Raw genomic sequence first — 115,343 nt, 5'->3', positions numbered from 1 at the left:
TTCCATTACAAAGGTTACGGGGCAGCTGGTTAATGCCACGCCCTTGTTAAAATTTCTGGTCGAACTCTCTTTAACTGCTGTCATGTTTACATACTTTGGGGTAAGTACTTGTATAAAAGTAAGTACAAATATAGCTTTGTATTCATAATTTAAAAACAAAATATCATGAAAATCACATTAACAGGATCGTTAGGAAATATTACCAAACCACTTGCCGAAACTTTGGTTGCCAAAGGCTACGAAGTAAAAATTATTAGCAGCAATCCCGATAGGGCCGAAGCCATTAAAGCGCTTGGCGCTATTCCATTAATTGGCAGCGTAGCTGACACTGCATTTTTAACAGCCGCCTTTACGGGTGCCGATGCGGTTTACACTATGGTACCTCCCGATTTTTCGGTGCCTAAGTTTAAGGCTTATATTAGTGAAATTGGTAAAAACTATGCGGTGGCTATTCAGCAATCGGGGGTGAAGAAGGTAGTGAATTTAAGTAGTGTAGGAGCCGATTTGCCAGATGGAACCGGGCCAATTGCCGGATTGCATGAAGTAGAAAAAACTTTCGCCCAACTGGATGGGGTAGCTGTTAAACATTTGCGTGCAGGTTATTTCTATATCAATTTCCTGGCAAACATCGATATGGTAAAGCACGCCAATATTTTAGGTTCTAACTTTGGTGCCGGTGCAAAATTGGTATTGGTGCACCCAGGCCACATTGCCAAAGTAGCTGCCGAAGCATTTGAAGATAATTTTACCGGAAAAAGCGTGCAGTATGTAGCCAGTGATGATGAAAGTACACCGGCAGATGTAGCTAAAGCCCTTGGTTCTGCAGTGGGTAAACCAGCGTTACCATGGATTGAATTTAGCGATGAAGATGCTTTTAACGGAATGACAGGCGCAGGTTTGCCCGAAGAAATTGCTAAAAACTATGTAGAAATGGGCGATGCCATCAGGAGTAATGTACTTTTTGTAGATTATTATAAAAACAGGCCGGTTTTGGGTGGCGCTAGCCTTCAGGATTTTGCAGCTGAGTTTGCCACAGCTTACAACAGCTAATTTACTTAAAGTTGCCTGGTTTTGAAACCGGGCAACTGTTTTTATGTTTACATCCAGCTTTCGTTTTGGTGCTCTACCTGGTACAGCCAATAATTTGCCAGCTGTTTAATTTCGGTGTAGTTACCATATTTAAAATTAATCTGACCTGCGGCAGTGTGCAGGCACAAATGCCCAACATCTACACCTTTATGCCAAGGGTATTGAAATGTTGTAATGGCTTGTATTTTAGCGGGTGTGATTATTTCGTAAGAGATATCCCAGATACCGCTCTTTTTAACAATAAACTCATCGCTAACCGAAATACGGTGTTTTTTGTAACTGATATAAATCATTACAATACCAGCAAGCAAATAAATAGCTGCTGCAGCTATAAAAGATTTAACCTCAGGAACATTTAAAGCAACAACCAGAAAAATAATCACTGGAAAAACCAGTTTAAAGAAAATGGGCAGGTTTAAAAAACGCCAGTTGGGAATAAAGGTTGTATTTGTCTGGGGAAGCTTACTCAATATCATGCGTAGCAATTCATCGCGCTCGGTAGGGTTACAGCCCGGAATTTCCATGGTATTGCCCTGCATTTCATGTCCCTTCTTGCTTTCGCCAAAATGTGCCTGCTTTAAACTTACATTCAGCATATTCAGCTTCTTCTGGAAATAATTTTGGCTGTATTTGGTAATCTGCACTTTGGTGGGGTTAACCAGTGTGTTTTTCTTCGCAATTAATCCTGATGAGAGGAGCAGGGCATCTTTGTGTTGACTAATTTGAAGCTCAAAATACTTGTAAAAAGTCCTGACCATGTTGATTACAAGCAAAACAACCAACAATACGCCAATTAATATTAATGCTGTTACGATGGTTAACATGCCGGTAACGGTGCTTTCTATTGCGTTTTTATCAATCTTAAGTCCGTCTAACAGCTGTCTGCCCTCGTAAATTACCGTATAAAAGAATGCAGCAAGCAGTGCCAGGCTCTGTCCGTAATTTGAAGTAAGCCCAACCTTAAACAAAGTCCATGAGCTTATTTTTAAAAACGGAGTTTCTTCAACAATTTGAGCCGCTGTATCCGCTTCCGGTTGGTTTTCTTCAGCAACTTTTCTATCTAGTAAATGTGCTTTGAGGTTGTATGCGGAAGTTTCATCAATGGCCTTAATGCTTACTTCTTCGCCGTGCGTGCCCGCAGTATCTATTTTTAAGCCGTAAACACCTATAATTTTCTGTAGGATAGATTGATTAATATTAACCTGCTGGATTTTATCGAGCTGGATAATTACCTGATCCCGATTTAATATCCCTTTATTTACCACAAATTCCTGTTTTTCTTTATCTAAAAAGAAAGTGAACTTTAAATACCAGAGGTAAGCAAAAAAGAAACTGAGCAGCAACAGCACAACAACGCCCACCAAAACATAAAGGATATGGTGGAATGGCATTTTAATAAAGGCTAAAACGAAAATAAAAAAAGTAGCCTTTACAATCTTTAAAAAGGTATGAGCGGCCATTACAATAATACCGGCTGCCGATTGTCGCTGAGGTTTACTGAAATCTACGTTCATTGTTGCGTTTGTTCAATGGGTTTGTTTTCAGTTAAATCAAGTTTGTTTAAGAGTAAATCTCTGATGCTTTTAGCCTCTTCAATCGGGACGCCAGAAATGTGGATATGCCCCGTTTGGCCGCCTGCTGTAAAGAGTTGCAGCGATCCCAGGTGAAAAAACCTGGATAAAATACCTTCGTTGAGCTCGATATGCTGGATTCTGTTTAAGGGTACAATGGTGGTAGATTCTGCTATGATACCGCTTTTATATATCACATCGTGTGTGCGGATGGCATAACCCCTTTTCTTAAAACTAGCCCTGTACAGGAGGAATAATATAGCTGCAAATACTACGTAAACAGCAGTTATTAAGAAGGTGTAGCCCCTGATTTCATTGATGAAAATCAACAAAATAGCTGCGCCTGCTCCGATGGTGCTTAAGAAAACAGACAGGTTAATGCAGATGATTTTCCAGTAATCGGAGTGAGGATGTTGAAGTGCTATTTCTTCGTATTTAGGAAGTGAACTGATATCGATCACCTCATTGATAAAAGTTTCTGTTGGCATTGTTAAAGATATAAAACAAATTAATCAGGTATGTGACTAATGATTAATTGTTTTGTTACCGCGCAACGATAAACTTTTTGGCCGAATTGTACTGACCTGAATCTGAAGAGATTTTAAAAAAATAAATGCCGGGAACAAAGGTAGAAGTGTTAATCTCCAATGTGTGTTTGCCGGTGTTTAAGTACTCGTTTACAACAGTTTTGACCAAACGGCCCATTAAATCGTAAATCTGGATATTGATTTTATCTGATTCGGGCAGCACCACATCAATAAAGGTTTGCATGGAAGCAGGGTTGGGGTAGTTCTGCGTGACTGTAAACTTTAAGAACTTATCAAAAATAGCTTTGTTTATGGCATCGAAAATAACATAACTTACCAATCTGTAACCGCGCGTATTGGGGTGAAAAGGATCCTGATAGAGCGAGAAATCTCTTCTCATAGCAGCGTTAACATCGGCCAGATAGATTTTGTATTCTGCTGCAAGGCGTCTGTATCCTGCATTAATACTTCTAATGTGGGCATTTACAGTAACATAAGATTTGATGTTACGGTCATCTATATTTTGCAGGGTGCATAAAATAGGTACCAGCTTTTGTTTCAGGCTGGCTGTAATAAAAGCGCGCATGTTGGCGATGGTTTCAGCAACGCTTCCTTTACCTGCAGTAATGGCTATTGCATCGTTAATCCCCATGTCTATTACAATAAAGCCGGTTCTGTTGCTTATGGCATTGTCAATTCTCAGTAGCCCCTGAAAAGTCGTTTGTCCGCCAATACCATGGTTGGTTATATCTACAATTTTATTGGTGTAGCAATTTAAAAAATTGTTTTTCAGCATGGTTTGAAAACCTTGCCCGTTTACCCCTTCAACAGTACTGGCTCCAAAAGTTACAATGTTGATGCTATCTTTCGAATAATACTGGGCAGCTTCGGGGCAGCTAACACGTGTTGGGCTCTGATTTGGGGCTGGAGTCTGCGCAAAAGACGAATTGCAAACACAAAGCAGTAGCAGCGATAAAAATACTAGTGCACTATGCTTCATTGTAAAATTTCTTTCTTTGCAGGTTTAAGGATATCTGTTTGCGCAATGTACAAAAAAGTAAATATAAATTAAGTCCTCTGTTTTCTTTTTTTACAAACAATAAACCATTTTTTTGTATTTGTTGGCAGACGAGTTTGGGATGATAAAAAAGTACGGGCTTATATCTTGTGTTGCAATGCAATGGCCAACCCGGATAGTTTTACGGTTAGGTAACGATAATTTGGATTGTATTTGGTGTCGTTTATCAGGTAAAACCTATATTTGCCCAAACTAATTTTGTTATGCAAGAAATTAAAAAATACGTAGAAACGCACAAACAACGTTTTTTAGATGAATTGTTTGAGTTATTGCGTTTTCCATCGGTTAGTGCCGATCCTAAATATAAAGGTGATGTTTTAAAAACTGCCGATTATGTAGCACAGAAACTGAAGGATGCAGGTGCCGATAACGTAGAAATCTGTCCAACTGCCGGATATCCTATTGTTTATGGCGAAAAAATTATTGATGCCGCTTTACCCACTGTTTTAATATATGGTCATTACGATGTGCAGCCAGCTGATCCGTTAGAATTATGGCATACGCCTCCATTCGAGCCAACTGTTCGCGACGGTAAAATTTATGCACGTGGTGCCTGCGACGATAAAGGTCAGTTTTACATGCACGTAAAGGCATTCGAACTGATGATGGAGACCAATACCCTGGCTTGTAACGTTAAGTTTATGATTGAGGGTGAGGAAGAGGTTGGCTCAGCTAATCTTGGTATTTTTGTTAAGGACAATGCCGAACGCCTGAAAGCTGATGTAGTTTTAATTTCTGATACTTCGATGATTAGCATGGAGCATCCATCAATCGAAACAGGATTGCGTGGACTTGCCTATATGGAAGTAGAAGTGGTAGGACCGAACCGCGATTTACACTCAGGTGTTTATGGTGGAGCAGTAGCAAACCCCGCTACTATTCTTTGCAAAATGATTGCTTCTTTACACGACGAAAATAACCACATCACTATTCCGGCTTTTTATGATAAAGTGGTGGAATTATCAGACGAGGAGAAAAAAGCATTAAATGCTGCGCCTTATGATGAAGCAGAATACAAGAAAGATCTTGATATTGAAGAGGTTTGGGGCGAAAAAGGCTATTCTACCTTAGAACGTACCGGTACCAGACCAACTTTAGAAGTTAACGGTATCTGGAGCGGTTATATTGGCGAGGGAGCTAAAACCGTATTGCCAAGTAAAGCCAATGCCAAAATTTCGATGCGTTTGGTGCCAAACCAAAACTCAGAAGAAATTGCCGAAATTTTTACTAAACACTTCGAAAGCATTGCCCCTAAAAATGTAAAAGTAAAAGTTACTCCGCATCATGGTGGCGAACCGGTGGTAACCCCAACCGATAGTGTAGCTTACAAGGCTGCCGAAAAAGCTATTGAAGATAGTTTCGGTAAAACTGCTATTCCAACCCGTGGTGGAGGTAGTATTCCAATTGTGGCGTTGTTTGAAGATGTTTTAGGTATTAAATCGGTACTTTTTGGTTTTGGTTTAGATAGCGATGCATTGCACTCACCAAACGAGAAATACGATATCTATAATTACTACAAAGGAATTGAAACCCTTCCTTTGTTTCATAAATATTTCGCAGAACTAAGTAAATAAACTTCTTTTCTGTCCATTAATCCCTGTTTGGTTTAATGCTAAACAGGGATTTTTTTTGAAAATTAACACCCTTATTTCATCAGAGGTAAAAATGCTACTTTTTAACCGCAAAGCACGCAGAGCGTAACGCAAAGGCCCCTAAAGCTGTAAATTGTTTCCAGAACCTGAACGCTGCTTTTTTTTAAACCACAAAGAACAAAAAGAAAATACACAGCGTACAAGAAGAGTAAGGTTATGCGTTATTGAATACGTCATTCTGGCGCATTCCAGAATCTCTATTTTTTAATCAGGAAAGTATTGAGCAATATACCTCAGTACTTCTCTGTGAAAACTCAACGCCCTCTGTGGTTAGTTGTTTTTTTAGCAATTGGATAAATAGGCTCCCTGCTCAGCGTCCTTCGCGCCATTTCTTCACGTACTTTGCGGTTAAACAGATTTTTTTCTAAATTGTACCCATGAAATATTTATTCTCATCTCTTTTACTTTTATCCGGGCTCGCTTCTTTTGCTCAGGATACTAAAACGATTAAGCAATCTGGAAACCCGATTTTTAAAGGCTGGTATGCCGATCCGGACGCGGCTGTTTTCAATAATAAGTACTGGGTTTACCCCACTTACTCTGCCCGTTACAAAGAGCAGGTATTTCTGGATGCATTTTCATCAGATAACCTGGTAACCTGGAAAAAACACCCACATATTTTAGATACAGCAGCTGTAAAATGGGCCAATAAAGCCATGTGGGCTCCGGCAATAGTGCAGAAAGACAAAAAATACTATTTGTTTTTCGGTGCCAACGATATTCAGAGTGATAAGGAGATTGGTGGAATTGGGGTAGCAGTGGCCGATAAACCTGAAGGACCTTACAAAGATCACTTGGGTAAACCTTTGGTTGATAAGTTCTACAATGGCGCACAACCTATTGATCAGTTTGTGTTTAAAGATAAAGACGGTCAATATTACCTGATTTATGGCGGCTGGAAACACTGCAATATTGCCAAATTAAATAAAGATTTTACCGGTTTCCTGCCTTTCGAGGATGGAACTATATTCAAAGAAATAACTCCCGATAATTACGTAGAAGGACCTTATATGTTCATCAGAAATGGTAAGTATTATTTCATGTGGAGCGAAGGCGGCTGGACCGGACCCGATTATTGTGTAGCCTACGCGGTAAGTGATTCGCCATTTGGTCCATTTAAAAGGGTAGGTAAAATTTTACAGCAAGACGCAACAATTGCGAGAGGAGCAGGGCACCATTCTTTAATCATCAATGAGAAAAAAGGTAAATATTACATTGTTTACCACCGCAGACCACTAACAGAAACTGATGGAAACCATCGCGAAACCTGTATCGATGAAATGAAATTTGACGCAGATGGCAATATCCTTCCGGTAAAAATTACCAACGAAGGGGTTAAAGCGCAAAAATTTAAGTAATTACCGTTCAGCTGGGAGTTTTATTTGATTTCCAGCTGAACTTCACTTTCCTCCAAAACCGTTTTTACGCGTGCTTTATTGAGTGTTTTAAAACCCCAGGTACACAATAAAAGCATACAAGCAATTCCTAACCAAAGCCAGTTGTAACCCAGGTTTTTGGCCACTAAAAATCCAAAATAAGGACCTGCAAGCTGTGCGCACGACCAGCTCAGAGTATAACCTGCTGCATATAAACCCCTGTTATGCTCATTGCTTCTGCTAATTACTATGGTATTAATGAATGGTAGCGTAAGCATCTCTCCACAGGTAAAAACAACAATGGTAAGTACGGCGGCAATAATATGGAAACTAATCGGCGCACTTAAAATGATATAAGAAACAGAGAATAAAACCGCACCAATAATAATAAAGAACATTGGTGATCTTTTTGCCTCAATCTTATTGATCATTACCATTTCAAACAGCGCAATTACAGCCCCATTTATACCAATAATAATACCTATAGCAAATTCATTAATGTGCCATTGCTCCTTAAAAAATACGGGAACAACCCTGAACATTAAAAAAGCACAGGTAATAAAAAGAGTAGTAAGCAGAATAAATTTGATGTAAAAAGTATCCTGCCAGGGTTTCATAATCACAATATTACTGGCATTTTCCCTGGCCTTTTGAATAAAACCTTTCACCTGGGGTAAAAAAGATAGAATCAATAAGCCAACAATGATGCTCACTCCGCCCTCTACAATAAATAAAAGGCGGTAGTTAATTGACGCAATAATACCAGCCAAACTAATACCTACCGACCAGCCAATATTAACCGCCAAACGGTTTAAAGAGTAAGATCGCGTTATAGTGTCTGCTTTGGCATAATGTGCAACTGCGGTAAAGTTTGCAGGACGAAAAGCCTCTGAAAAAAAGCTGATTACAACGGCCAGGACGCAAAGGGTAGAAAAATGCGTAATGGTAGAGAAAAGAATAAAAAGTAATCCACTGATAACGGACGAAATGATCTGTACTGGCCTGAACCCAATCATATCGGTCAGTTTTCCACCGGTTGCTGAACCCAGAATAGAACCTGCACCAAATAAGGTAATAATCAATCCGGCATCCATTGCTGATCGATGTAAACTCTGGGTAACATACAAACCCATAAACGGAACAGCCATGCTGCCACAGCGGTTAAACATCATTACAATGCTCAGTAGCCAGGTTTCGCTACTGAGACCGCTAAAAGAAGCTTTATAGGTATTAAAAATGAGTTTAAACATTGGTCGAGCTTAATCAGACAAAAATAACAAAGCATTACTGATTTAAAGGCTAAAATTAGACTTGTCTGGCTCTTTTTACAAAAACATGCAGGTTATTACTTTTAGAATTTTTAGCATATTTCGGCTGTATTATGCCCGAATATTTATATACTTCTTTATCTTTCAAGAATCTTATTTTAGTCTTAGTGTAATCCAATTAAATTCACGCCTCAAACGCAAACGCCAATCGAAAAACTGCGTAACATCAGTAACTATATTTTAAAACCAGACCATTTTCATGACCAGCTGGCTCCTGCTATTGCCGATTATACCACGCTCCTTTTCGATATTGGTGCCATACAGCCAGACAATGTTGTAGACAGGGAATTTATTGAGCTGCCTTACGGCGATGCCATTGGGACGTTTTGGGCTGCTTTTTGTGTAAAAGAAATTTTCAGAACGCAACGTTTTTGCAGGGGACTTTATTTAGCCATCAAAGACAAGCTGGCACAAAAAGAAGGTCCGGTTCAGGTGCTTTACGCAGGTACAGGGCCTTTTGCAGCGCTGGCATTGCCGGTTATGATACAATTTAGTCCTGAAGAGGTTCAGTTTTCACTGTTGGAAATCAATCAAAACAGTTACAACAAACTCCTTGATGTAATTGCAGCTTTTGGCCTGGAAAGGTATATAAAGCGCATTGAAATTGCCGATGCGACCACTTATGTTTTACCAGATAAAGAAATTGATATTGTTTTAAGCGAAACTTTGAACCGGGCCCTGATTACTGAACCTCAGGTTTTTATTATGCTCAACATTGCTAGTCAACTGGGACCAGATGTAGTTTATTTACCGCAGGAAATTAAAGTAAACCTTAGTACTAAAACAAGAAGTGAGAAAACACCGACTAATCTGAAAACCCTGATCAATTTTGACTTGGCCTGCATGAAGCATATTATAAGTAATTCTAATCAGGGCGAGTGGCTTTTTGACGAGGTAAAATATGACATTGGTGACTGTGAAACAAAAGACCTTTATTACACTACTGAAATTAAAGTGTACAAGGATAATTTTTTAGGTTTTCGGGACTCATCCCTCAATTTACTGGAGAAGGTAATGTTAGATGAAAAAGATTCAAAAAATCTGTTCTTTCAATATAGCGCTACCCAACGCACAGGTTTTAAGGTGAGTACCAGAAGCATGAAATTGAAATAGTAAATAGGAGAGCCTGTAAAGAGGCCTCCTTTTATAAAAACGATTTTTTAATTTAAAGATTTTACCCAAATTAGAGGCAGAAATAGGATATGCCGCCAGAGAGAAAAACCCCAATTGTTAAAAAGCCTGTTACCCGTAAAGCTGTTGTCCGAAAACCGGCGGTCAGGAAACCTGCAGCCAGCAAAAAAAAACAGACTAAAATTCCTGTACAGCTTAAAATCGCCATTGCAGCTCTGTTGCTGGTTTTACTTTCCCCACTATATTACGGTTATATTTTGAAGGGTTTTGTAGCTACCTGGCGTTGGGTTAAAGATTGGGGGCAAGATCCCAACTACCGCACATACGAGAGTTTTAATATCAAAATTCCTAAAAAATATACCGTTCACGGCATCGATGTTTCCTATTACCAGGGCAAAATAAACTGGCCCAAAGTAAAGTCGATGAAGGAAGATGAGGTGCAAATCAGTTTTGCTTTTATCAAAGCTACAGAAGGCGTTTTAATGGTCGATCCATACTTTCAGCGCAACTGGCGCGAAGCACCTAAATCCGGTATTATTTGCGGAGCCTATCATTTTTTCAGGCCTCGTAAAGATGGAAAAACACAAGCTAAATTCTTTTTGCAGGTGGTAAATGTAGAGAAGGGCGATTTGCCTCCTGTGGTTGATATTGAATCGCTGGATGGTGTTTCTCCGCTAAAAATGCGCGCCGAACTGTCCGATTTCCTGAATTACGTAGAACTGAAAACCAAAGTAAGGCCAATAATCTATACCGGACTTAAGTTTTATGAAGATTACCTGGATACTCATTTCAGCGATTACCCTTTGTGGATTGCGCATTACTATCAACCTAAATTACGACTGGATAATAGCCGCTGGAAATTCTGGCAACATTCTGATAAAGCCAAAATAAACGGCATTGGCCATGTGGTAGATTTTAATGCTTTTAACGGTGATAGTTTGGCACTGGATAAGATGCTGGTTCATTAGTAGTGGTTCATTTGTTCATTGATCATTAGTTCATTCATCATGTCGCAAAAAAAAAGTCGGTAGGTTAAGTTTTAAGCCCTAATAAACAATTAGTTAAATTGTTAATATTTGAGCCATAACTATTGGCAATAGCTTTTAGGCATAAGTTAATAAACGTATAATGCTTTCTTTGAATAATTTGCGCTGAAAAAATAACAACTATGCATACCAATAAACAAATGACTATTGAACCAATGAACATTATATGGCGTTGGCAAGATCCAATGAACAAATGACTATTGAACGAATGAACTAAACCGTCCAGCTTTCGCATTTTTCTAAGAAAAATTCATCTGCTTCAGCACCAATACCAATTTCATCTGGTACATCCAAAAAGTAGCCATTATAGGTTAATCCACCAACAACCGGATCAACCAGGTGGCCTAATAAAGCTGTATCAAGATCAAAAAACTCTACATTCGGGCTCGCGTATGCGAAATGCAGGTTAGCACTTAGTGCAATTCTGGTTTCGAGCATACTGCCAATCATGCATTTAACACCGGTTTGCAAAGCCTCTTCGTGTATCTTCTGTGCTTCTAAGATTCCTCCAGATTTAGAAAATTTGATGTTCAGGTAGGTTGTCGACTGGCTGTTAATCAGTTTTCGGGCATCGTGGTGGTTGTAGCAACTTTCATCGGCCATTAGTTTAATTGGCGAATTGAGGTTAAGTTCGGGTAGTTTGTCATCGTACCAGGTGCGCATGGGTTGTTCGCAAAATTCAATATTATATTTTTCAAGTGCACCCAAGGCAAACAGGGCATCATCAAAACTCCAGCCCTGGTTGGCATCCAGGCGTAAGGTTATTGCTTCGCCAACAGCCTCGCGGATGTGTTTTACCCGTTCTATATCATCATGGACGTTTTTGCCCAGTTTAATTTTAAGGATGCGGCACCCCTGGCTTTTATATTTTAATGCAGTATTGGCCATTCCTTCAGGTGTGTCAATACCAATCGTCATATCGGTTTCAATGATACGTTTTTGTCCACCTAAGAATTTGTATAGGGGTAAATTGGCATGTTTAGCCGCAATATCAAACAAAGCCATGTCAAAAGCACTTTTAATGGTGCTGTTATGATCGGCATAACCCAGCAAATCATTCATTCGCTCCGGAATATCTAACGGATCTTTGCCTTTTAAAATGGCGGCAAAATCTTTAGCCATAGCAATACAGGTTTCCTGCGTTTCGCCTACAATCATCGGGAATGCAGAACATTCGCCAATGCCGTGGATGCCTGCGTCGGTGTAAATGCGCACCAATACATTTTGTGCAAAGTGCATGGTACCTGTTGCAATCACGAAAGGCTCCATGGTGATGCTAAAGCGGTATATTTCGGTATGGGTGATTTTCATGTTTTTAAGGCTTGAGGTATAAGGCTGAGGGTGTAGGATTTATAGGTTGTCTAATTCGAAACGTTGTCTGTCCTGTTCTATCATTGCTTTTAACTCTTCCTCTTTCGGTAAGTACAATAGGTATTTGCTGGCAAAAAGTTGATTTTTGTCGCTTAAAACGGAATATTTTACTATCGTTTCATCTTTTTCGGTACAGAGTAACAGGCCAATGGTCGGATTGTCGCCGTCGTTTCTTTTCAAATCGTCGAACATCCTAACGTACATGTCAATTTGGCCAATATCCTGGTGACTTAAACTTGTCGTCTTAAGATCGATAATCACAAAACATTTTAAAATGTAATTGTAAAACACAAGATCGATGTAAAAGTCTGAAGTATCTGTAGCTATATGCTGTTGACGGGCAACAAAGGCAAAACCTTTGCCAAACTCCAATAAAAATTTTTGAAGATGGTTTATAATTGCAGATTCTAAGCTCCTCTCTGTGTTTTTAATATCAGGATTCAATCCTAAAAATTCAAATATATAGGGATCTTTAATGTAATCCTGAATATTGGCTTGGGTTTTAATTTCTTTTGGAGCTGCTATAGCTCTTTCATAAGATAGGGAATTAATCTGCCTCTGTAGTTCTCTACTGTTCCAGTTAGAGGTTATAGATTCATTGATGTGGAATTTTCTTTTTTCTTCAGAATCTACTCGGGATAAGATCCGATAATGCGTCCAGCTCAATTCGGTACGCAATGCGTACCAAATCGGAAATGCAGAATAAAACGACCTCATATTATTCAAATTTCGTTCGTCGAAGCCTTTTCCAAATTCTAAAGTTAATTGAATTGAGAGATTTTTCAACGTTGCTTTCCCGTAATCTGCACGCAGTTTTCCCTGTTGTTCGTCTTCAACAATAAGTTTTCCAATTTGCCAGTATGATTCCAGCAGTGCAGAATTTGCGGCACGGAATATTTTTAAACGAGATTGGTTTACAATCTCTCTTATGGCATTAAATAACTCATTTGTTGTCAACTCCATTCATCAAGCAGATTTCTCAACTAAAGTATAAAAACAAAAACTAAATAGAAACAGGTTTGTAGATTATTAATAGATTTACGCTTCAAATTAAAACTCCATTTTCCCTGTTGCTAACATGTCAGAAACCAATAATTTAATCCACGCTTCTTCACCTTATTTACTACAACATGCCCATAATCCGGTTGATTGGTACGAATGGGGGACAGAAGCATTAGCAAAAGCCAAAGCCGAAAACAAACTGATTTTAGTCAGTATAGGTTATTCTGCCTGCCATTGGTGCCATGTAATGGAACGCGAAAGTTTCGAAAACCACGAAGTAGCCGAAGTAATGAACCGGCATTTTGTGTGCATAAAGGTCGATCGTGAGGAACGTCCCGATATCGACCAGATTTACATGTACGCCATTCAACTCATGACCGGCAGCGGCGGCTGGCCATTAAATTGTATCTGCCTTCCCGATCAGCGTCCGATTTATGGAGGAACTTATTTTAGAAAGAACGATTGGATCAATATCCTGGAAAATGTGGCTGGCTTATGGGCAAATGAACCTGATAAAGCCATCCAATATGCCGAAAGGCTAACTTCGGGTATCCGGGAAAGCGAAAAGATAATTCCGGCAGTTAACCAGGATGATTATACCAAAGAACATTTGACTGAAATTATCGAACCCTGGAAACGTCATTTCGACATTGGTTATGGTGGTTACAACCGGGCACCAAAATTTCCATTACCCAATAACTGGGTGTTTCTGTTGCGTTATGGATTTTTAAACGACGATCAATCTGTTTTTACAGCTGTTTGCCATACCCTCGAAGAAATGGGACGCGGTGGTATTTACGATCAGATTGGAGGTGGTTTTGCCCGTTATTCAGTAGATGATAAATGGCACGTACCACATTTTGAAAAGATGCTTTACGATAACGCCCAATTAATCAGTTTATATACAGAGGCATATCAGTGTACCCGGTTCAATTCCTTTAAACAAATTGCAACCGAAACCATTGAATGGGTTTTTAACGAAATGACTTCGGCTGATGGCTTATTTTATTCGGCCCTGGATGCAGATAGCGAAGGGGTGGAAGGTAAGTTCTATGTTTGGGATAAAGCGGCTTTTGATGCTGTATTAGACAGTGATGCTGCTTTGATAGGCGAGTACTACAATGTTACTGAAGAAGGCAATTGGGAAGAAGAGCAAACCAATATTTTGCGTAAAACCGTTAATGACGATGATTTAATACATAAATTCGGGATTGATACAGAAACCCTGTACAATAAGGTAGAAGCTGCCAAAGCTAAACTAATGGCTGAGCGAGATAAGCGTGTTAGGCCTGGTTTGGATGATAAATGCTTAACTGCCTGGAACGGCATGATGATTAAGGCCCTGGCCGATGCTGCAACTGTTTTAAGCCATAAACCTTATTACGACAGGGCTTCGGCGGCAGCCAGATTTATATTAACTAACCTGAGATCGGCAGAAGGTGGTTTATACCGCAACTATAAAAACACAAAAGCATCTATTACCGGTTTTCTCGATGATTATGCTTTTCTGATTGAAGCTTTAATTGCCCTGTACGAATATGATTTCGATGAAAAGTGGCTGGATGAAGCAAAAATATTAGCGGATTACGTAATCGCCAATTTTACAGATACAGATTCGCCTATGTTCTTTTATACCTCTGCTGAAGGGGAAGATTTAATTGCCCGTAAACACGAGGTAATGGATAACGTAATTCCGGCTTCTAACTCTGCCATGGCACAGAACCTTAAAAAACTTGGACTGCTTTTTGATTTGGAAAGTTATACCGAAAAAGCTGCAGAAATGCTAGCTGCGGTAGAACCTAAAATTAAAACCTATGGTTCGGCTTATTCTAACTGGGCCATACAGTTATTAAACGAAGTTTATGGTACAAACGAAATTGCCATTACCGGATTAGAAAGTGAAGTGATTAAACTGGCATTAAGCGGACATTATATTCCGAACAAAATTGTGTTGGGCGGAACAAAAAGTAACCTGCCGCTGTTAAAAGGTAAGCAAAGCAATGAAACAAAAGTTTATATTTGCCGAAATAAAGTATGCCAGTTACCGGTTAACACTGTTGAGGAAGCATTAACGCACATACAATAAAGAAAAATAGATGAATATTTCACCAAACTCAGTAGTCGCATTAACTTACGAATTGCATACTACTAACGAAGAAGGACAACAGGTTTTTGTAGAAAAAGCCGATGAGCAAAATCCTTTAGTATTTTTATATGGCGTAGGCATGATGTTGCCTAAGTTTGAAGAGCATTTAACCGGCTTAAAAACTGGTGATGAATATGCTTTCGAATTATCTGCTGAAGATGGTTACGGAACAATTGATCCAGGTGCTTTTGCTGATTTGCCAAAAACCATGTTTACTGAAGCTGGTGGCGAATTGCCAAATGTTGGTGATGTGATTCCTTTGCAGGATAACAATGGTAACCAGTTCAGAGCAGGCGTTACTGCTGTGCACGAAGATACCATTTCTGTAGATTTAAACCACCCAATGGCAGGTAAAAACCTGGTATTTAATGGTGTGATTTTAAACGTACGCGAAGCTACACAAGATGAGTTGGCTCATGGTCACGCACACGGTGCTGATGGTCATTCAGGTCACTAAGTCATAAATAAGCGATTTCAAAGAAGTCAAGTTTAAATAGCAACTTTGCCATTCAAACTTGACTTCTTTCGTTGATATCCACGTTTAATCCTCGAAAACCTCTTCCAATACCAGTGTAAAGCCCGGTAAAATGCTGGTAGTTACCTCCTCGCCGGTGGTAAGTAATTTGGTAGGCTTAAATTTACTATCCTCATCAAGAATATACCTGAAAAATGTTTTATCAGAAGTACTTACAATCCAATATTCTTTAACACCGGCTTCTTCGTAAACTTCATATTTGTTAATCAGTTCCTTTTTATTGTTGCCTAGTGATAAAATTTTAACCACAATATCGGGTGCACCAATACAACCCCGCTTATCCAGCTTTTCATGATCACAAACTACAACAATATCTGGCTGAACTACAGTAAAAACTTCTTTGTTATCTTGTGTTTTCTTAGCCAGACGTACATCAAAAGGATCAGTGTACACCTGACAATGTTTTCCTTTTAAGATGTTATAAATTGGACCAAAAATATTGGTTAATACGCGCTGGTGAAGGCGTGAAGGAGCAGGACTCATTCTGAAAACATGTCCTTTAATAATTTCCAAACGCTCTTCAAAAGTAAAACGCAAATAATCGGCATAGCTATAATAGCCAGCGAAATCTACCTCGTTAACAGTTTGAATAGGAGGAAGTTCTTCCTCAGTTGGATATGGTTTAATATTTTTCGTAGTGGCGTTAACCAAATATAATAAATATTAAACGATTGGCTAAAAATCGATCTTCAATCGCAAGCCACCATTGGTAAGATTCAGGTTTTCTTTAGAGAAAGTTTTCATGGGCAACCTTAAAAAAGGCTCAATTGAAATGTTATTCTTTTTCGAAATTTTCTGTTTATAACCCAGCGAGAAATTGTAAAACCCAATGTATTTATCCGGATCTATATTATTTTCGGGCTGCGGCTCAGTTGTTTTCTCCTGTACAATCAGCATTTTCTGATCGGCCAGACCATTTGCTGTAGAATAAGAAACATTTTGCACCTGATTAACGATATAATTATTCTGCTGACTGTTGTTGATTACAGCTAATGCCGAAATACCAACACCGGTATATAGTTTATCGCTGATGTTATATTTTAATTCCAAAGGAATGTTTATTCCGCGCACTTTGGCATCAACTGAGGTTAAATTTTTGCCCGATAAGCTTTGCGGAGCCTGAGCATTCAGTGATTCGGTGGTACTGATTGAAGCATAGGAAACACCCGAACTGATCGACAATTTATTGGCTATAGCATAAGATAGGGAAACACCATAGTTCATGGTTACCTTATTGTCATTTCCCATCGAAGGGGCCACATACACATCAGGTGTCCATTTAGATGGCTGGCCTGTTTTTGAAACCGGCTTATTTTGATTATCACGACTATCCTGTGCCAGTAAATCTTCAAATTTCAATCTTTGAACAGGAGCAGGTGCAGTTTTCTTCTGCGTGCTTAAAATATCTATAGGTTTAACCGGGGAATTAGCCAGATTAATTCCTTTAAGGGTATTATCGAGTAGGTTACTGTTGGTTAAACCAGTTTCTTCAGTATTTTGAAGCACAGCATAGTTAGTGCTTTCAGCTGCTAAAGGTTTTGTATTGCTTGTATTTTGAGTATTTCTGTTAATGCTTAAAAGTGCTTCGTTAGTACCATTAAGGGTGGTTACAGGTGCAGGATTTTCTTTAATCTCTCTGGTTTTATCAACTTTTAGTTGAGTACCCTTGTCATTCTGCTGTTTAGTATAAGGTTTAACAGCAGCGATCTCATTTTTTTGTTCCTGGGAGTTAAGTGCAAAAAATACCCCGCCAAATACAAAAATTAAGGCAGCAGCGGCCCATAACGGCCAAAATGCAATCCGCCGTTTCTTTTCTTCTTTTCCTGAAAAGCGCTCCCAGGCCCCCACAGGATATTGTTCCTCGTGGCTTTGAAGCTGTGATTTGATATGCTCAATTAATTCCTTATCCATTTTTTTCATATGAATTAACCAAGGTATTTAGGTAAAGGGTACGTAACTTATTTTTAGAGCGTGTTAAGTAAACACGGCTCGAACTCTCGGGGATATTCAGCATTTTCGATATCTCATCGTGTGCAAAGCCTTCAATTTCATATAAGTTAAATACCAGTCTCTGCGTATCTGGTAAGTGATTTAGTAAGTTCAAAATATCATTAACATGAAGTTCGGAGGCTACTGAAACGTTTGTAACCGGATGTTCGTGTTCTGCCAGATCATCAACATAAAACTGAATTTTTGAACTCCGTATTTTATCTATAGCGGTACGCGAAGCGATCTGCGCAATCCAGCCCTTAAACGAACGCTGTAACTCTTCGGGGTTTTTAGGCGGTTTGAAAGTGCCTACATGCTTGAAAATTTTGATAAACGTATCATTTACAAGCTCTTCACTATCCGAAGGATTCTTGGTATACCTTAAAATAATGCCCATTAAATAGCCATAAAATGATTTATACATCATTTCTTTACAGCCATTGTCGTTTTTTACACAGCCTTTTAAAATTTCCTCAAAACTGAGTATTTTTTTTACCACTCCTGTAAAGGACTATTTGTTAAAGGTTTATCATGATTGATTTTTACAAATTTAAGAAAATAACACTGCCCAAAATTGATGTGCAGTGTCATTTTCAATTTTCCACAGGTAGAGTAGATTATTTGTTTGTCATAACCGACAAACCAACTCCCGTGCTATCGGTTTTAGATGATAACCCTTTAGCCCAGATCGTATAAATTTTTCCTTTTTCAATTTTTACTGCAGGCAAAGTAACTTTAACTGTTCCACCTTGTTTTAACTGGAAAGTGTAGCTATCGTTAGGTGCAATGTTGGTAAAGGTTGTAAATTCTTTAAATGCTTTTGCTGTAAATAATGGAGCTTCAGTGCCGGCAATAGCTAAATCAAAGGGGCTAGAGCCTGGACTTAAGTTTACAAAACGAACTTTAGCTTTGTCGGTTTCAGGTGCTTTTAAATCGTCTTCCAAAACCAAAAGTTTGGTCGATTTTAAAGTATCAACCACGAAAACAGAATAAAAAGATCCTGATTTTAAGGTTGCTGTAGCAGTAGTTAAATATTTTAATGAATCTTTTTTAGCTACTCCAACCAATCTCGTGCCTGGATAAGCAGCATAGTAACCTAAATCTTTGTTATAGGTAAAGCTGTTTATTTTTTGGTTGTCGAGGATGAAATCTAAGGCTGCTGTTCCTGGCGATGCGTGTACAAAGCCAATACCGGCAGCTTCGATAGGATCGTTGTTAAAGTCTTTTTTACAGGCAGTTATAGTCAGTGTAATTGCTAGGAGAGAGAAAATAATTTTAGTAGTGATACCGAAGTTTTTCAAATTAGTTTTCATTTTAATGTTTTAAATCAATTTTTTGAACAAAATTGGTTAATGGCCATTAACGCTTTTTTCTTGTAAAACGATTAAGGCAATGAAAACGCTACAGCAGAAATTATTTTTTTAAGAAATTAATGTGTTGTGATAAGATTTTTGGTTAATCTACCGTTATATCGCCATTTATAATTAGTTTGCTTTTTACAGCACTTCCATTAACTTTTGCAGGTACAAAGGAGAGATCATCAGGATGCAACTTAGAAAGGGCAATGATTTCAGTTTTGTTATAAGATGGAGAAGTAATTTTTACTTCATAGTTAGTTAATTGACCGCTATCGCTGATGGTAAAAATATAGCTTAATTTATGAAATCCCTTTATATGCTTTAATTCATTTGGAATATGAAAGCGATCGGTCAAAAAGGACATTCCGTATAAATGGCCACCAATTTTTGCCGGATAAATAACTTTATCACCTTCTTTTAGTGAATCAATTTCGAAAGTTATCTCTTCAATCGGTACATTGTATTCTAACTTTTTGGTGGAGTAATTATATATCTGTTCAAGTGTATCAAGGGGGCAGAAAAAATGCCAACGGCCTATTCGTTCGTTGTTTTTGTACATGCCTGTAGCAAGTTTCTTTTTGCCTGAAACTATGGTCGCTATGCCATTTTTAATACCCTTTTGTGATTTTAACTCTGTAGAGTGCTCAATAAAGCCTCCGCGTACATACCGATAGTGAGTATGTGTAGAATCAGTTTTTTGGGCTGAAACAGAAAAACAGATGAAAGAAAGAAGGATAGAGAGGAGCGTTTTCATAACTTAAATTATTGTATAAAGAAAAAGAGTTTTGACATCATATCAAAACTCTTTTTCCGCTTATTTTTTTTAGCCGTACATTTCTTCGCGGAGTTTTGCAACATCAGCATTGTTAATATACTCATCGTATGTCATTAACTTATCAATAGTACCTTTTGGCGTAATTTCAATAATCCGGTTGGCAACTGTTTCTGTTAACTGGTGATCTCGCGATGTAAACAATATCGCACCTTTAAAATCTTTCATACCATTGTTTAATGCCTCAATCGATTCTAAGTCAAGGTGATTGGTCGGCTCATCAAACATTAGTAAATTGGCTTGTTGAAGCATCATTCTCGAGAACATACAACGCATTTTCTCTCCTCCCGATAAAACTTTAACGTTTTTCAATACTTCCTCACCTGAGAACAACATACGGCCTAAAAAGCTGCGTACAAATTGCTCATCAGCATCAGTTCCAGAATATTCGCGTAACCAGTCTACCAGGTTTTCGTCTTTTCCTGCAAAGTACTCAGAGTTATCGTTCGGAATATCGGCAGTACTGATGGTAACACCCCATTTAAATTCACCTTTATGGGCTGCATCGCGACCGGTTAATACATCGTAAAACGCTGCAGTAGCCAAACTGTTTTGAGATAAAATGGCAATCTTATCTCCTTTATTTACCATAAAAGTGATTTTGTCGAACAATACACCGTCATTTCCGCTTTTACCAAGGTTTTCAACCTGTAAAATCTGGTCGCCAGCCTCACGGCCGGTATTGTTGAATATAATGGCCGGATATTTACGGCTTGATGCCTTAATCTCGGTAATATCAATCTTATCTAAAGCCTTTTTACGCGAAGTAGCCTGCTTAGATTTCGAAGCATTTGCACTAAACCTCCGGATAAATTCCTGCAACTCCTTCACTTTATCTTCCATTTTCTTGTTCTGGTCGCTACGTTGTTTTAACGCCAGCTGACTAGATTCGTACCAGAAGGTATAGTTACCTGTGTAAATGCTCATTTTAGCAAAATCGATATCCACAATATGCGTACAAACAGCATCTAAAAAGTGCCTGTCGTGCGATACAACCAATACAATATTCTGGTAATCGGCTAAAAAGTTCTCTAACCAGGCAATGGTTTCGATGTCCAAATCGTTGGTTGGCTCATCCAGTAATAAAATATCTGGGTTGCCAAATAGGGCCTGAGCTAATAATACACGTACTTTTTGTGTGTTATCAAGCTCTTTTAATAATTTATAATGGTTGTCTTCAGTTATGCCTAAGTTGCTCAACATGGTTGCAGCGTTACTTTCCATGTTCCAGCCATCCATTTCAGCAAAAAGATTTTCCAGTTCTCCGGCACGTTCGCCATCCTTCTCGGTAAAATCCTCTTTCATATAAATGGCATCTTTCTCTTTCATAATGGCATAAAGCTCTTTATGACCGATCATAACTGTTTCTAATACCGAAAACTCGTCAAACTCGTAATGGTTCTGTTTTAAAACCGCCATTCTTTCGCCCGGAGTAAAAGCAACACTGCCCGAAGTTTGGCTAACTTCTCCCGATAAAATTTTTAGGAAAGTAGATTTACCTGCACCGTTAGCGCCAATTACGCCATAGCAGTTGCCCTGGGTAAATTTTAAGTTAACATCCTCGAATAATGTGCGTTTGCCGTATCGTAACGATAAATTAGAAACTGAAATCATGCTATAATTGAAATAAGGCGCAAAGATAGGCAAAAAGGTTGAGGGTAGGAAAGTAGAAGGTTAAAAGTTGGAAAGTTATAAAAATTGAAAGGCTTGAAGGCGGGAAGGTTAAAGGTGGGAAGGTATTGAAAAAAACAATAAGGTTTAATCTGTTAATCTGTGGAAAAACATTTATTTTAGCCTCATGGAAAACCATCCGCTACTCGAAACCATCAAAACGACCCTTCAGAAAAATAAAGTAGAAAAACTGGCCGCCATTGCATCTGAAGATACTTTTTCGGTTAAAGATTTGATCGACATTAGTTTTTATGCGGATGAACAGATTGGTTTCAGGGCGGCCTGGATTTTAGAAAATGTATACACTAATCATCAGGATAGGTTTTTGCCCCATAGTCTTTATTTTCTGGAAAAATTTCCACTCCAAACCAATTTTTCAGCCCTAAGGCACTTTGTTAAAATCCTTGCCTTTATGACAAAGAAAAATGCATCGTCAGAAATGAAGGAAATCATTGTTAATTACGATACCGACCATTTGGTTGAAGTTGTTTTTAGCTGGTTGATTGATGAAAAGGTACCTGTAGCCATTAAATCGCACTGTTTGAATATACTGGCCAATTTAAATACTAAGCACAATTGGATTAAAGATGAACTGATGGAAACTATGGATTTTTTAGTCGATAAAGAGAGTATTGCATTTTTTGCGAAGGTTAAACAGATTAGGAAACAGCTTTCGGTTAGGAGGTAAGGCGGCTAGGTGGGGGAGCGAGCATTGGGTAGCAAGTGTTAAGTATTTAGTATAAAGTAAAGAGTATTAAGTATCTGGTATTTTATTTTTTTTGCTTTTACTCTTTTTGCTTTCTGCTTTGGTCTTTCCGCTTTGGTCTTTCCGCTTTCAGCTTTAGTCTTTCCGCTATATTAAAGTCAAATCTTACGGTGTAGTTCGATTCGCTTTCTGCTTTCTGCTTGGGTCTTTCCACTTTTCGCTATTTTTACCACATGAGTACTACTTACGAAATTGTATCAAAAGTTATAAAAGAGCGCCGTAGTATTTTTCCGGCGAGTTATATTAAGAAAGAAATCCCTGTTGAAGTGATTAACCAGATTTTAGAAACGGCTAATTACGCACCAACACATAAATTAACAGAGCCCTGGCGTTTTGTGGTGATCAGAAAAGCAGGCTTAGCTAAGTTGGGCGAAGAGCTAGGCCGTTTGTATAAAGCATTGGTAAGTCCACAACAGTTTTTACAGAAGAAATACGATAGTTTTACCGAAAAAACGAGTCAGGCCGATTGTATTATTGCCATTAACATGCAGGTTAGCGGTAAAATACCCGAATGGGAAGAATTGGCAGCTGTGGCTTGTGCAGTACAAAACATGGCAATTACAGCAGAGAGTTTAAAAGTTGGCGCTTACTGGAGTTCGCCACCACTGATTGATGATTTGGGCGATTTCTTAAAACTGAAAGAAAACGAAAAATGCATCGGTTTGTTTTACATGGGCTACCACAACGAAAAACCCTGGGAGCCGAACCGTGGACCGATTGCCGAAAAGGTGAGCTGGATTGAAGAGTAGTTTGTATTTAATAGCTGATGGATTATAGCCAATAGCCAATGGTTAATTTTACCTGGAGTTTGTTATCTTACACCTTTACGTTTTCCATTTGGTCCTGATATGCTAAATCCACTCGATCAATATTTTGAGCAAAAAGATGAGCCTGTTAAAAGTTGCCTCCAGTATTTAAGGTTGCTTTTAACGGGCTATGCTGATATTACCGAACATTGGAAATACGGTATGCCTTTTTATTACCATAAAGGAAAAATGTTCTGTTATCTTTGGATTCATAAAAAACTCCATCAGCCTTATATTGGTTTGGTAGATGGAAAACACATCGAACACGAAGATTTATTGCAAGAGAAAAGGGCCCGAATGAAGATTTTATTAATCAACCACCTGGATGATATTCCCAAAACGAAGATCGAATCCATTTTAGTACAGGCCTTTGCGCTTCGAAAATAAAACCATCTCGCCTCGCTCATTTTACATTATTACATTTTCCATTACCCACTATGTCTACTTTAAAGTCGAATTTATATCAACTGTGTTTAACCTTCATTCAAAAAAGAATAGAGAATATCACTTATTCAATGGAGCAGGCCCGTCAGGCTTCAAATGATGATACCAAGAGCAGTGCCGGCGATAAATACGAAACCACACGCGAAATGATGCAGCAGGAAATGGACCGGAACAGTAAATTGTTGTACGAAGCCGGGCAGCAGAAAATTGCCTTGCAACAGCTCGAAAATGTAGAATCAGCTAAGCTGGTTAAAAATGGTAGCCTGGTATTCACCTCTGAGGGTAATTTCTATATCAGCATTAGCGCAGGAGAATTAAATGTAGATGGACAGAAGTTCTTCGCAGTATCGCAGGCATCGCCTATTGGTAAATTGCTGATTGGAAAAGCCAAAAATGAGGGCTTTAAGTTTAATGGGAAAGAATACCTGGTAAAAGAAATACTTTAAGTTGTAATTGGATATTAAAATCTGCGAGTAAATCTGTTTAGCCTGCGGGAACCATTTTGTTAATATTTATTCCCGCTGATTAAGGTGATAAACGCAGAACATCAGTTCGCTTTGTAATTCAGCTTTTTAAACGCGATAAAATTTATTTCAAACCCATTCTTGCTACAAAAGCCGGCAACAGGTAAGGTTTTAGTTCTGTAAAGGGAATAAACACCACAATTTGTCCCTGGGCATAGCTGGCCACCTCATAAGGGTTGTACATAAAAGCAAGACCGCTGCTGTTAAAATAAAAGTTCTTATTGGGTTTTAAATAATTATCGAATAAAACTGTATTTAATGCATCAGTTGCTTTAACGTTATATTCTTTTCTGAAGTTTTTCTCTAAAATGCGCTGTAATGTATTGGAGTCAATTTTGATTACGTCGCTCAAACTCATTTGTTTTTTGTTTTGAACATCCAGGCAATACATGGTGCTGCTGTAATTACCATGTGCCCCTCCGGTATAGCTATCCGCTAAAAAATCGATAACTACATAGCCATTGCCATTGTAGTTTATACTTTGCTGACTGTTGTTAGTGTAGTTCATCCAGGCCTCAAAATCATCGGTTCTCCCGTTTTTTTGCTGGTCGGCTACTTCGCTTTTGTAATCTTTAAAGTAAGCCTGCGCTATGGTTTTAAAGCCGGTTTCGCGTTCTGCATTGTTTTTGATGCCCGATATATGTTTAAGCTGGTCATTTAACCAGGTGCCCTGATCATCTTGTTTTTTTGGCTGTAGGTATTCAAAACTAATTTGTGCTGAAGGCGATTTGGTTTTATTGGCAAAAGCCTTTGCCGAATCCTGATAAATGCCTGCCGTAAATTCGTAACTGCCATCAGGATACTCTTCTGTAAGTAAAACCTGGTGTGTTTTGGTTTTATCGCCACTTTGCCAGGTACCTTTAAATGCATTACCAGTCCATTTTAAAGAAAGGTGAGGTTGCTTAGCGTTCTGATCGAAATAATAATCGTAAAAACTGTTCTCACGCAGTACTACGCTATCTTTACCAATTAAGGTATCGCTTGCCAAATTTAACCACGAACCGTCGTAATAATAGTTTCCATCATAATCTCCGTTTACCTTTTGCAGGTTCATTACTACCGTTTTACCGGCAATGGTACCTGTTAAACGTTTGTAAAAGTTTTCGGGTAAAGCGGTTTCGGTTGTTTTAGTGCTGTCGGTACTTTCGTTATTTGCTGTGCTGTTTTTAGCATTGTTACAGGCCGATACAATCAGCAATCCGAAAAGGTAAAAAGGAATAAGATATTTCATAAGGCAACGGTTAATTTGCTTATAACTTACAGTCGAAACTAGGATTTTGTTTTATTAAAGCTCTTGTTAATGCTGTAATAAAGATTTTTTGCCGTATATCTTCCCGGGTCAATGATCCTTCTGATTGTGTACAGGGGATAGTTTTCATCTCTTGCGGTCGATAAAATAAAAGCCGCTTTAAAACCATGTTCTTTTAGTTTATGCAGGTTTGCCGCTTTGTACACTCCATAAGGGTAGGCGAAATATTCGACTTTTTTACCCGTAATTTCTTCCAGTTTTTTGGTCGGTTCATCAATCTGGGGTTTCCAGTCTTCATCGGTAAACTGTGCGAAATTTTTATGGTCGTAAGTATGACTGGCAATCGTATTTCCTTCGTCAGACAGTTGCTTAATCTGCTCTTTGGTCATGTAATTGATGCGGCCTTTTCTACCAATCGATACCGTCATGATAAAATAAACGCCCTTAAAGCCGTGTTTTTTAAGCGTGGTGTTACCAACCGTAAACTGATCTTCATCCGTATCATCGAAAGTAATCATAATCGGTTTCTCTGGTAGTTTGGCTCCATACACCAGGTAATCGTAAAGCTGATCGGGCAAAATAGAATGATATCCACTATCTGCCAGCATTTTCATGTGCTCCCTGAATTTATCGGGCGCAATGATATCATCGTGCGCCCTTTTGCTATCGCTGGCAGTTGTATTTCTGATTTGATGATAACACAAAACCGGAACTTCCCGGCGGGCCAGTATGGTTTTGGCATCAGCAGGTTTCGTATTTGCCGAATCAATTTTAGCCGCTTCGGTAGCTGTTTTTGCAGCAGGTTTTTCCTTTGCCGCATTTGACGGCTGACATGAAGCGAATAACAGGGATGAAAGGGCGCTGTAGAGCAGAAAATTTTTCATGTTCCTTTTAAAATGTAAAGAAATTAAAAGCTGTTCTTAATGCTGTTGCTCAATGTTTTTGGCGACCAGTAACCACTTGCAATAATACGACGGATGGTAAACAATGGGTCTTTTTCATCGCGTTTGGTTGAAAGTTGGTAAGCCATTCTGAAACCACGTTTTTTCAGTTCAGGAATACCTTCTGCATTCCATAAACCAAAAGGGTAAGCAAATTCGGTCATTTTTTTACCTGTAATTTCTTCAAGTTTTTTGGTTGGTTTATCCAGTTGCTCTTCCCAGTCTTTACCAGCATATTTTTTAAAGTTTTTATGGTCGTAAGTATGGCTGCCAATTACATTTCCTTCATCAGAAAGCTGTTTAATCTGCTCTTTAGTCATGTAATCAACAAATTTACCTTTACGGCCAATCGATACGGTCATGATAAAATAAACTGCTTTAAAGCCCAGCTTATCTAAGGTAGGGCGTACAATCGTAAACTGATCCATATCGGTATCATCGAAAGTGAGCATAATAGGTTTGCTTGGCAAGGCTGCGCCGGTATTCAGGTAAGCATAAAGCTGATCGGGCAGGATGGTATGATAGCCACTATCTGCCAGCATTTTCATCTGATCTTTAAAATTCTGGATTTCTACAATGTAGTCTTTACCCACTTTTCCATCGGTTGGTTTCCAGTTTCTTACCTGGTGGTAACATAAAATAGGTACTTGTTTCCTGGCCAGGATGGTTTTAGCATCAGCCACTTTTATTTTCGATACGTCGACTGCAGCAGCTCCGGTGTTTCCACTTGTCTGTGTTGATTTTCCCGTAGAATCTTTTCCTGTTGAACTTTCTGGTTGTGATTTAGATTGGCAGCTGGCGAATAGGATTGCACCTGCTGTTATTAATGTTAGTAGGCTGTATTTCATAGTCATTATATATGCTTGCAAAACTATAAAATCCCTTAGTTATTTTATACCAATTGTAATGTTGTTGATAATTATTTGTGCCTGAGTGATATTTAAATAAGCTATCGTTTTTATTACAAAATTTCACCACTTAATCGGCTTTAATTAAATAATTTAGCCGCTCCAAACAATTATTCATGAATAAACTTTACAAACTACTTGTTTGCGCGCAGTTTTTGTCGTTAACTGTCGCTGCACAAACCAAAACATTTACCATTACCGAGAATATTCAGCCGCAACCTAAGGCAAATTATCAGCTTGCTTCGCGTTTTTCGCCAAATAAACTTAAAAAAATGGTGTATTCTACGGCTGTAGATCCACATTGGTTAAAACTGAGCAACCGTTTCTGGTACACTTTCGAAAGTCCGAAGGGGAAATTCTGGTACCTGGTTGATCCGGCTGCGAAAAGCAAAAAAATAATGTTCGATAATGCTAAACTGGCTGCAGACATTACCTTGATTGTGCGCGATCCTTTCGATGCTGAGCACTTGCCTTTAGAAAACCTGAAATTTGCTCAGGATGAAAAAAGTATTTCTTTCGAAATTAAAAGTACAGTTGATGAGCTGAAAAAAGACCGCAAGGATAAAAAAGGGGCCGATTCGATGCAGAAGAAAATCTATTCTTTCAAATATGAGCTGGCAAGTGCAAAACTCACTGAAATCCCTAATTTCAGCAGGCCGAAACCTAAACCAGGCTGGGGTTCGGTAGCACCCGATTCATCGGCGATTATCTTTTCTCGCAATTACAACCTGTATTGGATGGATAAAGAAAACTACAAAAAGGCTGTTAAGAACGAAGACGACAGCACGATTGTAGAGCACCAGTTAACTAAAGATGGTGTTAAATTCTATTCGTACGGAAGTGATGGAGATGGCGAGAATAATGTAGAGAACGAAAAAAATAACAAGAAACGCCGCGGTGCTTATGTACTTTGGTCGCCTAATTCAAAGTATTTTGTATTAGATCGTACCGATTCGCGCAAGGTGAAAGACCTTTGGGTAATCAATAGCGTTACTGCCGGTCGCCCGACTTTAGAAACGTATAAATACCAGATGCCTGGCGAGGCTGAAGCCCCTCAGGATGAAGTACTGTTGTTTGATTTCAATGCGAAAACCTATAAGAAACTAAGTGTTGCTGCATTTAAAGATCAGAGTATTTCGGTTTGGAGCAAACCAGCTTTAAATAAAGACCGCGATAACGAATTTCGTCCGTCGGTTTGGTTGGGTAACGACAGCCGTTTCTATTTTTCGCGCACCAGCCGCGATTTAAAACGCATCGATATCGGTACGGTTGATATTGCCACAGGTAAAGTTACGCCTATAATTGATGAGCGTTTTAATACTTATGTTGAAGTAAACCGTCCGGGGGTTGTAAACGATGGTAAGGAGCTGATTCATTGGAGCGAACGCGATGGCTGGGCTCATTTCTACCTTTTTGATGGAAATGGTAAATTGAAGAACCAGATCACAAAAGGAGCTTTCCATTGCGAAAGTATTGTCAATATCGACGAGAAAAAGCGTGTGCTTTATTTTACTGCAAATGGCAGGGAAGGGAAAGAAGATCCTTACTATTTGCATTTATACAGCATTAATTTTGATGGATCGAACATGAAGCTGTTAAACGCAGGCGATTTTGACCATGCCAGTAACATGAACGATAACAGTTCTTTCTTTGTTGATAACTACTCGAGAGTAAACACAGCACCAAAATCTACTTTGTATGATGGTACAGGTAAAAAAGTAATGGAACTCGAAACTACCGATATTTCTTTGCTGGTAGCTGCCGGTTATAAATTTCCTGAGCCGTTTAAAATAAAAGCAGATGATGGCATTACCGATTTGTACGGGGTAATGTATAAGCCTTTTGATTTCGATCCGAATAAAAAATATCCGATTATTGAGTACGTTTATCCGGGTCCGCAAACCGAGGCGGTAAACAAAGCCTTCAGCAAAAGCATGGACCGCACCGAGCGCCTGGCGCAATTTGGCTACATCGTAATTACAGTGGGTAACCGTGGTGGTAATCCTTCGCGTTCTAAATGGTACCATACTTACGGTTACGGAAATCTGCGCGATTACGGTTTGGCTGATAAGAAAACTGCTGTTGAGCAACTGGCCTCAAAATATGCCTTCATTGATGAAACCAAAGTGGGCATTACCGGACACTCAGGCGGTGGATTTATGTCTACAGCGGCGATGTTGGTTTACCCCGATTTCTTTAAAGCAGCTGTTTCCAATGCTGGAAACCACGACAACAGCATTTACAACCGTTGGTGGAGTGAGAAACACCATGGCGTAAAAGAAACCATTTCTTTGAAAGGCGATACTTCATTTAAATATAGCATCGATAAAAACCCTGATTTGGCGAAGAACCTTAAAGGCCATTTATTGCTGATGCACGGCGATGTTGATAACAATGTGCACCCTGCAAACTCAATCCGCGTGGCCAATGCATTGATGAAAGCTGGCAAGCGTTTCGATTTTCTACTCATTCCGGGGCAGCGCCATGGATTTGGCGATATGACAGAATATGCGTTCTGGAAACTGGCCGATCACTTTAATAAATATTTAATTGGTGATTTTTCTACGCCAAGTGATGTCGATCTGGTAGAAATGGACCGCGATATAGAACAAAACGGGAAGTAATTTTTAGTTTGAATAATTTAAGAGATGCCTTGTGGAAACACAGGGCATTTTTTATGCTTTTTAAGGTGTATGGGCCACGGATGCACGGAAAAACACGGTGGTTTCGAGTTGTTATGCTGTTGCCATGGTTTGTGGTCGTGGTTCGTGTCATCACAAATCACTTATTTACTATCCCATTTCCTAACACCAACATCCAATCTTTATATTTTGAAAAGCAATTGCTGTAGTACTTCGGTTATTGCAGTCCTGCTCTTGCCCATAGTCCCGATTTGAAGGAATCGGGAGCTATCTGGCGCGATCAGGTTTATTTAACTCCGTGCAGCATTTCAAATGCTATTTTCTTGGTTTTAATGTCATGGTTTGTGTCTGCACAAACCATCATTTGTTTGCCCTGGGAAAACAAAAAAAGGTTCCGAATATGATTCGGAACCTTTAAGGTAATTAGCTGATCTGATCTGATTTGTTTTTACTTGTAAAGGTAGTTTACCGCAATTACGTCGTTTGCGTTAAAGGTACGGTTACCGCCATTTGAGCAGGCTAACATAAATGAAGCTGCATCTGGCTGCGAAGGTGTACCCGGAATTCTTACCGCTCCTACAGTTGATTTACCTTCGTTGCCGGCACCACTGGCACCACAACTAAAGGCACGGTTCATGTAGTCGGTATGACGGAAACCAATACAATGCCCTACTTCGTGCTGGATCACTGAAGCCAGGTACAATAAATTTGGATTGCTGCCATAAGCTGCTGCATTGGTATTCATTCTGATCTGATTGTAAGGATTACCCGAAGCAGTAGGGAAACCGGCCGAACCTAAAGTAATAAAACCACCACTAGGCCCTTCGTTAAAGCCAACTACATTAATGTTGCCGGTTGTACCGGTAGCCGCTCTCTGGAAGGTTATACGTAAGCCCAAAGAGTTGTACCTCGAAATCATGGTATTAACCGCATCGCTGTACACTTGTGGCAGGTTGGTAACCGAAACAGTAATTACGCGAGGTAAAGATTTAACGGTATTGGTGGTTCTATATTGCTCGGTTTCTGCAATGTTCAGATTCGCATCCGTCGAAACTTCGGTTAAATTGTCATCAGTTAAAAGGATATCTCCCTCAACTAAATAACCTTCGTCTATTTTACGGATATTGTCAGTACTGAAGCCAAGCGATTTGATCTGTGCAAGCGTGTTGTTTGAAATATCAGTCTTGTTCTCTACCGTGTTCTCTGTATTATTACTTTTACAAGAAAATAACACAGTGGATAAAAGGCACGCAGTTGCCACTGATAAAAATTTGGTGTTTTTCATTTCAGTTAGGTTTAAATGAATAATGATTGAATAAGTTAGTTAATAATAGTTTGCTAATTACCTTATAAATACTAATTTAGAGAAGAATTGTGATGTAAGCAAAATTTTACAAATAAATTATTCTTGAAAGTTAGCACTGTATTTTTAGTTATATTGTTATGTCTTTGTGTATTTGATTTAAAGGCACAATCACAACCTGTAGGAGTAGATAAAAATTTTAAAAAATTTATTTCAGCCAAGGGTAATATCGAATTATTACATCCAAATGAGCTGTTATTGGTGAAGTTTAAGCGTGCTTTAACCACAAGCGAAATTCAATTATTAAAACCTAAAAAGAAGCTCTCCGGCGACTACTTTATTGTTGAGAAAGGTGCTGTTTCTACACTTTCGCCTGATCTTGTTTACCAGGGTAGCGCCAATGGCTTATGGAAAGTAAGTGATGGCTTAATGAAAGTACTCAATAAGGGCAGTAAAAAAGGCGATTCCGTTCAGGTTAGGCTGGCCGTTAAAAGCCTTAATGTTTTGCCTGTTTTCCTTAAAAATTTAAAGGTAATCTCGGTTGATCGGACAAATAATATTTGCGTAGTTTATATTTTGCCAGATGATTTAATGCCGGTCTTAGAGCAGGATGAGGTGCTGTATGCTGATATTATAGCAGTAGCGAAAAATGAGGTGGTAATTAATGGGCTGGATTTGGGACTAAACCAGATTGCCAATGCGCAAAGCCTGTTTCCGGGTATTGATGGAACCGGCATCAACCTTTCACTAAAAGAAGGGATGTATGATGTAGCGGATCTCGATATTTTAGGTAAAACGGTACCGGGAGCAATACTAACTGGTAAAGCAACCTCGCATGCCACCACTATGGCAACTCTCGCCATAGGTAATGGCAATTCGTTTATCAGGGGATTGGGTGCAGCACCAAAGGCCAGGCTGGCATTTTCGAGTTTCGATAACCTGCTGCCTGATTTGCCCGGTGATTTGAATAAATTTCAGGTCCGGGTGCAAAACCATTCGTATGGTGTGGGTATTGATAATAATTATGGTATCGAAGCTGCTGCATACGATAAACAGGTTTTTGAAACTGATACCTTAATCCATGTTTTTTCGGCCGGAAACAGTGGTACACAAACACCTTCAGCTGGTTTTTATCAGGGCATAGCGGCCAGGGCTAATTTAACAGGTAATTTTAAACAGGCTAAAAATGTGTTGGTTATTGGTGGTGTAAATAGAGAAAATGTTTCTGAAAATTTAAGTAGTAAAGGTCCGGCTTATGATGGGCGTGTAAAACCAGAACTGGTGGCTTTGGGAGAAGATGGTACTTCGGGCTCTGCGGCCATTACAAGCGGATCGGTTGTACTTTTGGAGCAGTTTTATCGACAGAAATTCAAAAAAGCGCCTTCAGCTTCGCTGATTAAAGCAGCTTTAATTAACGCTGCCGATGATTTGGGAACGCCACAGGTAGATTATGTGTATGGTTACGGCAAACTAAATGTAACCCAGACTTTAAAAACTTTGGCCGATGACAGGGTTGCGCTTTACACGGTAGCCAAAGCCCAGGATTTAACCATCCCCTTAAATGTACCGGCTAATGTTGCCGAAGTTAAAATTACCCTGGTTTGGAATGATCCTGCTGCGGTGGTTAATGCAGCGCAGGGCCTGGTAAACGGTTTAGATTTGAGTCTCGAAAATCCTGGGGGAAGTTTAACTTTACCATGGGTTTTAAATGCTGCAGCCGATTTAAATTCACTTTCATCACCTGCTGTACGGAAAGCCGATCTAATCAATAATATCCAGCAGGTTACTTTAGAAAATCCGGCAGCCGCTAGTTTTAAAGTTCATGTAAAAGGCGATCGGATTACCCAGGGCAACCAACAGAATTTTGCACTGGCCTACAGCTACAAGCTTAAAAATACTTTTTCATTTATCACTCCCGAAAAAGAAGGTAGTTTTTTTGCCACTGAAAGTAATTATATCCGATGGGATAATACCTATGCTTCTAAATCAGGTAACTTATCGGTGAGTTATGATGAAGGCTTAACCTGGGAGTCAATTGCGGCCGGTGTGGATTTAAGCAGGGGATTGTACAACTGGAATGCACCTGACCGGTTTTCAAAAGCTATTTTGAAGATGGAAGTAGAAGGAAATGTGATTTTAAGTCCATCTTTTGTAGTTTCCAGCCCTCGGGTATTAAAAGTAGGTTATGTATGTAACGATGGTATTGTTTTAAACTGGAACCCTCAATCTGGTGCCAAAGATTATACGGTATATGGACTGGTGAACAATGTGTTAAGTCCGGTTTTAAATGTAACCGATACCTTAACTAAAATAGATAGGAGCAAAATAAACAGTAATTATTTTGCTGTAGCCGCAAATGGTGCCGGTTTTACAGGGCTAAAGAGTTATACGATCGATTACACCCAGCAGGGGATTGCCTGTTACGTAAGAAGTTTAGCGGCAAATAATACCACAGATGATAAAATCAGGCTCGACCTGAGTATTGGTACCACACTCGATATTAAAAACATCGTTTGGGAGAAACAAACTGGTGTAAACACCTACACCGTTTTGAAGCAAACACCGCCAGTTCAAAACCAGCTCGATTACACTATTTTTGATGAGAAACCTAAACCAGGCATACAATTTTACCGTGTTACTTTCGAAACCGCCAATGGGAGGTATAATAGCGATCTGGCTTCGGCGGTTTTTCTGAAAGAAGACGATTTTTCTTTCTACCCCAATCCGGTTACAGACTACCTCACTATTCTAAGCGGTTCGTTTAAAGATTATAACCTCTCGCTGTACAATATGCTGGGGCAAAAAGTTTTTGACGAAAAAGCATCGAGCACCAACCGTTTTAACCTGAATTCACTTGCGGCAGGTGTTTATGTGGGAGTAATTGTACAGAATGGCCAGCATGTTAAAAAGTTTAAGCTGATTAAGAGGTAATCGCTCAAATGTTGCCTATTCTTCTTATTTTACAAAAAATAATACCATGTTCATGAAAAAAATACTAATGTTTTCTGCTTGTACATTTTTCTTTTTTGCATCGTGCAGGCAAGGAACAAAAACAGCCGGAGGCTCTGCCGATTCTTTAGCCATTAAAGCCATTAACGACAGCAGCTTAACGCAATACCTTTCGGTAATTGCTGCCGACAGCCTTCAGGGAAGAAAGCCTTTTACCGAAGGCGAAACCAAAACCATTAATTATTTAAAATCGCAATTCGAACATCTGGGCTTAAAGCCAGGCAATGGCGATAGTTATTTTCAAGAAGTGCCCATGGTAGAAATTAAATCGGTGCCTGAAAATAACATGGTATTTGAAGGCAAAACCACATCACTTAGCCTGAATTATTTAACCGATTTTGTGGCTGGTACCAGGCGCGTACAAGAGGAGGTAAGTATTAATAATTCGCCTTTGGTTTTTGCCGGCTATGGCATTGTTGCGCCTGAGTATGGCTGGAATGATTACGCCGGCTTAAATGTAAAAGGCAAAACAGTAGTGGTATTGATCAACGATCCGGGGTTTGCCGACTCTGCCTTGTTTAAAGGGAAAAATATGACTTATTATGGCCGCTGGACTTATAAATTTGAAGAAGCAGCCAGACAGGGTGCGGCTGGAATTATTATCGTACACGATACCGAACCTGCAGCTTATCCCTGGACGGTTGTAAGAAGTGGCTGGTCTAAATCCAAGCTCAACCTGCAATCGCCCGATAACGGAATGAGCAGAGCAGTAATTGAAGGATGGATTAGCCTGGATAAAGCAAAACAGCTTTTCGCTTTGGATGGAAAATCATTCGATAAACTGGCTTTAGACGCACGTAAGAAAGGTTTTAAAGCAATTGATTTAAATATTACTACTTCGCTGAAGGTTAAAAATACCATTAAAAAGTCGGTTAGCTATAATGTACTGGCCACCATACCGGGCAACAGGCAGAAAGATGAAGCCATTATTTATTCGGCACACTGGGATCATTTGGGGATAGGAGAGCAGGTAAAAGGCGATTCTATTTACAATGGTGCCGTTGATAATGCTACAGGCGTAGCTTCTCTATTCGAAATTGCTTCGGCATTTAAAAAACTACCCAAAAGCCCCGAACGCACTATTTTATTTATTTCCTATACTGCAGAAGAGCAGGGTTTATTGGGCTCAGAATATTATGCCAAACATCCGGTTTTTCCGTTGGCTAAAACCGTAGCCAATATCAATATGGATATGATGGGGATAGCTGGCAAAACAAAAGATATTGTGGTTTATGGTTTCGGTCAGTCGGAACTGGAAGATTATGCCAGCGAGGCCGCTAAAAAACAGGGAAGGGTAATTGTTCCCGATCCAGTTCCGTCGTCAGGTCTGTATTACCGCTCCGATCATTTTAACCTGGCCAAAGTTGGTGTTCCTTCTTTATTTACAGGATCGGGTGTTGATAATATTGAGCATGGCAGGGCGTGGGGACTGAAGCAGGTAGCAGATTTTACCAAACTCCGCTACCATTCGCCACAAGATAATTTTGATGCCAAAACATGGGATTTATCAGGTATTGTAGAAGATGTACGTATGCTTTTCGATATGGGCTATCGTTTAAGCAATGAAGCTGGTTTTCCAAAGTGGAAAGCTGGCTCGGAGTTTAAAGCCATCAGAGAAAAGAAATAAACAAAAAGCGCCCCGATGGTATTTCGGGGCGCTCTTTGAAAAAAAGTCATTAGTTAAATGCTTCCTGCCGGAAGGATTTAATTAAAAGTGGAACTGTACACCTAATTTTGGTGCGAAAGTATTAGCTTCTAAACCGAAAGAGTTGCTGGTTGTTTTTGCACCAGTTGCTTCAGATTTGATTTGGTTGTTTGCATAACCTAAACCGTTAACCGATACTTCGATACCGATTCTTTTAGTTGGGAAGAAAGCAAAACCTGGAGCAACGTTAACACCAATTGATGTAGTTGTACCCACTTTAGCACCTGTATCGCCGTTAGCATCAACTGCTTTTACGGTACCGAAAGCCATAGGAACTGATAATTGTCCGAAGAATTTAAATTGCTCTGATAAACCAACATAGTAACGGCCAAAAGGGGAAACCTGGAAAGCACCGATCTGGTTTGGAACTGCTCCGCTTACAGTTTTAGCGTAAGTATAACCTACACCGGTACCGATTGCAAAGTTGTTGCTTACAAAATAACCAACACTTGGTATTACACTAAAGTCGATATCTGATTTTGCAGCGCCTTCTACTTTTGTTGAATTGAAACCAACATTACCGCCTAAAATAAATTTTCCTTTTTCAGTTTGTGCTTTTGCACCAAAAGCTAAACCTGCTACTGCTACTAATGATAATAATAGTTTTTTCATTGTTTTATTAATTATATATTGTGTTAAAATATAGCCAGTTTTACTATTTTAATGTCTGACTATATTTGCCTAAAAGTCAACACTTGTGCCAAAAAACCCGGCTTAAGTCATCAAAAAATCAGTTTTCTGTCAACCCCTTAGTTTATAGTTAGATGTAAATTTAGGGTTAACTCAATATTATTTTCGTGTGACCAAAAATCAATCGATCGATTAATTTTTTACTCGTGACAAATTGACAATTTGACTTTTTTTGTATAAATGTCAGATTTTTAGGCAGTACAATTTGACAGTTTTTTAGGACAGCTTTAATTCATTCGGTGGTTTGAGCAGGGGGGAAACAAAAAAGCAAACGGGATATTCGCCCGCTTGCTTTTCCTACCATCATTTTATGGTTTTGTTAATAGGTATTGAATTTAAATTTCTGGTTATTTCCGCTGCCTTCCGACCAGATATTAAGCAAAGTGCTGTTTGCGGTATTGCTACCAGGCACATCTACATTTTTTGAAGGCACATTGCGTGGAGATAGGGTATAATAACCACCATCTACCGGTATAATGTTAAATTGTTGTGCAGTAGTATTGCTATTGGTTCTTATTTCGAGTTTAGTACCGTTTGCTGTAGCAGCACCCACTACAGTAAGCACTTTACCAGGAGCATTTAAAGGCGATAGCTGGTAATAACCTTCGGCATTTTTGCTTACACTCCATCGAGCATTGTTAGAATTTCCGTCGGTGTAAAGAATAATCTGTGCACCATCGCTTGATGAGCCACCCGATACGTTAAGCAGCTTATTGTTATCCAGCGCTGTTGCAATTTCGTAACTGGTATTTGCAGGAAGGCCAACATAGTTAAAGCCACTGTACATTTGGTTAATGGTTGCAATATCACTTGGCGTTAAATTGCTTGTGGGATAGCTGGACTGATAGGTAGAACCATCCAGTTTGGTGATGCTGGGCTGCCCGGTATTAGAGAAAGCATAAGGTTCGTACATCATAATTGATTCAAAATCGAAAGGGCCAACTGTCGTATTGCTCGTAGCCGAAAGCTTATTGAAATTGAATTCTTTCTCGTCGGGAACATTTTCGGGATAAAAGATGGCATAGCTATCGCGGTCGGGCCTGCACTGTTCGTGGTTAACACCTAGTGCATGGAATATTTCGTGCATCAATATACCCGGATAATTGTAATTGTAGATGTTAAGGTTTTGAGCACCGCCAACCATACCCACAGAAGAACTGTTTCCGGTACCTTTTACAAAATTGATGTAATTGGCCTGGCTTGTTCTTTTCACAAAAACTACGGGCGATACCCTCGAAATGTTTTGCATGGCTTTCAGTGTCCACGAAGTGTCGGCACCTAAACCGGTAAGGTCATAATAAACAATTCCATTGGTCCACCGTTTTACCAGGTTGTTAATAATCAGTCCCCTTTCGGTAGTCGATAACGATTTATTGCTGTTTGCTTTTAACAGATTAAACTGTTGCGGTGTAAGTGTAATATCATCGGCAAAATAATATATCCCGTTAATTTCTTTGATGATGACTTTGTTGCCGTCTATGGTGAAGGTGTGGGTTTGATCAGGACCGCTTCTATCGGGGCCGGCATTTGTCTCATTTACTTTCTTACAGCTAAAAACGGTAAGCATAATGCCAGTAGCCAAGCATAGCGCCAGCCGGATCTTCATTTTGGTTGTTTTCATAAGGTTTAAGTATTTGGTTAGGTAAAAATGATGGTAGTATGTTGGTATATAGTTTTTTATGTTTTTTTTAAGTTAATACTATTTCGAAATTATATAGAAAATGTTTGATCTAGTTAGTAGTATTTTAACCAAATATAATTGTATTTTAATATTTACTTTAATGTATTTTTAATTGACTTTTAAAATTCTTTAGGTTTATGCTGCTTGACTAATGAAATAGGTATAAAAATATAATTGCTATTTTTGGCTTATAATATTTTGCCATGACTGAAAATACCTCTACCACTGCCATTATTGAAAAAACTGTTTTTCCGATACTATTTGCATTAAGTTTCTCGCACTTACTAAATGATACCATCCAGTCGTTAATTCCGGCAATTTACCCCATTATTAAGACGAGTTATCACCTCAGCTTTTCGCAGATTGGTTTAATTACATTAACTTTTCAGCTGGCAGCATCGTTATTGCAGCCTTTTGTAGGTTTGTATACCGATAAAAAACCTCAGCCTTACTCATTAGCTACGGGTATGGGCTTTACGTTAATTGGTTTGGCATCACTTTCGCAGTCTACGCACTTTTATACCATATTATTATCGGTTTGTTTTATCGGTATTGGTTCTTCAATTTTTCATCCCGAGGCCTCGCGTATGGCACATGCCGCATCGGGCGGGAAGAGAGGCCTTGCGCAATCTGTTTTTCAGTTGGGTGGCAATGCGGGCAGCTCTTTAGGACCGTTGTTGGCGGCCTGGATTATTGTGCCTTACGGACAGTTTAGTGTGATCTGGTTTTCAGTTATTGCACTTTTGGCCATCATCATTTTAACTTATGTAGGCAACTGGTATAAAGGCTTTATGCTTTCAAGAAGTAAAAAGGTTAATATCCAAACAGTTGTTAACCAGTTTTCGAGAACTAAGGTTATTTTCTCGGTATGTATTTTATTGCTGCTGATCTTCTCCAAATACTTTTACATGGCCAGCTTAACCAATTATTTTACTTTCTATTTAATTGATAAGTTCCATGTTTCGGTGCAAACCTCGCAGATTTATTTATTCGTATTCCTGTTCTCTGTAGCTGCCGGAACGTTATTGGGCGGACCAATTGGCGATAAAATAGGTCGGAAATATGTAATCTGGGCATCTATTTTAGGTACTGCGCCTTTTGCATTATTATTGCCACATGCCAGCTTATTTTGGGTAGGGGTTCTAATTGTACCTATTGGGATGATTTTAGCTTCAGCATTTTCGGCTATACTGGTATATGCGCAGGAGCTTATTCCGGGTAAAGTGGGATTGGTAGCCGGTTTGTTTTTCGGTTTCGCCTTTGGTATGGGCGGGATAGGATCGGCACTTTTAGGTAAATTGGCCGATTCGACCAGTATTGAATATGTATTTAATGTGTGTGCATTTTTGCCGTTGATTGGTTTGCTCACCGGCTTCCTTCCAAATATTGAAACCAAAAAGAAATAAAAGAAAAAATCCCATCAGCGATGGGATTTTTTTTAATTGAGAATTTTGAGGTTAAAATAGGATATAAATCTTAAAGCCAAGATTGTTGATGAAACCTTGTGTATTTAAATTGAAATTTGTGTTTTCGTTTGTATAGAAACTTTGATCTGTTGATTCTGTTTGTTTTGTTTTGGCATATCGAATATCTGCACTTAATAAGGAAGTTTCTAAGGCAAACTTTTTAGATATAAACCAGGTAATACCGCCATAAGCACCAATGTTGTATTGATTACCAATGTTTGTGCTAGCTTGAGTGTAATTAGGACTTGTGTTTAAGTTTTTAGTTTTGCTGTAGGTATAACCAGCTCTACCCCCTGCATAGGCAAAAAGTGTTTTTACAATTGGAAAATAATGTTGATAATTTAAATTTCCACCATAGCTTTTTTGTTGTTGCTCAGAATTGTTGGTGTTGTTATACTTATCAAGCCCGTAGGTTAAATCCAATCCAAATTTGCTATTGTCTTTAAAGAAATAGCCATAACCCAGTGTAAAAGTATTGTTTTGAGTTTTGTTTTCGTAATTGTTTCCCTGGTAACTGTTGTTACTGTTTTTGTTTGTGTAGGTGTTCACACCAAAGCTCAGTGCATTCGTACCTTTTGTTTGGGAAAACGCAGATAGCGACAATCCCGCTGCCATAGCAACAAGTAATAATTGTTTTTTCATTTTCATTTGTGTTTTTGTGTATTCAATGATAAACTAAAAAATTGAAACAAAACTAATTATTTAGTTAAATTATTGTTAAGATATTGAAGTTCAGTAGGTAAAAATATCCGGTGGAACTGAATTACCGGATATTGAGTTGGGTCTAACGCCTATTTAGCATTCTCTTGCAAAATAAACTGATAGAGTTCGATAGGCGAAGAGATAAAATTACTGCCGGTTTGGCCTGAAATGGATTTGAGTTTACCATTTTCTTCAGGGAAAATACTGCGGTGATATTCGATCTGAGCTCCGCCAATGGATTTAATTTTACCATTTTCTTCCGGAAAAATGCTTCTGTAGTACTCCACTTTGGTATTGCCTATTGATTTTACTTTACCATTTTCTTCGTCGAAAATACTTCTGTAATAGGTTACGGTTTTGCTGCCTACAGATTTTAATTTTCCATTCTCTTCAGGGAAAATACTTCGGTTGTACTCAAATTTGGTATCGCCTATGGATTTGATTTTGCCATTTTCTTCAGGAAAGATACTGCGATAGTATTCGAATTTGGTATTGCCAATTGATTTAACCTTTCCGTCCTCTTCTGGAAAAATACTTTTAAAATATTTTATCTCTTGTGCCTTTGTGTTTAAAGTAAGGACAGTAAAAAACAAGCAGCTTAATATTTTTAAGCCATTTGTGTTAGGGGTCAATATGTTTTTCATGATGAAGCGTTAAAAGTGAACGTTGACTGTGAAAGTAGGGGTGAAGTTCTGTAAAGCCAGTCGGAGGTTATTGGTTTTATCGTAATTGTACAGCGATTCTGAAGCGTAGTAATTTTGATGGAAGAAGGTTACGATAGGAAACGAAAACTCGAGCGTGGTATGATCGGATATGGTGTAGGTAAAACCCGGACTTAAACTGGCACCATATCCTTTTACTTTAGCATCCGTACGAATCAGGTATCCTTCATCGTCAATTCTGTTAAAGGTGTTAACCTGAAGCAGTAGGTTGGCCTGCATAAAAAACTTGAAATGGTTTTTCACATCAACATACTTGCGTAGAAAGGGAGAAAAACCAAAGCTAAACTCTTTGGGGCCATAACGATCTTCATATCTGCCATCTTCTTCATCCCACGAAATGTAGCTTTCGCCGCGCAGTTTGGAAAGGCTTAAAGGCAGCTCGAGCCCTATGGCTAAGTTATTGGCTAAAAAATAGCCTCCGCGAGGGGTTACCGTAAAGGTGTTGAGGCTTGGAGCCGAACTGTTTTGTTTAGAGGTACCAAAGCTTACGCTAAGGCCGGCAAAGCCAGTTCCCTTTTCAGTTTGGGCATAACAGCGCCAACTGACGGCGCATAGTAGCGCCATGATGATTAATTTAGGTTTCATGATGTTGTGTTTTTGTGTGTAATCAATAATAATCATTATTGAAACAAAAAACAAGCAATGAAACTATTATGTTAGTTACTTTTGATTAAACAAAAAAATCCCATAGAAATTAATCTATGGGATTTGATTTGAGATGTTTTAATCTGCCTTTTGGTTCAGGAACACAAAATTATGATCGAACATATCTAACTTAATTTTACTGTCCTTATCTACCTTGCCCGCCAATATCTCTTTCGACAGCTCGTTTAAGATTCTTTTCTGGATTACCCTTTTCAGTGGTCTTGCACCAAACTGTGGATCGTAACCCAGTTGTGCCAGCCAGTCTAAAGCTTCGTCGCTGGCTTCCATTTCTATGCCCATCTCGGCCAAAGTATGCTGTACTTGTTTAAACTGTAAGCTTACAATGTTCCTGATTTCGCTGCGGTTTAATGGCGTGAACATGATCAATTCGTCAATGCGGTTTAAAAATTCCGGACGAATGGTTTGTTTTAGCACTTCGAACAGCTCATTTTTGGTTTTCGCAATCACCTCATCGCGGTTTTCATCACTTAAATTTTTGAAATTATCCTGGATTAAGTGTGCACCAATATTCGAGGTCATGATGATGATCGTATTTTTGAAGTTCACCGTTCTGCCTTTATTATCGGTTAAGCGGCCATCATCCAGCACCTGCAACAAGATGTTAAACACATCAGGGTGCGCTTTTTCAATCTCATCAAGCAATACCACCGAGTAAGGTTTACGTCTAACGGCTTCAGTAAGCTGTCCGCCTTCCTCGTAACCCACGTATCCCGGAGGCGCGCCAATTAATCGCGAAACGGCGTGGCGCTCCTGGTATTCACTCATATCGATGCGGGTTAACGCGTTTTCATCGTTAAATAAAAACTCGGCCAGTGCTTTGGCCAATTCGGTTTTACCCACACCCGTTGTACCTAAAAATATGAATGAGCCAATTGGTTTACGTTTATCCTGCAAACCGGCACGCGAACGGCGGATCGCATCAGAAATGGCTTCAATAGCTTCGTCCTGACCAGCCACGCGTTGGTGTAGTTCATGTTCTAAATTTAAAAGCTTTTCTCGTTCGCTCGCAATCAGTTTAGTAACCGGAATGCCTGTCCACCTGCCAACTACCCCTGCAATATCATCGGCTGTTACTTCTTCTTTAAGCATACGGCTGTCGCTTTGCTGGCTTTCTAAATCGGCTTTTAATTGTTCAACTTTATCCTGTGCTTCTTTAATTTTTCCGTAACGGATTTCGGCTACTTTGCCATAATCTCCGGCACGTTCGGCCTGTTCGGCTTCTAATTTATAGTGCTCAATTTGCTCAATCTGGTTATTTACAGCATCAACCAGATCTTTTTCGCCCTGCCACTTAGCTTTAAATTCATCACGCTCGGCCGATAAATTGGCGATTTCTTCTGATAACTCCTGAACTTTTTTGTCGTCCTTTTCGCGTTTAATCGCTTCGCGTTCAATTTCGAGGCGCATAATTTCGCGCTCTAAAGCATCTACATTTTCGGGCACGCTATCCATTTCCATGCGCAGTTTAGAAGCAGCCTCGTCCATTAAATCGATGGCTTTATCGGGTAAGAAACGGTCGGCAATATAGCGCTGACTCATTTCAACTGCTGCAATAATGGCTTCATCTTTAATCCGCACTTTGTGGTGGGTTTCATAACGTTCTTTCAATCCACGCAGGATAGAAATGGCATCCTGGGTATCAGGTTCTTCGACCATTACCTTCTGGAAACGACGCTCCAGGGCTTTATCTTTCTCTAAATATTTTTGATACTCATCTAAAGTAGTTGCCCCAATGGCCCTTAATTCGCCACGAGCTAAGGCTGGTTTCAGGATGTTTGCTGCATCCATTGCACCTTCGCCGCCACCGGCACCAACCAAAGTATGTATCTCATCGATAAATAAAATGATATCGCCATCACTTTGGGTAACCTCTTTTACAACGGCTTTTAAACGTTCTTCAAACTCACCTTTATATTTGGCACCGGCAATTAAAGCCCCCATATCAAGCGAGTAAACGGTTTTGCTTTTCAGATTTTCGGGCACATCGCCTTTAATAATCCTGAAAGCAATACCCTCGGCAATCGCGGTTTTACCCACACCTGGTTCTCCAATTAAAATCGGATTGTTTTTGGTCCTGCGTGATAAAATCTGAATCACCCGGCGGATTTCTTCATCACGGCCAATTACCGGATCCAGTTTTCCGCTTTCGGCATATTCGTTTAAGTTACGGGCATATTTGCTTAAAGCCTGATAAGTGGCTTCGGCATTTTGATCGGTTACGCGATTATCGCCACGAAGCTCTACAATAGCTTTTTTCAGGTCTTTCTCATTAACACCCTGTTCTTTTAATAATTTCGAAACAGAGTCGTTCACCGCTAAAATTCCCAATAATAGGTGTTCTACTGAAACAAATTCATCTTTAAACTCCTTTAAAAATGTTTGTGCTTTTTGTAAAGCACTATTGGCATTTGATGACAGATAGACATTGCTTCCGCTCACTTTCGGGAACTTTGCAATCTCTGCATCGAGATTTTGGTTTAAAGTATTCAGGTTAACGTTAAGTTTCTTCAATACATAAGAAACTACGTTTTCATCAACAGTAAGCAAACCTTTAAGCAGGTGTGCTGTTTCAATAGCCTGTTGCTGGTTGCCCTGGGCTATTTCAGAAGCCTGTTGAATCGCTTCCTGGGCTTTTATGGTAAAATTGTTGAAGTTCATATTCCCTTTAAGGTCAAAACAAATGCCATTACGATTTTGATTTTCAGAATCGGAAATTTTGTCGGTAAGAAATTATTTTTAATGACTAAATTACTGATTATTAGTGTTTTGAGCTGAAAAAATGTCGTGTTCCAGCTTGCTGTCATTCTGAACGCAGTGAAGAATCTTTAACGCATAGGAGTAATTGCAAATTGCCAATAGTTAACTAATTTGGGCGTTTCCCAATCCCGTGAAAAACGGGAAAGGGCCGGGCTTTTCAGGGCTGCGCTGCGCTCCGGTACCGATAAAAATCGGCACTAAACCCTTCCAATCCCTAACGCAAAACCCACCGTTTAAAAAATACGTGGGTTTAAACCTTACAGGTTTCTTTGCTACTGTACTATTAAAACCTGTGAGGTTTGTTTTGGGTTTTATTTAAGCTCAATGGTATATTTTCCGGCTGTGAGTTCTATTTTGTTACTGCTAATTTTACCATTAACCAGAATTTTCCTATCGCGTACAACCGGAAGTTCCATACTCGCGGTCGAATTTGGTGGCACAACAATCTTATAGGTAACACCACTAGGTGTTTTTTTCCATGCACTTACAATTTTGCCGTAGGGACCGATGTGACTGGCTTCAAAAGCATCCAACCCTTCCACAACATGCGGTTCTAAAATAATATGCTTAAAACCAGGCTGTTTTTCATCAGGTCTGATTCCACCAGGTGATTTATACAACCAGGCCCCAATTTCGCCAAACATGATGTGGTTCATCGAGATATCCGATTTAGCATCAATAGGCCAGTTTTCGTATAAGGTTGTGGCACCGTTTTCCATCCACCAGCCCCAGCTTGGGTAGGTTTTTTGCGCTGCAACTTTATAAGCCACATCGGCATATCCGTTTTCGCTTAAAGCATTTAAAATGGCTTTGGTGCCCAACAGGCCAACATCCAAATGGAACCCATCTGCTTCAACGCGTTTTGCTAAATTCTTTGCAACCAGGGCAACTGATGCTTCTGGAACAATTTTCCAGTAAAGCGGTACACTCATTTCTGTTTGTATGCCAGAACCGTAAATTCCTTTTTCTTTGTTCAGGTATTTGGCATTAAATGCATCTTTTATTTTCTTAACAAGGGCAGTATAATGCAGGTAATCGTCGTTTTTACTCAGAATTTTTGCTGCCTTGGCTAAAATTACCGCATCGGCGTAATAATAGCAGGTAGAGGTTAGCTCTACCGGTGATTTGGATTTTACCGGAATCCAGTCGCCCAAACCCCAGGTAGTTAAACCGCTTGGGTAGTTCTCATCAATATGGTCTACATATTTTTTGATGTTCGCGTAGCAATCGGCCAGTAATTTTTTATCGCCATAAAACAGGTATACATTCCAGGGAATAATGGCAATGGTACTGGTCCAGTCTGGTCCGTTACCCCACTCGTAGCCCCAGCCATCGGTAGGGATAATAGATGGCAATACGCCGTTCGGCTGTTGTTCGTCGCGGTGGTCGGCCAGCCATTTTTCGTAAATGGTAATGCCATCAAAGCCATACAGGCCAGTTTCAATGGCAATTTGTGCATCACCTGTCCAGCCGTTTTTTTCCCGCTGCGGGCAATCGGTTGGGTAGCCAAACAGGTTTGACAGGTATGAATTGTTAGTGGCGTAATAAATTTTATTGATAATTGGTTCAGACGATTTTACATCACCCAAAACCGGGACATCGCTGTGCATGAAATAGCCAACCAAATCTTCTTTTTTTAATTCCATAGGGCTAGAGCTGGTTACTTCTACATACTGAAAACCCTTGTAGTTAAAGTGCGGCATAAAACTTTGTTTCGCTTTACCATTCAGAATCAGGATATCGGTTTGAAAGGGATCTGTATTATCAGTTGGGCGGTAATGGGCATCGATATTCGAAATATCCAAACGTCCGTTTGCATATAAACGCTCACCATGTTTTAAACGAACAGTTGTTCCGGCAGCTCCGGTCAACGTAATTTTGCTTACTCCCGAAATATTCCTGCCCAGATCGAACAGGTAGGTGGTATCGTTAATTTTCTTTACTGTTTTGGTCGCAATTTCTTCTACATTTCGGATGGGGTGAAGGGCTTGTGCCACAATATTCCTTGATGGTGCCGAGCGATAAATCACATCTTTCCAGTCTTTATCGTCAAAGTTGATGGTATTCCAGCCTGGTTTTTCCATTCGGGCATCGTAATGCTCGGCAGTGTATATGCTGTTAAATACAATCGGGCTTAAGGCGGTTTTCCAGTTTTTGCCCGATTTGATGGTTTCAACAGTGCCATCATCGTAGGTAATTCTAACATCTAAACAGAAAGTTGGCCTGTTTCGCCATGGGGCGCGATCGAAATACCACACTGCAGTAGATTGATGGTTATACCAGCCATTGCCCAGCAATACGCCTATGGCATTTTTACCCTGGTTAATGGCTTCAGTAATATCATAAGTTACATAGAGTGTACGCCTGTCGAAACGGGTGTACATCGGATCCATGCGGTGGTTACCAATCTTTTTTCCGTTGATGGATAATTCATACAAACCAGCTGCCGCGATATAAGCCCGGGCCGATTTTACCTTTTTGCCTGTGGTAAAAGTTTGGCGAAAATAGGGGGCAGGTTTAAGCTTAACATTTTCGGTGTCCGAAATCCAGGCTCCCTGCCAGTTAGCCATCTGCATCATACCCATTTCAAAACCAGAAATCTTACTTATCGTTTTTTTATTTCCATTGGTAATATCAAGCCGCCAGAAATATTTGGTAAAAGGTTTTAGTAATTGACCCGAATAAGTAACTAAACTGAGGTCTGACTGTTTCCATCCGGTATTCCATTGTGTAGCTTTTCCGTTAAGTAATGCAGCAGAATCGGTATCTACCAGAATGCGGTAGGCGCTTTGTTTTGCATTTTGGCTATTGTCCTGCATTTGCCAGGTAAAGCGGGGATTTGGATTATCTAAGCCGATTGGATTGGTTAAATATTCGGTTTTAAGTGCGGTAAGCGTGGTTTGGGCAAAAGCACCAGCAATAGGTGAAAGTGAAAAAAGTAAGGCTGATACCTTTAGAAATTTAGATTTCATTGTTTTCGGTTTATTGAAAACTAAGGTATCAAAATAAAGTGTGGATGGATAAAGCGCAATGGATTTTTTACGCATAAAAAAAAGCGAAGAAAAACTTCGCTTTAAATGCTTACCTGTTGCCGAAATCATTCAGCTCAAGCTATGGGCTTATCCCAATATTTCTTTCAGCTGCTGCGTTTGGTGATCGACAAGTTTTTGCAATGGACCAGATGCCAGCATTTTCATCATCATATTTAAATCGGCCGAAATGATGTGTTTTGCCGTTGTAGTACCATTACCGTTATCGCTCACTGTCCATTTTAATTCTACTTCGAAAGGAGCTTTCTCGGTAGGAATGGCTGTTAATTCTTGATTTTCAACACGATTAGAGATTTTAATAGCCAGTTTTGCCATGTTTTGGATAGTAAAACGTGCTTCATCTTCTGTCGATTCCCAGTTATAAATATTTTCTGGCATCAATTGCTGATGATTGTTCATGTTGGATAGAAAGGCATAAACCTCCGCTACGGGCTTATTTACTTCTACAGCGCTTTCAATAATCGTCATTATATATTTTTTATAGGTTTTTTTAATATGAGGAAATTAAGCCTCCGGACTTAAAGCCTGTCCCCATTCTGAAGGGTTTAAGCGCCATTTGCCCAATAGTTCCATGTCGCTTTTGGCAATAATGCTGTGCTCGGCAGCATAATCGATTAAGGCAGCATAGTTTGATAAAGTTAAGTAACGGCATTTTGCAGCTGCAAAGTTTTCGTCCGCTTTTTCGAAACCATAAGTAAAAATTGCAGCTAAACCGGCAACTGATAATCCAGCAGACCGCAAGGCTTCAACAGCTTGTAAACTGCTTTTGCCTGTAGAGATCAAATCTTCGATTACCACTACGCGCTGACCTTCTACTACTTCGCCTTCAATTAAACTTCCGGTACCGTGTTCTTTGGCTTTCGCCCTTACATAGATAAAAGGAAGGCCTAGTTCCTGAGCTACCAAAACGCCTTGCGGAATTCCGGCTGTTGCTACTCCGGCAATTACATCTACCGAACCAAATTCTTCTTGAATGGCTTGTGCAAGTTTCTGACGGATATAGGTTCTAACCTGTGGATGGGAAAGGGTAATCCGGTTATCGCAATAAATTGGCGACTTCCAACCAGATGCCCAGGTAAAAGGATTATTAGGTTGTAATTTAATTGCCTTTATTTGTAATAAAAATTCAGCTACCTTTAATTCAATATCACTTTTATTATACATGGCCCAAAATTACAGAATTTATATTAACGATAACACCTTGTTTATATCAGATGTTTTACCAGAACAAAAAGAAAAGATTCAACAGCTTGAATTTCAGGATTTTGATTTGCAAACATTTTATAAAAAATTAAAAAATGGGTCTAAAAAAAGCTACATTTTCTTAACAAAGAATCCTCGGGAGACCTTTAAAAAGCTGAAAAAAGATTGCACTATAATTAAAGCGGCCGGTGGATTGGTAGAAAGTGCCAACAACAACTACCTTTTTATTTTCAGGAACAAGAAATGGGATTTACCAAAAGGTAAGCTCGAAGATGGTGAAAATATGAAAGAAACTGCTGTGCGCGAGGTAGAAGAAGAGTGCGGCATTAAAGTTTTTAAACGTGAGGAAAAGTTGTGTAAAACCTATCACGTTTATCCCATAGGAACCAAAATGGTAATTAAAAAAACTAACTGGTACAAAATGACGGTTAAAGGCGAACCTAATCTTGTTCCCCAAAAGGAAGAGGGGATTGAAGAGGCGGTATGGCTGGATAAAAACCATGTTGGCCCGGTAATTAAAAACACCTTTCCATCCATTATGGATGTGATGCGTGCAGGTGGAATCCTGTAGGTATTTATAAACCGTCAGGTGGCAACACCTGACGGCACTTTGTGCTGTTGCTATTCGTAATCCAGTTCATCAACCACTTTTTTAACGCGTTTCAGGTATTTTCCATAATAGTACCAGGCCCATAGTTCGGTAATAGCACCAATAATCAGAATGCTGATGAAGCAGTTTAATAAGATGTAAACCGGCGAGAGATTAGCAACAATCTTATTCATTACCGAGGTTTTTTCGATCAGTAAATACACCGATAAAAAGCCTGTAGCAATAAAGGCAACGATGTAAGTGAGTGCCTTGTAAAGCTCGATGTTCAGTTTCATTTCGTAAAAAAACCAGAGAATACTTTTCCGGCTATCCATACTCATATCGTAAGAATTTTTATAGAACCTGTAAAATTTAAAAAAGTAATATGTTGTAAACCCACAGGTTATGGCATAAAAAGCCAGATAAACCAGTTTCATCTTGTCAGAAAAATTAAACAGGTACGGAAAGACTGCCATAATCAGGAGTGCTGCTACCTGATAAAGAAACTCATGTTTCATTTTCTTCCGGATAATATCTATGGGAGTGTGGGCCTGCTTTATTTTAAGCATATCTGCCGAAATATTGGTTTCTGCATCCTTTTCAGCATTCCATTCGTTTTTTAAATCGTCAAAATTCATAACCGTTCTTCTTTATGATGAGTTGTAATTTTTCTTTCGTTCTGTTAAGCTTAACACGGGCATTTACTTCACTAATACCCAGGTTTTCGGCAATTTCGCGGTGCGATTGATCTTCGAGGAAAAGGAAAATCAGTGCCTTTTCTACCGCATTTAACTCCTGCACCGCTTTATATAAATAGCTGAGTTTTTCTTCTTTTAATTCGCTCTCATTGGTATCAACAATGTCGATGTTTTCATCGAGTGGGGTTTTATCTACCTTTCGGTTGCCTTTTTTGAAATAAACCAGAGCCGTATTTAAAGCAACCCTATACATCCAGGTCGAGAATTTACTGTTTCCTTTAAAAGTTGGGTAGGCTTTCCAAAGCTGCATCACAATTTCCTGAAACAGATCCTGCTGGTCATCAGTATTGTTCATATACATTTTAGCTACTTTATGTATAATGGCTTTATGCTGATTGATCAGGGAGAGAAATATGTTTTCTGTTTCTTTCATTAATGTATAACACATTGGTAACAGATTTTGAAAAACGTTACAGGTTATTTAAAAATAATATTTAACCACAGATAAAAAGGATAAACACGGATAATTATTGGTGCCAGATATTACTGTCTGGTGCCTTAGCTGGAATTTTTTGCAGAAATACGATTGATAATGGTTGTAGAAATCTGTCGGATGGTAACATTCAACAGCACGATTATTGGTTATTTAATAATATTAACCACAGATAAAAAAGATAAACACGGATGATTGTGGGTGTCAGCTATTACTATCTGATACCTTAGCTGGAGTTTTTGCGGAAATACGATTGATAATGGGTACAGAAATCTGTCGGATGGTAACTTCCAACAGCACGGTTATTGGTTATTTAAATAATATTAGCCACAGATAAAAAAGATAAAAACGGATAATTGTGATGTCAGATACTACTATCTGATACTTTAGCTAGAATTTTTGCTGAAATACGATTGATGTAGCGTTTAGGAATCTGTCGGATGGTAACATCCAACAGCGCGAGAATAAGTACTACAAAAAATCAAGTGCCTCTTGCGGTACAAAGGGGCTTACATCACCATGGTTCCTTAAAATGTCGCGCACAATGGTAGAGCTAATGGCCGAATATTCGGGTTTGCTTAACAATAGTATCGTTTCTACCTCGGGCATCATGGTTTGGTTAATTTGTGCAATTGCCCTTTCGTATTCAAAATCGGCGGCAGAGCGGATGCCACGAACCATATATGTTGCATTAATTTTGCGGCAAAAATTAACGGTTAAACCTTCGTAGGTTTGTACCTCGATGTTTTTATAACCCGAAAAAACGGTGTTTAAGATCTGCAAACGCTGGTCGGCAGTGAGGAAATTCTGTTTCGAGCTATTTAAACCAATGCCGATTACAATTTTATCGAACAAGGGAGTAGCACGTTGCAAAATGTTTACATGGGCAATGGTTATCGGATCAAAAGAACCAGGAAATAGCGCAATCTTCATAATTCAAATATAGATTATTGATGTGAAATTCAGTGTAACCTAAAGTTTTTTGAATTGAAAAATAAATTGTCTCGTCATTCCCGCGCAGGCGGGAATCTTAATACTTATTGCATTACGATTCCCAATCGAGTTGGGAATGACGAATTGTCTATCCTTGCCATAAGCAAACTAAATTTTGATTAAAAACGGATTCATATATTGAAAAACTTTTATATAAATTCAAAAAAACTAAAGGATGAATTGCCGTATTTGCGTGTTTCCTGATAGCCAGGCTGATTATTCAGGCGCATGTTGCTTTGGTGCTCTACTACCAGTAAGCCATCGGGTTTAAGCAACTGTTGCTCCTGCACTAAAACGGGTAATTGTGGAATGTTGGCTAAATGGTAAGGTGGATCTGCAAAAATCAGATCGTAACTACCTGTTAGCTGTTTCAATAATTTAAAAACATCGCCTTTGCGCACTTCTACCTGCTCAAATTCATACTTCTTTGCTGTGTTTTTAACCCAGTTTACGCAACCATAATCCATATCTACGGCCAAAATGTTTGCGGCATCGCGCGAGGCGAATTCGAAAGTCAGGTTGCCTGTACCGCAAAACAGATCTAAAACACTGCAGTTTTCAAAATCGTAACGGTTATTCAGGATATTGAACAAGGCTTCTTTAGCCATATCAGTTGTAGGGCGTACAGGTAAGTTTGCAGGGGGCTGCAAGCGGATCCCCTTTAATTTGCCACCAATTATTCGCATAAATCTAAAGCAAGCAAACCGCTGAAATAATGTTTGGGCATATCGGCCAACAGTTCGCTGTTTTGTTTTCCCGCCGGGAGAAAGAAATAAAGTTGATTGAAATATTTTAACAGGCAGTTATAGTGCTCGTCGTCTTCGTTGATAATGCCCTGGATATAAACGGGGATCTGCTCATTTAGGTTGAGCTGCTCAATAATCAGCAAGAGGAAATAGTTAAATTCCTCAGCGTTTTCTGATTGGTAATGATTTTGAAAAACAACCTTTTTGTTTCGGGTGTACAATACATTGAAAGAGATTGCTGTAAAATCGATGAGCAGCGATTCATCCGCCAGATGGTTAAATAAGGCAACCAGTGGCTCCGATTGTGGAAAGAGGTTAGCGTTTTCGGGTAAATGTGCTTTCACTTCATCATTTAAGCAGAAAACAGTATTAAAACCTAAAGCAGGATTGTGTTTAGTGTAAATTTTCGCATCTGTACCTAGGTAATTGGAGTACACCGCCAGGTTTTCGCCATCAAACCATTCGTCTGGAATGAATATAAAATTAGCGGTATGCACGGCGGCTTTAATTTCAGCGTAATTGAGCGAGAGGTATTGGTCGGTTTCAAAAGCAGTTTTTAAATCCTTTTGTACGTCATCACAGCCCTGTTTATCGAAAATTAGCTTAATCTCATCCGTATCTTTATTTACTACTGCATAAGAAAAACTATCATTCGTTATTTTTAATAATAAATGGCAGTTTGCAGATGCATCAGCTTTAAAATTCGGGTCGACTAATAAAAGGCTGTTATTACTCATTGAAACAAAAATAGGTTTTTTTAAGGATTAACAGCAATTGAAAGTACACAAAAGAATTAAACCACATATAAAAGGAATGAACACAGCGAGTTTTTTTATATCAATTTGTTGTTCCGATTCAAAATCTGTGTTTATCTGTGAAAATCTGTGGCTAAAATTTACTCAAATCTTTTTACCAAAATCAAACCTTTCGGCTATTCAAAAATCAAAATATTCGGCTTAAATTCGGAACATGAGTTACAAGCCTACCTATAAAGCAGCAAACACGATTGCCGCTACTATTGAGCAACATTTTATTAAACTACACAAAAATGCAATTGCACAAGGTGAGGTAGATTTGGCTACTCAACCCAGCAGTAAAATTATTGAAGCGATTATTGACGTGGCTTTCTGGAGCAGTTTGCGTAAGGAAGAAGGGCACTCGCCGCGCATTTCTATTGCTTTTTTACCTCCAGGACAAGCTTCTAAACCCCTGCATTTCGCTAAAAAACTGGCATTAAATGCCAATACCTTAACTAAAATAGCACCAGGTATCGAACGTTCGGGAATTCACCTGGGCGTTTGGGAAGAAGATGGCGAACTGTATATCTGGGGAACTACACTCAATATCCCGAATTTTTGCTTTGTGGTTGATGTTTCTGAACCGGGTTTGATCGTAATTAAACACCGCAGAATATACGGCATTGGCAAGTTTACAAATGTGGCTGTTTTAAAAGGAGAGCAGATCAGGATTGTAGACGATACCAGCTGCACGAACCGTGATTGCCCGCCAATTTTAAAAGCTTTACTCGATTTAACGGTTCTGGCCAGCTGGAACGATCCGATTAATATCCTGATCCAGTTTGCGGTTTCGATGCGTGCCCATGGGCGTGGCGGAGCTTTGCTAATTGTGCCTAAAGGCGATACAAAATGGGAAGAATCGATTATTCACCCCATTCAATACCTGGTTGAGCCACCTTTTTGTGGTTTATCCAACCTGGCCAAACAAAGTGGTAACCAGAGTGAGATTTTCTCGCAGGGTGCTGTTCGCCGGGAGGTTGAGCACCTTGCCGGTTTAACTGCTGTTGATGGCGCAACTATTATCAATGAAGAGTTTGGTCTGATTGCCTTTGGGGCTAAAATTGGTCGTGCAAAAGGGAAACCTACTGTAGACCAGATTGCTTTTTCTGAACCGATTTTAGGAGGTGAAGATAAAATTCTGTATCCCGGCCAGTTAGGTGGAACTAGGCACTTCTCCGTAGCTCAGTTTGTAAACGACCAGCCCGATGCCATTGGCCTGGTAGCTTCACAAGATGGTCATTTTACCATTTTTAGCCATAGCAAAAAACAAAATATGGTAATGGCACACCGCATAGAAACGTTACTTTTGTAGTCGCAAAAGCATAGTGCCGGGAGTATAGCGATTGTATAGGGTGGAGAGGTATGATACTGTTGGTTTGATCCTGATGCCATTTTTCCGTTAAATTCCAAAAAAAGATAATACTTGCTTGTGCAAAAGACAGGCTCATTTGCGCTGCCAAACAATTAACCGATTAACCAGTTAAACCATAACCCTTTCATGATTACCGATAAAAGTCAACTCATTGCCCAGGCTTATGCACATCCGCCCACTAAGGAGCAAATGCTCTTTTGCGAACGGATGTCGAAGTTTTTGCAGGATAAAGACGATGAGCGGTGTTTTGTTTTAAAAGGCTACGCAGGTACGGGTAAAACCACTTCTGTAGCAGCTTTGGTAAAGGTTTTAGCTAAATTTAATCTCAAAAGCGAGCTACTGGCACCAACGGGTAGGGCGGCGAAGGTGATGAGCCAGTATGCCAACCGCAAAGCACTGACCATACACAAAAGAATTTACCGCAAACGCTCGGCTACTTCGCCCGAAATGCAGTTTCAGCTGGCACCAAACCTGGCTGATAATACTGTTTTTATTATCGATGAAGCTTCGATGATTGCGGATGAATTTAACGAAACTGGTTCTTCGATATTGAGGGATTTGCTGGAGTTTGTGTATAATGATAAGAACTGTTTTTTGCTGTTTGTTGGCGATACAGCCCAGTTACCTCCGGTAGGAAGTTTAGATAGTCCGGCTTTAAACGAGCAATACCTGAAAGATCATTTCTATCTCTCGGTTACCTCGGTAGAGTTGAAGGAAGTGGTGCGGCAAGGGAAAAAATCGGGCATTCTAGCCAATGCGACGATGTTGCGCAACCAGATTGCCAAAAATCCTGAAAACCCTTTGCCTAAATTCCTCACCAAAAATTATCAGGACATTTACAATATGCCGGGCGCGCGCCTGGTAGAAGGGCTGGAATATGCCTACCGCAAGTTCGGTATCGAAAATACACTGGTGGTTTGCCGTTCTAACAAAACGGCCAATGTGTATAACCAGCAAATCAGGGCGCGCCTGCTTTACCGCGAAGAAGAACTTACAGGCGGCGACCAGATTATGGTTGTTCGGAATAATTATTTCTGGCTGCCCGATAATGATGAAACTGCTTTTATTGCCAATGGCGATATGGCTAAAGTAATCCGTGTGCGGGGAGAAGAAGAACGCTATGGTTTCCGTTTTGCCGATGCTACGCTGGAGTTTATGGATTTTCCGGCAGCAGGACAAATTAGCTGTAAGGTGATGCTCGATACCTTGAATTTAGAATCGGCCAATTTGCCTTATGAGCAGAATAAAAAGCTTTTTGATGGCCTCAATGAAGATTATGAACACATTGCCAATAAAAGGCAGCGCATGTTGGCCATAAAGGCCGATCCTTTTTATAATGCCTTGCAAATTAAATTTGCTTACGCGGTAACCTGTCATAAAGCACAGGGTGGGCAGTGGGATGCTGTTTTTGCCGATCAGGGTTATTTAACTGAAGACATGATAGACCTCGATTTTTTACGCTGGTTATACACCGCTGTAACCCGTGCAAAAAAAGAGTTATATTTAGTCAATTTTGCGCCACAGCTTTTTGCGAAGACGGCACAGGAAGATTACTATTAATATGATTACTCAAATTGAAAATAACCACTAAGACGCAAAGTCACAAAGGTTTGCGATTTTAATATGTTTATCATCAATAACCTATTAAATGCTGATAATAAGATAAGTTTTGAAAACCTAATTTTTGTGTCTTCGTGACTTTGTGGTCCAAATTATACTAACTAAATATGAAATTTGCTTTTAGTCTTAAAAATAAAGTGAAAATTGCCTTTTTACTTTTCTGCATCATGTGCTGTACGTTGCTGATCCGTTTTCTGGAAGATAAAAGCGTGAAGAAAATCAACGAATCTTTTATTTCGATGTACAATGACAGGCTGGTGCCTGCAACCGATCTGTATTTCGTTGCTGAAAATTTGTACCATAAAAATGCTGTGCTGCAGGATGCGTTTATAACCGACAATGCCGTGCCTGCTGCGGTAAGTGTCGGTAAAATTAACCATCATAACCGCAAAATTGATTCGGCAATTCATAAATATGGACTAACCCTGTTGGTAAAACAGGAAAAAAGCTTTCTCAACGATTTGAAAAATGCACTTTTCGTTCAAAAGGAGCTCGAAAATAAAGCGCTTAGCCTGAGCCGTACAGAAGGCCTTAAGGTTTACGAATCGGTAGGGAGGAATGCTGCTAACCAAACTTTCGATAAGCTTTCGGCCTTAATAAAAATCCAGTCAAAGGTTGGAGATGAACTGATTAAGGATTCGAAAATTTTTGTGTCAGGAACAAAGGTTTATTCTACCCTGCAGGTTATTTTGGCTATCGTAATTGGTATTATGATTGTGGCCATTATTTCGGCATCAAATGCGGTTAAAATCCAGAACGAGAAGTTTAATTTAAACTGATTGCCTCAGTTTTAGCCACTGATAGGATTACCTCAGTTTTAGCCACGGATTCACGGAAGGCACAGAATAATATGTGTAAATCTGAGTCTCCGTGGCTATTTTAAACGACTACTCCGCCTCGTCGTCGGTTAACAGCCTGATCGAGTCATCAGAAAGCATAATTAAACGCTCTTTATATAAAGAACCAATGGTTTTCTTAAAAGCACTTTTGCTGATCTGGAAACGGTGATAAATCTCTTCAGGAGAGCTTTTGTCGCCCAGTTCGATTATGCCGCCACTTTTCTTAAGCGCAGCTAAAATCACTTCTTTCGAATCTAAAATGTGTCCGTAGCCACTTGGCTGTAAGGTTAGGTCGATTTTACCTTCCACACGGATTTTTTTGATCCATCCCTTGCGCATATCGCCAATCTGGATATTATCAAAAACCTCATTGTGGTACAATAAACCAATGTAAGTATTGTTAATAATGGCATTGAAACCCAGATCGGTTTCTTCGGTAATCAATAAACTTACCTCATCGCCTTCTTCGAAATCAAAATTTTCTTCCTCTACAAAATCGTATAGTTTTGATGATGCGAGTAAGCGGTCGTTATTTTCATCGAGATATAAATAAACTACATATTTATAGCCTTTTTGCATTGGCCTCTTTTGCTCGCGCTCTGGCACATAAACATCTTTATCGATGCCTAAATCCATAAAAACACCATCCTCATCTGATACCACCTTTAAAAAAGCGAAATCGCCAACTTCGGCGTAGGCTTTTTGTGTGGTACCCGTTAAACGGCCATCTTTTTGTACAAACACGAAAACCGAGATATTATCGCCAATTTCGAGCCCTTTGGGTACATGTACATAGGGCAGGATAACCAGTTTATCGCCGTCGGTTAAATTTAAACCAGCTTCGGTTTTACTTAATACTCTTAGTTCGTTGTATTTTCCTATTTCAATCATTTTTTGTGGGTTTAACCATTTTCTTCAATGGCTTTTGCGCTACAAAGGTAACAATCTTTAAAGGCTACGGTCGATTTAAATTTTTTATATATTTTAGCAGCTTATCTAAATATGATCCATACATGAATAAGCAGATCCCTACATTTTTTTTAAGCGACGAGTATTTTATTGACGAAAAGGTAAACTTTTTAAAGTTTGCGAACGAGTACAAGGTTTACAACGATCAGGGTGCCCAAATTGGCATAATTAAACAACGCATCAGTGGCTGGCAAAAGGCATTAACCTTTTTGATTGATAAACGGATGATGCCCTTTAAACTGGAAATTACCGATGTAAACGACCAGTTGCAGGCTACGATAAGCAGAGGGTGGACCTTCTGGATGTCGAAAATTACAGTTACCGACCCGGTGGGTGTAGAAGTAGGCATTATTAAGCAAAAATTTAAGTTTTTTAAACCTACGTTCACCATTTCTAACCCGGTTTCGGGTGATGAGATTGCTAAAATAACCGGCGATTGGAAAGCATGGAATTTCAGCATTACCAACAATGCAGGTGCAGAACTGGGTAAAATAAACAAAAAATGGGCTGGTGCTTTAAAAGAAGTATTTACCACAGCCGATAAATACAATGTTTCTATCGACCCAAGTTACGCAGAAAGCGATCAAAAAGTGGCCATTGTTGCTACCGCCATTACCATTGATATGGTTTTGAAGGAAAGCAAGTAGGGGGGATTGAAGGATTGAGTGAGAGAGGGATTGAATGCGGATTTCAAAGAGATTCAATCATTCAATCCTTCTCTCATTTTGAACATATACTTCTTCGACCCTTAAGTCACTTTGAGCATTCAATTCTTCATAATTTTCTTACAAACGAAATCAAATAATTGGGTTAAATTTGAACACCACAATTTAGGTACTTCATTGAATGGAAAAACCCAAAGCAGCCAAAAAGCCCAGTATTTTCAGTTTGTTAGGAAATTACAGGGGCTTAATTTTAATGCTGATCCTGTTTGCCCTGTTAAGTAACGGCATAAACCTGCTCTTACCTAAAATCATTGCACACGGAATCGACTCTTACACCAATAAAACATTTCACTTACAATCGATCCTGATTCAATTTGCCGGTGCCATTGTACTGGTTTTTATCTTTACTTATTTACAGAGTATTGTACAAACCTATGCCTCAGAACGGGTAGCCCGCGATTTAAGGACAAAGCTTTCTGATCAGATTTCGAGGCAGAGCCATGCTTATATCATTCAGGCTAACCCCTCAAAATTATTAACCAACCTAACTGCCGATGCCGATTCGATTAAAATGTTCGTTTCGCAGGCCATTGTTTCCATCTGTTCATCTATTTTTTTAATCGTTGGTGCCAGTATTCTGCTTTTAATTATCAACTGGAAACTGGCATTGTGCGTTATTGCCATTGTACCGATTATAGGCGGGGCATTTTTCTTTGTGCTGAGCAAAGTTCGGGTACTTTTTAAAAAGAGCAGGGAAGTAATCGACTGGTTAAACAAGGTAATTAGCGAGAGCATTTTAGGTGCTGCTTTAATCCGCGTAATTAACTCGCAACAGCTCGAATACAATAAATTTTTAGATGCAAATGCCAAAGCCAGGGATTTAGGACTTTCCATACTGCGCCTTTTTGCCGGATTAATTCCGATTATCATATTTGTTTCCAACTTATCGGGTTTATGTATTCTGGTTCTGGGCGGACATTTTGTAATCACCGGATCGATGAGCCTGGGCGAGTTTGCTGCCTTTAGCAGCTACCTGTCGCTCATTATTTTCCCTATTCTGGTTATTGGCTTTATGAGCAATGTTATTGCCCAGGCCACAGCATCATACCAGCGCATTGAGAGTGTATTAAATGCTGCAGAAGTTAACCATCCGGGTACACTTACTACCCCACTAGCGGGAGCGGTAGAAGGCAAAAATATTAGCTTAAACTTTGGACAGAAACCCATCTTAAAAGCTGTTTCTTTCTCTGCTAAAGCAGGCTCCAAAACGGCAATTATTGGCCCAACAGCGGCAGGGAAAACGCAGTTGCTATATATTTTAACCGGTTTAATTGAACCTGGAAGTGGCGAAGTGCTTTTTGACGACCATGAAATTAAAAACTACAACCAGGAAGAATTTCACAAGCAGGTAGGCTTTGTTTTTCAGGATAGTATTATGTTTAACATGAGCATCCGCGAAAATATTGCCTTTAGCGATACCGTTACCGACGAATTTTTGGCCAAAGCCATTGCCACTGCCGAACTTAAGGATTTTATAGCAACTTTGCCCGATCAGTTGAACACGATTATTTCTGAAAGAGGCAGCAGCCTCTCTGGCGGGCAAAAGCAGCGCATTATGCTAGCCAGGGCATTGGCTCTTAACCCTAAGGTATTGTTGCTCGATGATTTTACTGCCCGAGTTGATGCCAATACCGAAAAGCGGATTTTAGCAAATATCCAGCAAAATTATCCCGGTTTAACCCTCATATCCGTTACCCAAAAAATAGCTTCTGTTGAACATTATGATAAAGTCATCTTGCTGATGCAGGGCGAAATTATCGCAGAAGGAACCCATCAGGAACTACTGAAAAGCAGCCCTGAGTACGTTCAGATTTACAATTCACAACAGAGCACCAGTAATTATGAACTACAATCTTAATCAGCTTAGCGAAAAGTGCGAGAAGCAGTCGACCTTTAAGTCGCTTAATAGCCTGCTTAAACTGATCTCGGCAGAGCGTAGAAACCTTTGGCTGGCGCTTGTTATTATTTTAATTAACTCGGGTTTATTGCTGCTTGGGCCATTGCTGGTAGGCCACACGGTCGATACTTATATCCGCACCAAACAGTTTCATGGTGTACTTGTTTTTGGCGGCATTTTGCTGGCCATGTACATGGTTGCAATGGTTACAGGCTATACGCAAACCAAATTGATGGGCGGTGTGGGGCAGCGGATGTTGTACACCTTGCGCAATGCTATTTTTAACAAGCTGCAGGAGTTTCCGGTTTCATTTTTTAACGAAAATAAGGCAGGCGATCTCATTTCGAGGGTGAATAACGATACCGATAAGGTAAACCAGTTTTTTTCGCAGTCGCTGATGCAGTTTATCAGCAGTATTGCAACGATGATTGGAGCAGGCATTTTTCTGCTTTCCATCAATATCGAATTGGGAGCAGCAACACTTGCACCAGCAGTAGGAATCGTTGTTTTTACCATCGCGCTATCGCCCTGGGTAAAAAGGCGCAATGCCAAAAATTTAAAAAGTGTAGGCGGTATGAGTGCCGAAATTCAGGAAAGCCTGAACAATTTTAAGGTAATTATTGCCTTTAACCGGCGCGATTATTTCAGGAAACGTTTTGATGAGGCCAATAAAGAAAACTATAAAACCGCCATTGGAGCAGGTTTAGCCAATAATATTTTCGTGCCGGTTTACGGCTTGTTATCGAGCACGGCACAGCTGATTACCCTGTTATTTGGTATTTATTTAATTTCGACCGGAAGCTTTACGTTGGGTTTATTGGTGAGTTACATTGCCTATACCACCAATTTTTATAATCCTTTAAGACAACTTGCAGCCCTGTGGACGAGTTTTCAGGTGGCAATGGCCAGCTGGGACCGTATTTCGCAGATTTTAATGCTCGAAAGTGATTTAAAACAGATCGAAGATAAAGGAACTGTTACCAGCGATGCTTTACTGGAATTTAGAAACGTTCATTTCTCTTACGATGAATCGAAAGAGATTTTGCATAACATTAACCTCAAATTTGAGAAAGGTAAAACTTATGCACTAATCGGTCCAACCGGGGGCGGTAAAACCACTACGGCTTCGTTAATTTCGCGTTTATACGATGCCACCAAAGGCACTGTGCTGTTAAATGGCAAAGATATCCGTTCATTTTCGGCGGCAGAGCGAACACAAAAGATCGGTTTTATTTTACAGGAGCCATTCTTATTTACCGGAACGGTGAAAGAGAATATCCTTTACGGCAATAGTCAGTACCAGCAGGTAAGCGATGAGGCGCTCGAAAAAATAATTGAAGAAGCCAACTTAAATGCGCTCCTGGCCATTTTTGACGAGGGATTGAATACGCCAATTAACTCCTTATCGGATAGTATAAGTTTAGGCCAAAAGCAATTGATTGCCTTTATGCGTGCGGTGCTGCGTAATCCGGAGTTGCTGATCCTAGATGAGGCCACAGCCAATATCGATACGATTACAGAACAGCTTTTGGGCGATATTTTAAATAAATTATCGAAAGAAACTACGCTGGTTATTATTGCGCACCGCTTAAATACCATCGAAAATGCCGACGAAATTTATTTTGTTAATGAAGGGGAGGTGCAAAAAGCCGGTACGCTTAATGATGCACTGGATATGTTACTCAAAGGAAAGCGTGTAAGTTAATATTTTTATAGACCTTACAGATTTTAAAAACCTGCAAGGTCTGGTAACCCGACTAGCGGAGGTAGCGATGCACTAAATATGTTCCTCAAAGGAAAGTTGGTAAATTAATATTTTTATAGACCTTACAGGTTCTAAAAAACTGTAAGGTCTGGTAACCAAATCATCATCAATGAAAAAATATTTTTTCGCTCTGGCATTTTCTGCCTTTAGTATAGCAGCAGTTGCGCAAAATGCAAAGCAGAACATTTTTGTTCAGGATAGTCTAAAACTGGTTTCTTCGCAGTTTAAATTTACCGAAGGTGCTTCGGTGGATAAGCAGGGCAACGTTTTTTTTACCGATCAGCCGAATGATAAAATCTGGAAATACGGAACGGATGGCAAACTCAGTGTGTACATGGACAAATCGGGTAGGGCCAACGGAACTTATTTTGATAAAAAGGGTAACCTGATTGTTTGCGCCGATGAACACAACGAAATCTGGACGATAGATAAAAATAAAAAGGTTACGGTGCTTTTCAGCGATTTTGAAGGCAAGAAAGTAAATGGTCCGAATGATATCTGGCTGGATGCCAAAGGTGGTATTTACTTTACCGATCCTTATTACCAGCGCGATTACTGGACGAGGAAATCGCCTGAAATCGAGCCTCAAAGGGTTTATTATCTGCCAAAAGGGAAAAGAACAGCTATAGTTGTTGCCGATAATGTATTAAAACCGAATGGAATTGTGGGTACACCAGATGGAAAGTTTTTGTACGTGGCCGATATGAAAGCCAATAAAACTTACCGTTACAATATTGAGCCCGATGCCTCATTAACCGCTCAAACCTTAATTTTAAACCAACATTCTGACGGCATGACGCTCGATACTGAAGGCAATATTTATGTAACCGGTAAGGGCGTAAATATTTACAAACCAAGTGGCGAACAAATTGGCCACATTGATATACCTGAAGAGTGGTGCGGTAACATTTGTTTTGGTGGGAAGCAAAAGAACATGCTTTTTATAACGGCTTCAAAATCGATTTATACCATTAAAGTAAATGCAAGAGGAGTAGAGTGATTTTTTATTTTCAGTAAATTTTGAAAGTTTAATATTTTGTTATATTTTTGAATAAACAAAATATTAAATATGAAAGCGCTCCATAATCAAAAACTATTAGGTTTTTTAGTTCCCAATTTTTTAATTATCAGCATTATTGGGATAAACAGATTTGTACTCCAGGCAGGAAGTGGTGGAGTTTTAGTTTTTTCTGAATTTATTATTCTCCCTATTTTGATGGGGATATTGGCTTCGTGGTTTTGGAGAGACTTAAAGCTGAGCAGTAAAAAACTAATCTGGTATTCGATATTGAACGGCTTTTTTGCCATTGTACTCAGTTTTTTATTTCTTGGTGAAGGAACCATCTGTCTAATCATTGTATCGCCACTTATTTTTGCCTTTGTAGTTACAGGAGCGTTTATAGGGAAAGTGATGTTTAAAAAGAACAGACAGACCTTAAACATGAGCTTTGTTTCGCTACTTCTTGCTGTTTTTATTGTCGATTCGATATCAGATCACCATTATGAGAATATGGTTTCGGACGAGATCGTAATTAAGGCAAGTCCGGAAAAGATCTGGAAAAATGTAGTGGCTTTTGATAAAATTAATAAACCCAATAACTACTGGCTTTTTAAGGCGGGTATGCCCAGTCCCATGCAAACCACGGTTACCGGCTACAAGAATGGTGCAGGCCGAAAATGTATTTTTAGCAACGGATATACTTTCGACGAAAAAATTGTAACCTACGAAGAGAGTAAAAATTTGACCTTCGATATTATTAACCAACCGAAAGACCCTGAAATAATGGGGCATATTGATATCGATCGCGGTCAGTTTCTATTGCAGGATAATGGCGATGGCACTACTACACTTGTTGGAAACAGCTGGTACAAGTTGCAGGTTTTCCCTACCTGGTACTACGATTTATGGGCAGAAAGCATTACCCGTAATGTTCATTTGAGGGTAATGGAACATATTAAAAACCTCAGCGAAAATTAATGTTCCGTTTCATTGTTCACCGGCTTAATTTTCTTAAATCGGTGCCGATGTTCGCATTGGTATATGATAGTTGCTTAAAAATGTGGCTGTTGCTAACTGCGCCAGAAAAGTTAAGCTGGTTTGATGAACTCGAAAATGAAGTACTGAGCTGGGAAGGAACAAGTATCAGTTTACATAAATTCGGAGGAACACAGTTTAACTATCAGCAAAGGGAGATTGGCCATTTACACAGTAATGGTATACTCGATATCTTGTTTAGCAGGAAAATAAAACAAGAGTTATTAGCGCTTGGAAGGGTAGAAGAACATCACATTTTTAAAAAATCGGGCTGGGTTAGTTTTTACATACTAACAGAAAACGATCTTGGAAATGCTAAATTTTTATTGAAAAGGGCATACAACAGCATGGTTTAACAGCTGTTCAATATAGGTAAAATATTGGTGTCATTTTTTTTCTGTTCAGTTTATTCAGAAGCCAAAAATATTAAACGCATTAATTAGTTTTGGGTTCCTACTTATAGGGATAGACGACTATGAAAAAGCCCTCTCAGGATTGAAGGGCTTTTTTACTTTTTACAGTCAGCTACGATTTTAAATTCTGCATATAACCTGTTGGTGTAACCCCAAACTCTTTTTTAAATGCCTTTGTAAAGTACGATTGTGTTTGTATGCCTATCCGGTACATCACTTCGGTCATCAGTACATCTTCTGTTTTCATAATTTCGATGGCTTTTCTAAGTCTTGCCGATCTTACAAACTCTCCGATGGATTGCCCTGTAATGGATTTAATTTTTTGATAAAGTTTGGTTCTGCTCATGCCAATTTCCTTACACAAATAATCTATGTCCATTTCCGGATTAATCATTTCAGCATCTATAATGGCCAGTAATTTGGTTAAAAAGACCTTATCCTTTTCTGAATGGGCCAGTGTTTTGGGTTCGGTATCTCTATTTTTTAAATAATGATCTTTCAGTTTTTGCCGCTGCTCAAAAATATTCTTAATGGTTAACTGAAGCAGATTAATATTGATGGGTTTGGTAAAATACAGGTCTGCACCTGATGCTGCTCCTTCAATTTCGGCCTCTACACTATTTTTTGCAGTAAGCATTAAGAAAGGGATATGGCTGGATTCAATATCATCCTTAATTAACCGGCAAAATTCGGTTCCGTTCATTCCGGGCATCATCACATCACTAATGATTAAATCGGGCAATTCTTTCCGGGCCTGTTCCAGTCCAGTATGGCCATCAATAGCTTCGCTAATCTGATAAAACGGACTTAAAGTATCTCTTAAAAATATTCTCAGTTCGTCGTTATCATCTACAATCAGAATGCGGGTTTCGGTACCAGCTGCCGGGCTGACAGTGTTTTGTACAGGCATTTCCGTTTCCGAACGGTAGCTGATACTTTCTAAACGGGTGCCACCAGCTTCGGTGTGCTGACTAAACTGTTCTGCAACACTGTAATCTTCCTGCTTGTATGGAATGCCGATTATAATCTCTGTTCCCTCATGGCGCTCGCTCGATACCTGTATTAATCCTTTATGCAAAAGTGTTAAACTCTTTACAAAGGCAAGTCCGACACCCGAACCCAAATGTGTTTCGGTAATGCGGTAATAACGCTCAAACAAATGCTGAATTGAGCTTTTCGAAATGCCAATACCGCTATCTATTACGCGCATGTAGATATACGCACTGGCCTCGTAATCACTTTTTACAACGAGCTGGTTTTCAAAAGTTGGTTTTAAAGCTGCCGAATCGGTAAAAACCTGAAGTTTTAGTGTGCCGCCGGATTTGGTGTATTTAAGCGAATTGTTGACCAGGTTGAGGATAATTTTTTCGATTACCTGCCTGTCGAACCAGATATTGGCAGGCAGGCTTTCCTTTTCTACCGTAAAACGGATTGCTTTTTCGGCTGCCATTTCAGCAAATTCTTCCGCCAGTTCATCGATAAACAAACTCAGGTTACCGTTTATTACGTTTAGTTTCAAAGCTCCTGAAGCTGTTTTTCTAAAATCCATCAACTCGTTTATCAACCTTAACAGGCGGTTGGCGTTGCGGTGTATGGTTTGGTAATAGTTCTGGAAGCTTTCCTGCGTATCTTCTTTCAGTAAACGCTCTATCGGCCCGAGTATTAACGAAAGTGGTGTGCGGAATTCATGCGAAATATTGGTAAAGAACTGGAGTTGGGTTTGATGCATTTCTTCCCTTTTTTCTTCTTCTATTTTCCTGATCTCGAGCCTTCGTTTAAAACTTAATGCAGCATAAGTAAGATACAGGGCAGTGGCTATGGCCAGAAACCTAAACCACCAGGTAGCCCAAAAAGGAGGAGAGATTACGATTTTTACCGCTGTACCGGTATTGTTCCATACATTGTCGTTATTGGATGCCCGTACGTTAAAAGTATAGGTGCCCGGATCGAGGTTAGTATAAAATGCCTGTTTTGCATTGCCTACATTGATCCAGTTTTCGTCTTCACCTTCCAGTTTATAGGCGTAATTATTATTCTCGTTAGCTACATAATTTAATCCTGCAAAGCGGAAAGATAGGGTAGCCTGATCGTAGTCGAGATGGATTTCTTTGGTATAGCTAATTTCGTTTTCGAGTACCGACCCTGGTGCATTGGGTAAAATCTGCTGGTTAAAAATCCGGAATTCGGTGAGGTAAACAGGCGGAATGAATTTATTGGTTTTAATATCGTCAGGGAAAAATGAATTAAAGCCATTGGTGCCTCCAAAAAACATTTCGCCGCTTTTGGTTTTTAAATAAGCATTGGCTTCAAATTCGAGGCCCTGTAAGCCATCGCCGGTATTGTATTTTTTATAACTGTGGTTTTGCGGGTTAAACTGGGTAAGCCCTTTTGCGGTTGAAATCCAGAAATTGCCCTTCGCATCTTCGGTTATTCCTTTAATAAACTCAGTAGAAAGGCCTGCTTTAGTGGTATATAGTTCGAATTTATTCTGGCTGCGGTTAAAGCGGTATAACCCAGTTTGTCCGATCCACAAATTTCCTTTGCTATCGATAAAGATTACGCGTAAATCGGGCCTTTTACCACTGCCCATAAAATAATGCGTAAATACCTGAGTGTTTAAGTTGTAACAGTTTAATCCGCCATCATCGGTACCAATCCAGAGGTTTTTGTAATGGTCTTCATTAATCGAAACCACATTGTTTCCGATAAGCTGCGTACCATTGCGGCCTTTTTCTATTCGCTTAAATTGTTTGGTTTGCAGGTCGAAAAGGTTAAGTCCGCCATAATAGGTGCCAATCCAGATGTTTTTATTGCTGTCTTCAAACGATTTCTGAACATAATCTGACGAGATAGAGGCGGGATTGGCTGGGTTATGGTTAAACCGTGTAAATGTGCCGTCGCTATTCATCAGGTTCAGTCCACCTGCCCAGGTGCCAATTAATATGGTACCATTCTGGCTTTCGGTGATATCGAGAACAGCATCGGCCCCAATAGTGCTGGCATTAAACGGATTATAACGATAATGAGAAAAAGTTTTGTTTGTTTTATTGTAAATGTCGAGCCCGCCGCCATCGGTACCAATGTAAATATTGCCGGCCCTGTTTTCGTGAAAAGCTTTTACGTCATTGTAGCTTAAACTGTTTTTATTGTGTTCCTGGCGTACCAGTTTAAACTTGTCTGCCTGCGGACTATACAGGTTCACACCTCCGCGGTGGGTACCGATCCACAAATTTTCCTGCCGATCGATAAAGAGTGCAGAAACTGTACGTTGCGATAGGCTAAAGGCGTTGCCAGGTTCGTTTTGGTAGTGTGTAAAAGTTCCTGTTTTCGGATCCAGGTGATCTAAACCACCGTTGATGCCGCCAATCCAGACGTTGTTTTGCCTGTCGAAAGCAATTGCCCTCACCAGGTCGCTCCCCAAACTGTTTTTGCTGGTTTCCTGGTGCTGGTAGGTTTTTATTGAATTATTTTGAGGGTTGTAATGGATCAAGCCGCTTTCTTCGGTTGCCAGCCAAAAAGAACCATCAGCTGCTTTTTTTATCGCCCTGAATACTTTGTTGGCTAAGCCGTTTATTGGGTTGGATATGCCTGATTTAAGGTTTAGAACATGGATGCCTGCATCGGTTGCCATCCAGATATTACCATTGTTGTCGTTGTAGAGGTCGTTAATGTAATCTTTACGACTGGCTTTAGCGGTCGATTTAAATGGATATCTGCTAAAACTGTTTCCTGCTACATTGAGCAAGTTAAGGCCGCTGCCATAAGTACTTACCAAAATCCCTTTACTGGTTTCTTTAACCGAAGTAATGAAGTTGTTGGTTAAAACATTTTTTTCGTTGGTGCGGTAAGTGGTAAAATTATTTTGTTCGGCATTAAACCTGTTTAAGCCATCGGAGGTTCCTACCCAGAGGGTATGGTTTTTATCTTCGAATATACACCTGATGAAGTTATCACTAAGGCTGTTGTCGCTACTGCTGTGTTTATAGGAGGTAATCTGGCTGCCATCATATTTACTTAGGCCATCGCGGGTACCAAACCAGATAAAACCCCGGTGATCCTGAAAAATGCATTCGATGGTACTATTCGAGAGGCCATCTTCTACACTTACATGTTTAAATTTTAAATTCTGGGCCTGCACGTTTCCCAGCGATAAGATGAAAGTAATGAAGAAAAGGGTTCTAATTAGCGCAGTCATGGGGTGTTTGGTCAGAGGGTTTCTGAAGCGGTAAATATAATTTATTTTTTACGAACCTATAGATAATCCATCTTTCCCAGCTTGCCTGGGAATCTTAATGCTTTGGCTAGGCTGATATGATGCATTACGATTCCCGTTTTCACTGGAATGACGGATCGGGGGTGGGTGATTTGCTATGGAAAATCTGCTGTAGAGAATCCGCTATTGATAATCCTTTAAAGCGAATCCGTCTTTCCCAGCTTGTCTGGGAATCCTAATGCTGTGGCTCGGCTGATATGTTGCATTACGATTCCCGTTTTCACGGGAATGACGATCTGGGTTGGGTGATCTGCTATAGGAAATCTGTTGTAGAGAATCCGCTATAGTCAATCCGTTAAAGCGAATCCGTCTTTCCCAGCTTGTCTGGGAATCCTAATGCTTTAGCTATGCAGGTAAGGTGCTTTAGGATTCCCGTTTTCACGGGAATGACGGTCTGGGTTGGGTGATCTGCTATGGAAAATCCGTCGTAGGAAATCCGTTAAAGCGAATCCGTCCTTCCCAGCTTGCCTGGTAATCTTAATGCTTTGGCTAAGCTGGTATGTTGCATTACGATTCCCGTTTTCACGGGAATGACGATCGGGGTAGGCGATTTGTTATAGAAAATTTGCAGTAGAAAATCCTTTAAAGTGGATCCGTCTTTCCCAGCTTGCCTGGGAATCCTAATGCTTTGGCTAAGCTGGTATGGTGCTTTAGGGTTCCCGTTTTCACTGGAATGGCGGATCGGGGTAAGGTGATTTTTTATAGAGGATTTTCTATAGACAACCTGTCAAAACCTCGCTCTAACGCCTTAAACACCTATAATATGTCGATTAGCACAAAAGATATGAACGATAGCACAAAGCCAATTGGGGCATATAGCGTTCATTTGTAGCTATAATTCTAACCATAATATTCTATGCACAATTTTACATCTTTCTTCAGGGGTAACAAGCGAATGCTAATGCTTTTACTGTTGATTTTTACAAACGGATATCTTTTTGCACAGCAGGCTACCATTACCGGTGTTGTTAAATCGGCACCCGATAACCTAGGCATGCCCGGCGTAAGTATTCGTTTAAAAGGTACAGCAATTGCCACATCAACCGATGCACAGGGTAATTTCAGTATCAGGATTCCGGCAAAGGCAGGTATACTGGAGTTTACTTCTGTAGGCTACCAAACCAAGGAAATCCCGGTTACTAAAACCACTACTTTAACCGTAACCTTAACCGAGGATGCGGCAACATTAAACGATGTGGTGGTAATAGGTTACGGAACAACCCGAAAGCAAGACCTTACAGGCTCAGTAGCGGTTGTAGGTGTAAAGGACTTCCAGAAAGGGAGTATTACCACACCAGAGCAAATGTTATCGGGTAAAGTTTCGGGGGTAGCTATTACTTCTAACAGCGGTCAGCCGGGTAGTGGGAGCACCATCCGTATTCGTGGTGGTTCTTCGCTTAATGCAAGTAACGATCCTTTGTTTGTAATTGACGGCGTTCCATTAGAAAACGGTGGCGTTTCAGGCGCATCCAATCCATTGAGTTTCATCAATCCGAACGATATTGAAACATTTACCGTATTAAAAGATGCTTCAGCAGCCGCTATTTATGGTGCCAGGGCTGCAAATGGTGTCATTATCATAACGACCAAAAAGGGATTGGGCGATGGTTTAAAGGTAAGTTTCAATTCTGTTAATTCTGTTTCAAAAATTGTTAAACAGCTGGATGTGCTGAGTGCAGATCAAATCAGATCGATTGTGAATGCCAATGGTACTGCGGCGCAGAAAGCGCAATTGGGTGGTTTTAATACCAACTGGCAAGACTTGATTTATCAGGATGGGATTTCTACCGATAACAATATCAGCATTAGCGGCGGTATTAAAAAATTGCCTTATCGTTTATCTGTAGGTTATCAGAACCAAAGCGGTATACTAAGAACCGATCAGCTGGAAAAAAGATCGGCAGCATTTGTACTCAATCCACGCTTCTTTGATAATCATTTAAAAGTCGATATCAATTTAAAAGGAAGCATGCAGAAAACCCGTTTTGCCAATTCATCGGCTATTGATGGGGCAGTAAGTTTCGATCCTACTCAGGCTACTTATACCAATCGGGCCGACTACAATGGCTATTGGGAATGGCTCGACCCCACAACACCAACGGGCTTAGTTAATTTGGTAGGGCGTAACCCTGTCGGATTGCTCGAGCAACGCGAAGACCGTGCTAAACCTTTACGCAGTATCGGCAATATTCAGCTCGATTATCAATTCCACTTTTTTCCCGAACTGCATGCCAATTTTAATGCAGGTTACGATGTAGCATCGGGTAAAGGAACTGTTTATGTTGATCCTAATGCAGCAGAATCTATTTTAAGTAACGGGGTGAATAATCAGTACAAAACAAACAGGAGAAACACTGTTGTCGATTTTTACCTCAACTACATCAAAGAATTTAAATCGATAAAAAGCAGGATAGATGCAACGGCCGGTTATTCTTATAACGATTATTTAACTACGCAATATTTTTATCCCAGTTTCGATGCCAATGGCAATAAAGTGCCCAATTCAGATCCCGCTTTTGCTTTTAACAAGCCACAGTACCGCTTAATCTCTTATTTCGGGAGGTTAAATTACAATTACGATGAACGTTTTCTGTTAACGGCAACATTGCGCCGTGATGGTTCATCGCGTTTTGGACCAGCCTATAAATACGGCCTTTTTCCTTCGGTAGCATTGGCGTGGACCGTTAAAAACGAATCATTTTTAAAAGATATTAAAGCCATTTCGGCAATGAAACTACGCGCCAGCTATGGTATTACCGGTCAGCAGGATGGTATTGATAACTATGGCTATTTGTCTACTTACGGTTTGAGCTCGCTAAATGCACAATACCAGTTTGGCAATACTTTCTACCAGATGTACCGCCCAAGTGCCTACATTGCCAACATTAAATGGGAAGAAACCGCAACAGCGAATATTGGTTTGGATTTTGGCCTTTTCGATAACCGCATTACCGGTAGCCTGGATGTTTACCAGAAAAAAACAAGCGATTTACTGAACAGAATTCCGCAACCCGCTGGAACCAATTTTGCCGCCACAGCCATCGTGAATGTGGGCGATATGAAAAATGAAGGGGTAGAGCTTACCTTGAATTTTAATCCCGTTAAAGCAAAAGATTTCGACTGGAATTTCAGCTTCAATGCTACCTATAATAAAAACACCATTACCAATTTAACGGTTGTACCTAACGATCCAAATTATGCAGGTTTCCCAAGCGGTACCATTGCAGGTGGGGTAGGTGGACAGAATGCATTTATTAATGCGGTTGGCGGACCAAAAAATACCTTTAACCTTTTCGAGCAAGTGTACGATCAGGCGGGTAACCCAATTGAAGGCGTATATGTCGATCAGAATGGCGATGGTATTATCAGTCCGAGCGATTTTAAGAAAGGCAAACAAGCCGATCCAAAGGTGTTTTTAGGCTTTAGCAATAACCTGAGCTATAAAAAATGGAACTTGTCTTTCACCTTAAGGGCTAACCTGGGCAATTATGTGTACAACAATAACTTTAGCCAGAGCGGCAACCTGACACAGATTTTAGGTACAGCCATTATCTTAAACGGATCGCCAAACTACCTGACAACCAATTTTAAAGGGCAACAGTTGTTGAGCGATTACTATGTGCAGAATGCGGCTTTCCTGCGTATGGATAATGTAAACCTGGGTTATTCGTTTGGTCAGCTTTTTAAAAGCAAAGCCAGCCTGCAGCTTACCGGTAGTGTGCAGAATGTATTTGTGGTAACCAAATACAAAGGACTCGATCCTGAAGTAGCTTCTGGAGTAGATAACAACATCTATCCAAGACCCCGTGTATTCTCTTTAGGCTTAAACCTTAATTACTAAACAATGAACTGTTTAATCAAAAAATATATGAAACTACGTGTTTTACAATTAAGCACACTGGCTTGTATGGTATCTGTTTTATTGGCAGCATGCAACAAATTAGACCTTACACCAACCAACGATTTAACGGCTGATAAGGTTTATACTACCGCTGCGGGTTACAAGCAAGCGCTGGCTAAAGTTTACGGTGCTTTTGCACTTACCGGAAATGCATCTGTTGGCCAGCCCGATATTCCATCAGAAATTATCAAAGATGAAGGGAACTCTGATTTTTTAAGGCTGTACTGGAACTTACAGGAATTAACTACTGATGAAGCCGTGTGGTCGTGGAAAAATGATGCCGGTATTCAGGGGTTACACGAGCTGAGCTGGTCTTCTATCAATGCGATCATCAATGGATTGTATTACCGTTCTTTCTTTCAGATTACCCTGTGCAACGATTTTATCAACCAATCGTCGGATGATAACCTGAGCAAACGGGGCATAGTGGGGGCTGATGCAGATCAGGTGCGCAAATTCAGGGCCGAAGCGCGTTTTATCAGGGCTTACCAATATGCAGTACTGATGGACATTTACGGAAATCCGCCATTGGTAACCGAAACCACTGAAATTGGTGGCAAAGACCTTCCGAAGCAGATTCAGCGTAAAGATTTGTTTACTTATGTAGAAACGGAACTGAAAGCAATAGAAAATGAACTAAGTGCACCAAAAGCCAACGAGTATGGCAGGGCCGACAGGGCTGCAGACTGGGCTTTATTGAGTCGGATTTACCTCAATGCCGAAGTATATACCGGAACAGCCAGATATACCGATGCCATTACCTATTGCAATAAAATTACCGCTGCAGGCTATAGTTTGCATGGTAATTACCGCGAACTAACCATTGCCGATAACCACTTAAATACCGGCGAAAATATTTTTACCATAAATTACGATGGTACCAATACCCAGAATTACGGTGGTACAACTTATTTAATGCATGGGCCTGCAGGGGTGCCGGCTGATGTTTCGGGTTCGAACGGTAACTGGGGCGGTTTACGCATTACCCAGCAGTTTGTAAATCTTTTTGCCGATAAAACAGGCGCAACCGATACCAGGGCACAGTTTTACATGTCGGGACAGAACATAGAGATCAATGATCTTTACACCTCTACCGATGGTTATTCGAGTACCAAATACCGCAATAAAACCCGTTCGGGTGGCCCTGCACCACATCAGGATGTAGCCAAAGATTTTTCAGATATCGATTTCCCGTTGTTCCGCCTGGGCGAAACCTATTTAACCTATGCCGAAGCTGTGTTGCGTGGTGGCTCGGGTGGTAGTTTAACTACTGCGTTAGATTATGTGAACAAATTGCGTACCCGTGCCTACAATGGCAGTACAGCAGGTAACATTAGTTCGAGTGCTTTAACCACCGATTTTATTCTGGATGAACGCGGGCGTGAGCTTTGGTATGAAGCTTCGCGAAGAACAGATTTGATCCGCTTTGGCAAATTTACTACCGCTGCTTATTTGTGGGCCTGGAAAGGCGGGGTTAAAGCAGGTACGGCAGTAAACAGCAAGTATAATCTTTATCCACTGCCACCTACCGATCTTTCTGCCAATCCAAATCTACGTCAAAACACAGGTTATTAATTCAGCTTTAACAACATGAAAACGATATTTAAACTATTTGCGATTACCTTGCTTTTGGGCAGCATTTTGTTTGCCTGTAAAAAAGAAGCGAGCACCAATATTGTCAATCCGCCCAATTCAACTGCGCTGGCTTTCAAAAGCTCTGCCTCTGCAGTGGTTTTAACTGCGGCAAACGATGCAGAAAAAGTAGTTACCTTTAATTTTAAGGCCGCTAACTTTGGTGTAAGCATCATACCAACTTATTCTTTGGAGTTCGATTTGCCTTCAGATACCGTTGGTGCCAATGCATGGGCCAATGCCATTGTGGTAAAAATACCTGTGGGAACATTTGAAAAAGCCTATTTAGGTGCCGATTTAAATTCGCTGGCGGGTGTTCAGCTCAATCTGCCTACCGGAACAGTAAGTACATTGGCGGTACGCTTAAAGGCCGAGGTCACCCAAAACACCGGAACTGCATCAAGCATCAAACCAATTTATGCTACTTTAACCCTAACTGTTAACCCTTACAAGGCAACAATTGAATATCCTGCCTTGCTGGTTAAAGGCGGTAATTCATGGAAAACACCGGCAACAAGAACCAATGGCTTGCTATTAACCTCATCAAAATTCAATTCGAAATATGAAGGTTACCTGAATCTGCCCAATGCCGATGGCTGGGGAGGAGACGGATTTCAACTGGTATCGACAAAAGACGCAAGCAAAATTTATGGCTGGGGTACTTCGGCCACTACAATGAGCCTGGGTGGAGGCAATTTATGGCTTACACCGGCGCCAGCATACATGAAGGTAAATGTCGATGTAGACGCTTTAACCATTAGCTATACACCTGTTAAGTTCTTTATTTCGGGCGATGATAACGGATGGAGCACCTCATCAACCCCAATGGTTTATAACGCCGGTACCGGCAAATGGGTGGCGGCCAATGTAGCTTTAACCGCCGGAAAAACATTTGTTTTTACCTGTAATGGTGGCTACGACATCAGTTATAAAGTAGATGCCACTGGTGCCTTGGTTTATGCGGGTGCACCAACCTGGGGCGGTATCAATATTCCAGTGGCTAAAACAGGGGTATACACAGTTACTTTAGATTTAAGTGCCGGAGATGGAAATTATAGCTATTCAGTTAAATAAAATGATTATGTTAACGATAAAAAGTATAAAACAGATGAAATGTTTTGCATTAATTGCCTTATTAATTACAGCCAATGTAAGCTGCAAAAAAACGGTTAAAGGTGAAACACAGCTTTATCCCACACCCGATCCGGTAGGTACTTATGCTAAAGGCGCCGATGTAAGCTGGATTACCGAAATGGAAGCTGCCGGTAAAAAGTTCTACAATAATGCCGGCGAACAGCAGGACCTATTCAAAATATTGAAAGATAAAGGGATCAATACCATTCGCTTGCGGGTTTGGGTAAATCCAGCATCGGGTTACTGCAATACTGCCGATGTGCTGGCTAAAGCGAAGCGGGCAAAGGCAGCTAATATGCGTTTGCTGATCGATTTCCATTACAGCGATTCGTGGGCCGATCCGGGCCAGCAAAATAAACCAGCTGCATGGGCAACGCAGGATTTTGCCACATTAAAAACTTCGGTGTATAACCATACGGTGGAGGTATTAACGGTTTTGAAAAACAATAAAATTGTACCCGAATGGGCGCAGGTAGGCAACGAAACCAACAATGGTATGTTATGGAACGACGGAAAGGCATCGGTGAATATGAAAAACTTTGCTGATCTCGTAAGTGCTGGTTACAACGGGGTTAAATCCGTAGATCCTGCCATTAAAGTGGTGGTACATATTTCAAACGGATATGACAATGGCTTGTTCCGCTGGATTTTTGATGGATTGAAAAACAATGGCGCCAAATGGGATGTAGTGGGCATGTCTATGTACCCTGCGGCCAGCGATTGGTCGGCAAAAAATACGCAGTGTTTAACCAACATGACAGATATGGTTTCGCGTTACGGATCGGAAGTAATGATTTGTGAGCTGGGTATGCCCGTTACTGATGCTGCGGTATGTAGGGATTTTATTAAAGATTTAATGGCTAAGAATAAATCGCTGCCAAACAACAAAGGCCTCGGCGTTTTTTATTGGGAACCACAATCATACAACAGCTGGAATGGCTATAAGTTAGGCGCTTTTGATGACACAGGCAAACCAACCGTTGCCATGGATGCATTTTTGCCTTAATATAAAGTTGGGTTGGTCCGGAGTTGCAATCCGGATCATTAATAATGTTGGTCCAATGTTGGTCCGGATTTGTAATCCGGATCAATTAAAGACGGGATTTTAAATCCCGACTAACGAAAAACGAAAATCATCTATCTATTTATTTAAAGTAATTACCCTATCCATGTTCCTTTTAAGAAAAATATTTTTTACCATTTTAGCCCTTAACCTTTTTTATATCAGTGCTTTTGCACAGCGAACGGAGGTTTTGTTAGATGAAGGCTGGAAATTTTCGAAAGGGAATTTCCCCACAGCTGCCGAACCTGGTTTTAACGATACACGCTGGGAAACAGTAAGCGTACCACACGATTGGGCCATTAGCGGACCCTTTGATAAAGAAATTGATAAGCAGGTAACAGCAATTACCCAGAATAACGAAACCAAGGCAACCGAAAAAACAGGTCGCACAGGTGCTTTGCCTTACGTTGGCGAGGGCTGGTACAGAAAAAAGCTCAATTTGCCGGTAATTAAACCAAATCAAAAAGTTTTACTACAGATTGATGGTGCCATGAGCGAGCCACGCGTGTACCTGAATGGAAAGCTGGTAGGGCAGTGGAATTATGGCTACAACTATTTTTATATCGACATTACCAATGCGTTAAAAACGAACGATAACCTGTTGGCCATTCATTTACAAAATAAGCCAAAATCATCGCGCTGGTACCCCGGTGCCGGTTTGTACCGCAATGTGCACCTCATTATCAAATCAGATCAAAGTATCGATCAGTGGGGCATTACCGTAACTACACCTGTTATTAAAAAAGAATTTGCCAAGGTGAATATCAAAACCAAATTAGCGGGTAAAAACATACGCCTGGTAACACAGATATTAGATAGTGTAGGCCATCAGGTGGCTCTTGATACGGCGAAATCAATTTTCGGTAGCGAAGCAGAGCAAAATATAGCCGTAACAAATCCACATTTGTGGAGCCCCGAAAGCCCATACCTGTACACCGCAGTTTCGACAGTTTACGAGGGGAGTGTGCCCAAAGATGTGGTGCGTACCAGGTTCGGGATCAGGGAAATTAAGTACACTGCTGGTCTTGGCTTTAGCCTGAACGGGAAAGTGCGCAAGTTTAAAGGCGTTTGTTTGCATCACGATTTAGGGCCGCTGGGTACGGCCATTAATACGGCGGCGCTTAAACGACAACTCACTATTTTAAAGGAAATGGGTTGCGATGCCATCAGAAGTTCGCACAATATGCCTTCGCCAGAGCAACTGGAGCTTTGCGATGAAATGGGTTTTATGTTCCTGGCCGAAAGTTTCGATGAATGGGCAAAAGCCAAGGTAGAAAACGGTTATCACCTGTATTTCAATACCGATGCAGAAAAAGATATCGTTAACCTGGTGCAGGCAACCAAAAACCATGCTTGTATTGTAATGTGGAGCTCAGGTAACGAAGTGCCCGACCAGTTTGGTGCCGAAGGAGTAAAAAGAGCGAAATGGCTGCAGGAGATTTTCCACCGCGAAGATCCAACCCGACCAGTAACAGTGGGTATGGATCAGGTTAAAGCCACCATGCAATCGGGTTTTGGCGCTTTGATGGATATTCCGGGTTTAAATTACCGCGTACATCTTTACGAAGAAGCAAATAAAGTATTTCCACAGGGATTTATCCTGGGCTCAGAAACAGCTTCAACTGTAAGTTCAAGAGGGATATATAAATTTCCGGTTGTAAAAGGATTTGATAAACAATATCCTGATTTTCAATCCTCATCCTATGATTTGGAATATTGCAGCTGGTCTAACGTACCTGATGATGATTTTGTATTGCAGGACGATAAACCATGGGTAATAGGAGAGTTTGTTTGGACAGGTTTCGATTACCTGGGCGAACCTACGCCTTACGACAGCAGCTGGCCATCAAGAAGTTCCTATTTTGGGATTTCTGACCTTGCAGGTTTGCCTAAAGACCGTTACTATTTGTACAGAAGCCGGTGGAACACCACAAAACCAACCCTGCACTTGCTGCCACATTGGAACTGGGAGGGAAGAACAGGAGAAACCACTCCGGTTTTTGTGTACACCAGTTATGATAGTGCCGAACTGTTTTTAAACGGTAAAAGCCTTGGTGTGCGTAAAAAAGACAAATCGACACCTCAAAACCGTTACCGCCTGATGTGGATGGATGTTAAGTACGAGCCAGGCACATTAAAAGTAGTTGCTTTGGATAGCAATGGGAAGCCAGTAGCCGAAGAACAGATCACCACGGCAGGTAAACCGTATAAAATTGTGCTAACACCCGATAGAAAGGAAATAAAAGCAGACGGTAAAGATTTATCTTTTGTAACCGTTTCGATAGTGGATAAAAATGGAAATCCTTGCCCTACAGCAAGCGATCAGTTAAACTTTGAAGTAAGCGGGGCAGGTGTGTTTAAGGCTGCTTGCAATGGCGATGCAACTTCGCTCGAGTCGTTTGTAAAACCTACCATGAAACTTTTTAGTGGCAAACTGGTAGTGGTGGTGCAGGCCGGTAAAAAAGGCGGACCAATAAAACTAAACGTGAAGGGCAAAACTTTAAAGAGCGAGTCTTTGGAGATTGTTGCTGTAAGATAAAAAAGCTTTTATCCGGGATGATGATACTGTCCTGTAATCGTTGTCCCGGCATAGCTAAATGCAAACCCTTAGGCAACCAGCCTGTTATTTGCAGTACTTTAAGTTGAAATGATTAGGCTTTTGTAAAAATAAAGTGAGCGCACAATTTCTGCTGCATTTTAGGGTTTAATGGTAAAGGTTTTAATTTGAAAACTGAATGTATAGGTGCTGTTACAATTCACCACCATTCAGATAATTTTTTAAATTAGCATATATTAAAAAAAACCTGATAGCTTATGGAAAAACTTAAAGAAGAAACCAAAATCAAAGCTTTCTTAAGCAGGATAAAAACAGAATGGCCCGGAATAGTGGAGCGTTTTGAATTCAAAACAAAAAGTGTAATCTATGTTCACTTAAAAGAAGGTGTATCCAGCATGGATTTTCTGGGTAAACTTTCACGACAGGTTGAACGTTTTGTAGATTTTACCATGCCCATTATCCTTTATCACATTGAAAGCGATGGCATGAATTTAAGATCGCATCCAATTAATTGGTATTCATCTCTTGCACAAAGAAAGGCTAGATAATCGTATTTTAGGATGCAATTGGGCTGATTTTTTAGTCGAAGGTGTAAAGATAAGCTTTACAGTTGTGAAACTTTTTGCGCATTATTATCAATTTTATTTGCTTGTAATTTTGGTTTTTGGGTTTTAATCCTATTTTTGGGTCTTTAAATTTAAAAACATCCAGTATAATGAAAAACGGAACAGTAAAATTTTTTAACTCAGAAAAAGGCTTTGGCTTCATTAAAGAAGAAAGCGGAACTGAGATTTTTGTGCATGCATCAGGCCTGATTGACGAAATCAGAGAAAATGATACAGTTGAATATGAAGTTCAAGAAGGCAAAAAAGGCCTTAATGCAGTGAAAGTAAGAGTTGTATAATTCTTCCCCTAAAAAGATTTTGAGCAGGATTTAGTCCTGCTTTTTTTTTGCCTTATTTTTTTGATTATACACTTCCTTGTTCACATTACAGGCTTATGCTGTTGTTCAGAAAATGAATGAGGCCGGTTGAAAAAAAATCGTGCTCATTTTTAACGAATTACCTTTTTTAACACTTTCTGAAGGGCTTTGCATAGTTGTTTTCTGGATTGGATTTTTATTTTTGTTACTGTCGATACAGTCGGCCGGAACCAGAAAAACTAAATATTTTTGCAACTTTCTATTTTTTCAGCATCTACGCCTGCCACATACAATAAACGTCTGGATGAAGGCACTTTTATGGCCGCCGCACAATTTGTGATGGCGCTTAATTTTGCAACAGAATTTGAACTTTTAAGCCTTTCGGCTATGAACGTACAGGCGGCCAATAAAAAAGGCGGACTCGTATTTGTAAGAAACGGAAAGCTGAAAATGCACCCTGAGATTTACGATCACCTTGCACTTATATCCATATCTTCTATCTGCGCTTCCAGTGTTTATGCTCACGGGCTCGATAAAATTTCGACCGAAATTATACAGCTGCCTTACAGTGATGGTTTGCTGGATGTTAAGGGAGCGGAAGAAGATTATATGTCGTTTAAGCGTTTATGTAGCCCCGTTTGCAGGTTTTTCTTACTTCACCCTAAAAAAGTGCAGTGGTCGGCAATTTTGGTCGCATTCAGGTTCTTTTTAATGGATGGCATTTGGGATGTGGTTGCTTTTGTAGCTAAAGCCATTCATCAGGCCGATGCCGATGTATGTTCGTGCGCACAACTGTTAGATGAAATGCAAAAGCAGGACTGGTATTCCGATTTTGCGGCATCTCTTCAAAATTTTCACCAATCCAGGTATCCTTTAAGCAAAGCCAGCTTAACGGCCGAGCTTCCTGAAATGGCTTAATTGAGGCTATTTTAAATAGTTTTCGAGCATCTCAACAATAGGCTCTTCTATTGCCCTGTTGCCCATGTTATTCAGTTTCTGCTGCGAAGAATTGTGTTTTTCAATATAGGTGGCTTCGGTTTTGTTGAATTTTAGATAACCCTGTTCAAAATAACGTTCCTCTATCTCCGAAGAAGAATCAAGCGAACGGAACCATAATTTGATCAATGAGCCTGTCATTTTATCAAAATAAAGCCAGTGATAAGTTGCCTCTGCATCTGCATTTGGAGGTAAATCAAGACGTTGTATTTCTAGGATAACTGTTTCTGAATTTTGGAAGAAGTATAAAACCTTGTATTTAGCCGACATGTGGGCAAAAATAAGACTTAATTTTTGATCAGAAAAGGGAATTATGTTGTTTAGATTGAATTAAGATTAAGACACTTTTTGTATAAAAATACAGATTGCCTGGTAATGAGGAGGGTACTGGCCTGATTAAGGTTTAAGGTGGAAGGTTTAGGGTTCGCCGAAGAAGCTTGAAGGTCAAATGTTTAAGCTTTAAGCTCATTTACATGTTTCATTACGATTAGCTTCGCTGAGCACTCCGTGGTTCCCGCCTACGCGGGAACGATAGTCCTCTTATATTAATTGAATACTTTACACCACCTTAGACACCTTAGTGCACCTTAGTTTTTAGCGTCCGCCTGCGCGGGAATGACGATCGCCTTATATGTACTTATTTGTCTATATGGTTAATTATTCCTGTTAGGCCTTGGTAACATTTGTATGTTTCATTACGATTAGCTTCGCTGAGCACTCCGTGGTTCCTGCCTGCACGGGAATGACGGGCCACTTTCCCCTTATATGTACTTATTTGTCTATATGGTCAATTATTCCTGTTTGGCCTGGATAGGATTTACATGTTTCATTAGGATTAGCTTCGCTGAGCACTCCGTGGTTCCCGCCTTCGCGGGATGACGATCACCTTATATGTACTTAGGTGTCTTAGATGGTAAATTTAAGCGCATTAATGCTTTTCGCCTTTAATTACTTTGAACAAATGAAAAACATGTGGAAATAAAACATCCATACTTTCTTCTACACCATTTTTGGAGCCTGGAAAGGTAATTACAAGCGTTTGACCAATAAAACCTGCTACACCACGCGAAAGCATTGCATAAGGCATGCGCTCTTGCCCGTAATGGCGTGCAGTTTCCATAATGCCCGCTATAGGTCTGTCAATTAAAGGCAAAATGGCTTCAGGGGTAACATCACGTGGCGAGAGACCAGTGCCTCCGGTAAAGATCAGCAACTGGTAGCCTGCATTGCTTAGTTCAGTGGCTTTATCGGCTATGGCTTTAACTTCATCCGGTACGATTTCATACTTTTCGGTATCAATACCAAACTGTTCGAGACGTGCAATAATAGCTTTGCCCGAGCTGTCTTGCGCTTTGTTCTCATAAACCGAATCAGAACAAACTACAACTGCGGCCTTAATTTCAGGAAACCGTGCATTTTTAAGATCTGATTTGCCCCCCGATTTTTTAAGCAGCTTAATATTGGCTATTTCAACACCTTTATCAATCGGTTTAAGCATATCGTACATGGTTAATGCCGCAACAGAAGCACCATGCATGGCTTCAACTTCAACTCCGGTTTTATAAACGGTATGTACTTCAACGGTAATAATTACCTCCAGATCGATGATCTCGTAGGTAATAGCGGTATACTCTACCGGGAGCGGGTGGCAATCGGGAATAACATCACTGGTTTTTTTTACGCCAAAGAGTCCGGCAGCACGTGCAAATTCGAATACATCGCCTTTGGGTATTTTGCGTTGCTCAATGGCATCGATGGTTTCCTGCTTCGATACTTTTACACTAGCACAGGCAATGGCAATCCTTAAACTGTTTGATTTTTTTGTGATGTTAACCATATTAAATATTTTCTTTCCACTGGTGGGTTTCGTCTTCAAATATTTCTTTGCCCCAAACCGGTAACTCTGCTTTTAAGCGCTCTACCACTTCGCAACAGGCATCAATTGCAGGTTTGCGGTGTGCAGAAGAGGTAAATACAAACAGGCAGATTTCGCCAGCCTTAATGTTACCCAAACTGTGGTAAACGTGCATACAGTTAAGCGGGTATTTTGCAAAAACAGCTTCCCTTATTTCGTGCATTTTTTCAAGAGCAAGGGGTTCGTAAGTGGTATATTCGATTGCAGCAACAAGTTTGCCGCCTATTTCATCTTTTCTTACCTGCCCCATAAAAATACTGTGGCCACCAATACCCGTTTTACTGCTGTGTTTTGCAATGCTATCGGCAATAAAGGCCGGTTCTATTTTGCCCTGTACAAATATGTTTTTGATCTTCTTTTCGCTCATGTTAAGGTCTGATAAAATAATCTCTCCATTTAACAATGCCGCCTTTTAAGCTGTATATTTTTTTAGCGTTACCAAATTTCTCCTGTAATGCTTCGGCAGCGGCAACACTTCTAATACCATGCTGACAAATTAAAACCACATGTTTTTGCGAAAATCCTTTGGTTATAAAGTTGGCCAATTCAGACATGGGCACTTGTGTAAAAATCTGTTTATCCAGTACTGGTACCTCATGTTTTTCACGCACATCGATCAGTATTACCGATTCTTGTTGTCTGAGTTTGCTGAGCGTTGCAGTATCTATCTCTTCGTATCCGTGGGGAGCTTCGCAGGTATCCTGATATTCCATAGTTAAAAATTCAGCAACGGTTTTAGGCAAAATATAGTTATTGGTCTGACTGATGCTGATAATGTATTGCTGGTGTGTAAGTAAATTGTAGTTAAGTATTTTATTGCGCAGCGACTGGCCGGTTTTGGTAATCAGTTTAATCGTTTCGGCTGCTGCCATCGTACCAATTATACCCGGTAAAACTCCTAAAACGCCATTTTCTGCACAATTTGGAATTTCGCCCTTGCCTGGCGGTACCGGAAAGATATCACGGTAATTGGTACTCCCGGCTAAATTATCAGCCGCATTAAATATGGCCAGCTGACCTTCAAAACCCGAAACTGCCGCAAATATTAAAGGTTTGCTGAGCAGGGCGCATGCATCGTTAATCAGGTATCTCGATTCAAAATTATCGGTCCCATCCAGAATATAATCGTAGCGGGATAAAATATCGAGGATATTGCCTTTCTGCAGGCGGATAGGGTGGGTAACAATCCCAATCTGTGGATTCATTTCCTGCAACCTTTTTGCCGCTACTTCTGTTTTTAATTTTCCGATATCGGCAGTGGTAAACAAGATCTGGCGGTGCAGGTTAGATAAGGATACCGTATCATCATCCACAATCCCTAAATGGCCAATGCCGGCTGCGGCAAGGTATTGCAACGCCGGACAGCCCAGTCCGCCGGCACCAATAACCAGCACCTTTGCTTTTAACAGCTGCTGCTGTGCCGCTTCGCCAAATCCTTTCAGAATAATCTGCCTGTTGTATCGTTCTGCACTCATTTTATTATCCTCCTGAAAAGGGCGGCATGATGGCCAATATATCTTTATGGTTAACTGCGCTGTTCTCCTGCACCAGGTGGTTGTTTAACGCAAATTTGTATTTAATGTCTTTCAGCTTCGGAAACAGCGTTTCCAAATGTATTTTTAACGTATCGGTATCGGCAATTTCAGCGATATCAATTTTTTGATTGCCGATAAATTCTGCAATCTTTCCAAAGCTGATGATTTCAATTTCCATGGCGCTAATTTACCTGTAAGATGTTGATTTTGCTCAATCCTTTTACAAATCGCCTGCCAGTGGCAAAATCACTTGGCGTAATGATGGCAATAATACCTTTTTCAGCTTTGGCCGCATGGGTGTCATAACTGGTTAAAACGAGTAACTGGTTCCCGGTTGGGGAGTTAAAAATCTCGTTCCACGAATATACTACCTTATAATTATCAGTCGCGGTAAATACCAGATAAAATTCACTCAGTTTTTTAGGCGAATCGGTATCGATTTCTACTTTGGCCAGAATATCTTTTAAAAGCACTCCTTTAACATTTTTAATACTGCCTTTGTGCTGCATTAAATGGTTGAAAACAGTAATACTGTCGAAACTAACAGTCTTGTATTGCTTTAAATCGGCCAGGTTAACAGTTAAGGTACGTTTAACCTTGCCTTCAATTGTAAATTGTTTACTTTCCTGAGCCTTAGCTGTAAAAGTGCCAAAAATTAAGGCGATCAATAAATATTTCATCTTAAGCATGGGTAAATAGCAGTTTATAAGCAGCTAAGGCTAATACACAAGCCAACACATTTTTTAATACAGTTTGCGGGAATTTTAGTGCACCAAAATAAGCTCCACAAATACCACCCGCAAAGGCAACGCCTACATAAGCGAGCATGTGGCTGTTAAATTCAAAACCTTTAATTAACTGGCCACCCAAACCTGAAACGGAATTTACAAAAATGAAAGCTGCACTAATGGCTGCGGTTTGTTTCTGATCGGTCCATTTTAACAACAACAATATCGGCGAGAGGATGATACCGCCACCAATACCAATCATGCCCGATAACAGGCCGATAATGCCACCAATGGCCAGTGATAAAGGAACGTTTGAAGGTTTGAAATCTTTGGGATCGGTATTTTTAAAGAAGAAAAAACGGATTACCGGAATGAGCAGAAGTACCCCCAATATTTTTTTATAGATGGAACTTTCAATGGCCATCATACCCCCCACAAAAGATAGCGGGATGGAAGCCAGGGCAAATGGCCAAAAGGTTTTCCATTTAAAATGGCCGCCACGGTAAAACTGGATAAAGGAGGTAGAAGAAACAAAAAGGTTAAGCAGCAGCGCGGTGGGTTTCATAACAGCCGGCGAAATGGCGAAAATGGCCATTAAGGCCAGATAGCCGCTGGCACCACCATGACCTACCGAAGCATATAAAAAGGCAACAATGAACAGTAAACAGTAAAAAAGGATTAAGCTCTCTTGCATGGTTATTGGGGTAAAATCAGAACGGTTACAGTTTCTCCTTTTTCGAAACTTTCCTGGGTTTCGTTAAGGTATATCAGGCAATTGGATTGGGCAAAGGAACTCAAACGGTACGATTCCTGCGCGCCAAGTGGACTAACCTTTCCGTTTTCGTATTTGCCTTTCAAAAAATGGGTAAGTCCGGCAGGTTTGCTATAAGCGTGGGTAAGCGTGGCCTGCACTTCAGTTACCGAATTGTTTTTGTGCGAGAGTGCCTTTACAGCAGGCAGCACGTAGTTGTAATAACAGCTCAGCACCGATGACGGATTGCCGGGTAAGCCAAATATCAGCTTTTGGTTATATGTGCCAAAGTATAACGGTTTACCTGGTTTTTGTTTCACTTTGTGGAAAACCTGTTTTACCCCACAACGGCTGGCGGCTTCAATTACGAAATCGTAATCGCCTACACTTACTCCCCCGGTTAAGAGTACTACATCATTTTGGTTTAATGCTTTTTGAAGCACATTTTGCAGGATATCCAGGTCATCATCAGCTTCATAAACCGTAATATTGGCTATGCCTTCTGCCTTTAGCGCAGCAGATAGCGAATAGGAATTAGATTCGTACACCTGGCCAAATGCAAGTGTTTCTCCGGGTTTTTGCAATTCTTTACCGGTTACAATAATGGCAATTTGTGGTAAAGGAAATACTGATACTTCGGTAATACCAATGCCCGCTAAAAAGCCTACTGCAGCGGGGCTCAGCAATTCGCCTTTTTCCATGGCCAATGCACCTGAGGCAATTTCAGAACCTATGGCGCGTACATTTAGGCCCGGCTTTAAATTGGCATCCTGTAAAGTAATTTTATCGCCTGTACGGGTAATTTTTTCCTGCATTACCACGGTATCGGCTCCATCGGGTAGTGGGGCACCGGTAAAAATCCGGCTGGTTTCGCCTGCTTCGATGCTTAGATTGGTTGGGGTACCAGCCGCCATTTCGCCAATCAGTTGCAATTCCTTTTCACTGTCTGCAAATTTCAGGGCATAACCATCCATTGATGATTGCCTGAATGCCGGAATATCGAAACGTGCATAAACATCGGCAGCCAGAATATGGCCCGAAGCCTGGCTAAGCGGAATCGCAACAGGTGTTAATGGTGTAATGTTTTCGGAAATGAGGTCTTTTGCTGCTTTAACGCTAATCATGAATAGTTTATCCTCCAATGGTAATCATACTCCTGTTTTGAATGGTTGCCGCATCTATTTTTTCGAAATCAGGAACCAATTGGCCGCCAAGAGCTTTTTTCTTGCTCCAGATAGACGCTTCAATGAGTGGGAGTATGGCTTCTTTTTTTCTGAGTGCGGTAAGCAAATCTGTTTCGCTATCCGAAAAGAGACAGTTTTTTAATTTGCCATCTGCGGTCAGGCGCATGCGGTTACAGGTATCACAAAACGGGTTGGTCATGGTGCTGATTACAGCGAATGAGCCATCGTGACCGGGTATCATAAAGTTTTTGGCTGTATCGTGTGCTTCGCCCTTTAGTGGTAGCGCCGTGAAATCTTTTTCAATAATGGCTAAAATCTCGGCCAAAGAAAACATTTTGTTACTGGTCCATTTGTTGCCGCTAAAAGGCATAAACTCAATAAACCGCACCTGAATAGGGTTGTGCTTGGTCCAGCTGATAAAATCGGTAATTTCGTTATCATTGAGGCCTTTCATTACCACCATGTTAATTTTTACCTTGATTTTGTGCTGTAAAAGCAGTTCGATATTGCTGCGTACCTGGTGAAATACATCTCTCCGGGTAATGAGGAAAAACTTTTCGGGTTGCAAGGTATCCAGACTGATGTTGATGGATTTAATGCCCGCTGCGATTAAAACAGGCAGCATTTCGGCAATGCGCGTACCGTTGGTCGTAATCGTTAGCTCAACCGGGAGTTTCCCGAGTGCGGTAATAATTTGTGCAGCATCTTTACGCACCAAAGGCTCGCCACCGGTTAACCTGATTTTTCTTACCCCATTGGCCACAAAAATTTCTGCCAGCTGGATAATTTCATCCGTTTGCATTAAACGTGAGGCCGGAGTAAAATCGTATTCTTCTTCGGGCATACAATAAAAGCAACGGAAATTGCAGTTATCTGTGAGTGAAATACGCAGATAATCGTGTACCCTTCCGAACGAATCTTTTATCATTTGCCTTTTGTTTATTTAATATTACCTGAAGTATGCTTCCTGTTAATGGGCCGATGTACGGTTATTTGTAGGGCAATCTCAGGTTATAGGGTGAAATATATCTGCGAAATGCAGAAATGTTTCAATAACTACTGCTAATTTATGCATTATCTGTTGTAAAATAACGGAAAAGCAGGTAAAAGAATATAGAAAATGACAAATTGTTGTGCAGGGAAGTATTGTTGCTGCCTTAGAAAGGATCAGAATGAAAAACTTCCAGGTGGGTGCAATGCAAACCAATACTGTTAAATAGCTCGGTAATTTCCTTTGTCCAATCTTTATTCGAATCTACACGGAGAATTTTATCACTATCCCACAAATCGATATTCCATTTAATTTCTTTAAAGTAACGGTTCAGCAACGGACTAATTTTACTCAATTCGTTATCCGTGAATACATTTGTTTTGAAAACAGAGATCATAAAAGTAAGATTTAGGTTTATTTTATGCTGTAGACGGATGACCGGAGAAATTACTTTAAATGAATTCGATTTTTTTTAAGATCTTTTAAATTTTTATCCCTTAAGCCAGTTTTCATCAGCGATGATTCAGGTAGTGATATGCCTGAAAAATAATTTGTAAGGATATTTGCATGGAACCGACTAAGGGATTAAGCAGTATATTTAGGTTAGATAAGACAAGAACATGCAAAAAGAAATAGATCGGAATGTGAACCAGCCACATAAAGGCTCCGATCCGCTTAAGTGGGTAGAACAATATGCCGATTATCTTTATGGCTTTGCCATGTCGAGATTAAGAAATGAAGAGCTGGCAAAAGATTTAGTACAGGATACTTTTTTGGCAGCCTTGCAGGGTTCGGGCCAATTTGAAGGGAATAGCAAGGAGAAAACATGGTTAACGGCCATTCTTAAAAACAAGATTGCAGATTTTTACCGGAAACAGCTGTCGGGTACTTTAAAAGATTTAAAAGCAACGGATGCCGAAAAGGAGCAAAGCGATTTTTTTGATGCTGAAACAGGCCATTGGAACGAGCAATACATGCCCAGGATGTTTGGTTTAGAAACCCATGATCCATTGATTTTAAAAGAACTCGGTACCATTTTAAATGCCTGCCTGGCCAAATTGCCCCGGTTATGGTTTTCGGTATTTGCGATGAAACATATTGATGACCTGGAATCGGAGCAGATTTGTGCGGAGTTAAAACTCAGTTCGCCCAATTTTTGGGTAATTATGCACCGGGCCAAGCTGAACCTGCGCAGCTGCCTCCAAAAAAACTGGAACTAACATGAGCAAGGCATTAAAAAATATCATTTACAACTGCAATCAGGCTACCTTTTTGATCGAAAAAAGAATGGCCGGAAAAATTACAGCAGCAGAAGCGGTGCAATTAAAAGTTCATCTGGCCGGATGTTCGGTTTGCAGGCTTTACCAGGAGCAAAGCGTACGCATCAATAAGTTGTTTACAGGCTTGCCTGCAACTGCTTTTACGTTAGATGAGGCTTTTAAAAGTAAACTGGTTAAGCAGCTGGAAGAAGCATTGAATAAAAATTAATTTTTACTGTAAGGTATTTTAATATTCTGCGACTAAGGTTTAAAAACAATTAAAATATCAGTAAAACTTTAAACCATTAACAACATGAAAAGAATTATCCTGTCCCTGGCCCTGGTGGGTGCGCTGTGTTTACAGGTAAAGGCACAAAAAGGGTTAACAGTAGGCTCAAAAGCTCCTTTATTTAGCGGGGTAGACCAAAACGGCAAGGCGGTGAGTCTAAAAAATGCACTTAAAACGCACCGTGCTGTTGTGCTGTTTTTTTATCGCGGACAATGGTGCCCGTTTTGCAATAAACACATTAAAGAACTTCAGGATTCTTTACAGCTGTTAACCAGCAAAGATGCCTATGTGATTGGTGTAACACCCGAAAACAAAGAAAATATAGCGAAAACAATAAAGAAAACGAATGCAGGTTTTTCGATTTTGCAGGATAAAGACGATGCCATTATGAAAGCTTACGATGTAAACTTTGAGATGGATGAAGCCACATTTACAAAATACAAAGGTTACGGAATAAACCTGGAAACTAATAATGGCAATAACAGGCATACACTTCCGGTACCAGCCACCTATATTATCGATAAATCGGGAAAGATTAAATACATTCATTTTGATCCCGATTATCAGAAAAGAGCATCCGTAAAGCTTTTGTTAAGCCAACTTAATTGATACTTAGTTTTTGAATACTCTTTTCAATCATCTTTTTATCGGCTGCAGTAACCGCCAAATCAATTGCAGTATTAAAGTGCTTTAAAGCTTTTTGATCATCGATTCCACTGTACAGATTGCCCAGAAGTGAAAAATAAAGGTGATTGTCGTTTAGGTTTAGCTTTTCTGCTTCTGCTATTGCAGCTGCTTTACCGTTAGTTTTGGCCAGGGCAAAAGTGCGGTTCATGGCGATAATAGGAGAGTATTCGAGAATAAGGAGCTGATTGTACAGTTGGAGGATATTTTCCCACTTTTCAGCACGGTCTGTTTTATGGGTATGCCAGTAGGCAATGGCTGCTTCGAGGTGATATTTAGTTAAGGTATCGCCCTTCGAAGCACGGTTGAGGTAATAAATACCCTGTTCAATCAGTTCTTTGTTCCACAGTTTTTCATCCTGGTCTTCGTATAAAATTGCCGTACCACTGGCATCGGTGCGGGCATCGAATCGGGAAGCATGGAAACACATCAGCGAAAACAAAGCATTTACTGCGGGAACATCGGTAATGGCATTGCTGATTAGTAAATAGTTTAACCGCATGGCCTCTGCACAAACATCTTTGCGGAGGGTAGCATCATTCGATACCGAATAATAACCTTCTGAGAAAAGCAAATAAAGTGTAGTGAGTACGGTTTCGAGCCTTTGGTTGATCGCTGTAATTTTAGGCTGTTCGATCTTAATGCCTGCCTCTTTCAGTTTTTCTTTGGCCCGTTTTAGCCTTTTGTAAATGGTATCTTTACCTGTTAAAAATCCATCGGCAATTTCCTGTACACCGAAACCGCACAACAGGTTTAGGGCCAATGCAATTTGCGCTTCTTTTGAAACGACCGGGTCGCAGATGGTAAACATCATAGCCAGCTGACTATCGTTTATGTTTTTGTCTGATAAGTCGAGATCAATTTCTGTTTCATTTTCGGTTTCGATCTGGATCTGGTTAACCAGTTTTTGCTCGAAAACAGCATGGTGCCTGAGGTAATTTTTCGTTTTATTTTTGGCAACCGTATATAACCAGGCGGTAGGATTTTCGGGAATACCTTTTATGCTCCACGATTCGGTGGCAGTTAAAAAAGTGTCGCTTACAATATCTTCAGCTGTTTCGATATGCTCAATACCGAAGCGGTAACAGAGTACCGAAACAATTTTGCGATACTCTGTTCTGAATAAATGTGGTATAAGTACGCTTTCTTCCATGTATGGATTAAAGATAAGCTTTTTGGTTATATCGGTTAGGCCGTTGGGGTAACAGCCATTCTGATTTCCACATTACCACCCAGTTTTAATATCGGGCAGCCCTTGGCAATTTCTGCCGCTTCATCATAGTCTTTTGCCCTGATGAGCACAAGCCCACCAATTGATTCTTTAATTTCGGCATAGGGACCGTTGATTACATGCTTATCGGCATGTACTACTCTGCCTTCCAGATCCCAGCGTTGTAATGGCCTAACCAGTTTATCTTGTGCAGCGATATCGCCAAACCAGTCCTGCCATTGTTTAATCGATTCCTGAAGCATTTCAGGCGAGGGCTGATCTTCGTGGGTAAAGGCCCTCCGGAAGATCAATAAAAATTCGTTCATGATATGTTTTTTAAAGGTTACAGTTATTTTCAATGATTGAGTTTTGAAAGAGAGAATAAACCAAAACCTAAACGCTTACTAAATCAATCATTCATTCAATTAATCATTAATTCACTCAATCACTAATTTATTAATTCACTCATTTCTCTTATCCAAACATACCAACTTTGTAGGTACCAACAGCATTCGGGAAAGCGATGTTTAAGCGGTTCCAGGTGTTGATGTTGGTTACCAAAAGGGTAAGTTCAATCATTTCTATCTCTGTAAAATGTGCTGCTGTTTCCTGATATACTTCATCAGTAACATGGGTGGCGGTAACTGCTTCGGCCCAAGCCAGTGCAGCTCTTTCACGATCGGTGTAATAAGGGGTTTCTCTCCAGGCGCTTAATCCGTAAAGGCGTTGCTCGGTTTCGCCATTGGCGCGGGCATCTTTCGAATGCATATCAAGGCAGAAGGCACAGGCATTGATTTGCGATACGCGGAAATCGACCAGTTCGATGATGGTGTGGCCAATTGATGATTTTTTTAATTGCTGTCCCATTGTAAATAATGGTTTCAACGTGCTCATTCCTTGTTCGAATAAATTAATTCTCTTTTCCATTTTGTTTTAAATTTTGATTGTTAAAACCTAATGACACGCGAAGACTGGAAATTGGACAGATTTTTAAAATTTTTTTAATTAAAATTTTAAAATAGTTATAAGTTGTTGATTGTTAGTTGTTTAATTTTTTACAGATAAGCTGATTTTGATGTGGTTTTAGGTTAATCCTCCGCAAACAGACGGTTAAAATGATTTTCGAGGTGATTCCTCATCGCGTTGCGGAAAAGTTCAGGCGATCCGTTTTCTAAAATATCAACCAAACCTTTGTGAGAAACAAACTTGTGTAGCTGTCCCTGCTTTTTAAGCAATCCGCTGTTGTGCACAAAATCGAATATAGGCAGCAACATGCTCTGGAATTTTCGCAGAGTTTCATTTCCGGTTATATCGTACAGTTTACCATGAAAGGCAATTTCATGTTCAATATTGAAGAGATGATCCTGCGCGGCTTCGGGTTCGTTATCCACTATTCTTCTCAGTTCTTTTAAATCTTCGTCGGTAATGCGCTGAAATAAAAAATCGGCCATTCCGATTTCCAACACCAGCCTGATTTCGAAAATCTCTTTCAGGGTGCCCTGGTCCAGAATGTGCGGATTCATGCTTTTAGAAAGAATGCCAAACAGATCGGGACTTGTAATTACGGCACCTTTTTTCTTTTTCGATTCAATCAACCCCATCATGCGCAGGCGCAGCATGGCTTCGCGCACAACCGTACGGCTAACGCCCAGCGCAGCACAAAGTTCGAGCTCGGTAGGGATGCTGTCGCCAACTTTTAATTTACGCTCCTGCAAAAGCTGTACAAGCTTATCTTCTACACGATCTACCAACGAACTGGTATCCACTTGTTTAAAATCACCAATGCTATCCATTATTATGTATAATTTATTTTGTATTCAAAAACTGCCTTCTAAGCTGCTCTAAGCGCAAATATAAGGCTAAGCACCTAAACCCGAGTTGAAAATAAGCAGAAATTATTTGCAAATAAATAAAATAAATCGGTACTTAGTATTATTATGTATAACATAATACAAATATAGATAACCAAATTATGAAAGAAACTTACTTCAAATTCATCAGGCATAGCTTGCCTATGCTGCTGTTCTTTGCAGCCCTTTCGGCATTTGCCCAGCAAACCATTACCGGTAAGGTTACCGACGCCAGCGGGCAGGGGATACCAAGCGTTACGGTAATGATTAAAGGAACAAAAAATGGAACTTCAAGCAGTCCGGCGGGAACCTACAGTATAAAAGCCAGTAAAGGCGATGTACTGGTTTTCAGTTATACCGGCTATTTAACTCAGGAAATCGCTATTCAAAGCCAGTCGACAATTAATATTAAACTTTTAGAAGATAGTAAAGGCCTGGATGAAGTAATCGTTGTGGGTTATGGGGCGATTAAAAAGTCGAAACTTACAGGTTCGGTATCTAAACTTGATGCTAAGGTTTTGGAAACAGGTGTACGTTCCAATCCGGCATCAGCTTTGGCCGGAACAATTCCGGGTTTGAGGGTTCAGCAAACCTCCGGACGGCCCGGCGCAGTTCCCAATATCGTACTACGCGGAGGAACAGGTTATACTGGTGGCGGTTCGCCATTGGTGATGGTAGATGGTTTATTGAGATCCGGATTCAGTGATATTAATCAGGATGATATTGAATCTATCGAGGTTTTAAAAGATGCTTCTGCTACAGCAATCTATGGAGCCAGAGCCAGCAACGGAGTGGTGCTAATTACCACTAAAAAAGGTAAAGAGGGAGTTTCAAATATCGCGGTAAAATCTAAAGTAGGTATCAATAAACTAAACATTCCATTCGAATTTTTAAATGCCGAACAATACATTTACTGGTCTCGAAAAGCAATTGAAACCTCTGGTTCATATGAGCCAAGCCGATTAAGCCAGTTAAATACAACCGGACCGTTTGGCACCGGTAACTTATATAAAGATGCTGCCGGAAATATCCTGGATGGAAATGTGACTTCTTCGGCAGTTTGGAGCCCGATGTTTAGAAGTGCTGCCAACGAAGAGTTACTGGGCAAAGGCTGGCAGGTAATGACTGATCCATTAAAAACCAATGCTTTAGGTGCATATGATCCCACAGGAATTAACCGCGAAATTATTTACAAGGACTTCAATTATGCTGATTATGCACTTAGAGATTATAGCTTAACCCAGGATTACAACGTATCTATGACCGGTGGAAATGAAAAAGGTAAATATTACGCAGGCTTAGGTAGTTATGATGAAAAAGGAATGCCGATTAATACATTTTATAAACGCCTGACCTTTGTGTTCAATGGAGAATATAAAATCAAACCCTGGTTAACCTCTATTTCGAATTTAAACTTTGCCAATGCCAAATGGCGTGATGCAATTAATTCGGAAGGAAACTACCTTACACGTGCTTTAGGAGCTCCTCCAACAATGAGAGGAATGAATGAGAATGGCGATTTATTGGTTGGAAGAGATTACAGGGATGGTAACCCGGCGGTAAATGATGATAAATTTATTAGAAAGAACAATACGGATAAGTTCACCTTAAGCCAGGCTTTAAAAGTAGATTTCTTAAAAAATCTTTCTTTAAGACTGAGTGGAAACTACTTCTTTAATAATGGAAATTATGAATCTTTCAATAGAGATTTCTTGTCAAGTCCTGGGAATTATGACAGAACCCGTACTTCCTCAGCATCATACGACAAAGCTTTAAGTCAGACTTATAATGCCGTAGTTAATTATAACACCACTATAGCATCTAAGCACCATATCGATGTGATGGCAGGTAGTGAATTTTATGATATTTATTCGCAAGGTTTATCGGCATCAGGAAGTGGTGCGCCTACAGATGATTTCTCTGACTTAGCTTTAACGAATTCTGAAAAGGACAGAAGAATAACAGATACTTACCATACCAATCAACGTATTTTATCATTCTTTGGTCGTATGAACTACGATTATGATGAGAAATACCTGCTAACCGCAACTATCCGTCGGGATGGATATTCAAGACTGTTAAATAACCGTTGGGGTAACTTCCCTGGATTATCGGTAGGCTGGAACATCCATAAAGAGAAATTCTTTGAACCCCTTACCAAAGTGGTAAACAGCTTGAAATTAAGAGCGAGTTACGGTGCTAACGGTAATGTGAGTGATGATTTCATTGGAGCTTACACCCTGCAAGGATCATACGGCACCAATAAATACAATAGCAGTATTGGTTATTTGCTTGGAAATATCCCCAATCCTAATTTACGTTGGGAAAGTTTAATTACAAAAGAGGTTGGTTTAGAAGCCCGTTTGTTCAATAAGATCGACCTTTCTGTGGCTTATTATCACAGAACCACAAGTGATAAAATTGCCAACTTAACATTTCCAATCACCGCAGGGATAACTTCAATTGCCACTAATAATGGCGATATGCAGAATCAAGGAGTGGAGGTTGATCTGAATTATAGTGTGCTGAGAAACAGAGATTGGAACGTAAATTTTAATCTTAACATGGCCTATAACGCCAATAAAATCTTAAAACTTCCAAACAACGGCTTGCAAAATAACCTTCAGGGCGGCTTTCAGGTCTACGATCCGGATACCAAACAGTTAATTTGGGTTGGCGGTTTACAGGAAGGCCAGGATCCGAACGTGGCTTACGCGTACCAGGCCAAAGGCATTATCAGAACGCAGGCTGATCTGGATGCTTATGCTTCATCGTCTTTTGTCGATTTATTGGGTGCCAGAAAACTTGTTCATCCTGCCGTGTACAATGCCATGAGTGCTGCTGATAAAAACCTGAATTTTCCAATTGCTTTGGGAGATGTAATGTGGACAGACGTAAACGGCGATAATATTATCAATAGTTTCGACCGTGTTTACATGGGGCGGACTGTTCCCCGCTTTACCGGTGGTTTTGGTGCAAATGCAAGCTGGAAAGGCTTCACATTAAGTACCCGTTTTGATTTTGCATTAGGCTTTGTTGCCTATGATGGTCCGCGCACCTGGTTTGCGAGTAATGCACAAGGTACATTTAATACCACCACCGATGTTTTAGATACCTGGACACCCAGCAATCCGAATGCAAAGTTTCCAACCTATTACTGGGCAGATCAGCTTTACAAAAACAATACTTTCCGCGAATCCAGCATGTTTTACCATAAAGGCGATTACTTAGCGCTTAGGGAAGTTAACCTGACGTATAAGTTGCCAGCCAAATTAGCCAATAAACTAAAAAGTGAAGGAATCAGCTTATCTGTTAGTGGTCAGAATCTGGCTTATTTCAGCGAGTCGACGCTTTATTCGCCAGAGAGCAGCAGTATAGGTACTGGTGGTGCCGGATCAGGTGGCTACCCTTTGCCTAGAACAATAATTTTTGGTCTTCAATTTACTTTTTAATTAAACTACAATGAAAAAGATATTAACAGGCTTAGCCTTAATTATATTGAGCACTACATTTAGTGCATGTAAAAAATTACAGCTGACACCCGAAGATTATTTTGCAAGTGAAACTTTCTGGAAAAGCCCAGCCCAGGTAGATGGCGGAATGATTGGTCTGCATAGTCAATTAAGAGGCTTCCAGTTTACCATTTTTACGCTGGGTGAATTACGTGGCGGAACTTTAAGAACGGGGACCAGCTTTACTGGTACAGCTTCTTTAAATTCAGCAAACATCATCAATCAGGATATCCGCGAATCAAGTACGGGCATATCTGGTTGGTCTGGATTTTACAGGCCTATTTTTGACGTTAATAATTTTATTTATCAGGTAGAACAGGCAAGCTATCTTTCATCAACTGATAAGGCTTATTATTTAGGTCAGGCTTACGGAATAAGGGCATTTTATTACTTTCATTTGTTCCGTACCTTCGGAAGGGTGCCTTTGGCAATAGAGCCAACCTTATTGCTTAAAAATCCAAAATCGGCCCAGGAAATGTATTTACCAAGGGCGAAAACTGAAAAAGAAACCCTCGATTTTATTAAAGCTGATATCGACAAATCGACATCAAGTTTCGGGACCAATTATACCACTAAATTTCAAAAGGCTCAATGGTCTCTTGGCGCTACACAAATGCTAAAGGCGGAGGTATATTTGTGGTCGGCTAAAGTTAAAACAGATGGCGCAGCACCAACCACTACTGTGGCCGACTTAGCTATTGCAAGAACAGCTTTGGAAGATGTAATTTCGAAATATACGTTGTTAACCGACTTTGGGAATGTTTTTAAATCGGCAAGCATAACGGCGAGTAAAGGCAATAGCGAAATTATTATGGCAATGCGAAACCAGTTTGGTGAGGCTACAAATAGTTATGCTCAGTTTATTTATGCCATTACCGATCCTTTAACTGGTTATGTTGATGATAAAGGCGTTGCTATTCCAGCCGATCCATTGCAAGTAAATGGTGGTGGAACAATTATTCGCTATGAATACAAAATAGAACTGTACAACTTATTCGATGCTAACGATACACGCGCAAATGCTACATTTCTAAATTTCAATAAAGGAACTATTCATGCTACAAACCTACGTAAGTTTCCTGGTGTGGTGGTAGAAGGAGCGCGTAGTTATGCTGACGATTTTCCGGTATATCGCGTTGCAGATGCATATTTAATGTTAGCCGAAGTGAAAAACAAACAAGGCCAGAGTCCGGCAGCAGAAATGATGATTATCCGCAACCGTGCTTATGCACCAACCACTGCCCCGGCATTTGTTAATGGTACTTTTGAGCAAAATGAGTTGGCAATATTTACAGAAAGGACAAAAGAATTTGTTGCTGAGGGTAAACGCTGGTACGATTTGCGCAGAATGCAGGATGCTTCGGGTAATCCGCTGGCTTTCCGTAAAGATTTGCCATTGGTTGGTGTTTTGGATAACATTACCGGCCAAAATCACAAGCTTTTATGGCCAATTGATTTATCGACGTTGAATCAGGATGAAACCTTAAAAAACGATCAGAATCCTGGATATAAAGGAACGTAATAAAACAATTAACTACCGGGAGTGATATTGCCCGGTAGTTAATTTAGGTCAAAATACATTTTATCTATTTTAAATTTTAATATGAACTACGAACATTTACAAGGGTTAATTGCTGCTCCTTTTACACCCTTTCACGCCAACGGGGAACTAAACCTGGAGGTGATTCCCGGATACTATCAGTTTTTAAAGCAAAATGGTGTTACCGGTGCTTTTATCTGCGGATCAACAGGCGAAGGCGTTTCCTTGACCAAAGAAGAGAAAATGAAAGTTGCAGTGGCATGGGGTAAGGCAACAGCGCGAGATGCTGACTTTAAAGTAATGACTTTATTGGGCGGTACCTGCCTGGCCGATTGTAAGTCGCTGGCTAAACACGCTCTTGAAGTTGGTTTATACGGTGTTTCCTTTACTGCACCGTCATATTTCAAGCCGGGTAATGTTTCGGTTTTAGCCGAAATGTGTGCCGAAATTGCTGCCGAGGTTCCCAATATGCCTTTTTACTATTACCACATACCCGTATTAACAGGTGCAAACCTCAATATGATCGATTTGCTGGCCGCTGTAGATGGTAAAATACCAAACTTTGCCGGTGTAAAATATACCCATGAGGATTTTATGGATTTCCTTTCCTGCATGAATTTTAATGGCGGTAAATACGATATGCTTTGGGGCCGCGACGAAAATATGCTTTCGGCATTGGTTTTAGGTACAAAAGGAGCTGTGGGCAGTACATTTAATTACCTTACACCGCTATACCACAAACTATTTGCTGCTTTTGAAAAAAACGATTTGCAAACTGCGGCTGCACTTCAGCAGAAATCGATTGATTTTATCCGTTTATTGGGTAAATACGGTGGTATTGCAACAGGTAAAGCCTACATGAAATTGGTTGATATCGACTGCGGGGGATTTAGGCTACCAGTCAAAAATATGGATCAGCAACAATTTGAAAGTTTTAAAAGCGAGGTCGAAAATTTAGATTTTGCTGCTTTTAGGTCAACGAACTAATCAAAAACAGAAAAGGTTTAAAGGTGAAGCATCGTCTTAATTATCGTTCGGCAATGGTTATCTTTATTTAAATCCCATTTCGCATTAATGAAAAAACTCATTTTATATTTTACTTTCTTGCTTACCTCAATTATATCTCCAGAATTACGGGCACAGCAACACATTCATAACATAAGTTGGGATGTGGTAGCTAAAATTCCGCCTGCACAGCTGCAAAGTCAAACAATCGGTTTGGCTGGTGCCATTACGGGCAGCCACCAACACTTGCTTTTTATAGCCGGCGGAACGAACTTTCCTGATAATATGCCCTGGGAAGGCGGTAAAAAGAAATATTACAACGATATTTTTATTTACCGGAAAATGGCCCGTGGGTTGGTTTTAAGGCAATATCAAGCCAAATTGCCATTTAATCTGGCTTATGCGGCTGTATGTAGCACGCCCGGAGGAATTGTAATTGCCGGTGGCGAAAATGAAACAGGATTAAGCAAAAGCGTTTTTATCATGAAATGGGAAAATGGCCAGTTAACCTTTAATACCCTGGCTGATTTGCCTGCTGGCTTAACCAATGCCGCTTTAACACTGGTGGGCGATATTTTGTACCTGGCAGGAGGTGAAACAGGGGGTGGAGCTACAGATCAGTTTCTATTGCTCGATCTGAAAAATGCGCAGCAGGGCTGGAAAAAATTAATTAACCTGCCGCAAGCAGTTTCGCATAGCGTATTGCTAAGCGCGGGAACGAAAATCTTTATGATAGGTGGCAGGAAAAGCAATGTGGGCGATACCAGTACCATTTATAAAAACGTATGGATGTTTGATGTAAATGATCCGGTTTGGAAGGCCAAAGCAGCTTTGCCAAATCCATTGGCTGCAGCTTGTGGTATTACTGCAAAACAAGAGCTTCTGGTGTTTAGTGGCGACGAGGGTAAAACTTTCCATCAGGTAGAAAAGCTGATCGGGGAGATAGACCGGGAAAAAGATCCTGAAAGAAAAGCGAAACTGAACCAGAGCAAAGCCGTTATTCAGGCCGCTCACCCTGGTTTTAGTCAGAAAGTATTAAAATACAATATTGCCAGCAATACCTGGACGGTAATTTCAGGAATTATGCCTTACGGAACGGTTACTACTCAGGCCGTATGGTTTGGGAATGAAATTATCATTGCAGGCGGGGAAATTAAAGCTGGTGTACGCACCCCGAAAATTTTGTCGGGTAAAATAAAAGTAACCAAATGAGAGAAACAAAAAGATATGCATGGGTAGTGGTTGGCTTACTTTGGTTTGTGGCCCTGCTGAATTACATGGACCGCCAAATGCTTTCTACCATGCGGCCGGCTATGCAGCTGGATATTGCAGACTTGCAATCGGCAACTAATTTTGGTTACCTGATGGCCATTTTTCTGTGGATTTATGGCTTTATGAGCCCCATATCGGGTATTATTGCCGATAAACTGAATCGTAAATGGTTAATTGTTGGTAGTTTACTGGTATGGTCGGCGGTTACTTTTTTAATGGGTTATGCCACCACTTTTAACCAAATTTACTGGCTCAGGGCACTGATGGGGGTGAGTGAGGCATTGTATATTCCGGCAGGTTTATCGCTTATTGCCGATTATCATAGTTCCAAAACAAGGTCGGTAGCTATTGGCATTCATATGACCGGTTTGTACATGGGGCAGGCCCTGGGTGGTTTTGGAGCAACCATTGCCTCAAAATTTTCCTGGCAGGCTACCTTTCATTCTTTTGGTTTGGTAGGAATCGTTTATGCGCTGGTACTGGTTTTCTTTTTACACGAGAAAAAGGCTTCGAGCACCCACGAAAAGGAAACCATTCGGGTAAAGCCTAATCTTTTTAAAGGTCTGGCATTATTATTCAGCAACATTTCCTTTTGGATTATCCTCATTTATTTTGCCATTCCGAGTTTACCGGGCTGGGCAACCAAAAACTGGCTTCCTACTTTGTTTGCCAATAACCTGAAAATAGATATGGCACAAGCCGGACCTATTTCGACTATCACCATTGCCGCATCCTCATTTTTAGGGGTAATTTTTGGCGGGATTCTATCTGACAGGTGGGTACAGAAAAATATTAAAGGCCGCATTTATACCAGTGCCATTGGTTTGGCTTTAACCATTCCATCGCTATTGTTAATTGGTTTTGGCCATTCCTTACTGAACATTATTGGGGCAGCTTTTTGCTTCGGTTTCGGATATGGTATGTTCGATGCCAACAATATGCCCATACTTTGCCAGTTTGTTTCGGCTAAGTACAGGGCCACTGCCTATGGTATTATGAATATGACCGGGGTATTTGCGGGGGCTTTTATCACCGATTTCCTGGGCAAATCTACCGACTCGGGTAGTTTGGGTAAAGATTTTGCCATGCTTTCGGTTATTGTATTGGTTGCATTAATGATTCAGCTCTATTTTCTGCGTCCGAAGTTTAATGATTTTGAAGATGCTTAACTCAACAAAAATGATCATGAAATTTATAAAATTTAAAATACAGCTCGGCGTTTTAGCCCTGCTTACCATTTGTACACTCAATGCTTTTTCGCAAAAAGGTATCGAAATTATTTCTACTGCCCAGGTAATTCCGGTTTTAAAAGGAATAGAAAACAATCAGCTTGTGCGTGTAATGGTTTATGTGCCGGCGGGGACAGAAACTCCGTTTAAAAAAATCACGGCAAAGCTGAATCCCGATGGAATAAAAGCCATCGAAAAAATTGAGGTCTACTTTACCGGTATGGAACCGCTTTTTTCAGGGAAAAATAAACTGCTTTCTGTTAACCCTGCAACGGTAAATATGGGGTTCGATGTAAACCTTAACCTAAAACCGGGCATGCACTACATTTGGTTTACCGCCAAACTTAAGCCTGATGCTGATATCGATTCGAAAATCGAATTTCATGTGAACCAGCTGGAAGATGCCCGCGCAAAAAATTATCGCGTTGTAGAAGAAGGTGCCGGTTATGTAAAAAGATTGGGGGTAGCAATTAAGAAGGCTGGCGATGATGGTGTAAATACTTACCGGATTCCAGGCATGGCTACTACTGATAGGGGTACTTTGATTACGGTGTACGATATCCGCTATAAAAATTCGGGCGATTTGCCGGGCAATATTGATGTAGGCATGAGCCGCAGTACCGATGGCGGCCGAAACTGGCAAGCCACAAAAGTGATTATGGATATGGGCGAACCCAACGAAAACAATGGCGTAGGCGATCCGGCTGTACTGTTTGATCCGGTTACCAAAAAAATATGGGTGGCAGCCTTGTGGAGCAAGGGAAATCGCTCTATTGCTGGTTCTAAACCTGGTTTATCGGAAGATGTTACCGGTCAGCTGGTATTGGTGAGCAGCGATGACGATGGCCTTACCTGGTCGGCACCCAAAAGTATTACGGCGGGTACAAAAGATCCCGCCTGGAACCTGTTTTTTAATGGCCCCGGCAGTGGAATTGCCATGGCAGATGGTAAACTGGTATTTGCCGCACAGTACTGGGACGAACACGCCATGCCTTATTCTACATTGGTTTACAGTAACGATCACGGCAAAACCTGGAAAACTGAAGACGGTCCAAAACCGAACACGACCGAAAGTCAGATCATAGAAACAACACCAGGCGTTTTAATGCTGAACATGCGCGATAACCGCGGGAGTTTTAGAAGTGTAGCCACTACAAATGATATGGGTAAAACCTGGCTTGAGCATCCAACCTCTTACCGTACCTTAGCCGACCCTGTATGCATGGCCAGTTTTATAAAAGCCAGTGTAAATGTTAAAGGAAAGCAAAAGGAAGTGGTGTTTTTCGGTAACGATAATGCGCAAACCATGCGCTACAATTTAACCATTAAAGCCAGCTTAGATTTGGGCGAAAGCTGGGATCTTAAGAACCAGTTGCTTATTGATGAACGGAGATTTTACGGTTATTCCTCACTCACTAAAATTGATGATAAAACAATTGGTTTCTTTTATGAGGGGGTAAGGGATCTGTATTTTGTGCGCATTCCTGTAAGTGAAATAATTAAGTAAACCCGCCATGAAGATTTTTTGTAGGTTAATTATCCTGCTGGTCTTTTTGAACGGTGCCAATCTGTACGGGCAAAAAATAAAGGTAGCCTGTATAGGTAATTCGGTTACCGCCGGTTATTTGTTAAATCAGTCTGAAAAGCAGGCTTATCCTGCACAATTGCAGCAGCTTTTGGGTGATGGCTATCATGTTGCAAATTTTGGGCACAGCGGGGCAACCTTGTTAAAAAAGGGGCACAATCCTTATTTTAAAACAAAAGCTTTTCGCGAAGCACTGAATTTCGGGGCTGATATAGCCATTATTCATTTGGGCTTAAATGATACCGATCCGCGAAACTGGCCCAATTATAAAGATAACTTTCAGGCTGATTATCAATGGCTGATTGATACCTTAAAACAACAAAATCCAAAGCTTAAGGTGTTTGTCTGTAAGCTTACGCCAATTTTTAGTGGCCACCCGAGGTTTAAATCAGGCACGCGCGATTGGTACTGGCAGGTACAGGAAAAGATTTTAGGGGTTGCCAGGGCAAATAAACTGGTGCCTGTCGACCTCAATATACCCTTAAATAACCGGCCGGATCTCTTTGCCGATAACCTGCATCCCGATAGTACAGGTGCAGCTATCATTGCCAAAACAATTTACAGCGCCATAACCGGTAATTTTGGTGGTTTTAAATTGAAAGGCCTGTTTAGCGATAACATGGTGCTGCAGCGCGATAAAAGCATCCCGGTTTATGGTACGGCCAATGCAAACGAAGAAGTAACCGTTTATTTTAACCAGCAGGTGAGGCGCGCTGTTGCAGGTGCCGATGGTAAATGGATGCTGAACTTTCCGGCCATGAAATTCGGTGGGCCTTACCAGATGAAGCTTGTTTGCAACGGTAACAGCCTGATGCTTAAAAATGTCCTGATCGGCGATGTATGGCTTTGTTCGGGGCAATCGAATATGGCGTTTCCTTTAAAGTCATCGGCCACCGGCCAGGCCACATTAAATCATTTGAATAAAAAACGTCCTGTCAGGTTACTAAAGTTTAACCCTCTGGCCGAAACCGAAAATGTTTCATGGAATGATCAAACATTAAACAGTATCAATTCCCTAAATTATTTCTCGGGCAGTTGGGCAAAATTAGATGAAAATGCAGCAGGCGATTTTTCGGCAGTAGCCTATTATTTTGCTGAGAAACTGGTATCAGATCAGCAAATCCCGGTAGGGTTGATTCAAATGGCTGTTGGCGGTTCACCACTCGAATCGTGGCTGGATAGAAAAACCATAGAGCACGACGATTTACTGGTAGATATGCTGGATAACTGGCGTAAATCTGACTTTTTACAGGATTGGGTACGGAGCAGGGCCGATGTAAACTTAAAAAATGCGGTCAATCCGAAACAGCGACACCCTTACGCACCGGCTTACAATTACGAAGCAGGCATATCAAAACTTACTGATTTTCCGATAAAAGGTGTGATCTGGTATCAGGGAGAAAGCAATGCACACAATGTTGAGCTTTTTAGCCACGAATTTCCCTTACTGGTTAAAAGCTGGCGGGCAAAATGGAATGATAATTTTCCGTTTTACTACGTACAGCTGTCGGCTATCGACCGGCCTTCCTGGCCTTATTTCAGAGATGCGCAACGGAAATTGCAGGCGGTTATTCCCAATTTGGGCATGGCGGTGAGTTCCGATCTGGGCGATTCGCTGAATGTGCATCCTGCACAGAAAAAAGAAATCGGCGAACGGCTGGCGCTGCTCGCATTAAAAAATACCTATCATAAAAACATAACCGCAAGCGGGCCTGTAGTTTTGAAGGCAACGAAAGTTAAAAATTTCATTGTGGTGCACTTTACCAGGGCAAAAAAGCTTAAAACCGCTGGCCCTGGCATGCTGACCGGATTTGAACTTGAAGACATTACCGGAGCACATTTTCCGGTTAAAGGCCGTATTGTTCAAAACCGCATATATATCAACATTCCGCCCGGGAAAACGATCAGCAAGGTTTTGTATGCCTGGCAGCCCTTTACCAGAGCCAATTTAGTTAATGAAGCGGGATTACCTGCTTCTACATTTTCCATTTCTATACCTTAATTAAAATGAGTTATACTTCGAAAGAATTGCAGCAACTGGCCGCATTTTATCAAAACCAGCTGCTTAACAATACCGTTCCGTTCTGGTTTCCGCGATCAATAGATCAGGAACATGGGGGCTATATGTTTATGCGTGACGCAGACGGCAGCCTGATTGACGATGATAAAGCTGTTTGGATTCAGGGGCGGGCAGCCTGGTTGTTGTCCACGCTGTATAATACCGTCGAAGCCAAACAAGAGTGGCTCGATGCGGCCAAATCGGGCATTGATTTTCTAAATCAACATTGCTTCGATACCGACGGACAGATGTTTTTCCACGTTACACGCGAGGGGAAACCAATCCGCAAAAGGCGCTATTATTTTTCTGAAACCTTTGCGGTGATTGCCAATGCGGCTTACGCAAAAGCCAGTGGAGATGAAACTGCAGCCGAAAAAGCCAGGTATTTGTTTGGCAAATGCATCGAATATGCCACCCAGCCGGGCTTATTACCTGCAAAATTTACCGATACCCGGCCTGCAAAAGGAATTGGCGTACCTATGATTATGATGAATACCGCGCAGCAGCTGCGTGCAACCATTGGCGATCCACGTTGTGATGAATGGATTTCGAAATGGATTGAAGAAATTAAACGCGATTTTGTTAAAGATGATATTCAATGTGTAATGGAGCAGGTAGCGCCTGATGGCTCGGTTATCGATCACATTGATGGCCGCACGTTAAACCCCGGTCATGCCATTGAAGGGGCCTGGTTTATCTTACACGAAGCAAAGCACCGCAATAATGATCCTGAGCTCATTAAACTGGGCTGTAAAATGCTCGATTACATGTGGGCCCGTGGCTGGGATGAAGCGCATGGAGGTATTTTATACTTTAAGGATGTGTATAACAAACCAGTGCAGGAATATTGGCAGGATATGAAATTCTGGTGGCCGCAGAATGAAACCATTATTGCCACTTTACTGGCTTACACCTTAACCGGCGATGAGAAATATGCACGCTGGCACAAAATGGTGCACGATTATGCCTACGATAAATTTCACGATAAAGAGCATGGCGAATGGTTTGGGTACCTGCACCGTGATGGTTCTGTTGCACAAACAGCCAAAGGCAACCTCTTTAAAGGCCCTTTCCACCTGCCCAGGCAAGAATGGTATTGTGCACAGTTATTAACCAGCCTGGGCTATTAATTTAGCTCAGGATGCCGCATGAAGGTCGGCAACCAAAAATTTGGTGCTAATCCTGCTCATGGTTTCCAAACGTATACCTAAATAACTGGCCAGGTAACGTTTGGGAACTTTATCAAAAGCCAGTCCGTTGGCTTCGAGTTTACGGTACCTTTTCGATGCATTGGGGATTCTGGCCAGAATTGCCCTGTCAGATGCAGCATAGTAATGCAATTCAAAAAGTTTTCTCCCAATCAGGTTAGCTTCCGGATAATGCGAATAAGCCGCCTCAATCAGGTTGTAGGGAATGCTGATCAGTACGCAGTCTTCCAGTGCCTGTAAATATTCTATCGAATGGTTGCCATGGTCAAAGGGGTGACGTATCGCGCCAATAATCTCATTGCCGAAACTAAACCAGGTGCTGATATCTTTTTTTCCATCCTTAACAAATCCGCGCACCAGCCCGCTCACCAAAAAGTAAAGCGAAGTATTGTTGTCGATCGGTGAGAGAACATGTTTGTATTTTTTTACGTGAATTACCTTACAGTTTTTTTCGTAAGAAGCTTTGAATTCAACCGAGAGTGGATGAAACTTTTCCAGGTATTGAAAAAGTGGAAGCATAGAAGAATGAGTGCTCAGATATTGCATTTATTAAACCTGCTAAATAGAAAAATTAATGGGACAGCTTTTTTCTGTAACCGCAAAATCTGCTTGCCTGGCAAGCCATCGGATTTGTTTGGTTAACTATTGCAAAGTTATCCGCGAATGCCAGAATTGCCCGCTATTGAAGGGCAATCGGCCTCTAACTATTCAGCCGTTAGACCAAAAACAGGCCAAAAAGGGGCTTTTTAGCTCAATTCTTTGTTGAAATAGTTGGTAGGCATAACACCCTTTTCTTTTTTGAAAGCATTGTAAAAAGTAGCCAGACTTTTAAAGCCCGATTCAGATGCAATGGCCTCGATGGTTAACTTGTCGCTTTTGATGGGGTGCTGGACTAAAAAATGAGCCACCCTGTAACCGTTTATCCAGTCGCGAAAATTTTTGCCAATTGTATTGTTGATGATATAGGAACAATGGTGAACAGGAATATTGAGCTTTGCTGCCAGATCAATAATCTGAAAATCGTGAAGCAGGTAAAGTTGTTCCTGTTCCATCAGGTTTTCCATAGATTGAGAGAGCTCGGCCAGCTGTTCTTCTGATAAGTTTACCTTTTTTGCGGGTTTTGCAATTTGTTCATCCTTTAAAGTCTGCAAGTTTGGGTTTGTAGCCTCCGTAAGGGCTACATCGGGTTCAAACTGCTCCCGCATATTTTTTTTATCCAGATCTACCGACACGAGCAAATAACCATAAAAAATGTACGGTTTGTGCAGGGCATACAATACCAGGAATAGTAACGACAAGCAATTGATAATTACAAATGAGGGCTGGGTGTAGGAGATATGCAGCCCCCTTAAAATAACGGGAGTTAAGCTTAACAACTGAAAAAACGTGGCTACCCGAAGAAAGAAAACAATCCATCGCTTTCCGGGTTCATCCGTTTTGGTTGTTTTGTCCATTTTTCGGTAATAATGCACCCAGGCCAAACACAAATAACTGAATACCAGAATAGGGCGTAAGGTGTAATGAAAATAGTTAGGGAATAGTCCCGTTTGGGTTTTAAGCGAAAAATAGCCATTATCGGCCAGCTGTTTCGGAATGTTGGTCCAGTCGAGCTCAGGCCAGCCATTCCAGGGCAGTACATGGATGAGTGCTAACAACGCAGGGATGAAATGTAACCACTGCCACTTGCGTAAAGCGGTACTTTTATCGATAAAGCCCGAAATATACAGGTAAAAACAGGCCGGTGCGGCATAATAAAGCGGGGTAAAAGCCTGGAAGACATATACCAGTGTTACCGGTTTTTCGGCAGCAATGAGCGCAGAAATTAAGATCTGGCCGAAACGGGCAAAAAATAAAAGTGAAAGTAAAATATTGAGTGTTTTATTCCCTTTTTTGGCAAAAAACAGATTTATAGAGAATAGAAGCAGAAAAAGGCAGCAGGTGCTGACTAAAAGATTCAAAAACTGCATATTTCCAGCCAATATAAAGCTTTGTTAGAAAATAGCGCTGTACGAATTTATTTACAACCATATCGGCTTGTTTTGTATATGGAAAAAGGCAATGGCTATTCGTATCGGGGGTATTTTCGCCACAAATTGCCCATTTTGGCACATTGTGAAGGTAAAATTGCATGGAAAGGAATGGATCGTTCCGAATTGCAGATAAATGAGTATGTGGATAGGTTACATTTCATGTCTTAAAAAAGCAATCCTTTGTAAATCGAATAATTTTTGTTGCCATAATTTTTTATGCCATCGTTACCGGAAGTCTAAAAATTATCAAAATCGTAAAATTTGCTAAAAGTTTGTAGGGTATGTTAGGATAATATAATTTTGACTACTAATACGATAGATTTAATATAGATTATAGTTGTCGAAAATGATACCTCTGCTGCTGTTCCGCTCTCTGGTATAACCTGAAGTCGTTTTTCGGCCTTTTGCCGAAACTGATTCATGTTCAAATGGTGTATGATCTTGTCTACATCTATAGTGCGATAAAATAACACTGCCACCCAAAATATGGTGGTTTAGGCTAACACAAAATATTAAATATGATACCCTGGTATAGAAAGGAGTGCGCAAACAACAGATAATTACACGATTAATATAAAGGGAGAGTGCATTGCTGCACTCTCCCACAAATTCGACCATTTAACCGGAGATCAATTGGCGTTGCATCCGGTCAATTTATTCAATGATCATGCTAAAATTATGAATTCTGTGCGAGAACTTTTCATGCTGATGAAGCTTGTTGCAAAATCATGATTGGCATAAACCAATATCCATTATGAAAATACGCGGAAAGTCCTGGAAGGACTCGCATAGTGCCCACTTTTCCAAAACATTTTTATTGCCCGGCTTAACAGGAATGCTCCTGATTGCTGCCATTATACCGGCCTCGGCAAAAATAAACGGTGAGCAACCAAATATTAATTTCCCCAATCATTTGAATGTGGCTGGTGCGGCTTTTAATCCGGTTTCGGGAGTAAAGCTGAAGGCAATTACCATTAAGGGGAAAGTAACCGACGAAAAGAACCTGCCTTTACCTGGCGTAAGCGTTAGGGTTAAAGGAACTACTCAGGTGTTTTCAACCAATCCCGATGGCGAATTTCAGCTTGCTACCGATCTGAGCCAGCCAACTTTAGTTTTCACGTATGTAGGTTACAAAACAAAAGAACTTGTTTGCAATGGTCAGCCGGTATCGGTAAAACTCGATCCCGATCAAAGTAAGCTCGAAGAAGTGCTAGTAGTGGGCTATGGTAGCCAAAGAAAAAGCGATGTATTGGGGGCTGTGGCCTCCTTTAATGCCAAAGCAGTAGAAGAAAAACCTATATCACGGGTAGAACAGGCGCTAATTGGTCAGATGGCGGGTGTACAGGTAAGGCAGCAAAGTGCTACGCCTGGTGCAGGTTTAAGCATTCAGGTGCGTGGTGCAGGCTCAATTACTGCGGGTAACGAGCCGCTTTACGTGTTAGATGGTTTTCCTTTAGATGTAGCCAGCCAAAATGGTGCCGGCGGTATTGCCAACAGTCCGCTCGATAACCTTAATCCAAACGATATCGAAAGTGTGCAGGTGCTGAAAGATGCAGCAGCAGGAGCCATTTACGGTTCGCGTGCAGCAAACGGAGTGGTAATTATTACAACCAAGAAAGGGATTATAGGTAAAGCTAAAATTAGTGTAAACGCCAATGCAGGCATCAGTACTATAGCGCGGAAAATTGATATGCTCAGTGCCGATGAATGGGTGGCCCAGGCTACTGAATTAGCTAACAACGCCTGGGTGGCTTCTGGTACAGGCAGAACAAGTAGTCAAACCAATGCAGAACGCGCGGCGATTTTGGGGTTGGCCGCAGGAACGATTAATACCACTTACATGACTGATCCGCGCTGGGCACAGGCCGGGCACCCCGGACTTGATTATGTAGACTGGCAGGATGCGATCTTTACTCGTGCACCCTACCAAAACTATGAGGTTTCGGCCAGCGGAGGCTCCGAAAATGTAAGTTATTTTATCTCCGGCAATGTGCTTAACCAAAATGGAACACTAATTAATTCCAACTTTAAGAATTACGGTATAAGGGCCAATGTTGAGGCTAATGCCAGTAAAAAACTTAAATTCGGAATCAATCTGGCACCATCATATTCAGTTAACAATGCGCCTCCGGGAGAGGGAAAAGATAATCAGTTGATGAATGCCCTGCAAATGGTGCCCGTGGTTGAAAGCAATGCCGGATTAAATTCTGGTGCTTATGGGAACAGTACCTATACCTGGGCAAGTCCGAGGCTCATCAGCCCCTATGCTTATCTCGAAACGGCCATCAATAAAATTAAAACTTCCAGATTACTGGCTTCCATCTATGCCGACTATCAGATTGTAAAAGGCTTATCACTCAGATCGAGTGTAAACTACGATAATGTAGATCGCAATACTTCAAGATATACTTCCGATCAGGTTACGGTTGGCGCGGCTTCGGCATTATTAACCAATCCGGGCCTTTACTCTACTGGTTCTTATGCGGTAACCAAAAAACAGAATTTCCTGAATGAAAATACTTTGAATTACACCACCACAATCGCTGGCCTGCATAAAATATCGGCCATTGCCGGTGTGTCGTACAATATTGTGCATACAGAAGGGGTGAGCCTGGTTACCGCCGGAGGTTTTGCCAACGATATCATTAAAACCTTAAGTAACGCCATTGCCAACTCGGCAGGGGTAACCACTACCGGAACTTCAACTGCGGCAAATAATACCCTGTTTTCGTATTACAGCAGATTGCAATACGCCTTTAAAGATAAATACCTCTTATCGGGTACCCTCAGAAGAGATGCTTCATCTAAGTTTGGCTCCGAAAATCGCTGGGGAACCTTTCCTTCGATATCGGCCGGATGGAAAATTTCAGAAGAATCTTTTCTTAAGGATGTTAAAGCCATTAATGAGCTGAAACTGCGCTTAAGCTGGGGTAAATCGGGCAATAACAATATTGGTGATTACAATGCCATCAGTACGCTGGTAAATTCGAATTACGTTTTTGGAGGCAATACACCTACCACGGCTACAGGCCAGGTGGTATCGGGCCTTGCCAATAAAGCGTTGAAATGGGAAACCTCCAATACATACGATTTGGGTATAGATTTAAGTCTTTTGGCCAACAGGATCAATTTTACTTTCGATGCTTATCATAAAAAGAATACCGACCTGTTGTTGAATCTGCCTGTATTATCGGCAAGTGGTTTTAGTACCAGCCTGCAAAACATTGGTGCTGTGGTAAACAAAGGACTGGAGTTCGGTTTGAATACCGTAAACGTAAAAACAGCCAGTTTTACCTGGTCAATGAACGCCAATATTGCCTTCAATAAAAATACGGTAACCGAGCTTGGGCCAACACATGCCGATATTGAAATTGCTTCTGCCTACAGTGGTAGCAATGCGCCTTACTTATTGCGCGAAGGGTTGCCCGCATTTAGCTATTACATTACCAAAACAGACGGAATTTTAACTGCCGCTGATCTTGCGAATTCTGCCGTGGCCAAAGTGTCTGGTCAGAAAGTGGGCGATGCAAAGTATGTTGATGCCAACGGCGACGGAAAAATCAGTGCTGCAGACCGGGTAATTGGTGGCCAGCCTTCACCTAAATATACCTGGGGCTGGACAAACAATTTCAAGTACGGAAATTTTGATCTCGGTATACAGTTATATGGCCAGCACGGCGGATCGATACTTTCTTACCTCGGCAGAGCAATTGATTTTTCGGGCAGCACTACGGCAAATGTGCTAGGGGTGTGGAGAGACCGATGGAGTGCCGCAGATCCCAACCCAGATGCTCCGAGAGGTAAATTGGGCGCAAGTTATACTTATCCTAACGTAACCTCTGACTGGGTTTATTCGAGCGATTTTTTACGGGTGCAGAATATTACTTTGGGTTATAACCTGAAAGGTTTAATCAAAACACCGGGTATTTCTTCAGCAAGGATCTTTATTGCCCTGGAAAACTACTTCTCTCACGATAAATATAAAGGTGGGGCAAATCCCGAAGCACAAAATACAAATGTAAGTGGCGATGCCAGTTACGCCATATCGGGCGATTATGGTTCTGCGCCATTAAGTAAAACTGCTTCAATTGGTATAAACATTGGCTTTTAGTAAGATAAGATGAAAACGAAAATATACTTAACCCTGTTCTCCGCATTGCTGCTAATAACCAGTTGCGAAAAACAGTTAAATCAAACACCAGAGTCGAGCTTAGCAACCGAAAACTTTTTTACCAACAATAACGACTTTCTTCAGGCGGTAAATGGGGTTTATTCGCAATTAAATAATTACCCCAGTCAGGCATTGTGGCTGGGCGAAATGCGCAGCGATAACATCAATGCAACCTCCGATGGTAACCGCGACTGGGATGGAATTAATAATTTTACCCCAAGTATTACCACCACAGGCTTTATATCAACTGCCTGGAAAGCCAATTTTAATGGTATTTATAATGCAAATACCGTGCTGGCTGCCCTCGAAACCAAAGGGAGTGTGCTTACGGCTGCAAATGCTACGCGTTACACTGCCGAAGTACGGTTTTTAAGGGCGTTTTATTATTTCTCTTTGGTCAGGACTTTTGGTCAGGTGCCATTAATTTCGACAGTAAAGAGTGCTGCCGAGGTGGCAACGATACCGAGGAGCCCGGTGGCTGATGTGTATGCATTGATTGAATCGGACCTGCAATATGCGGCCACCAATTTGCCTTCAACCTTTACCGGTGCCGATCTGGGCAGGCCTACATCGTATGCGGCAAAAGGACTATTGGGATTGGTTTACCTCACCAAATCAGGCCCAACTTACGGTATAAACGGGCCGGGGCTAAACAGCAACGAATACAATAAGGCCGCTGCCCAGTTCGACGCCGTACTTACCGGTAGTCCTTACAGTTTTGCCAATAATTATTCATCTATATTTTCTTATACCAACGAGAACAATAGCGAAGTCGTTTTCGATGTGCAGTTTGCGTCGAGTTTAAACGGTGCTGGTTTCCCGTCGCATTTGGTCCCAGTAGCTTACTGGACCAGCAATGGCATTTCTAATAGTTATGGGAATGGCTATGGGGCAAGTACTTTTCCGGTGGCTAAAAGTTTAGTAACTGCCTATACCACCAATACTGTGAGCGGAACAGATATCAGGTATCCTTTTAATGTGGCTACCAGTTACACACCGGGTCCATTTATTAAAAAATATATCGATGTGGCTAAAAAAGGCCTGTCGGGAAGAGACTGGTCTGTTAATTTTATTGTGCTGCGGTATACCGATATATTACTCATGAAAGCAGAGTGTATCTTGCATGGCGCTCCGGGTACGCAGGCCGATGTGGATGCTGCGGTAAACCAGGTAAGGGCCAGGGCAGGGGTAGGCGCATTATCCAATGTAAATATCCAAACCCTGATGCAGGAACGGCAGAGAGAGTTTTTAGGCGAAGGTTTACGTTGGAACGATCTGGTGCGCGAAGGATTGGCCATTTCGCAAATGAATGCCTGGAGAATTGCCGATGCAATTACCAAAATCAATGAAATTGTGCCGAGTTACGTTATTTATCCGGTGCCGGCATCAGAAATTCAGACTGCTCCCGGACTTTATGTGCAAAATCCCGGCTACAATTAATTTATATTTACGAAATGATCAGAAAAAGTTTAATTATAGCAGGTTTCTCCATCCTTTTTAGCGGATTAGCTGTCGCCCAGCGAAGACCAGGGCAGAAACCCAATATTGTTTTTATTCTGGCCGATGATCTCGGTTATGGCGATGTGGGTGTTTACGGACAAAAACAGATACTTACACCCAATATCGATAAACTGGCCAGAGAAGGGACACGCTTTACCGAATTTTATGCCGGGGCACCAGTTTGTTCACCTTCAAGGGGTTCTATCCTTACCGGTCTCAATACCGGGCATGCTACCATCAGGGGCAATGCAACAGAGCAAGGCGGCCTTCCGGGTAAAAAAGGGAAAAATGTGGTGTACAGAGCAAACCTTACACCGAACGATTATACCATTGGCAACCTGATGCAGGATGCCGGATACAATACCTCGCTGGTAGGGAAATGGCATGTTGATGGTTACGATTCGCTGGCTACACCATTGCAAAGGGGCTTCGATAAGTTTTCGGGCTGGCTTATCAATGTACCGGAAACCT

96 protein-coding genes (2 of these 96 cut by a window edge) are annotated in these 115,343 nt (G+C 40.6%); 47 read left to right on the top strand and 49 right to left on the bottom strand.

Annotation, left to right across the window (positions count from 1 at the left end; all coding sequences use genetic code 11):
- Positions 1 to 84: the 5' end (the start) of a winged helix-turn-helix transcriptional regulator gene (locus HWV58_RS13530; protein ID WP_175634614.1), read on the bottom strand. It extends 270 nt beyond the left edge of the window; only the first 84 of its 354 coding nucleotides appear in the window; its start codon is at positions 82 to 84; its stop codon lies beyond the left edge, outside the window.
- Positions 85 to 165: 81 nt separating this feature from the next.
- Between HWV58_RS13530 and HWV58_RS13525 the strand changes: the two genes are divergently transcribed.
- Positions 166 to 1,050 carry an NmrA family NAD(P)-binding protein gene (locus tag HWV58_RS13525; protein WP_175634613.1) on the top strand — a complete coding sequence of 295 codons (885 nt, stop codon included), beginning with the start codon at positions 166 to 168 and terminating at the stop codon, positions 1,048 to 1,050.
- A gap of 47 nt (positions 1,051 to 1,097) precedes the next feature.
- On the opposite strand, the gene HWV58_RS13520 is transcribed toward HWV58_RS13525, so the two are convergent.
- Genes HWV58_RS13520 through HWV58_RS13510 form a run of 3 tightly spaced genes read right to left on the bottom strand, consistent with a single transcriptional unit; the run spans position 1,098 to position 4,187 of the window.
- On the bottom strand, positions 1,098 to 2,603 hold the full coding sequence (locus HWV58_RS13520; RefSeq protein WP_175634612.1) for a PH domain-containing protein: 1,506 nt from the start codon (positions 2,601 to 2,603) through the stop codon (positions 1,098 to 1,100).
- On the bottom strand, positions 2,600 to 3,148 hold the full coding sequence (locus HWV58_RS13515; protein ID WP_175634611.1) for a PH domain-containing protein: 549 nt from the start codon (positions 3,146 to 3,148) through the stop codon (positions 2,600 to 2,602). The genes HWV58_RS13520 and HWV58_RS13515 overlap by 4 nt, the downstream gene beginning before the upstream one ends.
- A gap of 55 nt (positions 3,149 to 3,203) precedes the next feature.
- Positions 3,204 to 4,187, bottom strand: a complete 984-nt coding sequence (locus HWV58_RS13510) for a GDSL-type esterase/lipase family protein (RefSeq protein ID WP_175634610.1) — start codon at positions 4,185 to 4,187, stop codon at positions 3,204 to 3,206.
- Between the two features lie 281 nt (positions 4,188 to 4,468).
- On the opposite strand from HWV58_RS13510, the gene HWV58_RS13505 reads away from it, so the two are divergent.
- On the top strand, positions 4,469 to 5,839 hold the full coding sequence (locus HWV58_RS13505) for a dipeptidase (RefSeq protein ID WP_175634609.1): 1,371 nt from the start codon (positions 4,469 to 4,471) through the stop codon (positions 5,837 to 5,839).
- A gap of 455 nt (positions 5,840 to 6,294) precedes the next feature.
- Positions 6,295 to 7,275, top strand: coding sequence for a glycoside hydrolase family 43 protein (locus HWV58_RS13500; protein ID WP_175634608.1), 981 nt, complete (start codon positions 6,295 to 6,297; stop codon positions 7,273 to 7,275).
- 20 nt (positions 7,276 to 7,295) lie between these two features.
- Here HWV58_RS13500 and HWV58_RS13495 read toward each other — a convergent pair whose 3' ends face one another.
- Entirely contained in the window at positions 7,296 to 8,543 is a 1,248-nt protein-coding gene (locus tag HWV58_RS13495) for an MFS transporter (RefSeq protein ID WP_175634607.1), read from the bottom strand.
- A 510-nt stretch (positions 8,544 to 9,053) separates the two neighbouring features.
- On the opposite strand from HWV58_RS13495, the gene HWV58_RS13490 reads away from it, so the two are divergent.
- Positions 9,054 to 9,734 (top strand): SAM-dependent methyltransferase, encoded by a 681-nt coding sequence (locus HWV58_RS13490; protein ID WP_175634606.1) that lies wholly within the window; start codon positions 9,054 to 9,056, stop codon positions 9,732 to 9,734.
- Positions 9,735 to 9,823: 89 nt separating this feature from the next.
- Positions 9,824 to 10,720 (top strand): glycoside hydrolase family 25 protein, encoded by an 897-nt coding sequence (locus HWV58_RS13485; protein WP_175634605.1) that lies wholly within the window; start codon positions 9,824 to 9,826, stop codon positions 10,718 to 10,720.
- Positions 10,721 to 11,011: 291 nt separating this feature from the next.
- On the opposite strand, the gene HWV58_RS13480 is transcribed toward HWV58_RS13485, so the two are convergent.
- The gene (locus HWV58_RS13480; protein ID WP_175634604.1) at positions 11,012 to 12,109 is read right to left on the bottom strand and encodes a mandelate racemase/muconate lactonizing enzyme family protein; all 1,098 of its coding nucleotides are present in this window, start codon (positions 12,107 to 12,109) and stop codon (positions 11,012 to 11,014) included.
- Positions 12,110 to 12,148: 39 nt separating this feature from the next.
- Complete coding sequence (locus HWV58_RS13475) at positions 12,149 to 13,132, bottom strand: PDDEXK nuclease domain-containing protein (RefSeq protein WP_175634603.1); 984 nt, start codon at positions 13,130 to 13,132, stop codon at positions 12,149 to 12,151.
- Positions 13,133 to 13,247: 115 nt separating this feature from the next.
- Here HWV58_RS13475 and HWV58_RS13470 point away from each other — a divergent pair, with 115 nt between their 5' ends.
- Positions 13,248 to 15,257: a thioredoxin domain-containing protein gene (locus tag HWV58_RS13470; RefSeq protein WP_175634602.1), complete on the top strand. Its 2,010-nt coding sequence runs from the start codon at positions 13,248 to 13,250 to the stop codon at positions 15,255 to 15,257.
- Between the two features lie 10 nt (positions 15,258 to 15,267).
- On the top strand, positions 15,268 to 15,774 hold the full coding sequence (locus HWV58_RS13465; RefSeq protein ID WP_124561265.1) for an FKBP-type peptidyl-prolyl cis-trans isomerase: 507 nt from the start codon (positions 15,268 to 15,270) through the stop codon (positions 15,772 to 15,774).
- Positions 15,775 to 15,858: 84 nt separating this feature from the next.
- Here HWV58_RS13465 and HWV58_RS13460 read toward each other — a convergent pair whose 3' ends face one another.
- The 6 genes from HWV58_RS13460 to HWV58_RS13435 all read right to left on the bottom strand — a co-directional run bounded on the left by HWV58_RS13460 (position 15,859) and on the right by HWV58_RS13435 (position 21,645).
- Complete coding sequence (locus HWV58_RS13460) at positions 15,859 to 16,503, bottom strand: Uma2 family endonuclease (protein ID WP_235972729.1); 645 nt, start codon at positions 16,501 to 16,503, stop codon at positions 15,859 to 15,861.
- A 24-nt stretch (positions 16,504 to 16,527) separates the two neighbouring features.
- Complete coding sequence (locus tag HWV58_RS13455) at positions 16,528 to 17,763, bottom strand: hypothetical protein (RefSeq protein ID WP_175634601.1); 1,236 nt, start codon at positions 17,761 to 17,763, stop codon at positions 16,528 to 16,530.
- Positions 17,756 to 18,340, bottom strand: coding sequence for an RNA polymerase sigma factor (locus HWV58_RS13450; protein ID WP_175634600.1), 585 nt, complete (start codon positions 18,338 to 18,340; stop codon positions 17,756 to 17,758). The genes HWV58_RS13455 and HWV58_RS13450 overlap by 8 nt, the downstream gene beginning before the upstream one ends.
- Positions 18,341 to 18,458: 118 nt before the next feature.
- On the bottom strand, positions 18,459 to 19,154 hold the full coding sequence (locus tag HWV58_RS13445; RefSeq protein ID WP_175634599.1) for a DUF4397 domain-containing protein: 696 nt from the start codon (positions 19,152 to 19,154) through the stop codon (positions 18,459 to 18,461).
- 142 nt (positions 19,155 to 19,296) lie between these two features.
- The gene (locus HWV58_RS13440) at positions 19,297 to 19,953 is read right to left on the bottom strand and encodes a hypothetical protein (protein ID WP_175634598.1); all 657 of its coding nucleotides are present in this window, start codon (positions 19,951 to 19,953) and stop codon (positions 19,297 to 19,299) included.
- 69 nt (positions 19,954 to 20,022) lie between these two features.
- Positions 20,023 to 21,645: an ABC-F family ATP-binding cassette domain-containing protein gene (locus tag HWV58_RS13435; protein WP_175634597.1), complete on the bottom strand. Its 1,623-nt coding sequence runs from the start codon at positions 21,643 to 21,645 to the stop codon at positions 20,023 to 20,025.
- 184 nt (positions 21,646 to 21,829) lie between these two features.
- Here HWV58_RS13435 and HWV58_RS13430 point away from each other — a divergent pair, with 184 nt between their 5' ends.
- The 4 genes from HWV58_RS13430 (at position 21,830) to HWV58_RS13415 (ending at position 24,164) form a co-directional block, all read left to right on the top strand.
- Positions 21,830 to 22,390, top strand: coding sequence for a hypothetical protein (locus tag HWV58_RS13430; protein WP_175634596.1), 561 nt, complete (start codon positions 21,830 to 21,832; stop codon positions 22,388 to 22,390).
- A gap of 251 nt (positions 22,391 to 22,641) precedes the next feature.
- Positions 22,642 to 23,217 carry a nitroreductase family protein gene (locus HWV58_RS13425; RefSeq protein ID WP_175634595.1) on the top strand — a complete coding sequence of 192 codons (576 nt, stop codon included), beginning with the start codon at positions 22,642 to 22,644 and terminating at the stop codon, positions 23,215 to 23,217.
- A 99-nt stretch (positions 23,218 to 23,316) separates the two neighbouring features.
- On the top strand, positions 23,317 to 23,661 hold the full coding sequence (locus tag HWV58_RS13420) for a DUF1801 domain-containing protein (RefSeq protein ID WP_175634594.1): 345 nt from the start codon (positions 23,317 to 23,319) through the stop codon (positions 23,659 to 23,661).
- Between the two features lie 50 nt (positions 23,662 to 23,711).
- Positions 23,712 to 24,164, top strand: coding sequence for a 3-oxoacyl-ACP synthase (locus HWV58_RS13415; RefSeq protein WP_175634593.1), 453 nt, complete (start codon positions 23,712 to 23,714; stop codon positions 24,162 to 24,164).
- 142 nt (positions 24,165 to 24,306) lie between these two features.
- On the opposite strand, the gene HWV58_RS13410 is transcribed toward HWV58_RS13415, so the two are convergent.
- From HWV58_RS13410 to HWV58_RS13400, 3 genes are read right to left on the bottom strand one after another with little or no spacing between them, the layout of a single operon-like run.
- Positions 24,307 to 25,473, bottom strand: coding sequence for a DUF3298 and DUF4163 domain-containing protein (locus HWV58_RS13410; protein ID WP_175634592.1), 1,167 nt, complete (start codon positions 25,471 to 25,473; stop codon positions 24,307 to 24,309).
- A gap of 38 nt (positions 25,474 to 25,511) precedes the next feature.
- Entirely contained in the window at positions 25,512 to 26,375 is an 864-nt protein-coding gene (locus tag HWV58_RS13405; RefSeq protein WP_175634591.1) for a polysaccharide deacetylase family protein, read from the bottom strand.
- Between the two features lie 23 nt (positions 26,376 to 26,398).
- A complete protein-coding gene (locus tag HWV58_RS13400) occupies positions 26,399 to 27,280 on the bottom strand; it encodes a polysaccharide deacetylase family protein (protein WP_175634590.1) in 882 nt (293 codons plus the stop codon).
- A 176-nt stretch (positions 27,281 to 27,456) separates the two neighbouring features.
- Here HWV58_RS13400 and HWV58_RS13395 point away from each other — a divergent pair, with 176 nt between their 5' ends.
- Complete coding sequence (locus HWV58_RS13395) at positions 27,457 to 29,964, top strand: S9 family peptidase (RefSeq protein ID WP_175634589.1); 2,508 nt, start codon at positions 27,457 to 27,459, stop codon at positions 29,962 to 29,964.
- Between the two features lie 466 nt (positions 29,965 to 30,430).
- Here HWV58_RS13395 and HWV58_RS13390 read toward each other — a convergent pair whose 3' ends face one another.
- Positions 30,431 to 31,267 carry a M57 family metalloprotease gene (locus HWV58_RS13390; RefSeq protein WP_175634588.1) on the bottom strand — a complete coding sequence of 279 codons (837 nt, stop codon included), beginning with the start codon at positions 31,265 to 31,267 and terminating at the stop codon, positions 30,431 to 30,433.
- A 123-nt stretch (positions 31,268 to 31,390) separates the two neighbouring features.
- Between HWV58_RS13390 and HWV58_RS13385 the strand changes: the two genes are divergently transcribed.
- Both HWV58_RS13385 and HWV58_RS13380 read left to right on the top strand, forming a co-directional pair.
- Entirely contained in the window at positions 31,391 to 34,216 is a 2,826-nt protein-coding gene (locus tag HWV58_RS13385) for a S8 family peptidase (protein WP_175634587.1), read from the top strand.
- Positions 34,217 to 34,268: 52 nt separating this feature from the next.
- On the top strand, positions 34,269 to 35,921 hold the full coding sequence (locus HWV58_RS13380) for a M28 family metallopeptidase (RefSeq protein WP_175634586.1): 1,653 nt from the start codon (positions 34,269 to 34,271) through the stop codon (positions 35,919 to 35,921).
- Between the two features lie 81 nt (positions 35,922 to 36,002).
- Here HWV58_RS13380 and HWV58_RS13375 read toward each other — a convergent pair whose 3' ends face one another.
- Together HWV58_RS13375 and HWV58_RS13370 are read right to left on the bottom strand one after the other, a co-directional pair.
- Positions 36,003 to 36,611 carry an outer membrane beta-barrel protein gene (locus HWV58_RS13375; RefSeq protein ID WP_175634585.1) on the bottom strand — a complete coding sequence of 203 codons (609 nt, stop codon included), beginning with the start codon at positions 36,609 to 36,611 and terminating at the stop codon, positions 36,003 to 36,005.
- A 397-nt stretch (positions 36,612 to 37,008) separates the two neighbouring features.
- A complete protein-coding gene (locus tag HWV58_RS13370) occupies positions 37,009 to 38,310 on the bottom strand; it encodes a M12 family metallopeptidase (RefSeq protein WP_175634584.1) in 1,302 nt (433 codons plus the stop codon).
- A 263-nt stretch (positions 38,311 to 38,573) separates the two neighbouring features.
- On the opposite strand from HWV58_RS13370, the gene HWV58_RS13365 reads away from it, so the two are divergent.
- On the top strand, positions 38,574 to 39,776 hold the full coding sequence (locus HWV58_RS13365) for an MFS transporter (RefSeq protein WP_175634583.1): 1,203 nt from the start codon (positions 38,574 to 38,576) through the stop codon (positions 39,774 to 39,776).
- A 51-nt stretch (positions 39,777 to 39,827) separates the two neighbouring features.
- Here the strand turns inward: HWV58_RS13365 and HWV58_RS13360 are convergent, their stop codons facing one another.
- From HWV58_RS13360 to pyrE, 7 genes are all read right to left on the bottom strand, one after another.
- Complete coding sequence (locus HWV58_RS13360) at positions 39,828 to 40,478, bottom strand: outer membrane beta-barrel protein (RefSeq protein WP_175634582.1); 651 nt, start codon at positions 40,476 to 40,478, stop codon at positions 39,828 to 39,830.
- 149 nt (positions 40,479 to 40,627) lie between these two features.
- Positions 40,628 to 41,182: a hypothetical protein gene (locus tag HWV58_RS13355; RefSeq protein WP_175634581.1), complete on the bottom strand. Its 555-nt coding sequence runs from the start codon at positions 41,180 to 41,182 to the stop codon at positions 40,628 to 40,630.
- A gap of 9 nt (positions 41,183 to 41,191) precedes the next feature.
- Positions 41,192 to 41,845: a hypothetical protein gene (locus HWV58_RS13350; protein ID WP_175634580.1), complete on the bottom strand. Its 654-nt coding sequence runs from the start codon at positions 41,843 to 41,845 to the stop codon at positions 41,192 to 41,194.
- Between the two features lie 138 nt (positions 41,846 to 41,983).
- Positions 41,984 to 44,584, bottom strand: a complete 2,601-nt coding sequence (gene clpB / locus HWV58_RS13345; protein ID WP_175634579.1) for an ATP-dependent chaperone ClpB — start codon at positions 44,582 to 44,584, stop codon at positions 41,984 to 41,986.
- Positions 44,585 to 44,994: 410 nt separating this feature from the next.
- A complete protein-coding gene (locus tag HWV58_RS13340; RefSeq protein ID WP_175634578.1) occupies positions 44,995 to 47,655 on the bottom strand; it encodes an alpha-L-rhamnosidase in 2,661 nt (886 codons plus the stop codon).
- A gap of 147 nt (positions 47,656 to 47,802) precedes the next feature.
- Positions 47,803 to 48,201, bottom strand: coding sequence for an SRPBCC family protein (locus HWV58_RS13335; protein ID WP_175634577.1), 399 nt, complete (start codon positions 48,199 to 48,201; stop codon positions 47,803 to 47,805).
- Positions 48,202 to 48,237: 36 nt separating this feature from the next.
- A complete protein-coding gene (gene pyrE, locus HWV58_RS13330; protein ID WP_175634576.1) occupies positions 48,238 to 48,897 on the bottom strand; it encodes an orotate phosphoribosyltransferase in 660 nt (219 codons plus the stop codon).
- Between pyrE and HWV58_RS13325 the strand changes: the two genes are divergently transcribed.
- Positions 48,896 to 49,507 carry an NUDIX hydrolase gene (locus HWV58_RS13325; RefSeq protein ID WP_175634575.1) on the top strand — a complete coding sequence of 204 codons (612 nt, stop codon included), beginning with the start codon at positions 48,896 to 48,898 and terminating at the stop codon, positions 49,505 to 49,507. The genes pyrE and HWV58_RS13325 overlap by 2 nt on opposite strands.
- A 50-nt stretch (positions 49,508 to 49,557) precedes the next feature.
- Here HWV58_RS13325 and HWV58_RS13320 read toward each other — a convergent pair whose 3' ends face one another.
- From HWV58_RS13320 to HWV58_RS13300, 5 genes are all read right to left on the bottom strand, one after another.
- On the bottom strand, positions 49,558 to 50,163 hold the full coding sequence (locus HWV58_RS13320) for a hypothetical protein (RefSeq protein WP_175634574.1): 606 nt from the start codon (positions 50,161 to 50,163) through the stop codon (positions 49,558 to 49,560).
- The gene (locus HWV58_RS13315) at positions 50,153 to 50,656 is read right to left on the bottom strand and encodes an RNA polymerase sigma factor (protein ID WP_175634573.1); all 504 of its coding nucleotides are present in this window, start codon (positions 50,654 to 50,656) and stop codon (positions 50,153 to 50,155) included. Before HWV58_RS13315 ends, HWV58_RS13320 begins: the two co-directional genes overlap by 11 nt.
- 531 nt (positions 50,657 to 51,187) lie before the next feature.
- A complete protein-coding gene (coaD, locus tag HWV58_RS13310; protein ID WP_175634572.1) occupies positions 51,188 to 51,649 on the bottom strand; it encodes a pantetheine-phosphate adenylyltransferase in 462 nt (153 codons plus the stop codon).
- Positions 51,650 to 51,858: 209 nt separating this feature from the next.
- Positions 51,859 to 52,395 (bottom strand): 16S rRNA (guanine(966)-N(2))-methyltransferase RsmD, encoded by a 537-nt coding sequence (rsmD, locus tag HWV58_RS13305; protein WP_175634571.1) that lies wholly within the window; start codon positions 52,393 to 52,395, stop codon positions 51,859 to 51,861.
- Complete coding sequence (locus tag HWV58_RS13300; RefSeq protein ID WP_175634570.1) at positions 52,386 to 53,192, bottom strand: DUF3822 family protein; 807 nt, start codon at positions 53,190 to 53,192, stop codon at positions 52,386 to 52,388. The genes rsmD and HWV58_RS13300 overlap by 10 nt, the downstream gene beginning before the upstream one ends.
- A 232-nt stretch (positions 53,193 to 53,424) precedes the next feature.
- On the opposite strand from HWV58_RS13300, the gene HWV58_RS13295 reads away from it, so the two are divergent.
- The 3 genes from HWV58_RS13295 to HWV58_RS13285 all read left to right on the top strand — a co-directional run bounded on the left by HWV58_RS13295 (position 53,425) and on the right by HWV58_RS13285 (position 57,023).
- The gene (locus tag HWV58_RS13295) at positions 53,425 to 54,564 is read left to right on the top strand and encodes a putative sensor domain DACNV-containing protein (RefSeq protein ID WP_175634569.1); all 1,140 of its coding nucleotides are present in this window, start codon (positions 53,425 to 53,427) and stop codon (positions 54,562 to 54,564) included.
- Between the two features lie 186 nt (positions 54,565 to 54,750).
- Positions 54,751 to 56,184 carry an ATP-dependent DNA helicase gene (locus tag HWV58_RS13290; RefSeq protein WP_175634568.1) on the top strand — a complete coding sequence of 478 codons (1,434 nt, stop codon included), beginning with the start codon at positions 54,751 to 54,753 and terminating at the stop codon, positions 56,182 to 56,184.
- A 167-nt stretch (positions 56,185 to 56,351) separates the two neighbouring features.
- On the top strand, positions 56,352 to 57,023 hold the full coding sequence (locus tag HWV58_RS13285) for an MCP four helix bundle domain-containing protein (protein WP_175634567.1): 672 nt from the start codon (positions 56,352 to 56,354) through the stop codon (positions 57,021 to 57,023).
- 108 nt (positions 57,024 to 57,131) lie between these two features.
- Here the strand turns inward: HWV58_RS13285 and HWV58_RS13280 are convergent, their stop codons facing one another.
- Entirely contained in the window at positions 57,132 to 57,974 is an 843-nt protein-coding gene (locus tag HWV58_RS13280; RefSeq protein ID WP_175634566.1) for a CvfB family protein, read from the bottom strand.
- Positions 57,975 to 58,096: 122 nt separating this feature from the next.
- On the opposite strand from HWV58_RS13280, the gene HWV58_RS13275 reads away from it, so the two are divergent.
- From HWV58_RS13275 to HWV58_RS13250, 6 genes are all read left to right on the top strand, one after another.
- Positions 58,097 to 58,699, top strand: coding sequence for an LURP-one-related/scramblase family protein (locus HWV58_RS13275; RefSeq protein WP_175634565.1), 603 nt, complete (start codon positions 58,097 to 58,099; stop codon positions 58,697 to 58,699).
- A gap of 199 nt (positions 58,700 to 58,898) precedes the next feature.
- Complete coding sequence (locus HWV58_RS13270; RefSeq protein WP_175634564.1) at positions 58,899 to 60,635, top strand: ABC transporter ATP-binding protein; 1,737 nt, start codon at positions 58,899 to 58,901, stop codon at positions 60,633 to 60,635.
- A complete protein-coding gene (locus HWV58_RS13265) occupies positions 60,619 to 62,379 on the top strand; it encodes an ABC transporter ATP-binding protein (protein ID WP_175634563.1) in 1,761 nt (586 codons plus the stop codon). The genes HWV58_RS13270 and HWV58_RS13265 overlap by 17 nt, the downstream gene beginning before the upstream one ends.
- A gap of 169 nt (positions 62,380 to 62,548) precedes the next feature.
- On the top strand, positions 62,549 to 63,439 hold the full coding sequence (locus HWV58_RS13260) for an SMP-30/gluconolactonase/LRE family protein (RefSeq protein WP_175634562.1): 891 nt from the start codon (positions 62,549 to 62,551) through the stop codon (positions 63,437 to 63,439).
- Between the two features lie 69 nt (positions 63,440 to 63,508).
- On the top strand, positions 63,509 to 64,417 hold the full coding sequence (locus HWV58_RS13255) for an SRPBCC family protein (protein WP_175634561.1): 909 nt from the start codon (positions 63,509 to 63,511) through the stop codon (positions 64,415 to 64,417).
- 47 nt (positions 64,418 to 64,464) lie between these two features.
- Positions 64,465 to 64,830, top strand: a complete 366-nt coding sequence (locus tag HWV58_RS13250; RefSeq protein WP_235972728.1) for a luciferase domain-containing protein — start codon at positions 64,465 to 64,467, stop codon at positions 64,828 to 64,830.
- A 169-nt stretch (positions 64,831 to 64,999) separates the two neighbouring features.
- Here the strand turns inward: HWV58_RS13250 and HWV58_RS13245 are convergent, their stop codons facing one another.
- Complete coding sequence (locus HWV58_RS13245; protein WP_175634559.1) at positions 65,000 to 69,082, bottom strand: hybrid sensor histidine kinase/response regulator transcription factor; 4,083 nt, start codon at positions 69,080 to 69,082, stop codon at positions 65,000 to 65,002.
- A gap of 934 nt (positions 69,083 to 70,016) precedes the next feature.
- Between HWV58_RS13245 and HWV58_RS13240 the strand changes: the two genes are divergently transcribed.
- From HWV58_RS13240 to HWV58_RS13205, 8 genes are all read left to right on the top strand, one after another.
- The gene (locus HWV58_RS13240) at positions 70,017 to 73,001 is read left to right on the top strand and encodes a SusC/RagA family TonB-linked outer membrane protein (protein WP_175634558.1); all 2,985 of its coding nucleotides are present in this window, start codon (positions 70,017 to 70,019) and stop codon (positions 72,999 to 73,001) included.
- Positions 73,002 to 73,028: 27 nt separating this feature from the next.
- Positions 73,029 to 74,636, top strand: a complete 1,608-nt coding sequence (locus HWV58_RS13235; protein WP_175634557.1) for a RagB/SusD family nutrient uptake outer membrane protein — start codon at positions 73,029 to 73,031, stop codon at positions 74,634 to 74,636.
- A gap of 15 nt (positions 74,637 to 74,651) precedes the next feature.
- Positions 74,652 to 75,767: a SusE domain-containing protein gene (locus HWV58_RS13230; RefSeq protein ID WP_175634556.1), complete on the top strand. Its 1,116-nt coding sequence runs from the start codon at positions 74,652 to 74,654 to the stop codon at positions 75,765 to 75,767.
- A gap of 7 nt (positions 75,768 to 75,774) precedes the next feature.
- Positions 75,775 to 76,833 carry a glycoside hydrolase family 53 protein gene (locus HWV58_RS13225; protein WP_235972727.1) on the top strand — a complete coding sequence of 353 codons (1,059 nt, stop codon included), beginning with the start codon at positions 75,775 to 75,777 and terminating at the stop codon, positions 76,831 to 76,833.
- 163 nt (positions 76,834 to 76,996) lie between these two features.
- Positions 76,997 to 79,429 carry a DUF4982 domain-containing protein gene (locus HWV58_RS13220; protein ID WP_175634555.1) on the top strand — a complete coding sequence of 811 codons (2,433 nt, stop codon included), beginning with the start codon at positions 76,997 to 76,999 and terminating at the stop codon, positions 79,427 to 79,429.
- Between the two features lie 275 nt (positions 79,430 to 79,704).
- The gene (locus HWV58_RS13215; RefSeq protein WP_175634554.1) at positions 79,705 to 79,995 is read left to right on the top strand and encodes a hypothetical protein; all 291 of its coding nucleotides are present in this window, start codon (positions 79,705 to 79,707) and stop codon (positions 79,993 to 79,995) included.
- Between the two features lie 167 nt (positions 79,996 to 80,162).
- A complete protein-coding gene (locus tag HWV58_RS13210) occupies positions 80,163 to 80,351 on the top strand; it encodes a cold-shock protein (RefSeq protein ID WP_124561219.1) in 189 nt (62 codons plus the stop codon).
- Between the two features lie 267 nt (positions 80,352 to 80,618).
- Complete coding sequence (locus HWV58_RS13205; protein ID WP_175634553.1) at positions 80,619 to 81,287, top strand: hypothetical protein; 669 nt, start codon at positions 80,619 to 80,621, stop codon at positions 81,285 to 81,287.
- A 6-nt stretch (positions 81,288 to 81,293) separates the two neighbouring features.
- Here the strand turns inward: HWV58_RS13205 and HWV58_RS13200 are convergent, their stop codons facing one another.
- The 10 genes from HWV58_RS13200 to HWV58_RS13155 all read right to left on the bottom strand — a co-directional run bounded on the left by HWV58_RS13200 (position 81,294) and on the right by HWV58_RS13155 (position 88,866).
- Complete coding sequence (locus tag HWV58_RS13200; RefSeq protein WP_175634552.1) at positions 81,294 to 81,635, bottom strand: hypothetical protein; 342 nt, start codon at positions 81,633 to 81,635, stop codon at positions 81,294 to 81,296.
- Between the two features lie 658 nt (positions 81,636 to 82,293).
- Positions 82,294 to 83,202, bottom strand: a complete 909-nt coding sequence (gene moaCB, locus HWV58_RS13195; RefSeq protein WP_175634551.1) for a bifunctional molybdenum cofactor biosynthesis protein MoaC/MoaB — start codon at positions 83,200 to 83,202, stop codon at positions 82,294 to 82,296.
- Position 83,203: 1 nt separating this feature from the next.
- On the bottom strand, positions 83,204 to 83,647 hold the full coding sequence (locus tag HWV58_RS13190; RefSeq protein WP_175634550.1) for a molybdenum cofactor biosynthesis protein MoaE: 444 nt from the start codon (positions 83,645 to 83,647) through the stop codon (positions 83,204 to 83,206).
- Position 83,648: 1 nt separating this feature from the next.
- A complete protein-coding gene (locus HWV58_RS13185; RefSeq protein ID WP_175634549.1) occupies positions 83,649 to 84,755 on the bottom strand; it encodes a ThiF family adenylyltransferase in 1,107 nt (368 codons plus the stop codon).
- Positions 84,756 to 84,759: 4 nt separating this feature from the next.
- Entirely contained in the window at positions 84,760 to 84,993 is a 234-nt protein-coding gene (locus HWV58_RS13180) for a MoaD/ThiS family protein (protein ID WP_175634548.1), read from the bottom strand.
- A gap of 4 nt (positions 84,994 to 84,997) precedes the next feature.
- Positions 84,998 to 85,495 (bottom strand): molybdopterin-binding protein, encoded by a 498-nt coding sequence (locus HWV58_RS13175; RefSeq protein ID WP_175634547.1) that lies wholly within the window; start codon positions 85,493 to 85,495, stop codon positions 84,998 to 85,000.
- Between the two features lies 1 nt (position 85,496).
- Entirely contained in the window at positions 85,497 to 86,237 is a 741-nt protein-coding gene (locus HWV58_RS13170; RefSeq protein ID WP_175634546.1) for a sulfite exporter TauE/SafE family protein, read from the bottom strand.
- A 2-nt stretch (positions 86,238 to 86,239) separates the two neighbouring features.
- On the bottom strand, positions 86,240 to 87,418 hold the full coding sequence (locus tag HWV58_RS13165) for a molybdopterin molybdotransferase MoeA (RefSeq protein ID WP_175634545.1): 1,179 nt from the start codon (positions 87,416 to 87,418) through the stop codon (positions 86,240 to 86,242).
- A gap of 7 nt (positions 87,419 to 87,425) precedes the next feature.
- Positions 87,426 to 88,406: a GTP 3',8-cyclase MoaA gene (moaA, locus tag HWV58_RS13160; RefSeq protein ID WP_175634544.1), complete on the bottom strand. Its 981-nt coding sequence runs from the start codon at positions 88,404 to 88,406 to the stop codon at positions 87,426 to 87,428.
- Positions 88,407 to 88,635: 229 nt separating this feature from the next.
- A complete protein-coding gene (locus HWV58_RS13155; protein ID WP_175634543.1) occupies positions 88,636 to 88,866 on the bottom strand; it encodes a hypothetical protein in 231 nt (76 codons plus the stop codon).
- A 223-nt stretch (positions 88,867 to 89,089) separates the two neighbouring features.
- On the opposite strand from HWV58_RS13155, the gene HWV58_RS13150 reads away from it, so the two are divergent.
- From HWV58_RS13150 to HWV58_RS13140, 3 genes are all read left to right on the top strand, one after another.
- Positions 89,090 to 89,689 carry a sigma-70 family RNA polymerase sigma factor gene (locus HWV58_RS13150; RefSeq protein ID WP_175634542.1) on the top strand — a complete coding sequence of 200 codons (600 nt, stop codon included), beginning with the start codon at positions 89,090 to 89,092 and terminating at the stop codon, positions 89,687 to 89,689.
- Between the two features lies 1 nt (position 89,690).
- Complete coding sequence (locus HWV58_RS13145) at positions 89,691 to 89,957, top strand: zf-HC2 domain-containing protein (RefSeq protein ID WP_175634541.1); 267 nt, start codon at positions 89,691 to 89,693, stop codon at positions 89,955 to 89,957.
- Positions 89,958 to 90,041: 84 nt separating this feature from the next.
- Entirely contained in the window at positions 90,042 to 90,626 is a 585-nt protein-coding gene (locus HWV58_RS13140) for a peroxiredoxin family protein (RefSeq protein ID WP_175634540.1), read from the top strand.
- Here the strand turns inward: HWV58_RS13140 and HWV58_RS13135 are convergent.
- From HWV58_RS13135 to HWV58_RS13120, 4 genes are all read right to left on the bottom strand, one after another.
- Positions 90,619 to 91,854, bottom strand: a complete 1,236-nt coding sequence (locus tag HWV58_RS13135; RefSeq protein WP_175634539.1) for an RNA polymerase sigma factor — start codon at positions 91,852 to 91,854, stop codon at positions 90,619 to 90,621. The two genes, HWV58_RS13140 and HWV58_RS13135, sit on opposite strands and share 8 nt — an antisense overlap.
- Before the next feature lie 35 nt (positions 91,855 to 91,889).
- Positions 91,890 to 92,237: a YciI family protein gene (locus HWV58_RS13130; RefSeq protein WP_175634538.1), complete on the bottom strand. Its 348-nt coding sequence runs from the start codon at positions 92,235 to 92,237 to the stop codon at positions 91,890 to 91,892.
- Between the two features lie 148 nt (positions 92,238 to 92,385).
- On the bottom strand, positions 92,386 to 92,838 hold the full coding sequence (locus tag HWV58_RS13125; RefSeq protein WP_175634537.1) for a carboxymuconolactone decarboxylase family protein: 453 nt from the start codon (positions 92,836 to 92,838) through the stop codon (positions 92,386 to 92,388).
- Positions 92,839 to 92,999: 161 nt separating this feature from the next.
- The gene (locus tag HWV58_RS13120) at positions 93,000 to 93,704 is read right to left on the bottom strand and encodes a FadR/GntR family transcriptional regulator (protein ID WP_175634536.1); all 705 of its coding nucleotides are present in this window, start codon (positions 93,702 to 93,704) and stop codon (positions 93,000 to 93,002) included.
- 179 nt (positions 93,705 to 93,883) lie between these two features.
- Between HWV58_RS13120 and HWV58_RS13115 the strand changes: the two genes are divergently transcribed.
- The 8 genes from HWV58_RS13115 to HWV58_RS13080 all read left to right on the top strand — a co-directional run bounded on the left by HWV58_RS13115 (position 93,884) and on the right by HWV58_RS13080 (position 107,093).
- Positions 93,884 to 97,213 (top strand): SusC/RagA family TonB-linked outer membrane protein, encoded by a 3,330-nt coding sequence (locus HWV58_RS13115; RefSeq protein WP_217707000.1) that lies wholly within the window; start codon positions 93,884 to 93,886, stop codon positions 97,211 to 97,213.
- Between the two features lie 10 nt (positions 97,214 to 97,223).
- Entirely contained in the window at positions 97,224 to 98,795 is a 1,572-nt protein-coding gene (locus tag HWV58_RS13110; RefSeq protein WP_175634535.1) for a RagB/SusD family nutrient uptake outer membrane protein, read from the top strand.
- An 81-nt stretch (positions 98,796 to 98,876) separates the two neighbouring features.
- Complete coding sequence (locus HWV58_RS13105) at positions 98,877 to 99,800, top strand: dihydrodipicolinate synthase family protein (RefSeq protein WP_175634534.1); 924 nt, start codon at positions 98,877 to 98,879, stop codon at positions 99,798 to 99,800.
- Between the two features lie 87 nt (positions 99,801 to 99,887).
- Positions 99,888 to 101,030, top strand: coding sequence for a Kelch repeat-containing protein (locus HWV58_RS13100; RefSeq protein ID WP_175634533.1), 1,143 nt, complete (start codon positions 99,888 to 99,890; stop codon positions 101,028 to 101,030).
- Entirely contained in the window at positions 101,027 to 102,259 is a 1,233-nt protein-coding gene (locus HWV58_RS13095) for an MFS transporter (RefSeq protein WP_175634532.1), read from the top strand. The genes HWV58_RS13100 and HWV58_RS13095 overlap by 4 nt, the downstream gene beginning before the upstream one ends.
- Before the next feature lie 16 nt (positions 102,260 to 102,275).
- Positions 102,276 to 103,826, top strand: a complete 1,551-nt coding sequence (locus HWV58_RS13090) for a sialidase family protein (protein ID WP_235972726.1) — start codon at positions 102,276 to 102,278, stop codon at positions 103,824 to 103,826.
- 7 nt (positions 103,827 to 103,833) lie between these two features.
- Complete coding sequence (locus HWV58_RS13085) at positions 103,834 to 105,906, top strand: GDSL-type esterase/lipase family protein (protein WP_175634530.1); 2,073 nt, start codon at positions 103,834 to 103,836, stop codon at positions 105,904 to 105,906.
- 5 nt (positions 105,907 to 105,911) lie between these two features.
- Complete coding sequence (locus HWV58_RS13080; RefSeq protein ID WP_175634529.1) at positions 105,912 to 107,093, top strand: AGE family epimerase/isomerase; 1,182 nt, start codon at positions 105,912 to 105,914, stop codon at positions 107,091 to 107,093.
- A 6-nt stretch (positions 107,094 to 107,099) separates the two neighbouring features.
- On the opposite strand, the gene HWV58_RS13075 is transcribed toward HWV58_RS13080, so the two are convergent.
- Both HWV58_RS13075 and HWV58_RS13070 read right to left on the bottom strand, forming a co-directional pair.
- On the bottom strand, positions 107,100 to 107,690 hold the full coding sequence (locus tag HWV58_RS13075; RefSeq protein ID WP_175634528.1) for a Crp/Fnr family transcriptional regulator: 591 nt from the start codon (positions 107,688 to 107,690) through the stop codon (positions 107,100 to 107,102).
- Positions 107,691 to 107,917: 227 nt separating this feature from the next.
- Positions 107,918 to 109,129, bottom strand: a complete 1,212-nt coding sequence (locus HWV58_RS13070; protein ID WP_175634527.1) for a helix-turn-helix domain-containing protein — start codon at positions 109,127 to 109,129, stop codon at positions 107,918 to 107,920.
- Between the two features lie 826 nt (positions 109,130 to 109,955).
- Here HWV58_RS13070 and HWV58_RS13065 point away from each other — a divergent pair.
- The 3 genes in view from HWV58_RS13065 to HWV58_RS13055 are tightly spaced (at most 14 nt apart) and all read left to right on the top strand, a layout consistent with a single transcriptional unit that may run on beyond the window.
- The gene (locus tag HWV58_RS13065; RefSeq protein WP_235972725.1) at positions 109,956 to 113,312 is read left to right on the top strand and encodes a SusC/RagA family TonB-linked outer membrane protein; all 3,357 of its coding nucleotides are present in this window, start codon (positions 109,956 to 109,958) and stop codon (positions 113,310 to 113,312) included.
- 9 nt (positions 113,313 to 113,321) lie between these two features.
- Positions 113,322 to 114,812, top strand: coding sequence for a RagB/SusD family nutrient uptake outer membrane protein (locus tag HWV58_RS13060; RefSeq protein ID WP_175634526.1), 1,491 nt, complete (start codon positions 113,322 to 113,324; stop codon positions 114,810 to 114,812).
- Positions 114,813 to 114,826: 14 nt separating this feature from the next.
- Positions 114,827 to 115,343: the 5' portion of an arylsulfatase gene (locus HWV58_RS13055; RefSeq protein ID WP_175634525.1), read on the top strand. The gene runs 869 nt beyond the window's last position; the window shows 517 of its 1,386 coding nt (coding positions 1-517); it begins with the start codon at positions 114,827 to 114,829; its stop codon lies off the right edge, out of view.

Source organism: Pedobacter ghigonis (assembly GCF_903166585.1).
In the GTDB taxonomy this organism is placed as follows: Bacteria; Bacteroidota; Bacteroidia; order Sphingobacteriales; family Sphingobacteriaceae; genus Pedobacter; species Pedobacter ghigonis.
Note: the sequence above shows the minus strand (reverse complement) of the source record. Positions and strands in the feature narration are given on the sequence as shown.

Bases quoted from the DNA above. Each gene is read 5' to 3' on its own strand.
- HWV58_RS13525 (WP_175634613.1), top strand. From the start codon at position 166: ATGAAAATCACATTAACAGGATCGTTAGGAAATATTACCAAACCACTT.
- HWV58_RS13520 (WP_175634612.1), bottom strand. From the start codon at position 2,603: ATGAACGTAGATTTCAGTAAACCTCAGCGACAATCGGCAGCCGGTATT.
- HWV58_RS13515 (WP_175634611.1), bottom strand. From the start codon at position 3,148: ATGCCAACAGAAACTTTTATCAATGAGGTGATCGATATCAGTTCACTT.
- HWV58_RS13510 (WP_175634610.1), bottom strand. From the start codon at position 4,187: ATGAAGCATAGTGCACTAGTATTTTTATCGCTGCTACTGCTTTGTGTT.
- HWV58_RS13505 (WP_175634609.1), top strand. From the start codon at position 4,469: ATGCAAGAAATTAAAAAATACGTAGAAACGCACAAACAACGTTTTTTA.
- HWV58_RS13500 (WP_175634608.1), top strand. From the start codon at position 6,295: ATGAAATATTTATTCTCATCTCTTTTACTTTTATCCGGGCTCGCTTCT.
- HWV58_RS13495 (WP_175634607.1), bottom strand. From the start codon at position 8,543: ATGTTTAAACTCATTTTTAATACCTATAAAGCTTCTTTTAGCGGTCTC.
- HWV58_RS13485 (WP_175634605.1), top strand. From the start codon at position 9,824: ATGCCGCCAGAGAGAAAAACCCCAATTGTTAAAAAGCCTGTTACCCGT.
- HWV58_RS13480 (WP_175634604.1), bottom strand. From the start codon at position 12,109: ATGAAAATCACCCATACCGAAATATACCGCTTTAGCATCACCATGGAG.
- HWV58_RS13475 (WP_175634603.1), bottom strand. From the start codon at position 13,132: ATGGAGTTGACAACAAATGAGTTATTTAATGCCATAAGAGAGATTGTA.
- HWV58_RS13470 (WP_175634602.1), top strand. From the start codon at position 13,248: ATGTCAGAAACCAATAATTTAATCCACGCTTCTTCACCTTATTTACTA.
- HWV58_RS13465 (WP_124561265.1), top strand. From the start codon at position 15,268: ATGAATATTTCACCAAACTCAGTAGTCGCATTAACTTACGAATTGCAT.
- HWV58_RS13455 (WP_175634601.1), bottom strand. From the start codon at position 17,763: ATGGATAAGGAATTAATTGAGCATATCAAATCACAGCTTCAAAGCCAC.
- HWV58_RS13445 (WP_175634599.1), bottom strand. From the start codon at position 19,154: ATGAAAACTAATTTGAAAAACTTCGGTATCACTACTAAAATTATTTTC.
- HWV58_RS13440 (WP_175634598.1), bottom strand. From the start codon at position 19,953: ATGAAAACGCTCCTCTCTATCCTTCTTTCTTTCATCTGTTTTTCTGTT.
- HWV58_RS13435 (WP_175634597.1), bottom strand. From the start codon at position 21,645: ATGATTTCAGTTTCTAATTTATCGTTACGATACGGCAAACGCACATTA.
- HWV58_RS13430 (WP_175634596.1), top strand. From the start codon at position 21,830: ATGGAAAACCATCCGCTACTCGAAACCATCAAAACGACCCTTCAGAAA.
- HWV58_RS13425 (WP_175634595.1), top strand. From the start codon at position 22,642: ATGAGTACTACTTACGAAATTGTATCAAAAGTTATAAAAGAGCGCCGT.
- HWV58_RS13420 (WP_175634594.1), top strand. From the start codon at position 23,317: ATGCTAAATCCACTCGATCAATATTTTGAGCAAAAAGATGAGCCTGTT.
- HWV58_RS13415 (WP_175634593.1), top strand. From the start codon at position 23,712: ATGTCTACTTTAAAGTCGAATTTATATCAACTGTGTTTAACCTTCATT.
- HWV58_RS13410 (WP_175634592.1), bottom strand. From the start codon at position 25,473: ATGAAATATCTTATTCCTTTTTACCTTTTCGGATTGCTGATTGTATCG.
- HWV58_RS13405 (WP_175634591.1), bottom strand. From the start codon at position 26,375: ATGAAAAATTTTCTGCTCTACAGCGCCCTTTCATCCCTGTTATTCGCT.
- HWV58_RS13400 (WP_175634590.1), bottom strand. From the start codon at position 27,280: ATGAAATACAGCCTACTAACATTAATAACAGCAGGTGCAATCCTATTC.
- HWV58_RS13395 (WP_175634589.1), top strand. From the start codon at position 27,457: ATGAATAAACTTTACAAACTACTTGTTTGCGCGCAGTTTTTGTCGTTA.
- HWV58_RS13390 (WP_175634588.1), bottom strand. From the start codon at position 31,267: ATGAAAAACACCAAATTTTTATCAGTGGCAACTGCGTGCCTTTTATCC.
- HWV58_RS13380 (WP_175634586.1), top strand. From the start codon at position 34,269: ATGAAAAAAATACTAATGTTTTCTGCTTGTACATTTTTCTTTTTTGCA.
- HWV58_RS13375 (WP_175634585.1), bottom strand. From the start codon at position 36,611: ATGAAAAAACTATTATTATCATTAGTAGCAGTAGCAGGTTTAGCTTTT.
- HWV58_RS13370 (WP_175634584.1), bottom strand. From the start codon at position 38,310: ATGAAAACAACCAAAATGAAGATCCGGCTGGCGCTATGCTTGGCTACT.
- HWV58_RS13365 (WP_175634583.1), top strand. From the start codon at position 38,574: ATGACTGAAAATACCTCTACCACTGCCATTATTGAAAAAACTGTTTTT.
- HWV58_RS13360 (WP_175634582.1), bottom strand. From the start codon at position 40,478: ATGAAAAAACAATTATTACTTGTTGCTATGGCAGCGGGATTGTCGCTA.
- HWV58_RS13355 (WP_175634581.1), bottom strand. From the start codon at position 41,182: ATGAAAAACATATTGACCCCTAACACAAATGGCTTAAAAATATTAAGC.
- HWV58_RS13350 (WP_175634580.1), bottom strand. From the start codon at position 41,845: ATGAAACCTAAATTAATCATCATGGCGCTACTATGCGCCGTCAGTTGG.
- clpB (WP_175634579.1), bottom strand. From the start codon at position 44,584: ATGAACTTCAACAATTTTACCATAAAAGCCCAGGAAGCGATTCAACAG.
- HWV58_RS13340 (WP_175634578.1), bottom strand. From the start codon at position 47,655: ATGAAATCTAAATTTCTAAAGGTATCAGCCTTACTTTTTTCACTTTCA.
- HWV58_RS13335 (WP_175634577.1), bottom strand. From the start codon at position 48,201: ATGACGATTATTGAAAGCGCTGTAGAAGTAAATAAGCCCGTAGCGGAG.
- HWV58_RS13325 (WP_175634575.1), top strand. From the start codon at position 48,896: ATGGCCCAAAATTACAGAATTTATATTAACGATAACACCTTGTTTATA.
- pyrE (WP_175634576.1), bottom strand. From the start codon at position 48,897: ATGTATAATAAAAGTGATATTGAATTAAAGGTAGCTGAATTTTTATTA.
- HWV58_RS13320 (WP_175634574.1), bottom strand. From the start codon at position 50,163: ATGAATTTTGACGATTTAAAAAACGAATGGAATGCTGAAAAGGATGCA.
- HWV58_RS13315 (WP_175634573.1), bottom strand. From the start codon at position 50,656: ATGAAAGAAACAGAAAACATATTTCTCTCCCTGATCAATCAGCATAAA.
- coaD (WP_175634572.1), bottom strand. From the start codon at position 51,649: ATGAAGATTGCGCTATTTCCTGGTTCTTTTGATCCGATAACCATTGCC.
- rsmD (WP_175634571.1), bottom strand. From the start codon at position 52,395: ATGCGAATAATTGGTGGCAAATTAAAGGGGATCCGCTTGCAGCCCCCT.
- HWV58_RS13300 (WP_175634570.1), bottom strand. From the start codon at position 53,192: ATGAGTAATAACAGCCTTTTATTAGTCGACCCGAATTTTAAAGCTGAT.
- HWV58_RS13295 (WP_175634569.1), top strand. From the start codon at position 53,425: ATGAGTTACAAGCCTACCTATAAAGCAGCAAACACGATTGCCGCTACT.
- HWV58_RS13290 (WP_175634568.1), top strand. From the start codon at position 54,751: ATGATTACCGATAAAAGTCAACTCATTGCCCAGGCTTATGCACATCCG.
- HWV58_RS13285 (WP_175634567.1), top strand. From the start codon at position 56,352: ATGAAATTTGCTTTTAGTCTTAAAAATAAAGTGAAAATTGCCTTTTTA.
- HWV58_RS13280 (WP_175634566.1), bottom strand. From the start codon at position 57,974: ATGATTGAAATAGGAAAATACAACGAACTAAGAGTATTAAGTAAAACC.
- HWV58_RS13275 (WP_175634565.1), top strand. From the start codon at position 58,097: ATGAATAAGCAGATCCCTACATTTTTTTTAAGCGACGAGTATTTTATT.
- HWV58_RS13270 (WP_175634564.1), top strand. From the start codon at position 58,899: ATGGAAAAACCCAAAGCAGCCAAAAAGCCCAGTATTTTCAGTTTGTTA.
- HWV58_RS13265 (WP_175634563.1), top strand. From the start codon at position 60,619: ATGAACTACAATCTTAATCAGCTTAGCGAAAAGTGCGAGAAGCAGTCG.
- HWV58_RS13260 (WP_175634562.1), top strand. From the start codon at position 62,549: ATGAAAAAATATTTTTTCGCTCTGGCATTTTCTGCCTTTAGTATAGCA.
- HWV58_RS13255 (WP_175634561.1), top strand. From the start codon at position 63,509: ATGAAAGCGCTCCATAATCAAAAACTATTAGGTTTTTTAGTTCCCAAT.
- HWV58_RS13250 (WP_235972728.1), top strand. From the start codon at position 64,465: ATGTTCGCATTGGTATATGATAGTTGCTTAAAAATGTGGCTGTTGCTA.
- HWV58_RS13245 (WP_175634559.1), bottom strand. From the start codon at position 69,082: ATGACTGCGCTAATTAGAACCCTTTTCTTCATTACTTTCATCTTATCG.
- HWV58_RS13240 (WP_175634558.1), top strand. From the start codon at position 70,017: ATGCACAATTTTACATCTTTCTTCAGGGGTAACAAGCGAATGCTAATG.
- HWV58_RS13235 (WP_175634557.1), top strand. From the start codon at position 73,029: ATGAAACTACGTGTTTTACAATTAAGCACACTGGCTTGTATGGTATCT.
- HWV58_RS13230 (WP_175634556.1), top strand. From the start codon at position 74,652: ATGAAAACGATATTTAAACTATTTGCGATTACCTTGCTTTTGGGCAGC.
- HWV58_RS13225 (WP_235972727.1), top strand. From the start codon at position 75,775: ATGTTAACGATAAAAAGTATAAAACAGATGAAATGTTTTGCATTAATT.
- HWV58_RS13220 (WP_175634555.1), top strand. From the start codon at position 76,997: ATGTTCCTTTTAAGAAAAATATTTTTTACCATTTTAGCCCTTAACCTT.
- HWV58_RS13215 (WP_175634554.1), top strand. From the start codon at position 79,705: ATGGAAAAACTTAAAGAAGAAACCAAAATCAAAGCTTTCTTAAGCAGG.
- HWV58_RS13210 (WP_124561219.1), top strand. From the start codon at position 80,163: ATGAAAAACGGAACAGTAAAATTTTTTAACTCAGAAAAAGGCTTTGGC.
- HWV58_RS13200 (WP_175634552.1), bottom strand. From the start codon at position 81,635: ATGTCGGCTAAATACAAGGTTTTATACTTCTTCCAAAATTCAGAAACA.
- moaCB (WP_175634551.1), bottom strand. From the start codon at position 83,202: ATGGTTAACATCACAAAAAAATCAAACAGTTTAAGGATTGCCATTGCC.
- HWV58_RS13190 (WP_175634550.1), bottom strand. From the start codon at position 83,647: ATGAGCGAAAAGAAGATCAAAAACATATTTGTACAGGGCAAAATAGAA.
- HWV58_RS13185 (WP_175634549.1), bottom strand. From the start codon at position 84,755: ATGAGTGCAGAACGATACAACAGGCAGATTATTCTGAAAGGATTTGGC.
- HWV58_RS13180 (WP_175634548.1), bottom strand. From the start codon at position 84,993: ATGGAAATTGAAATCATCAGCTTTGGAAAGATTGCAGAATTTATCGGC.
- HWV58_RS13175 (WP_175634547.1), bottom strand. From the start codon at position 85,495: ATGAAATATTTATTGATCGCCTTAATTTTTGGCACTTTTACAGCTAAG.
- HWV58_RS13170 (WP_175634546.1), bottom strand. From the start codon at position 86,237: ATGCAAGAGAGCTTAATCCTTTTTTACTGTTTACTGTTCATTGTTGCC.
- HWV58_RS13165 (WP_175634545.1), bottom strand. From the start codon at position 87,418: ATGATTAGCGTTAAAGCAGCAAAAGACCTCATTTCCGAAAACATTACA.
- moaA (WP_175634544.1), bottom strand. From the start codon at position 88,406: ATGATAAAAGATTCGTTCGGAAGGGTACACGATTATCTGCGTATTTCA.
- HWV58_RS13155 (WP_175634543.1), bottom strand. From the start codon at position 88,866: ATGATCTCTGTTTTCAAAACAAATGTATTCACGGATAACGAATTGAGT.
- HWV58_RS13150 (WP_175634542.1), top strand. From the start codon at position 89,090: ATGCAAAAAGAAATAGATCGGAATGTGAACCAGCCACATAAAGGCTCC.
- HWV58_RS13145 (WP_175634541.1), top strand. From the start codon at position 89,691: ATGAGCAAGGCATTAAAAAATATCATTTACAACTGCAATCAGGCTACC.
- HWV58_RS13140 (WP_175634540.1), top strand. From the start codon at position 90,042: ATGAAAAGAATTATCCTGTCCCTGGCCCTGGTGGGTGCGCTGTGTTTA.
- HWV58_RS13135 (WP_175634539.1), bottom strand. From the start codon at position 91,854: ATGGAAGAAAGCGTACTTATACCACATTTATTCAGAACAGAGTATCGC.
- HWV58_RS13130 (WP_175634538.1), bottom strand. From the start codon at position 92,237: ATGAACGAATTTTTATTGATCTTCCGGAGGGCCTTTACCCACGAAGAT.
- HWV58_RS13125 (WP_175634537.1), bottom strand. From the start codon at position 92,838: ATGGAAAAGAGAATTAATTTATTCGAACAAGGAATGAGCACGTTGAAA.
- HWV58_RS13120 (WP_175634536.1), bottom strand. From the start codon at position 93,704: ATGGATAGCATTGGTGATTTTAAACAAGTGGATACCAGTTCGTTGGTA.
- HWV58_RS13115 (WP_217707000.1), top strand. From the start codon at position 93,884: ATGAAAGAAACTTACTTCAAATTCATCAGGCATAGCTTGCCTATGCTG.
- HWV58_RS13110 (WP_175634535.1), top strand. From the start codon at position 97,224: ATGAAAAAGATATTAACAGGCTTAGCCTTAATTATATTGAGCACTACA.
- HWV58_RS13105 (WP_175634534.1), top strand. From the start codon at position 98,877: ATGAACTACGAACATTTACAAGGGTTAATTGCTGCTCCTTTTACACCC.
- HWV58_RS13100 (WP_175634533.1), top strand. From the start codon at position 99,888: ATGAAAAAACTCATTTTATATTTTACTTTCTTGCTTACCTCAATTATA.
- HWV58_RS13095 (WP_175634532.1), top strand. From the start codon at position 101,027: ATGAGAGAAACAAAAAGATATGCATGGGTAGTGGTTGGCTTACTTTGG.
- HWV58_RS13090 (WP_235972726.1), top strand. From the start codon at position 102,276: ATGAAATTTATAAAATTTAAAATACAGCTCGGCGTTTTAGCCCTGCTT.
- HWV58_RS13085 (WP_175634530.1), top strand. From the start codon at position 103,834: ATGAAGATTTTTTGTAGGTTAATTATCCTGCTGGTCTTTTTGAACGGT.
- HWV58_RS13080 (WP_175634529.1), top strand. From the start codon at position 105,912: ATGAGTTATACTTCGAAAGAATTGCAGCAACTGGCCGCATTTTATCAA.
- HWV58_RS13075 (WP_175634528.1), bottom strand. From the start codon at position 107,690: ATGCTTCCACTTTTTCAATACCTGGAAAAGTTTCATCCACTCTCGGTT.
- HWV58_RS13065 (WP_235972725.1), top strand. From the start codon at position 109,956: ATGAAAATACGCGGAAAGTCCTGGAAGGACTCGCATAGTGCCCACTTT.
- HWV58_RS13060 (WP_175634526.1), top strand. From the start codon at position 113,322: ATGAAAACGAAAATATACTTAACCCTGTTCTCCGCATTGCTGCTAATA.